This is a genomic window from Actinocorallia libanotica (genome assembly GCF_039525175.1).
Taxonomy (GTDB): Bacteria; Actinomycetota; Actinomycetes; order Streptosporangiales; family Streptosporangiaceae; genus Actinocorallia; species Actinocorallia libanotica.
Genome location: NZ_BAAAHH010000004.1, coordinates 19,467 through 132,479, shown reverse-complemented (window position 1 = coordinate 132,479; position 113,013 = coordinate 19,467). Strand labels below are relative to the sequence as shown.

The 113,013-nt window shown below is 72.0% G+C and carries 101 protein-coding genes and 1 pseudogene (1 of these 102 cut by a window edge); 54 read left to right on the top strand and 48 right to left on the bottom strand.

The window, feature by feature from the left end; translation table 11 throughout:
- A protein-coding gene (locus tag ABD140_RS07430) for a winged helix-turn-helix transcriptional regulator (RefSeq protein ID WP_344238156.1) crosses the window boundary here: on the bottom strand, positions 1 to 572 show its 5' portion. The gene continues 76 nt to the left of window position 1, outside the view; 572 of the gene's 648 nt are visible here — the first part of the coding sequence; its start codon is at positions 570 to 572; the stop codon falls past the left edge of the window.
- A gap of 106 nt (positions 573 to 678) precedes the next feature.
- On the opposite strand from ABD140_RS07430, the gene ABD140_RS07425 reads away from it, so the two are divergent.
- The 3 genes from ABD140_RS07425 (at position 679) to ABD140_RS07415 (ending at position 3,183) form a co-directional block, all read left to right on the top strand.
- Positions 679 to 1,233: a dihydrofolate reductase family protein gene (locus ABD140_RS07425; protein WP_344238154.1), complete on the top strand. Its 555-nt coding sequence runs from the start codon at positions 679 to 681 to the stop codon at positions 1,231 to 1,233.
- A 44-nt stretch (positions 1,234 to 1,277) separates the two neighbouring features.
- A complete protein-coding gene (locus ABD140_RS07420) occupies positions 1,278 to 2,150 on the top strand; it encodes an alpha/beta fold hydrolase (RefSeq protein WP_344238152.1) in 873 nt (290 codons plus the stop codon).
- A 235-nt stretch (positions 2,151 to 2,385) separates the two neighbouring features.
- Complete coding sequence (locus tag ABD140_RS07415; protein WP_344238150.1) at positions 2,386 to 3,183, top strand: alpha/beta fold hydrolase; 798 nt, start codon at positions 2,386 to 2,388, stop codon at positions 3,181 to 3,183.
- Here ABD140_RS07415 and ABD140_RS07410 read toward each other — a convergent pair.
- Together ABD140_RS07410 and ABD140_RS07405 are read right to left on the bottom strand one after the other, a co-directional pair.
- Positions 3,158 to 3,853: a DUF1048 domain-containing protein gene (locus tag ABD140_RS07410; protein WP_344238148.1), complete on the bottom strand. Its 696-nt coding sequence runs from the start codon at positions 3,851 to 3,853 to the stop codon at positions 3,158 to 3,160. The genes ABD140_RS07415 and ABD140_RS07410 overlap by 26 nt on opposite strands.
- A gap of 165 nt (positions 3,854 to 4,018) precedes the next feature.
- Complete coding sequence (locus ABD140_RS07405; RefSeq protein ID WP_344238146.1) at positions 4,019 to 4,984, bottom strand: helix-turn-helix transcriptional regulator; 966 nt, start codon at positions 4,982 to 4,984, stop codon at positions 4,019 to 4,021.
- Positions 4,985 to 5,047: 63 nt separating this feature from the next.
- Between ABD140_RS07405 and ABD140_RS07400 the strand changes: the two genes are divergently transcribed.
- The 5 genes and pseudogenes from ABD140_RS07400 to ABD140_RS07385 all read left to right on the top strand — a co-directional run bounded on the left by ABD140_RS07400 (position 5,048) and on the right by ABD140_RS07385 (position 8,870).
- Positions 5,048 to 5,434 (top strand): VOC family protein, encoded by a 387-nt coding sequence (locus ABD140_RS07400; protein ID WP_344238144.1) that lies wholly within the window; start codon positions 5,048 to 5,050, stop codon positions 5,432 to 5,434.
- A gap of 80 nt (positions 5,435 to 5,514) precedes the next feature.
- A pseudogene (locus ABD140_RS40055) lies at positions 5,515 to 5,628 on the top strand (ATP-binding cassette domain-containing protein); the annotation flags it as partial.
- Between the two features lie 108 nt (positions 5,629 to 5,736).
- Positions 5,737 to 6,660 carry a TIGR03564 family F420-dependent LLM class oxidoreductase gene (locus ABD140_RS07395; RefSeq protein WP_344238142.1) on the top strand — a complete coding sequence of 308 codons (924 nt, stop codon included), beginning with the start codon at positions 5,737 to 5,739 and terminating at the stop codon, positions 6,658 to 6,660.
- A 109-nt stretch (positions 6,661 to 6,769) separates the two neighbouring features.
- Complete coding sequence (gene sigJ / locus ABD140_RS07390; protein ID WP_344238140.1) at positions 6,770 to 7,708, top strand: RNA polymerase sigma factor SigJ; 939 nt, start codon at positions 6,770 to 6,772, stop codon at positions 7,706 to 7,708.
- Between the two features lie 10 nt (positions 7,709 to 7,718).
- Complete coding sequence (locus ABD140_RS07385) at positions 7,719 to 8,870, top strand: NAD(P)-binding protein (protein ID WP_344238138.1); 1,152 nt, start codon at positions 7,719 to 7,721, stop codon at positions 8,868 to 8,870.
- A 125-nt stretch (positions 8,871 to 8,995) separates the two neighbouring features.
- On the opposite strand, the gene ABD140_RS07380 is transcribed toward ABD140_RS07385, so the two are convergent.
- Positions 8,996 to 9,301 carry a YfhL family 4Fe-4S dicluster ferredoxin gene (locus tag ABD140_RS07380; protein ID WP_344238136.1) on the bottom strand — a complete coding sequence of 102 codons (306 nt, stop codon included), beginning with the start codon at positions 9,299 to 9,301 and terminating at the stop codon, positions 8,996 to 8,998.
- 329 nt (positions 9,302 to 9,630) lie between these two features.
- Positions 9,631 to 10,110: an ArsI/CadI family heavy metal resistance metalloenzyme gene (locus ABD140_RS07375; protein WP_344238134.1), complete on the bottom strand. Its 480-nt coding sequence runs from the start codon at positions 10,108 to 10,110 to the stop codon at positions 9,631 to 9,633.
- A 79-nt stretch (positions 10,111 to 10,189) separates the two neighbouring features.
- Between ABD140_RS07375 and ABD140_RS07370 the strand changes: the two genes are divergently transcribed.
- The 8 genes from ABD140_RS07370 (at position 10,190) to ABD140_RS07335 (ending at position 16,640) form a co-directional block, all read left to right on the top strand.
- Positions 10,190 to 10,582, top strand: coding sequence for an ArsR/SmtB family transcription factor (locus ABD140_RS07370; protein WP_344238132.1), 393 nt, complete (start codon positions 10,190 to 10,192; stop codon positions 10,580 to 10,582).
- Entirely contained in the window at positions 10,579 to 11,661 is a 1,083-nt protein-coding gene (arsB, locus tag ABD140_RS07365; protein WP_344238130.1) for an ACR3 family arsenite efflux transporter, read from the top strand. The genes ABD140_RS07370 and arsB overlap by 4 nt, the downstream gene beginning before the upstream one ends.
- The gene (locus ABD140_RS07360; protein ID WP_344238128.1) at positions 11,651 to 12,064 is read left to right on the top strand and encodes an arsenate reductase ArsC; all 414 of its coding nucleotides are present in this window, start codon (positions 11,651 to 11,653) and stop codon (positions 12,062 to 12,064) included. Before arsB ends, ABD140_RS07360 begins: the two co-directional genes overlap by 11 nt.
- Positions 12,061 to 12,222 carry a Tn3 family transposase gene (locus tag ABD140_RS07355; protein ID WP_344238126.1) on the top strand — a complete coding sequence of 54 codons (162 nt, stop codon included), beginning with the start codon at positions 12,061 to 12,063 and terminating at the stop codon, positions 12,220 to 12,222. The genes ABD140_RS07360 and ABD140_RS07355 overlap by 4 nt, the downstream gene beginning before the upstream one ends.
- Positions 12,223 to 12,300: 78 nt before the next feature.
- A complete protein-coding gene (locus tag ABD140_RS07350; protein ID WP_344238124.1) occupies positions 12,301 to 12,912 on the top strand; it encodes a hypothetical protein in 612 nt (203 codons plus the stop codon).
- A gap of 137 nt (positions 12,913 to 13,049) precedes the next feature.
- Positions 13,050 to 14,135, top strand: coding sequence for a hypothetical protein (locus ABD140_RS07345; RefSeq protein ID WP_344238122.1), 1,086 nt, complete (start codon positions 13,050 to 13,052; stop codon positions 14,133 to 14,135).
- A 155-nt stretch (positions 14,136 to 14,290) separates the two neighbouring features.
- Positions 14,291 to 15,577: a barstar family protein gene (locus tag ABD140_RS07340; protein WP_344238120.1), complete on the top strand. Its 1,287-nt coding sequence runs from the start codon at positions 14,291 to 14,293 to the stop codon at positions 15,575 to 15,577.
- Positions 15,578 to 15,866: 289 nt separating this feature from the next.
- On the top strand, positions 15,867 to 16,640 hold the full coding sequence (locus tag ABD140_RS07335; RefSeq protein WP_344238118.1) for a DUF1214 domain-containing protein: 774 nt from the start codon (positions 15,867 to 15,869) through the stop codon (positions 16,638 to 16,640).
- Between the two features lie 134 nt (positions 16,641 to 16,774).
- Here ABD140_RS07335 and ABD140_RS07330 read toward each other — a convergent pair whose 3' ends face one another.
- Positions 16,775 to 17,422 carry a TetR/AcrR family transcriptional regulator gene (locus tag ABD140_RS07330; RefSeq protein WP_344238116.1) on the bottom strand — a complete coding sequence of 216 codons (648 nt, stop codon included), beginning with the start codon at positions 17,420 to 17,422 and terminating at the stop codon, positions 16,775 to 16,777.
- A 229-nt stretch (positions 17,423 to 17,651) separates the two neighbouring features.
- On the opposite strand from ABD140_RS07330, the gene ABD140_RS07325 reads away from it, so the two are divergent.
- From ABD140_RS07325 to ABD140_RS07310, 4 genes are all read left to right on the top strand, one after another.
- Positions 17,652 to 18,809 carry an FAD-dependent monooxygenase gene (locus ABD140_RS07325; protein ID WP_344238114.1) on the top strand — a complete coding sequence of 386 codons (1,158 nt, stop codon included), beginning with the start codon at positions 17,652 to 17,654 and terminating at the stop codon, positions 18,807 to 18,809.
- Positions 18,810 to 18,820: 11 nt separating this feature from the next.
- Positions 18,821 to 19,207 (top strand): hypothetical protein, encoded by a 387-nt coding sequence (locus tag ABD140_RS07320; protein ID WP_344238112.1) that lies wholly within the window; start codon positions 18,821 to 18,823, stop codon positions 19,205 to 19,207.
- Positions 19,208 to 19,227: 20 nt separating this feature from the next.
- Positions 19,228 to 20,133 (top strand): VOC family protein, encoded by a 906-nt coding sequence (locus ABD140_RS07315; RefSeq protein WP_344238110.1) that lies wholly within the window; start codon positions 19,228 to 19,230, stop codon positions 20,131 to 20,133.
- 79 nt (positions 20,134 to 20,212) lie between these two features.
- Positions 20,213 to 21,055 (top strand): alpha/beta fold hydrolase, encoded by an 843-nt coding sequence (locus ABD140_RS07310; RefSeq protein WP_344238108.1) that lies wholly within the window; start codon positions 20,213 to 20,215, stop codon positions 21,053 to 21,055.
- 105 nt (positions 21,056 to 21,160) lie between these two features.
- Here the strand turns inward: ABD140_RS07310 and ABD140_RS07305 are convergent, their stop codons facing one another.
- Positions 21,161 to 24,337, bottom strand: coding sequence for a bifunctional cytochrome P450/NADPH--P450 reductase (locus tag ABD140_RS07305; RefSeq protein WP_344238106.1), 3,177 nt, complete (start codon positions 24,335 to 24,337; stop codon positions 21,161 to 21,163).
- Between the two features lie 74 nt (positions 24,338 to 24,411).
- The gene (locus ABD140_RS07300; RefSeq protein ID WP_344238104.1) at positions 24,412 to 25,176 is read right to left on the bottom strand and encodes an SDR family oxidoreductase; all 765 of its coding nucleotides are present in this window, start codon (positions 25,174 to 25,176) and stop codon (positions 24,412 to 24,414) included.
- 92 nt (positions 25,177 to 25,268) lie between these two features.
- Between ABD140_RS07300 and ABD140_RS07295 the strand changes: the two genes are divergently transcribed.
- A complete protein-coding gene (locus tag ABD140_RS07295) occupies positions 25,269 to 25,847 on the top strand; it encodes a TetR/AcrR family transcriptional regulator (RefSeq protein ID WP_344238102.1) in 579 nt (192 codons plus the stop codon).
- A 223-nt stretch (positions 25,848 to 26,070) separates the two neighbouring features.
- Here the strand turns inward: ABD140_RS07295 and ABD140_RS07290 are convergent, their stop codons facing one another.
- Positions 26,071 to 28,188 (bottom strand): WD40 repeat domain-containing serine/threonine protein kinase, encoded by a 2,118-nt coding sequence (locus tag ABD140_RS07290; RefSeq protein ID WP_344238100.1) that lies wholly within the window; start codon positions 28,186 to 28,188, stop codon positions 26,071 to 26,073.
- 164 nt (positions 28,189 to 28,352) lie between these two features.
- Here ABD140_RS07290 and ABD140_RS07285 point away from each other — a divergent pair, with 164 nt between their 5' ends.
- The 6 genes from ABD140_RS07285 (at position 28,353) to ehuA (ending at position 34,116) form a co-directional block, all read left to right on the top strand.
- A complete protein-coding gene (locus ABD140_RS07285) occupies positions 28,353 to 29,237 on the top strand; it encodes a DUF2268 domain-containing putative Zn-dependent protease (RefSeq protein WP_344238098.1) in 885 nt (294 codons plus the stop codon).
- 10 nt (positions 29,238 to 29,247) lie between these two features.
- Complete coding sequence (locus ABD140_RS07280; RefSeq protein WP_344238096.1) at positions 29,248 to 29,976, top strand: MerR family transcriptional regulator; 729 nt, start codon at positions 29,248 to 29,250, stop codon at positions 29,974 to 29,976.
- Between the two features lie 1,080 nt (positions 29,977 to 31,056).
- Positions 31,057 to 31,956: an ectoine/hydroxyectoine ABC transporter substrate-binding protein EhuB gene (ehuB, locus tag ABD140_RS07275; protein ID WP_344238094.1), complete on the top strand. Its 900-nt coding sequence runs from the start codon at positions 31,057 to 31,059 to the stop codon at positions 31,954 to 31,956.
- A gap of 14 nt (positions 31,957 to 31,970) precedes the next feature.
- Positions 31,971 to 32,675 (top strand): ectoine/hydroxyectoine ABC transporter permease subunit EhuC, encoded by a 705-nt coding sequence (ehuC, locus tag ABD140_RS07270; RefSeq protein ID WP_344238092.1) that lies wholly within the window; start codon positions 31,971 to 31,973, stop codon positions 32,673 to 32,675.
- Positions 32,676 to 33,335, top strand: a complete 660-nt coding sequence (gene ehuD, locus ABD140_RS07265; protein WP_344238090.1) for an ectoine/hydroxyectoine ABC transporter permease subunit EhuD — start codon at positions 32,676 to 32,678, stop codon at positions 33,333 to 33,335.
- 16 nt (positions 33,336 to 33,351) lie between these two features.
- Positions 33,352 to 34,116: an ectoine/hydroxyectoine ABC transporter ATP-binding protein EhuA gene (gene ehuA, locus ABD140_RS07260; RefSeq protein WP_344238538.1), complete on the top strand. Its 765-nt coding sequence runs from the start codon at positions 33,352 to 33,354 to the stop codon at positions 34,114 to 34,116.
- A 25-nt stretch (positions 34,117 to 34,141) separates the two neighbouring features.
- Here the strand turns inward: ehuA and ABD140_RS07255 are convergent, their stop codons facing one another.
- From ABD140_RS07255 to ABD140_RS07230, 6 genes are read right to left on the bottom strand one after another with little or no spacing between them, the layout of a single operon-like run.
- Positions 34,142 to 35,734, bottom strand: coding sequence for a SpoIIE family protein phosphatase (locus ABD140_RS07255; protein WP_344238089.1), 1,593 nt, complete (start codon positions 35,732 to 35,734; stop codon positions 34,142 to 34,144).
- The gene (locus ABD140_RS07250; protein WP_344238086.1) at positions 35,734 to 37,128 is read right to left on the bottom strand and encodes a sensor histidine kinase; all 1,395 of its coding nucleotides are present in this window, start codon (positions 37,126 to 37,128) and stop codon (positions 35,734 to 35,736) included. Before ABD140_RS07250 ends, ABD140_RS07255 begins: the two co-directional genes overlap by 1 nt.
- Entirely contained in the window at positions 37,122 to 38,165 is a 1,044-nt protein-coding gene (locus tag ABD140_RS07245; protein ID WP_344238084.1) for an ATP-binding SpoIIE family protein phosphatase, read from the bottom strand. Before ABD140_RS07245 ends, ABD140_RS07250 begins: the two co-directional genes overlap by 7 nt.
- The gene (locus ABD140_RS07240) at positions 38,153 to 38,575 is read right to left on the bottom strand and encodes an ATP-binding protein (RefSeq protein ID WP_344238082.1); all 423 of its coding nucleotides are present in this window, start codon (positions 38,573 to 38,575) and stop codon (positions 38,153 to 38,155) included. The genes ABD140_RS07245 and ABD140_RS07240 overlap by 13 nt, the downstream gene beginning before the upstream one ends.
- A complete protein-coding gene (locus ABD140_RS07235) occupies positions 38,572 to 38,946 on the bottom strand; it encodes an STAS domain-containing protein (RefSeq protein ID WP_344238080.1) in 375 nt (124 codons plus the stop codon). Before ABD140_RS07235 ends, ABD140_RS07240 begins: the two co-directional genes overlap by 4 nt.
- Positions 38,943 to 39,794, bottom strand: a complete 852-nt coding sequence (locus tag ABD140_RS07230; RefSeq protein WP_344238078.1) for an STAS domain-containing protein — start codon at positions 39,792 to 39,794, stop codon at positions 38,943 to 38,945. Before ABD140_RS07230 ends, ABD140_RS07235 begins: the two co-directional genes overlap by 4 nt.
- A gap of 189 nt (positions 39,795 to 39,983) precedes the next feature.
- On the opposite strand from ABD140_RS07230, the gene ABD140_RS07225 reads away from it, so the two are divergent.
- Both ABD140_RS07225 and ABD140_RS07220 read left to right on the top strand, forming a co-directional pair.
- On the top strand, positions 39,984 to 40,373 hold the full coding sequence (locus ABD140_RS07225; protein WP_344238076.1) for a hypothetical protein: 390 nt from the start codon (positions 39,984 to 39,986) through the stop codon (positions 40,371 to 40,373).
- 10 nt (positions 40,374 to 40,383) lie between these two features.
- Positions 40,384 to 41,316 carry a hypothetical protein gene (locus ABD140_RS07220; RefSeq protein WP_344238074.1) on the top strand — a complete coding sequence of 311 codons (933 nt, stop codon included), beginning with the start codon at positions 40,384 to 40,386 and terminating at the stop codon, positions 41,314 to 41,316.
- Positions 41,317 to 41,340: 24 nt separating this feature from the next.
- Here the strand turns inward: ABD140_RS07220 and ABD140_RS07215 are convergent, their stop codons facing one another.
- From ABD140_RS07215 to ABD140_RS07205, 3 genes are all read right to left on the bottom strand, one after another.
- Complete coding sequence (locus tag ABD140_RS07215; RefSeq protein ID WP_344238072.1) at positions 41,341 to 45,804, bottom strand: CHAT domain-containing protein; 4,464 nt, start codon at positions 45,802 to 45,804, stop codon at positions 41,341 to 41,343.
- A 187-nt stretch (positions 45,805 to 45,991) separates the two neighbouring features.
- Positions 45,992 to 48,370 (bottom strand): ATP-binding cassette domain-containing protein, encoded by a 2,379-nt coding sequence (locus ABD140_RS07210; protein WP_344238070.1) that lies wholly within the window; start codon positions 48,368 to 48,370, stop codon positions 45,992 to 45,994.
- 13 nt (positions 48,371 to 48,383) lie between these two features.
- Complete coding sequence (locus ABD140_RS07205) at positions 48,384 to 48,824, bottom strand: helix-turn-helix transcriptional regulator (RefSeq protein WP_344238069.1); 441 nt, start codon at positions 48,822 to 48,824, stop codon at positions 48,384 to 48,386.
- A gap of 303 nt (positions 48,825 to 49,127) precedes the next feature.
- Here ABD140_RS07205 and ABD140_RS07200 point away from each other — a divergent pair, with 303 nt between their 5' ends.
- Genes ABD140_RS07200 through ABD140_RS07180 form a run of 5 tightly spaced genes read left to right on the top strand, consistent with a single transcriptional unit; the run spans position 49,128 to position 54,661 of the window.
- A complete protein-coding gene (locus ABD140_RS07200) occupies positions 49,128 to 50,597 on the top strand; it encodes an aldehyde dehydrogenase (protein ID WP_344238067.1) in 1,470 nt (489 codons plus the stop codon).
- Complete coding sequence (locus ABD140_RS07195; protein WP_344238065.1) at positions 50,597 to 51,400, top strand: SDR family oxidoreductase; 804 nt, start codon at positions 50,597 to 50,599, stop codon at positions 51,398 to 51,400. The genes ABD140_RS07200 and ABD140_RS07195 overlap by 1 nt, the downstream gene beginning before the upstream one ends.
- A gap of 13 nt (positions 51,401 to 51,413) precedes the next feature.
- Complete coding sequence (locus ABD140_RS07190) at positions 51,414 to 52,592, top strand: cytochrome P450 (protein ID WP_344238063.1); 1,179 nt, start codon at positions 51,414 to 51,416, stop codon at positions 52,590 to 52,592.
- Between the two features lie 37 nt (positions 52,593 to 52,629).
- A complete protein-coding gene (locus ABD140_RS07185; protein WP_344238061.1) occupies positions 52,630 to 53,835 on the top strand; it encodes a cytochrome P450 in 1,206 nt (401 codons plus the stop codon).
- A gap of 19 nt (positions 53,836 to 53,854) precedes the next feature.
- A complete protein-coding gene (locus ABD140_RS07180) occupies positions 53,855 to 54,661 on the top strand; it encodes an SDR family oxidoreductase (RefSeq protein WP_344238059.1) in 807 nt (268 codons plus the stop codon).
- Between the two features lie 233 nt (positions 54,662 to 54,894).
- On the opposite strand, the gene ABD140_RS07175 is transcribed toward ABD140_RS07180, so the two are convergent.
- Complete coding sequence (locus ABD140_RS07175; protein ID WP_344238058.1) at positions 54,895 to 55,770, bottom strand: SDR family NAD(P)-dependent oxidoreductase; 876 nt, start codon at positions 55,768 to 55,770, stop codon at positions 54,895 to 54,897.
- A 150-nt stretch (positions 55,771 to 55,920) separates the two neighbouring features.
- Here ABD140_RS07175 and ABD140_RS07170 point away from each other — a divergent pair, with 150 nt between their 5' ends.
- The 9 genes from ABD140_RS07170 to ABD140_RS07130 are packed head-to-tail and all read left to right on the top strand — an operon-like array spanning position 55,921 to position 64,769.
- Entirely contained in the window at positions 55,921 to 56,709 is a 789-nt protein-coding gene (locus tag ABD140_RS07170) for an MlaE family ABC transporter permease (RefSeq protein ID WP_344238057.1), read from the top strand.
- Complete coding sequence (locus ABD140_RS07165; RefSeq protein WP_344238536.1) at positions 56,709 to 57,572, top strand: ABC transporter permease; 864 nt, start codon at positions 56,709 to 56,711, stop codon at positions 57,570 to 57,572. The genes ABD140_RS07170 and ABD140_RS07165 overlap by 1 nt, the downstream gene beginning before the upstream one ends.
- Positions 57,569 to 58,615 (top strand): MlaD family protein, encoded by a 1,047-nt coding sequence (locus ABD140_RS07160; RefSeq protein ID WP_344238055.1) that lies wholly within the window; start codon positions 57,569 to 57,571, stop codon positions 58,613 to 58,615. The genes ABD140_RS07165 and ABD140_RS07160 overlap by 4 nt, the downstream gene beginning before the upstream one ends.
- A gap of 1 nt (position 58,616) precedes the next feature.
- Positions 58,617 to 59,669 (top strand): MCE family protein, encoded by a 1,053-nt coding sequence (locus ABD140_RS07155; protein ID WP_344238053.1) that lies wholly within the window; start codon positions 58,617 to 58,619, stop codon positions 59,667 to 59,669.
- Positions 59,669 to 60,685, top strand: coding sequence for an MlaD family protein (locus tag ABD140_RS07150; protein WP_344238051.1), 1,017 nt, complete (start codon positions 59,669 to 59,671; stop codon positions 60,683 to 60,685). The genes ABD140_RS07155 and ABD140_RS07150 overlap by 1 nt, the downstream gene beginning before the upstream one ends.
- Positions 60,682 to 61,725, top strand: coding sequence for an MCE family protein (locus ABD140_RS07145; RefSeq protein WP_344238049.1), 1,044 nt, complete (start codon positions 60,682 to 60,684; stop codon positions 61,723 to 61,725). The genes ABD140_RS07150 and ABD140_RS07145 overlap by 4 nt, the downstream gene beginning before the upstream one ends.
- Positions 61,722 to 62,711: an MCE family protein gene (locus ABD140_RS07140; RefSeq protein WP_344238047.1), complete on the top strand. Its 990-nt coding sequence runs from the start codon at positions 61,722 to 61,724 to the stop codon at positions 62,709 to 62,711. Before ABD140_RS07145 ends, ABD140_RS07140 begins: the two co-directional genes overlap by 4 nt.
- Positions 62,708 to 63,991 carry an MCE family protein gene (locus tag ABD140_RS07135; RefSeq protein ID WP_344238045.1) on the top strand — a complete coding sequence of 428 codons (1,284 nt, stop codon included), beginning with the start codon at positions 62,708 to 62,710 and terminating at the stop codon, positions 63,989 to 63,991. Before ABD140_RS07140 ends, ABD140_RS07135 begins: the two co-directional genes overlap by 4 nt.
- 19 nt (positions 63,992 to 64,010) lie before the next feature.
- Positions 64,011 to 64,769, top strand: coding sequence for a hypothetical protein (locus tag ABD140_RS07130; protein ID WP_344238043.1), 759 nt, complete (start codon positions 64,011 to 64,013; stop codon positions 64,767 to 64,769).
- A 34-nt stretch (positions 64,770 to 64,803) separates the two neighbouring features.
- Here the strand turns inward: ABD140_RS07130 and ABD140_RS07125 are convergent, their stop codons facing one another.
- From ABD140_RS07125 to ABD140_RS07095, 7 genes are all read right to left on the bottom strand, one after another.
- Complete coding sequence (locus ABD140_RS07125; RefSeq protein ID WP_344238041.1) at positions 64,804 to 65,742, bottom strand: hypothetical protein; 939 nt, start codon at positions 65,740 to 65,742, stop codon at positions 64,804 to 64,806.
- Between the two features lie 58 nt (positions 65,743 to 65,800).
- The gene (locus tag ABD140_RS07120; RefSeq protein ID WP_344238039.1) at positions 65,801 to 66,295 is read right to left on the bottom strand and encodes an NUDIX domain-containing protein; all 495 of its coding nucleotides are present in this window, start codon (positions 66,293 to 66,295) and stop codon (positions 65,801 to 65,803) included.
- Between the two features lie 78 nt (positions 66,296 to 66,373).
- Positions 66,374 to 66,961, bottom strand: coding sequence for a TetR/AcrR family transcriptional regulator (locus ABD140_RS07115; protein ID WP_344238037.1), 588 nt, complete (start codon positions 66,959 to 66,961; stop codon positions 66,374 to 66,376).
- A 161-nt stretch (positions 66,962 to 67,122) separates the two neighbouring features.
- On the bottom strand, positions 67,123 to 69,288 hold the full coding sequence (locus tag ABD140_RS07110) for a TerD family protein (protein WP_344238035.1): 2,166 nt from the start codon (positions 69,286 to 69,288) through the stop codon (positions 67,123 to 67,125).
- Between the two features lie 54 nt (positions 69,289 to 69,342).
- The gene (locus ABD140_RS07105) at positions 69,343 to 70,659 is read right to left on the bottom strand and encodes a DUF2079 domain-containing protein (RefSeq protein WP_344238033.1); all 1,317 of its coding nucleotides are present in this window, start codon (positions 70,657 to 70,659) and stop codon (positions 69,343 to 69,345) included.
- 211 nt (positions 70,660 to 70,870) lie between these two features.
- A complete protein-coding gene (locus tag ABD140_RS07100; RefSeq protein WP_344238031.1) occupies positions 70,871 to 71,539 on the bottom strand; it encodes a response regulator in 669 nt (222 codons plus the stop codon).
- Entirely contained in the window at positions 71,536 to 72,690 is a 1,155-nt protein-coding gene (locus ABD140_RS07095; RefSeq protein ID WP_344238029.1) for a sensor histidine kinase, read from the bottom strand. The genes ABD140_RS07100 and ABD140_RS07095 overlap by 4 nt, the downstream gene beginning before the upstream one ends.
- Positions 72,691 to 72,814: 124 nt before the next feature.
- On the opposite strand from ABD140_RS07095, the gene ABD140_RS07090 reads away from it, so the two are divergent.
- Positions 72,815 to 73,726, top strand: a complete 912-nt coding sequence (locus ABD140_RS07090; RefSeq protein ID WP_344238027.1) for an ABC transporter ATP-binding protein — start codon at positions 72,815 to 72,817, stop codon at positions 73,724 to 73,726.
- Positions 73,723 to 74,577, top strand: a complete 855-nt coding sequence (locus tag ABD140_RS07085) for an ABC transporter permease subunit (protein WP_344238025.1) — start codon at positions 73,723 to 73,725, stop codon at positions 74,575 to 74,577. The genes ABD140_RS07090 and ABD140_RS07085 overlap by 4 nt, the downstream gene beginning before the upstream one ends.
- Positions 74,578 to 74,587: 10 nt before the next feature.
- On the opposite strand, the gene ABD140_RS07080 is transcribed toward ABD140_RS07085, so the two are convergent.
- Entirely contained in the window at positions 74,588 to 75,016 is a 429-nt protein-coding gene (locus ABD140_RS07080; RefSeq protein ID WP_344238023.1) for a GlcG/HbpS family heme-binding protein, read from the bottom strand.
- 99 nt (positions 75,017 to 75,115) lie between these two features.
- On the opposite strand from ABD140_RS07080, the gene ABD140_RS07075 reads away from it, so the two are divergent.
- Positions 75,116 to 76,375 (top strand): MFS transporter, encoded by a 1,260-nt coding sequence (locus tag ABD140_RS07075; RefSeq protein WP_344238021.1) that lies wholly within the window; start codon positions 75,116 to 75,118, stop codon positions 76,373 to 76,375.
- A gap of 32 nt (positions 76,376 to 76,407) precedes the next feature.
- On the opposite strand, the gene ABD140_RS07070 is transcribed toward ABD140_RS07075, so the two are convergent.
- Positions 76,408 to 77,778: a PepSY-associated TM helix domain-containing protein gene (locus tag ABD140_RS07070; RefSeq protein WP_344238019.1), complete on the bottom strand. Its 1,371-nt coding sequence runs from the start codon at positions 77,776 to 77,778 to the stop codon at positions 76,408 to 76,410.
- A gap of 98 nt (positions 77,779 to 77,876) precedes the next feature.
- On the bottom strand, positions 77,877 to 78,434 hold the full coding sequence (locus tag ABD140_RS07065; RefSeq protein ID WP_344238017.1) for a hypothetical protein: 558 nt from the start codon (positions 78,432 to 78,434) through the stop codon (positions 77,877 to 77,879).
- A 232-nt stretch (positions 78,435 to 78,666) separates the two neighbouring features.
- Between ABD140_RS07065 and ABD140_RS07060 the strand changes: the two genes are divergently transcribed.
- Positions 78,667 to 80,829 (top strand): carbohydrate-binding module family 20 domain-containing protein, encoded by a 2,163-nt coding sequence (locus tag ABD140_RS07060; RefSeq protein ID WP_344238015.1) that lies wholly within the window; start codon positions 78,667 to 78,669, stop codon positions 80,827 to 80,829.
- 39 nt (positions 80,830 to 80,868) lie between these two features.
- On the opposite strand, the gene ABD140_RS07055 is transcribed toward ABD140_RS07060, so the two are convergent.
- From ABD140_RS07055 to ABD140_RS07015, 9 genes are all read right to left on the bottom strand, one after another.
- The gene (locus tag ABD140_RS07055) at positions 80,869 to 81,837 is read right to left on the bottom strand and encodes a methyltransferase (protein ID WP_344238013.1); all 969 of its coding nucleotides are present in this window, start codon (positions 81,835 to 81,837) and stop codon (positions 80,869 to 80,871) included.
- Positions 81,827 to 83,158: an MFS transporter gene (locus ABD140_RS07050; RefSeq protein ID WP_344238011.1), complete on the bottom strand. Its 1,332-nt coding sequence runs from the start codon at positions 83,156 to 83,158 to the stop codon at positions 81,827 to 81,829. Before ABD140_RS07050 ends, ABD140_RS07055 begins: the two co-directional genes overlap by 11 nt.
- Positions 83,155 to 87,348 carry a non-ribosomal peptide synthetase gene (locus tag ABD140_RS07045; protein WP_344238009.1) on the bottom strand — a complete coding sequence of 1,398 codons (4,194 nt, stop codon included), beginning with the start codon at positions 87,346 to 87,348 and terminating at the stop codon, positions 83,155 to 83,157. The genes ABD140_RS07050 and ABD140_RS07045 overlap by 4 nt, the downstream gene beginning before the upstream one ends.
- Positions 87,342 to 87,923: a DUF6875 domain-containing protein gene (locus ABD140_RS07040; protein ID WP_344238007.1), complete on the bottom strand. Its 582-nt coding sequence runs from the start codon at positions 87,921 to 87,923 to the stop codon at positions 87,342 to 87,344. Before ABD140_RS07040 ends, ABD140_RS07045 begins: the two co-directional genes overlap by 7 nt.
- Positions 87,920 to 89,215: an FAD-dependent oxidoreductase gene (locus ABD140_RS07035; protein WP_344238005.1), complete on the bottom strand. Its 1,296-nt coding sequence runs from the start codon at positions 89,213 to 89,215 to the stop codon at positions 87,920 to 87,922. Before ABD140_RS07035 ends, ABD140_RS07040 begins: the two co-directional genes overlap by 4 nt.
- On the bottom strand, positions 89,212 to 90,180 hold the full coding sequence (locus ABD140_RS07030) for a hypothetical protein (RefSeq protein WP_344238003.1): 969 nt from the start codon (positions 90,178 to 90,180) through the stop codon (positions 89,212 to 89,214). Before ABD140_RS07030 ends, ABD140_RS07035 begins: the two co-directional genes overlap by 4 nt.
- On the bottom strand, positions 90,177 to 93,119 hold the full coding sequence (locus ABD140_RS07025; protein WP_344238001.1) for a non-ribosomal peptide synthetase: 2,943 nt from the start codon (positions 93,117 to 93,119) through the stop codon (positions 90,177 to 90,179). Before ABD140_RS07025 ends, ABD140_RS07030 begins: the two co-directional genes overlap by 4 nt.
- Positions 93,088 to 94,527 carry a class I adenylate-forming enzyme family protein gene (locus ABD140_RS07020; protein WP_344237999.1) on the bottom strand — a complete coding sequence of 480 codons (1,440 nt, stop codon included), beginning with the start codon at positions 94,525 to 94,527 and terminating at the stop codon, positions 93,088 to 93,090. Before ABD140_RS07020 ends, ABD140_RS07025 begins: the two co-directional genes overlap by 32 nt.
- An 80-nt stretch (positions 94,528 to 94,607) precedes the next feature.
- Positions 94,608 to 96,140: a condensation domain-containing protein gene (locus tag ABD140_RS07015; RefSeq protein WP_344237997.1), complete on the bottom strand. Its 1,533-nt coding sequence runs from the start codon at positions 96,138 to 96,140 to the stop codon at positions 94,608 to 94,610.
- A 208-nt stretch (positions 96,141 to 96,348) separates the two neighbouring features.
- Here ABD140_RS07015 and ABD140_RS07010 point away from each other — a divergent pair, with 208 nt between their 5' ends.
- Positions 96,349 to 97,356 (top strand): LacI family DNA-binding transcriptional regulator, encoded by a 1,008-nt coding sequence (locus tag ABD140_RS07010; protein WP_344237995.1) that lies wholly within the window; start codon positions 96,349 to 96,351, stop codon positions 97,354 to 97,356.
- Positions 97,357 to 97,364: 8 nt separating this feature from the next.
- On the opposite strand, the gene ABD140_RS07005 is transcribed toward ABD140_RS07010, so the two are convergent.
- From ABD140_RS07005 to ABD140_RS06990, 4 genes are all read right to left on the bottom strand, one after another.
- Positions 97,365 to 98,240 carry an exonuclease/endonuclease/phosphatase family protein gene (locus ABD140_RS07005; RefSeq protein ID WP_344237993.1) on the bottom strand — a complete coding sequence of 292 codons (876 nt, stop codon included), beginning with the start codon at positions 98,238 to 98,240 and terminating at the stop codon, positions 97,365 to 97,367.
- Positions 98,241 to 98,338: 98 nt separating this feature from the next.
- On the bottom strand, positions 98,339 to 99,874 hold the full coding sequence (locus tag ABD140_RS07000) for an N-acyl-D-amino-acid deacylase family protein (protein WP_344237991.1): 1,536 nt from the start codon (positions 99,872 to 99,874) through the stop codon (positions 98,339 to 98,341).
- A gap of 34 nt (positions 99,875 to 99,908) precedes the next feature.
- Positions 99,909 to 101,327 (bottom strand): hypothetical protein, encoded by a 1,419-nt coding sequence (locus tag ABD140_RS06995; RefSeq protein ID WP_344237989.1) that lies wholly within the window; start codon positions 101,325 to 101,327, stop codon positions 99,909 to 99,911.
- Entirely contained in the window at positions 101,318 to 102,676 is a 1,359-nt protein-coding gene (locus ABD140_RS06990; protein ID WP_344237987.1) for a type III PLP-dependent enzyme domain-containing protein, read from the bottom strand. Before ABD140_RS06990 ends, ABD140_RS06995 begins: the two co-directional genes overlap by 10 nt.
- Before the next feature lie 145 nt (positions 102,677 to 102,821).
- On the opposite strand from ABD140_RS06990, the gene ABD140_RS06985 reads away from it, so the two are divergent.
- Positions 102,822 to 103,832, top strand: coding sequence for an Lrp/AsnC family transcriptional regulator (locus ABD140_RS06985; protein ID WP_344237985.1), 1,011 nt, complete (start codon positions 102,822 to 102,824; stop codon positions 103,830 to 103,832).
- Positions 103,833 to 103,863: 31 nt separating this feature from the next.
- Here ABD140_RS06985 and ABD140_RS06980 read toward each other — a convergent pair whose 3' ends face one another.
- From ABD140_RS06980 to ABD140_RS06970, 3 genes are read right to left on the bottom strand one after another with little or no spacing between them, the layout of a single operon-like run.
- Entirely contained in the window at positions 103,864 to 104,469 is a 606-nt protein-coding gene (locus ABD140_RS06980) for a class I SAM-dependent methyltransferase (RefSeq protein ID WP_344237983.1), read from the bottom strand.
- A 27-nt stretch (positions 104,470 to 104,496) separates the two neighbouring features.
- Positions 104,497 to 105,318, bottom strand: coding sequence for a class I SAM-dependent methyltransferase (locus tag ABD140_RS06975; RefSeq protein WP_344237981.1), 822 nt, complete (start codon positions 105,316 to 105,318; stop codon positions 104,497 to 104,499).
- 60 nt (positions 105,319 to 105,378) lie between these two features.
- Positions 105,379 to 105,819: a hypothetical protein gene (locus ABD140_RS06970; protein WP_344237979.1), complete on the bottom strand. Its 441-nt coding sequence runs from the start codon at positions 105,817 to 105,819 to the stop codon at positions 105,379 to 105,381.
- Between the two features lie 90 nt (positions 105,820 to 105,909).
- Here ABD140_RS06970 and ABD140_RS06965 point away from each other — a divergent pair, with 90 nt between their 5' ends.
- Complete coding sequence (locus ABD140_RS06965; RefSeq protein WP_344237977.1) at positions 105,910 to 106,245, top strand: PadR family transcriptional regulator; 336 nt, start codon at positions 105,910 to 105,912, stop codon at positions 106,243 to 106,245.
- On the top strand, positions 106,242 to 106,904 hold the full coding sequence (locus ABD140_RS06960; RefSeq protein ID WP_344237975.1) for a permease prefix domain 1-containing protein: 663 nt from the start codon (positions 106,242 to 106,244) through the stop codon (positions 106,902 to 106,904). The genes ABD140_RS06965 and ABD140_RS06960 overlap by 4 nt, the downstream gene beginning before the upstream one ends.
- Before the next feature lie 15 nt (positions 106,905 to 106,919).
- Here the strand turns inward: ABD140_RS06960 and ABD140_RS06955 are convergent, their stop codons facing one another.
- The gene (locus tag ABD140_RS06955; RefSeq protein WP_344237973.1) at positions 106,920 to 108,077 is read right to left on the bottom strand and encodes an acyl-CoA dehydrogenase family protein; all 1,158 of its coding nucleotides are present in this window, start codon (positions 108,075 to 108,077) and stop codon (positions 106,920 to 106,922) included.
- A gap of 220 nt (positions 108,078 to 108,297) precedes the next feature.
- Between ABD140_RS06955 and ABD140_RS06950 the strand changes: the two genes are divergently transcribed.
- Together ABD140_RS06950 and ABD140_RS06945 are read left to right on the top strand one after the other, a co-directional pair.
- Complete coding sequence (locus ABD140_RS06950; protein ID WP_344237971.1) at positions 108,298 to 109,764, top strand: phytoene desaturase family protein; 1,467 nt, start codon at positions 108,298 to 108,300, stop codon at positions 109,762 to 109,764.
- The gene (locus tag ABD140_RS06945) at positions 109,761 to 110,660 is read left to right on the top strand and encodes a phytoene/squalene synthase family protein (protein ID WP_344237969.1); all 900 of its coding nucleotides are present in this window, start codon (positions 109,761 to 109,763) and stop codon (positions 110,658 to 110,660) included. Before ABD140_RS06950 ends, ABD140_RS06945 begins: the two co-directional genes overlap by 4 nt.
- Before the next feature lie 17 nt (positions 110,661 to 110,677).
- On the opposite strand, the gene ABD140_RS06940 is transcribed toward ABD140_RS06945, so the two are convergent.
- Positions 110,678 to 111,319 (bottom strand): spheroidene monooxygenase, encoded by a 642-nt coding sequence (locus tag ABD140_RS06940; protein ID WP_344237967.1) that lies wholly within the window; start codon positions 111,317 to 111,319, stop codon positions 110,678 to 110,680.
- 40 nt (positions 111,320 to 111,359) lie between these two features.
- Here ABD140_RS06940 and ABD140_RS06935 point away from each other — a divergent pair, with 40 nt between their 5' ends.
- The gene (locus tag ABD140_RS06935) at positions 111,360 to 111,938 is read left to right on the top strand and encodes a glycerol-3-phosphate acyltransferase (protein WP_344237965.1); all 579 of its coding nucleotides are present in this window, start codon (positions 111,360 to 111,362) and stop codon (positions 111,936 to 111,938) included.
- Here ABD140_RS06935 and ABD140_RS06930 read toward each other — a convergent pair.
- A partial coding sequence (locus tag ABD140_RS06930) for a glycosyltransferase family 2 protein (RefSeq protein WP_344237963.1) occupies positions 111,889 to 113,013 on the bottom strand: 1,125 nt, incomplete at its 5' end. The two genes, ABD140_RS06935 and ABD140_RS06930, sit on opposite strands and share 50 nt — an antisense overlap.

The following is a 113,013-nucleotide window of genomic DNA, read 5'->3' as shown; positions in this document are numbered from 1 at the left end:
GCCTGGTCGGGGCTCTTGGCACCGGTCATCAGCGCGTGGACGCCTTGGTCTCCCAGCCTTTCGATGACCAGGTCCGGGGCCGGATGCGGGCCGATGCCGACCGTGAGGGTCCCGGCGGTGATCTGGAGGCGGAGGGTGAACTCGCCCATGCGCACCTCGTAGCCGACGGTGGTGTCGCGGGCCGTCTCCGGGCGGTAGGTGGTGCGGAAGGCCATGGCGACCGATTCGGCGGTGATGGTCTCGCCGGGGCGCGGCTCGGTCATGGTCCGGGCGCCCCAGCGGCCGAGCGCGATCAGCGCGGGTTCCAGGTCGCGTCCGTGGTCGGTGAGCTCGTAGACGACCGCGCGCTCGGGGTGGGACAGCGCGCGACGCGTGGCCAGGCCCGCCTCCTCGAGTTGCTTGAGGCGTGAGGACAGGATGTTGGTCGGGATGGCCGGCAGTCCCTTGCGCAGGTCGGTGTAGCGCTGGGGCCCCGACAGCAGGTTGCGGACGATCAGCAGCGTCCAGCGTTCGCCGACCATCTCCAGCGCGCGCGCCAGGCCGCAGAACTGTCCGTACTCACGAGCCGTCATGCTGCACATCCTACATCGAGCATCAGTTGACAAACCTTGCTTGCAAAATGCAAGCTTGCTTCTCGTTCGGTTGTTGACTGGTTCACCTGATGCGAGGAGCGATCGCATGACCGATGGCCTGATGACACGGAGGCTCGTGGCCGGGCTGTTCGTCTCGCTGGACGGCGTGGTGGAAGCGCCGGAGCGCTGGCACTTCCCGTACCTGAGCCAGGAGATGAACGCCGCGGTGAGCGGGATGTACGCCGAGGCCGACACGCTGCTGCTGGGGCGGGCCACCTACGAGGCGTTCGCCGCGGTATGGCCGCACCGGACCGGCGAGATGGCCGAGGCGATCAACGGCATCCGCAAGCTCGTGGCCTCCACGACCCTGACCCGGGTCGCCTGGAACAACTCCTCCCTGATCGAGGGCGACCTGGTCGCGGCGGTCAAGGAACTCAAGGAGCGGCCCGGCGCCGATATCGCGCTGTCGGGCAGCATCAGCCTGGTCCGCGTCCTGCTCCAGGCCGGCCTCCTGGACGAACTGCGACTGCTGGTCCACCCGCTGGTGGTCGGTACCGGCATGCGCCTGTTCCCCGAAGGCACCCCGCCGACCCCGCTGGCGCTGACCCGGTCGACGACCTTCACAGGCGGCGTGCTGGACCTGACCTACCGGCCCGCCTGACCCACCCCTGACCCACCCCGTCCAACGAGAACGGAACACCCCTCATGAACAGCGTTCAGACCCATGCCCGGCTCGAGGCCGAGACCAAGACGCTCCCGGTGCCCGGTGCGCGCCTGCACTACGAGGTCCGGGGATCGGGACCGCTGCTGCTGATGATCCCCGGTGCGCCCGCCGACGCCGGGGCGCTGGCCGCCCTGGCGGCCGTGCTGGCCGACCGCTACACCGTGGTCGCCTACGACCAGCGCGGCCTGTCCCGCAGCCCCCTGACCGGGCCGCCCGCCGACACCGGCGTCGCGGTGTTCGGCGACGACGCCTCCCGGCTGCTGGCCGCCCTGACCGACGAACCCGCCTACGTGCTGGGCAGCAGCGGCGGCGCCCTCACCGCCCTGGACCTGGCCGCCCGCCACCCCGAGCAGGTGCGCGCCCTGGTCGTGCACGAGCCGCCGCTGCCCGAGCTGCTGCCCGACCGCGACCGGTGGCGGGCCGCCTTCCAGGACGTCCACGACACCTACCGCGACCACGGCGCCGGCGCCGCGATGGGCAAGTTCATCACCACCGTCGACGGGCCCGACGCCGCGCCCCCGGCGATGCCCGACCCCTCTCAGATGCCGCCCGAAGCACTGGAGATGATGGGCCGCATCCAGGGCAATCTCGATTTCTTCCTGTCCCATGTGCTGCTGCCGGTGCTGCGCTTCACACCCGACCTCGACGCGCTGCGCGCCGCCCGGGTGCCGGTCGCCGTCGGCGTCGGGGCGGCTTCGGGCGACGGCGTCCCCGCGCTGTCGGCCCGCGTCCTGGCGAACCGGCTCGGTACCGAACCGCTGGCCTTCCCCGGCGACCACCAGGGGCTGGCCCTCGACGTCGCCGCCTGCGCCGACATCATCCACACCGCGCTCAGCCGCCCGGTCCCGGCCTGACCTTCACGCCCTGGCCGCCCGCACCCTCGCCGACGGTGAGCAGGCCGGGTGGCCCCGTCTTGCGAGCACCGGCGCCCCGAACCGCATCCCGTCGATCGAGGAGACCAGGCCGCCGCCTCACACGACGATTCTTCTGACATCTGATGATCTTCACTGCTACATTCGCACCAGATTCGGTGCGTTTGTGGGATTGGTGGGGCGGGGTCTCGGTCTTCGGTTCCTCAGGGAGGAAGCCATGCTCGGCTACGAACTGCACGGACCGCAGGACGGTGTGCGCGTCGTGCTGCTCGGCGGGATCGGGATGCCCCGCGCGGTCTGGCACATGACGCAGCTGCCCGCGCTGCTCGCGGCCGGATACCGGGTCGCGCTCGTCGACCTGCGCGGCAGCGGGGACTCGCCCGGGACCGAGGGGCGCTACCTCGTCGCGGACCTGGCCGCGGACGTCGTCGAGGTGCTGGACCGGCTCGGCTGGGAGCGGGCCGTCCTCATGGGAATGTCACTGGGCGGCCTGGTCTCGGAGGAGCTGGCCGCGACCAGGCCCGAGCGCGTCGCGGCGGCCGTCCTGATCGCGTCGGCCGGGCCGGCCACCGTCTATGTGCGGACCTGGGCCTCGGCGATCGGCGAGCTCCTCGAGGCCAACGCCGGCGGGCTCGGGAAGTTCTTCGTGGCCGAGAACCTCGCCTACGCCCTGCCCGCCAAGAGCCTGCAGGAGGACGACGCGGCCGTCCAGGGCTGGGTCGACCTGCTGACCCCGCTGGAGTGGGACTCCCCCGGGCTGCGCGGCCAGTACTGGGCGTGGATCTCCTGGTCGCTGGAGCGGGGGCACGCCGCCCGGTGGGCGGCCGTCCAGGCGCCGGTGCTGATCTGCTCCCTCGAGCACGACCTGCTGTTCCCGCCCGCCGGCGGCCGCACGGCCGCCGCCGCGATCCCCCACGCGCGGTTCGTGGAGATCCCCGGCCACGCGCACAACGGCGTCATCGACGCGACGCCTCTGCTCAACCCGCCGATCATGGAGTTCCTCGACTCGCTCTAGGCGCCCCGCTACCGAAGCCCGGGGTCGCGGCGTCGGAGGGGACCTGCAGCGTGAGCCGGTCGTCATCGGAGGGCTCCAGGAAGCCGGCGCCGAGCGCACCGGTGAGCACGGTGTCGTCGGTGAACCGCAGGGACACGTGGCCGCCGGGGACGAGCCGCTTCGGCTGATCGAGGGTGTCTTTGCCGCCCGAGTAGGTGGACGCCGGCTTCTCGGCGGCCTCGATGGGGTCGAACGTGACCGGTGCCTGCGTCGGGGATGCGCACCGGGCAGGCGGGGACGAGACGCCATTGGGAGTGGTGATCGCGTCCGGGCGACGACCGGCGCGCTCGGCGGGTGCTACCTGTCGGCCGTGCCGGACTTCCCGCTGATGGACTCCTGATAGATGTCGGCGTAGGTGCGCGATTCCTTGATCAACGAAGAAATCGAGGATCCCTGAGAGCAGGTCGATCGGTCCGACCTTGAACAGGTACCTCTGGATCTCCTTGTAGACGATCTGGTGGTCCGGCGGGAGCGCCTTGACCCGTGCCATGTGCGCCCGCCACTCTCCCGGCCTGCCCAGTTTCCTCGCGACGTTCCTGTTCAACTGCTCGCGCCACCGGTCGCGATGGCCCCGGACCCTTTCTCCGCCGGCCAGCGCCGCGCAGAAGCCCTCGATGTCCTCACCCAGCACCTCGTCGATGCTCTACCCCTCGGTCGCCGACTCCTCGAGCAGGCCCAGAGCGCTGTCGAGAATCGGCAGCTGGCTTCGGCCGGTGAAGTCTCCGTAGGGGAGCAGATGGCCCTTGGATCTGCTCCCACGCCGCCCGGTGACCGGCCGACGGCGGCGCGACGCCCCTTACCGGGGCGGGTCGCTCTTGTTGTCCTCGAACAGCTCTCGGGTGCGGTGCAGCAGCGCCTCCCGTACCGGGTCCGGTGACAGGACCCGGAGCCTGGTTCCCAGGCCGAGGAGGTAGTCGACGAGCTGGTCGGTGTTGTTGCCGCCGATTTCGACGATGGTGGCGTCGGGGCCGTCGGGGTGGTGGGCGCCGATCGTCGGCGGGACCAGTCGTAGCGCCTGGTCCAGGGGGTGCGGGAGCCGGACCGTCGCATAGAGCGGGTACACGACGGCCGCGATGCTCTGGGAGACGAGGAGCGCCGGGTCGGGCGGGTCGAGGAGTTCGACCGCGTGTCCGGTCGGCTGCAGGTGTGCCACCCGGTCGGCCCGGAACGTGCGCCACTGGTCCCGGGCCACGTCCCGGGCGACGAAGTACCAGCGGAGGCCGGTGAACACCAGGCGGTAGGGGTCGACGTCCCGGACGGTGGCCTTGCCCGCGTGGTCCCGGTAGGCCAGGCGGGTGCGCTCGGCGCGGCGGCAGACGGAGGCCAGTTCCAGCAGCGTGCCGGGCGAGATCTGACCGGCCTCGGATCTGGGGGTGTGCACGAAGGTCGCGTCCATCTCGCCCAGCCGGTCGGCGATCCGAGGCGGTAGGACCGCCCGTAGTTTCAACAGCGCCGACAGCGCGGCCTGGTCGCCGCCCAGGACGCCGCTGAGCGCGGCCTCGCGCAGCGCGACGGCCACGGCGAGCGCCTCCTCGTCGTCGAGGATCAGCGGCGGCACCCGGGTGCCGCCGCCGAGGCGGTAGCCGCCCCACGGCCCGGGATCGGACTCGATGCCGTAGCCGAGTTCCCGCAGCCGGGCGATGTCCCGTCGTACCGTGCGGTCGGTGACCGCCATCCGCTCGGCCAACTCGCGGCAGGTCCACGTCGGCCGTGCGGACAGCAGCGAGACCAGTCGCAGCAGGCGGGCGGAAGTGCTGATCACATCCTGAAGTGTCCCCGATGACCAGGACCGGAACTGTCCTGGTCCCGTCATAGCGTCATCCTCATGAGCACCGAATCCACCTCCGCGCCCGCCATCCGCCTGCTGTCCGTCGACTTCGACTGCCCGGACCCCGCCGAGCTGGCCCGCTTCTACGGCGACGCGCTCGGCCTGCCCGTCGTCCACTCCAGCGAGGACTTCGTCCTGCTGGGCCGGGAGGGCGCGCCCGGGCTGGGCTTCATCCGGGTGGCCGACTACCGGCCCCCGACCTGGCCGGACCCCTCCCAGGGCAAGCAGGCCCACATCGAACTGGGCGTCGACGACCTGAACGCCGCCCAGGCCCGGATGCTGGCACTGGGCGCCGTGGAACCCCCGGTCCAGCCGCACCCCGATGAGCGGAGGGTCCTCCTGGACCCCGCAGGCCACCCGTTCTGCATCTCCACACAGAACTGAACCCCACCGGCCGATCGCCGGGACCGGAACCAAAGACGGCGCCGACCGGGCGGATCGCAAGGCGTACGCGCCCGCCGGCCATGGGCCCCAGCGGTTGCGGCAAGTCCACGCTGCTGCACCTGCTCGGCGGGCCGGACCGGCCCTCGGGCGGCGAAGTGACGCTGAGCGGCCGACGCATCGACGACCTCGGCGAGAAGGCTCTGGCCAGTCGGCCGCATCCGGCCAGGACGCTGAGCCGGACCCGGAATGGCGACAATAGCTACCGGGTTTGCATGGTTATGTCTTCTGGTGTGGTTCTCACGGTGTCGGAGTCGACGGCGAACGCCGTCGACGCGGTGGTCGAGCAGGGAAGGAGGGCGGCCGCGGCGGGGATCTCGTCGGTCTGGCTGGCGCAGCAGTTCGGCTACGACGCGGTGGCGCTGGCGGGGATCATCGGCCGGGAGGTGCCGGGGCTGCGTGTGGGGACGTCGGCGGTGCCGGTGTTCGGCAGGCACCCGCTGGCGGTGTGGGCGCAGGCGCAGACGTCGCAGGCGGCCACCGGCGGGCGGTTCACCCTGGGGCTGGGGCTCGGGGCGAAGGTGTTCGTGGAACCGGCGTTCGGCGTTCCGCACGAGCGGCCCGCCGCCAGGCTGCGGGACTTCCTCACGGTCCTGCGGGGACTCCAGGCGGAGGGGACGGTGGACTTCCGGGGCGAGACGCTGGCCGCGACCACCCCGATACCCGCCGGGCTGGCGGGGGCCGAGCCGCCGGTGCCGCTCCTGGTGGCGGCGATGGGGCCGCGAGCGCTGCGCGTCGCCGGGGAGCTGGCCGACGGGACGCTGCCCTTCCTGGCCGGCCCCAAGGCGCTGGACGAACACATCGTGCCGCAGCTGACGGCGGCCGCGGCAGCCGCCGGACGGCCCGCTCCACGCGTGGTGGCGTTCCTCGCCGGCGTCGTCACCGACGACGTGGAAACGGCGCGGGAGGAGGCCGCCCGACAGCTGGCGTTCTACGACCAGATCCCCTCCTACCAGCGCGTCATCGAACTGTCGGGAGCCTCGCGCGCCGCCGACCTCGTCGAGATCGGAGACGAGAAGACGATCGCCGCCGCGGTCAGTCGCTACTTCGACGCGGGCGCCACTGAGGTGGTCCTCACTCAGACCGGCCTCGTCGGCCCCGAGGCCGCCGACCGCACCTGGCGCCTCCTCGGCGAACTCGACCGGGAAAGGCCCGCCGCCGCGCACTAGAAGACCGAGTGAGCACCTCCCCCACCGACGCGGCTGAACCCTGCCCTGAGGCCCGGCCGGTGGGGATTATGGTGTTTTTGCCCTGACGTCGGTGCGGGGAGGTCGGCCGGTGGATGCGGGTGAGGAGGTGTTCGCCGGGCATCGCGAACTTCTGATGGGGGTCGCCTACCGGGTGCTCGGGCGGGTGGTGGACGCCGAGGACGTCGTCCAGGAGTGCTGGCTGCGGTGGTCGAGGGTCGATCCGGCGGGGGTCGAGGATCCGCGGGCGTTCCTGCTGACCGCCGTCACCCGCCTGTCGGTCGACCGGCTGCGGCGGGTACAAGCGCGGCGGGAGTCCTATACCGGGGATTGGCTGCCCGAACCGCTGCTGACCACCGGGGACCCGCAAGGACCCGTCGACCCGGCCGACTACGCGGTACGGGCCGAGTCGGTGTCGCTGGCCCTGCTGGTGGTGTTGGAGTCGCTGTCGCCGCTGGAGCGCGCGGTGTTCGTGCTGCGGGAGGTGTTCGCCTTCGGGTATCCGGAGATCGCCGGGCTGCTGGACCGGCGGGAGCCGGCCGTCCGGCAGCTCGCGGCGCGGGCGCGGGCCCATGTCCGGGAGCGGCGTCCCCGCTTCGAGGTGGACCCGGTCGTGTGGCGGCAGGTGACCGACCGGTTCACGGCCGCGTGTCTGGAGGGGCGGATCGAGGATGTGATGGCACTGCTCGCACCCGATGTCCGCCTGGTCGCCGACAGCGGCGGCAACGCGGTCGCGCCGCGCCGCGCCATCGTCGGCCCGGAGCAGGTCGCCCGGTTCTTGTTGCAGATCATGCGGCTCAGGAAGCCGTTCCTGTCCTCGGTCGGCGTCGACGGGGCCGCGCAGACGCTGGAGTACCGGCTGGTCGAGGCCAACGCCGGCCCGGCGCTGCAGGTGACGGCGGACGGGCGCCCCATCGTTCACTTCCAGCTCCAGGTGGCCGACGGTCGGGTCGTCGCCTGCCATCTGGTGGTCAATCCGGAAAAACTCGGCGCAGTGATGTCACAGACCGGAAGGGTGCTGCGTCTTTGACGGCATGACCATGACCATCACTGTCATCGGCGGCGGTCTCGCCGGCCTGACCGCCGCCATCGCCTGCGCCGAGACCGGCGCCGACGTCGTCCTGCACGAGGCCCACCACATGCTCGGCGGGCGCGGCCGGGCGACGCCCGCCCCGCACATCGCCCACGACGGCGCGCACGTGTTCTACGCCGACGGCCCCCATTACCGGTGGCTGGCGCGGCGAGGCTTCGTGCGGGGGCTCGGCTGGCTGTCACCGTCAGCCGCCGCCCGGCTGGGCTTCCGCGTCGACGGGCGGGTCCGCCGGACGCCTCCGCTGCGGATGCTCGCCGCCCAGGCGCGGTTCCGGCTCGCCGCGCCCTTCGACCGGGACTTCCACAGCTGGGCCTCCGACCGCTGGGGCGAGACCACCGCCCGGCACATGGCGAACGCGATCAGCGTGGTGACCTACGACGCCGACACCGGGCGGCTGTCGGCGGCGTTCGTCTGGGACCTGTTCCAGCGGGTGCTCGGCCCGAGGCCGCCCGCCGTCCGGTGGGTGCGCGGCGGCTGGCAGACGGTGCTGGACCGCATGGCCGGCCGTGCCGGAGAACTGGGCGTCCGGATCGAGACCGGCTCACGCGTGGACGTCCTGCCCGAGACCGGTCCCGTCATCGTCGCGACCGACCCGGCGTCGGCGTCCCGGCTCCTTCGCGACGACCGGCTGCTGTGGACCTCCGGCCACTGCGCCCTGCTGGACGTCGCCGTCCGCGCCGACCGCGGGGACCGCACCCTCGTCTTCGATCTGGACGAGGGCGGATTCCACGAGTCCTACACGATGCAGGACGCCTCGATCGCGCCGCCCGGCGAGTCGCTCTATCAACTCCAGATGCCCGTCCGCGCCGACGAGTCGCACTCCTCGGCCCGCGCCCGGCTGGACGCGTTCGCCGACCTGCTCCTCCCGGACCTCGCCGGCCGCACCACCTTCCGGCGCACCGCCATCGCCAAGGGCCGCAGCGGCGCACTCGACCTGCCCGGCCGGACATGGCGCGACCGCTCCCCGATCGACCGAGGCCAGGGGATCTACGTCGCCACGGACACCGTGGCCGCACCCGGAATGCGCGGCGAGATCTCCATTAACAGCGCGATCAGGGCCGCGAGCCTAGCCACCGGCGGCGCCCCCGGGGTCCGCTAGCCCGAACCCGCCTCTGCGCCCGCCGTCACCCTGCAGGACCTCATGCAGGCATGTGTGAGGGCCCCGCCGGGCACGACCGGCCGGGGCCCTCACACCGTTCTACGTGCTCGGCGTCGCAGGCGCTGCTACGGCTTGAGGCGGCTGGGGTAGATGCCGCTGGCGGCATCGCGCTTGAGCTCGGTGTTGTCGGGATGCAGTTTCACCGACCGGGCGAGCAGGGTCTTCAGCGTCTCGGCGTTATCAGGGTCGGGCACGCAGCATTCCACCGGGCAGACGGCCTGGCACGCCTCTGCGTTGAAGAACCCGACGCATTCCGAGCAGAGCCCGGGGTCGATCACATAGATCTCGTCCCCCTCGGAGATCGCCTCATTGGGGCATTCGGGCTCGCAGGCACCGCAGTTGATGCAGTCCTCAGTGATCATGACGGCCATGGGATTCCTTTCTTCTGCCGGCCTCCGGCGGCCGTCCATCCTCGGAGGCGGCCTCACGACCAGATGATTTCCACATCCCGCCCACGCACAACCAGCCCCGCGCCGGGCAGCGGCCCGGCTTGGCCAACAACAAAGAGACCCGCTACCGGCGTTTTCCCCTGCCGCAGCTCACCCCGCCGTCTCCGCCCGGTGGTCTCGTGACCGTCGACCCGCCAGATGAGGCACGCTCCTGACGGGAGCGGCCGTGCTGTGCCGCCGGAGCGTCGGCCTTCGCGGATGCGGACGGCCCGGCTGTGCGTCGCCGCGGGGCCGGGCCGTTCCTGGCGGGGTCAGTTCGGGCCGCAGCCGCAGCCGGTCGGAGCGGTCTCGGGGAGGGCGGGTTCGGCCTGGTCGGTGGTGCAGCAGGTGGCGGGTGCTCCGTCGGCGCTCTTGCCGAGGGTGTCGGCGTCGGCCTTCACGGTGTAGACCTCCCACGGTTCGGCGCCGGGGGCGGTGACCCACACCTTGTCCTGCAGGGCGTAGCAGCAGGAGGTGTCGTTCTCCTCGAACGTCGCCAGGCCCGCCTCGGCCAGGCGGGTGGTGGCGGCGGTGACCTGGTCGGTGGTCTGCACCTCGACGCCGAGGTGGTCCAGGCGGGTGGGCTCGCCGGCCTCGCCCTCGATGAGGACGAGCTTGAGCGGGGGCTCGGTGATGGCGAAGTTGGCGTAGCCGGGGCGGACCTTGGCGGGCTCGGCGCCGAACAGCTTGGAGTAGAAGGCGACCGATCCTTCGAGGTCGGCGACGCGCAGGGCGAGCTGGATGCGGGACATGACGGTCTCCTCAACTACTTGTATCGAAGTTCCTCTATCTACCGTTGCACCCTGATTCGAGCTCTGTCAATATAGAAGCATGTCGAAACAAGAGCTCCGGGTCCTCGGCCAGGACGGCGTGGCCGGCTGCTGCCCCGGCCTGCTGACCACGCCCCTGGCCGCCGAGGAGGCCGCCGAGCTGGCGCGGGTGTTCAAGGCGCTGGGCGATCCGGTACGGCTGCAGCTGCTGTCGATGATCGCCTCGCGGGCGGGCGGCGAGGTGTGCGTGTGCGACCTGACCCCCGCCTTCGAGCTGTCCCAGCCGACGATCTCCCACCACCTCAAGCTGCTGCGCGAGGCCGGGCTCATCGACGGGCAGCGGCGCGGCACCTGGGTGTACTACCGGCTCGTTCCCGAGACGACCGACCGGCTCGCCTCGATCCTCACCCGCCCCGGGGGCGATCCCCTGCCCGGGCCGGAAGACCGCTCGTGACCGCCACCTCGGTCCCCTCCCCCGCGGCCCCGGCGCGGTTGTCGTTCACCGACCGGTACCTGGCGGTGTGGATCCTGCTCGCGATGGCCGCGGGTCTGGGTCTGGGCCGGGCCGTGCCCGGATTGAACGACGTGCTCGCCAAGGTCGAGGTCGGCGGGATCTCCCTGCCGATCGCGCTCGGCCTGCTGGTGATGATGTACCCGGTGCTGGCCAAGGTCCGCTACGACCGGCTGGAGGCCGTCACCGGCGACCGCAGGCTCATGGTCTCCTCGCTGGTCGTGAACTGGGTCGTCGGCCCGGCCGTCATGTTCGCACTCGCCTGGCTGCTCCTGCCCGACCACGCCGCATACCGCACCGGACTGATCATCGTCGGCCTCGCCCGCTGCATCGCCATGGTGATCATCTGGAACGACCTGGCCTGCGGCGACCGGGAGGCCGCCGCCGTCCTCGTGGCACTGAACTCGGTGTTCCAGGTGGTCGCGTTCGGGCTGCTCGGCTGGTTCTACCTCGACCTGCTGCCCGGCTGGCTCGGCCTGGGCGAAGGCGAGGCCCTCGACGTCTCGGCGTGGCAGATCGCCGGAAGCGTCGCGGTGTTCCTCGGCGTCCCGCTCATCGCCGGATTCCTCACCCGCCGCCTCGGCGAGAAGCGCCTGGGCCGCGAAGGCTACGAGCAGCGCCTCCTGCCGAAGATCGGGCCGTGGGCGCTGTACGGGCTGCTGTTCACGATCGTGCTGCTGTTCGCCCTCCAGGGCGAGGCGATCATCTCCCAGCCGCTCGACGTCGCCCGCATCGCCCTGCCCCTGCTCGCCTACTTCGCCCTCCTGTGGTCCGGCGCCTTCGCGCTCGGCAAGGCCATCGGCCTGCCCTACGACCGCACCGCCACCCTCGCGTTCACCGCGGCGGGCAACAACTTCGAACTCGCCATCGCCGTCGCGATCGCCACCTTCGGCGTCACCTCCGGCCAGGCCCTCGCCGGGGTCGTCGGCCCGCTCATCGAGGTGCCCGTCCTCGTCGCCCTGGTCTACGTCTCGCTCGCGCTGCGGCGCCGCTTCGAAGGGAACCCCGACCGTGTCGGTTAAGCCCAGCGTCCTGTTCGTGTGCGTCCACAACGCCGGACGCTCCCAGATGGCAGCCGCGTTCCTCACCCGCCTCTCAGGCGGTGCCGTCGACGTCCGCTCCGCCGGTTCGGCGCCCGCCGACACGGTGAACCCCGCGGTCGTGGAGGCCATGGCCGAGATCGGGATCGACATCTCGGCCGAGATCCCGAAGGTCCTCTCCCGCGACGCCGTCCAGGCGAGCGACGTGTGCATCACGATGGGCTGCGGCGACACCTGCCCCGTCCTCCCCGGAAAGCGCTACCTCGACTGGACCCTGCCCGACCCCGCGGGCCAGGGCGTCGAGGCCGTCCGCCCCATCCGCGACGAGATCCGCACCCGCATCGAAGGCCTGCTGAAGGAACTCGGCCTCCCAGAGCAGGCGTGACCCTCGCTTCGACCTGCTTCATCGACTGCTTCACCCACGCGGGCGGCCACAAGACCAAGCAGACGGTGGCGTTGAAGCGCAGCATCCTGGCGGTCCTCATCGCCGGCGCTACGAACCTGGGGCTGACGCGCATGTCGGAAACCCCTGAATCCCTGTGACTGCAGCTCCTCAGCAAGGACCGTCTGAGTGACTCCGCGCGCCCATCAGCAAAGGCGATCTCGCGATACGGTCCAAGCATGATCGGCGCAGAGGGAGTCCTGCTCGGAAACGCAGCAGCGGAGCGCTTGGTCCAGCTGAACTGCTGTGTGATCGAGCCCGGTCTGACCGACGCTGAGTTCGCACGCATCGAGCGCGAGTACGGATTCGTGTTCGCCGATGACCACAGGGCCTTCCTCGCTGCCGGCCTGCCGGTCCACGAACCACGGGACGACGAGCCCGGAGTGAGCTATGCCTGGGAACGCCCCTGGCCCGACTGGCGCAACGGCGATCCCGCCGAACTCCGAAAGCAGCTGAACTGGCCGGAGGAGTTCCTCCTTGAGGACGTTGAGCGCGGACACTGGCAGCCCGCCTGGGGCACGCGCCCGGACTCGGTCGAAGCAGCCATCGAACACGCACGATCGCACCTGTCCGGAGCCCCCACGATGGTTCCCCTCTACGCGCACAGGTTCCTGCCCGAAGGCCATGGCACCTTCGGCCACCCGGTCTTGTCGATGCGGGGCTCAGACGTCATCTACTACGGAACCGACCTGCTCGACTACATCAACCAGGAGTTCGAAGAACCCCGGCCCGAACGCCCCGAAGACTGGGCTCCGCAGGCCACTGTGCCTTTTTGGCGCAACTATCTGTAGGTGGTCCACCGGCCCTGCCCCGTTCGCTGACGCGAGGCCGACACTCCAGTGATGAGTGTCGGTGCTGAGGACAGGCAGGCGCCCGAACTGCCCTATGCTGGGAGCATTCTCAAGAGAATCGAGTCCTCCGCCCGCCGGTGAGCGAGGCACCCGAGCCTGGACCGCTCGACAACCAGATGAGCCTGTACGAACACGCTCTACAGCTCCACCGCCTGCATCCCAAAGCCGCCCTCCCCAACGACGGCGAGCCTTACCCGGTCAGCGACGCCCACCGTCGGCGGACCCGCGCGCCAGACGATGATCGCCGGCGCCAGGGCGCCGGAGCCGCTGCAATCCTGGATGCGCACTTCGCCTGCTCTGACGCCTCGCCGCATGACCTGATCGGGACCTTCCACGACGTGGACGTCCCCATCCACCTCAACGAGCACATCACCGCAGCCGCACTGCGCGCCGACCTCGAACGCGTCCAGGAAACCGGCCGCTATCTCGTCCGCCACAGCCCCGATAAATGCTCGACCATCATCGGTCTCGCCCTGCTCGCGTCAGACTGGGACGAACAGGACATCGACCTGATCAAGCACATCGGTCTGCTGTCGGAGACGTTCGGGCCCCTTGCCGCACACGCACTGAAACGGCGGATGGGCGGCGGCCAAGCGCTCCTGTGGCTCGCCCAGCGCACCGCGGGATGGGGCCGGGTCTACATCGTCGAGGCTCTCTGCGAGGTCGGAGGGGCCGCCGCCCGCCCGTGGCTGTTGCGCGAAGCCATCAACGGCGACATCCTCAACGGCTACTACGTCGGCGCCGTCGCCAAAGCAGCCGACGTCCACGAGGCCATCACCTCGCCCGACCCGGACGATGACCTCATCGACCACACCGGCCGGCTGCTCAGCCTCATGGCGAACAACAACGGCATGGGTCAGACCTGGAACTACTATCACGCGATCCGCCGAGTCCTGGACGCCCATGTCAGCCACCTGGCCCGCCAGCAACCGACCGCGCGCCGCTACTACACCGCCGCCCATATCGCCGACCGCCTCCTCAAGGGCGACCCCGACCTCCCGAACCTGCCGCCCGACCACCAAGCCCGCCTCCTCGACCAATACCTGACCATCCTGCGACGCGACGACTGGTCGGCCGTGATCCGTGCAGACCTCAACTCCACCGACGAATACTCGACCTGGTTCCTGGAAACCGTGGCAGCGCGCCTTCATCTGCTGAACTGACACCCGAGAGGCCTGCCGCAGTAAATTCACGGATTTACTGCGGCAGGGCCCCAGCAAGCCGGTGGTGGCCCCCGCTCCGACCTGGCACGCTCAGATCACCACCCCGGACGCGAGGTGTACGCATTTACTGCGGGAAGCCGGAAGGGCCGGAGCCCATGAGTGCGAGCACCGCCGAAGTGATCCCCCTCGGACGCGACGCCCCCGAGACCTTCACCGCCGCGGTCGACGCTTACCTCCGCTCCGCGGGCATCGCCGCATCCTCGAAGCGGATCTACAAGATCTCCCTCACCTGGGATCGGGAGCTGCCGGTGCGGTATCTGCTGGTCCGCGAGGACGAGGATGGCGTCGAGCAGCTCTGGGGAAAGGCCGCTGGAGTCGAGGGGTTGTTCGTCGATCCCCTCCCCCTGCCGCGAGAGGTCATCACTCTGCGTGGCTGTCGCCCCGACGGTCCCCTGAATGATGCCCTGCTCGGCGACGACGTCTCGTCTCAGCGTCTGGGCGAGGTGTGCGTCGAGGTCTGGGATGACCAGCGGCCCGTGCAGTGGTGGACCCTCGTCGACGCCGTCGTGATCGCGCATCAGCCCCACTTTGGCGATGCGACGCGATATGACATCGTGCTCGGAGCCGGCGTCCGGCATGAGGAGAGCTTTCTCAAGCTACCTGCGAGGCCGCGCTTCGAGCTGTTCGCCGGGACGATGGCTGCTGGACGCGCAGGCGAGTGCGTGGCAGTTGACGGACTGTTCAAGCGGCGGCCGGCCCCGGCCCCCATCCCCCTGGCACTGGTGGGCTGCGAGCCCGCCGAGCCGCTCCTTGCGGCACTGAGGCGACCGCGGAAGTGGGAACGGGGCTGGGCCCACCTTCTGGTGCTGGACCGGCAGGGCGCCGTCATGGCCTCCCCTGTCGTAGGGCTGGCCATCGCCGGTGCCCGCCCGTCCGTGCTCGGTGGCGCTCTGGTCGACATCACCCTGGCCGACGGTGGAGACGGCCGCCCTGTCCCAGCGGCCCGCCCGATCTGGGATCAGTGGCGTCAAGGCCCGCCGACCGAATCGAACCTGTGGGCACCATATGACTCGGCGGGCAGGCTCGAATGGATCGGCCTCACCACCCGAGACTGGCGGCTGCCCGTACCCGAGCCGGATCGGTCGGGGGGCGACCACCATCTCGATGGTCGTTTCGTCACCGACGTTCCAGGGCTGCACTGTGCGATCGCCGAGGCTCTTCTCGGTCCTGGTCGCTACTTCGGCCGGGAGTCGAACGCCTTCAGGGACTGCCTCAACGGCGGCTTCGGGGTGGTTCCGCCGTTCACCCTGATCTGGCATGACTCCGAGGTGGCGCGTCGAGCGCTGGCCGAGGTGGTCGACGATCCGACGGGTCGTATCTCCTACTTCGAGGAGATTGTGCAGCTTCTCCAACGATACGGAGCCACCGTCGTGCTCCAGTGATCCCATACGAGGGGGTGTCATCGTTCGACACCGCCCCGGAGCCGCCACAACGGGCCGCTCGTCCGATCAGGTCCTATCCAATCGGCTGCCTTTTTCGGTGGAGATCAAAGGTCGGGTCGGTTTCCGGTGGGGATCGGATATGGCGATCGTTGCTGTCGGGGTGGGCGGGGGATGCCTTCAGGAAAGGTCGGGGCGTGGGAGTGGTGGTGGCCGTGGGGTGGTCGGGTTCGATGGCGGGGCGGCTGATGACGCCGCAGTACGCGGCAGGACTGGCGCGGCTGGCTTATCTGTGGGGTGGCCGCTGGCCAACATCCACAACCGCGCCGTGCTGTTCCGGCAGCTGCCCGAGCCCGGCCTGATGGGCGGGTTCGTGCCGGTGGCGCCGCCCGGCAGGCTGGCGATGCTGCACGACTACATCACCCCGGAGCAGCGGATGGTGGCCTGCCCCAACCAGGACGTCGTCTACGGCTTCGGCATGATCACCGCGGACGCGGGGCCATGCGTGATCCAGGTGCCGGACTTCGGCGACCGGTTCTGGGTGTACCAGGCGGTCGACCAGCGCACCGAGTCGTTCGTCCGGCTGGGCGCGATGTACGGCACCGACTACCTGTCACGCACCGCGATGGCCAAGGCCAACATCTTCGTCAACGTCCCCGCCGAGACCGCCTACTTCTACCTCGACCTCGACGAGACCGGCGCCCGGCTGCACGGCGACCGCGCCTACACCCTCGCCTTCCCCGCAGGCGGCCTGCCCCCGGCCAAGGGCTTCTGGTCCCTCACCCTCTACAACGAGCACCACTTCTTCGCCCCCAACCCCATCGGCCGCTACTCCCTCGGCACGAAGAACAAAGACCTGCGCTACGGGCCCGATGGATCCTTGACCCTGCACATCCAAGCCACCCGGCCCGACTCCCGGACACCAACTGGCTCCCCTCCCCCGCAGGCCGCCCCTTCTCCCTCTACCTGCGCGCCTACTGGCCCGACGAGCCCATCCTCACCGGCGAATGGACCCCGCCCCCCGCCACTCCGGCACACTGATCCCGAAGGCGCCGACTCGACGTGACCGGCCGTTCCGCACCACCAGATGGTCGGGGTGCCCGGTGACGGCGGCTCCCGCGATCCGGCGCAGGTGCAGGTCGGTCCGGTAGGCGAGGCTCTGGATGCGCGCCCCGCCGTCCTGGGAACGGGCCCTCGGGGTCAGTGGCGCAGGCGGGCGGCGCGGGACTCGCCGAGGGCGGCCATGGCCTCGGCGAGGATCTCCATCTCCGCGGACATGGTCCGAGCGGGGTCGGCTTGGAGGGCGACGAACGCGCCGTCGAAGCCGGAGATGCCGAAGGTGGCGATGGCGTCCGCGACGGCCCTGGCGATCTCGGGTCCTTCGGGGGCGAAGGAGGATTCGACCATGTGCGCCATGTAGGCGAGGCCTTCGGCGCGGACGTCGGTGACGACCTTCTCGGCGTCGGGGGCGTCGGCGGCCTCGTTGCTCATGAGCAGGATCAGCAGCAGGGCCAGGAACTCCCGGTGCTCCAGGAACGCCTCGCCCGTGCGCTCGAGGTACCAGCGGATCCGTTCGCGGGGGGTGCCGCCGTCGGGGCCGCTCCCGTGGCGTGCCCGCATTCCGTCGAAGAACCCCTGGGCGCCGCGGGCCATGACGGCCGTCAGCAGGCCGGCCTTGGACTCGAAGTGGTGGTAGATCGCGCTCTTGGGCAGGCCCGCCTCGCGGCAGAGGTCGGAGATGCTGGTCGCGGCGTAGCCCCGGTCGGCCATGATCCGTGACGCCACGTCAAGGATCTCCTCGCGTGAGCGCTCGCCCCGGCGATTCCTGACGTGCTTGCTCTTCTCCACGGGTGATGAGTCTAACGAGAGCCGGTACTTCGTCCGGTGGACTTGACATCCCCGAAGTCCCGTTTGTAGCTTCGGTCACACAGGTTTTGGACCGAACGTTCCGTACAAAACTAGTCTTGTGGTGTCCCTCCAGGGCCTTCGAGCCCTGCCGCCACCGCTCGTCCCACCCGCCGGCCAGGCCATCGCCCGGCTCCCCGCCGCCCAGCGGGAACCCCAGGAGTGCTTTGAGATGACCCACCCCTACGACGTCGACGTCGCGATCATCGGCTACGGGCCGAGCGGCGTCGCCGCCGCCAACACGCTCGGCGCGCGCGGCGTCTCCTTCACCGCCTTCGAACGCGACCGCGACATCTACCCCCGGGCCCGCGCCGTCACCGTCAACGACTGGACCATGCGGATCTTCCAGTCGTTCGGGGCCGACGAGGCGGTGAAGCGCGACATGGACGTCATGCGCGCCCTGCGCTGGATCACCTACGCGGGGGAGGAGCTGTACCGGGTGGACTTCCCGCCCTCGACGCTCGGCGGGAACGCCCGCTTCTACACGATCTACCAGCCGCTCATGGAGGCGACGCTGCGCGAGCACGCCGAGCGGCACACGGGCGGGTCCGTCCGCTACGGCACCGAGGTCGTCGGAGTCGAGCAGGACGCCGACGGCGTCACCGTCACCGCGCGCGACCTCACCACGGGCCGGACCACCACCACCCGCGCCCGCTACGCCCTGGCCTGCGACGGCGGCAGCAGCCCCACCCGCGAACTGCTCGGCGTCCAACTCGACGGCGACACCCTCGATGTGACCTGGGTCGTCATCGACACCTACGTCAAGCGCTGGTGGCCCGACCGCAACCTCCTCACCTTCTGGTCCGACCGGGACCGGCCCGTCGTGGACATCGCGCTGGCCCGCGGCCACCACCGCTGGGAGATCCCGCTGCGCCCGGAGGAGTCCCGCGCGGACTTCGCGGCCCCCGGGCAGATCTGGCCGCTGCTGAAGGCCATGGGCGTCTCCGAGGACGACGTGGAGATCCACCAGCACGCCTTCTACAAGCACCACCTGCGCACGGCCGACCGATGGCGGGTCGGGCGGGTGTTCCTCGTCGGAGACGCCGCCCACCTCATGCCGCCGTGGGCCGGTTCGGGCATGCAGTCCGGCATCCGGGACGCCTTCGACATCTCCTGGAAGCTCACGTACGTGCTCGACGGGCGGATGCCCGACGCCTTCCTCGACACCTATGAGACCGAGAGGCGGCCCAACGTCGCCCTCTACACGTCGCTCTCCGACCAGCTCGGCAAGATCGTCCGGCTGGAGCTGAGCGAGGAGGAGATGAGCGAGCTCACCGCTCCCCCCGTCGCCGGCGAACCGGCCGCCGAGCCGCCGCTGATCCGCCGCTGATCCGCCCGCCCGTGCTCACCGGCGGCTGGGTGCGCGGCCCGGTCGGCGGCGACGGCGACATCGTCGGCCGGATGCTGCCGCAGCCCACCGCCGCCGACCCTCGCGGAGTCATGGGCCGCCTCGACGACCTCCTCGGCGACGGATTCGTGCTCCTGGGCGACGACATCGACCCCGGCACCGTCCTCACCGCCGAGGAGCGTTCCGGCTGGGACGCGCTCGGCGCGCGCTACCTCGCGGTGCGCGCCGTGGACGGCGGCACCGAAGGACCGGACGAACTCGTGGACATCGACGGGACGATCCGCGCCTGGCTGCACGGATTCGGCGCGCGCGTCGTCGCCGTCCGCCCCGACCGGTTCGTCGCCGCCGCCGACACCTCCGGCCTCACCGTCCCCGCCTGACCCGACAAAGGAAGAAGACCATGACCAGAGTCACCGAACTCGGCTACATCGGCATCGAGGCGAGCGACCTCGCCGCCTGGGAGCGCTTCGCCGTCGACCTGCTCGGCCTCCAGCCCGGCGTCAAGGACGAGGCCGGCCGCACCCTGCGGATGGACGACAAGACCCACCGCATGATCATCGTTCCGGGCCCGGCCGACGACCTCGCCTTCAGCGGGTACGCCTGCGCCTCCGAAACCGACCTGGACGCCCTGACGGCCCGGCTGCGCGAAGCCGGCCACGGCGTCGAGGAGGGCGACGAGGCCCTGGCCGCCGCACGCGCCGTCGAGCGGATCGCCGTCACCGCCGACCCGGCCGGCAACCGGATCGAGCTGTACGTGGGCCTGCGCGACGCCGGCACCCCGTTCCACTCCGACGTGCTGCACTCCCGCTTCCAGACCGGCACCGGCGGCGCGGGCCACACGTTCCTGATGGAGAAGGCGCCCCGCCAGGACCTCCTGGACTTCTACGCCCTGCTCGGCTTCAAGGTCAGCGACTACTGCCGCGAGGAGGTCGCCCCCGGCGTCATGGCCGACGCCGTCTTCCTGCACTGCAACGGCCGCCACCACACCGTCGGGCTCGCCGACATGCCCGTCGAGAAGAAGATGCACCACTTCCTCATCGAGGTCGGCGACATCAACGACGTCGGCGAGGGCTACGACCGCTGCCTGGACGCCGGGACGCCCATGGAGATGACGCTCGGGATGCACCCGAACGACCAGATGTTCTCCTTCTACGTCCGCACCCCGTCCGGCTTCGCCATCGAGTACGGCTGGGGCGGCCTCATCATCGACGAGGACTCCTGGACCGTGCGCGAATACGACCAGCTCGACAGCTGGGGCCACCGCGCGCCCGCCCAGGTCGCCGCCGCGCTCAGCGCCGGAGCCTGATCCCCCGGCCGCGCGCGGCCTCCCCCACGGCGTCTCCCCCAGACGCCCGCCACCCCGAACGAGCAAGGAGAGATCCGTCGTGCCACTCACCCAGGCCGAGACCGCCAGGACCGTCCAGACCAAGGACTGGCTGCTGCACTACCAGGAGGCGGGCGCGGGCGACCCCGTCATCCTGCTGCACGGCAGCGGACCGGGGGCGACCGGTTGGAGCAACTTCTCCGGCAACATCGAGGCGCTCGCCGAGCACTTCCACGTCTACGCGGTGGACATGCCCGGCTGGGGTTCCTCCGACGCCTGCACCGTGGACCGGCTCGACCACGTCGAGGCCGCCGTGCAGTTCATGGACGAACTCGGCATCGAGCGCGCCGCGTTCGTCGGCAACTCCATGGGCGGCGCCACCTCGCTGCGCATGGCCGTCGAGCACCCCGACCGGGTCTCCCACCTCGTCACCATGGGACCGCCTACCGGCAAGGCCCCCAAGCTGTTCGGCCCGGGCGACGGCCCCAGCGAAGGACTGAAGGTCCTCATCGAGGCCTACCGCGACCCCTCGCCGGAGACGATGCGCCGCCTCGTGAACATCATGGTCTACGACAAGGCCTACGCCACCGACGCGCTGTGCGCGGCCCGCTCCGACGCCGCCTCCGCCCGCCCGGACCACCTGCGCAACTACCTGGACGGCCTCCCGCAAGGCGCCCCCCTCCCGAAGTTCGCCGCCCTGGAGGACCTGGCCTCCCTCCAGGTCCCGACCCTGCTCATCCACGGCCGGGACGACCGGGTCGTCTCCTACGAGCACTCCCTTCTCCTGCTCGCCCACATCCCCGACTCGCGCCTCGTCCTGCTCAACCGGTGCGGGCACTGGGCGATGATCGAGCACGCCGCGGAGTTCAACCGCCTCGTCACCGACTTCCTCCGCCACACCTGACCGAGCCCCGGCGTTCCGCCTCCGGCCCGATCCACGGGCGGAACGCCGGGCAACCGCGTCAACCGTGGCCGACAAGGCGCCCGGGCGCCTCCCCGCCCGCGCCGGTCAGACGAAGACGTCGGTGAGGTAGCGGCCGTGGTCGCGCTGCATTCTCGTCATCCACTCCTCGGCATCGGCCGGATCGGCGCCGGTCGCCTCGGTGTAGATGCGTTTGCAGGTGTCGTGGACGGCGGGCGCCATGCGGCGGCCGTCACCGCAGACATAGAAGATCGCGCCCTGGCGGACGAGGTCGACGACGTCGGCGCGGTCCGCCCACAAGCGGTCCTGGACGTACTTGACGCCGTCGACGGGGACAGCGGAGAACGCGGGCCGGACGTCGACGATTCCGGCATCGAACCAGGCGGCCAACTCCTCGCGGTAGAGGTAGTCGACATCGGGAGCACCGCAGCCGAAGAACAGCAGCGCCGGAGCCGGGGCGACACCCTCCTCCTGCACCCGCAACGCGCGGTCCTGCAAGAAGCCGCGGAAGGGGGCCAGACCGGTGCCGGCGCACACCATCACCATGGGGGTGGTGAGGGATTCGGGCGGATGGAAGGCGATGTTGGACGGGCGGACGGTGACCGCGACCTTGGTCCCCGGACGGGCCTGGGCGAGATAGGTCGAGGCGGCGCCCTCGTACAGGCCCGCGCCCGACAGCGCCGGAGCCCGCACCACCGCGACGGTGAGGGTGGCGTGGTCGGGGCTCCAGCGGGGCGAGGAGGAGATGGAGTACTGGCGCGGGACCAGCGGCGCCAGCAGCTGCAGGAAGGTGGCGAACGACGGACGGCAGGACGGGTGGCGTTCCAGCAGGTCCAACACCGTCACCCGCTTGTCGAGCACCTCGGCGGCGTACCGGTCGGTGTCGCGGGCCAAGCCCTCCAACGCCTCCTTGTCGTGCCGCTCGACGGTCGCGTCGGCGAGCTGCTCGATCTGCTTGCGGGTGGCGGGCTGGCCCAGCTCGACGTAGCCGGCCAGCAGTTCCCCGGCGGCCACCGGCGTACCGACGGGCAGCAGCGTATGCCCGCCCTCCCCCATGCGCAGGACGGCATTGGTGTCGTAGGCCAAGTCGAACCGGGCCAAAGCGCGGTCCACCAGAGCGGCAGGGTTGAGCGGCAGAACCGCCAGATAGTCCCCCGCCCGGTAGGTGACGCCCTCGGGCAGGGCGATCTCCAGATGCCGCTTGGAGCGGGCGCCGGGAACACCGGTGTCCACCAGCTCCCGGTTGGCGACCACGGTGCCCAACCGCAGGCGGTTGCTCCGCAGGAGCGGATCGCGGACAGAGCCGACGAACTCCACCTCCAGCAGCGGGGAGACGGCGGGCGCGGCGGTACTCTGCCCGAACTCGGCATCGACCGGCCCCCACAGGCGGGCGTACCAGTCCTCGAAGTCACCGAAGAAGTCACCGCGGGCGTTGGCCTCCCCCCGCTCGAGCAGACGGCGGGCACCGGCGCGGGCCAAATGCTCGTCAACGGCCTTGGGCACCGCCTGATAGGTGCGCGCCCAATCGGTGTTCCCGCAACCGAACACCGCGTAGCGCACACCCTCAAGCGCGCCCTCCGGCAGGGCCCGCACCCAGTCCAGGAAGGCGCGGGCATTGTCGGGCGGCTGCCCCTCATAGGAGGAGGTGACGATGACGACCACGCCCTCGGCGGGCAGATGGCCCGCGGTGCTGTCCAAGGTGTCCACGGTGGAGCTGTAGCCGCGCAGCCGCGCGTCGTTGGCGACACGCTGGGCGAAGGACTCCGAGGTCCCCGCGTTCGACCCGTACAGCACGGTGACCGGTATCCCGTTGGCCGCCACCGCCGGCGCCACGGCCTCCCGAGGGGCCGCCTCGCGCTCGGCGGGGCCCTTGACGATGACGTTCTCACGGCGCCGGGCATAGACGTGCAGGCCCTCGGGCTTGATCGTGAGCGTCTGCTTGATCTCCAGGTCGTAATCGGCGTCGGCGAGGACAAGATCGAAGCGCTGCAACAGCATCGCCAGGAACAACGTCGCCTCCTGCAACGCGAACCCGCGCCCGATGCACGAGCGCTGCCCGTTGCCGAAGGGCTTCCACGCGTTCGGCGGCAGAGCCTCAGCGCGCTCGAAAGCGAACCGGTCGGGATCGAACGCCTCGGGATCGGGCCCCCACACCGCGGGGTCGCGGTGCAGCAGCGGGGTGAGCACCAGGAGCGTCTGCCCGCGGCGCACCGGATACCGGCCGCCGATGACGGTGTCCTCATACGGCTGGACGGCGAAGGCCGGAGCCGTGGGCCACAGCCGCAGCGTCTCCTGGAGGATACGGCCGAGACGGTCCAGGCGGGCGAGGTCCTCGAAGCGCGGCGCCCGATCCCCGAGGACCTCCTCGACATGGGCGCGGGCCCCCTCCAGCACCCGGGGGTTGCGCAGCAGCTCGTACAGGGTGAAGGTGAGCAGTCCGCTGGTCGTCTCATGCCCGGCGATCAGGAACGTCACCAGCTGGTAGCGCACATTCTCGTCCGTCAGCCGCTCCCCGGTGCGGGGATCGGCGGCCTGCAGCATGGTGTCGAGGATGTCGTGCCGCCCCGGCGGAAGGGGACGGCGACGGCGGTCGGCGATGAGCTGGTCGGCGACCTCGTACATCAACCGCTTGTCCTCGTCGTACTGGTGCCGGGTGCGCAGCATCAGCCTGTTCTGCAGCGGCAGCCGCCTGCCCCGCTCCCCCGACTCCACCAGGGAGCGCACCATCGCGCCGACGAACGGGTGCAGCTGCTCGGAGTACAGGCTGTTGAACCGGTAGCCGAAGGAGCACAACGCGATCGTGTCGAGGGTCAACCGGGTGGTGTCGTCGGCGACGTCGATGCGGTGCTCGGGCCCCTGGCGTTCCCACTTGAGCAGCAGCTGCTCGGCGATGTCGGACATGCCATCGAACATGCCGCGCAGCGCCGCGGGCCCGAAGGCGGGCATCAGAATACGGTGGGCCCTGCCCCAGTTCGGCTCCCAGGTCTCGGCCGTGAACAGCCCGTCGCCGGCGAAGCCGCGCACGTTGCGCAGGGCCCGGTGCAACTTCTTGTCGAAGCGGCTCTCATCGCACAGCTCGTCCACCAACTCCTGGGAGCCGATGACCACCATGTCCTCACCGAGCAGCTCAAGCCGGTAGATCGGCCCGTACCGCTCGGCGAGCTCCACCAACCCGAAGACGCCCTTCTCCGCATCGAGATCGGGCAGGTTGCCCAGCACGGGCAGGGGTTTGGGCTGCGGTATGGGATCCAATGGCGTGGACATGAAGGTCTCCCCCGAGAACAAGTCCGGCTACACGACCTTTTCCCAGTTCACCGGCGCTTCGCGCACGATGCAGGTCAGATCTTCGGAAGCGAGGAGGACCCGCCGACACCTCGGCTCTCGGTTCGGGGCTCATCGGGCAAGGGAGCCGCGATGTAGCGGGCCGGCGGGCGGCCGGGCCGGATGACGAGTTCGGTGCCCGCCTCCGCGGTGCGCAGGGTGGTCTCGACGGCCGCGGCGACATCGTCGGGATCGAGCATGGGGATGCCCGCAGCCTGGAAGCGCTCACGGGCGCCTGCGGTCAGGGGCGTGTCGACCAGGCCGGGGCAGACGGCGCTGAAGCGGATGTTCTCTGCGGCCAGGGCAGGGGACAGCGCACGGACCAGGCCGATGACGGCGTGCTTGGTCATCGTGTAGACGGGGTCCTGCGGGACGCCGTGCAGAGCGGCCAGGGAGGCGACGGCGACGATGGAACCACCACCCTCGGCGCGCATGAGCGGCAGGGCGGCGCGCAGTCCGTAGACGACGGAGTGCTGGTTGACGCCGACGACCGCCTGGTAGCGGTCCAGGTCGAGGGTGGCGGGGTCCTTGTCGGCGCTGTTGACCCCCGCGTTGAGGACTAGCAGGTCCAGCCGCCCTCCGGCGGCCTCCACCGCCCGGACCATCACCTGCGGATCGGTCAGGTCGCCCACCACCGCGACGCCGCCGACCGCCGCCGCCACCTCCTCCACGAGCGGATTGCGGTCCACCAGCACGCAGTCCGCGCCGCCGGCCGCCAGCCGCCGCGCGACGGCCTCGCCAATGCCTCCGGCGGCACCGGTGACGATCGCTGTCTGTGTCATGGCCCTGCTCCCCTCTACCTACCTACCTACATGTAGGTAGGTAGCAGGATACCCTGGTGCGGCCGAGCGGCACGATGACGAAGGAGACCCGGATGGGCGCGGACGGTGGCAGGCGGGAGGAGATCCTCGCCGCGGCGCTGGAGATGCTGGCCGAACAGGGCTGGCGGGGGACGTCCCTGAACGCGATCGCCGACCGCGTCGGCCTGACCCGCCAGGGCGTGCTGCACTACTTCCCCAGCAAGCAGGCACTTCTGACCGAGATCCTGGCCCGCCGCCAGGACCTCAACCGCGAACATCTGCTGGCCGACCACGCCGACAAGGACTGGCCCGACCAACTGGCCGAAGTCGTCGCCCACGACCACGACCGCCCCGGCCTCGCCCGCGCCTACAGCGTCCTCATGGCCGAAAGCCTCACCGCCGGCCACCCCGCCCACGCCCACTTCCGCGACCACTACAGCGACGTGCGCGCCCGCATGACCGAGGCGTTCACCCGACGCTGGGGCGACCGCCTGCCCTCCGGCCTGTCCCCCGCACAGGCCGCCACCGCGCTCCTGGCCCTCCTGGACGGCATGCAGCAGCAATGGCTCCTCGACCAGGACCAGGCCGACGACCATTCCGACACCATGCGCGCCGCCCTGTCCGTACTACTCGGCATCCCCGGCGACCATTGACGAAATGAAGACCGAAATCGCGCACTTCTGCGTCCATACGGTGCGCCGAGTCGGCCGGTCTCACGACCCGGCGGCTTAGCGGCCGTAATAAGTCGACGAAGTTCCTTATGTTTTGGGGTTTTGATTGGCAGTTGGGCTTTTGCCCGACCCGGTGCCTTTACATAGTAAAATACAGAGAGAAACCAGTCGGCCTGTCGGCGACTCCGTTGGGCGCCTCGGCTTGTCAGAGGGGCCAGAGGCAGGTGGTCCGGTCCCAACTCGTGGTGGCGAGGAGATCGTTGTCGGGGTTGAAGGCCACACCGTTGACGGAGGCCGTGTGCCGGGTCAGGGTGCGCAGGGGCCTGCCGGTGGAGGCGTCCCACAGGCGGGCGGTCTTGTCGTCGCTGCCGGAGGCCAAGGTGTGGGAGTCGGGGCTGAAGGACACGGCGCGGACGGCCGCCGTGTGGAGGGCGAGGACCTGAAGGGTCTTGCCGGTCCCGGTGTTCCAGAGGCGGATCGTGCCGTCGTCGCAGGCCGTCGCCAGCCGCGAGCCGCTGCGGTCGAAGGCGACCGAGCCTATCCAGCCCGTGTGGCCGGTGAGGGTGCGCAGGCGCTTCCCGGTGGCGGGCCTCCACAGGGAAGCCGTGCCTTCGGCGCCGCACGCGAGCGTCGCGCCGTCTCCGGTGAACGCCACGGACTTGACGTTGCCGGAACGGATCTGCAGGACGCGTCTGGTGTCACCGTCGGCGGGATCCCAGAGTCGGACCGTGCCATCCCACCCACCCGAGGCGAGGGTCCTGCCGTCCGGGCTGAAGGCCGCGGCATAGACGCTGCCGGCATGGCCGGTGAGGGTGCGCACGGCCCGACCCGTGGCCGTCCTCCACGTCCGGACCGTCCCGTCCTCACTGCAGGTGGCGACCATCGTGCCGTCCGGACTGAAGGCCGCAGCGTAGACGGCGTCGGTGTGGCCCTTGAGGAAGCGGACAGTACGGCCTGAAGCGACGTCCCACAGACGCACCTCGCCGGACCGGTCCCCGGTGGCGAGGGTCCGGCCGTCACGGCTGAACGCGACCATGAGGACCTCGTCGCTGTGGCCGTGGAGGGTGCGCGGCTCTTGCTCACCGCCGGGCGGGGGCGTATCACCGACGGCCGGTTCCGGCTTCCCGGAAGCCGACGGCGGAACGGCGGACGGCCCGCCGGACGGCTCGGTGGTGCCGACGGGGCCCTTGGAGGGGATCCGGGTCGCAGGGCCCTGGTGGGACGGTGCGGTGGAACCCGACGGCGTGGGGTCTCCGAGGACGGGCCCTGCTCCGCGGTCCTTCAACGACAGGGCCACCACGGGCACGGTGACGCCCGCCGCCAGGACCGCGGCGAGGAACTCGCGGCGGCCGCGCCGCGGAACGGCCCCGGGCCGCCGCACCGCCGCGGCGGGCTTGTCCGGTGGCCGGTCGAGGTTCAACGCGGGCGGGGCTCCGGTCCGGGCGGGATGGAGCGGCGGCTGCGACACCGGCCCCGGCCGACCGGTGCCCCCTGAGGCGACAGGTGGCGCTTCCAACGCGGCACGCACCCGTTCGGCGGAGTCGGGGCGGTCAGAGGGCGTCTTGGCCAGCAGCTCCAGCACGATGCGGTCGAGTTCGGCGGGGATCCCGGCCCGGATTTCGCTCGGTGCGACGGGCTCCTGGTTCAGGTGCTGCCCCATCAGCGCGGACACCGACGGGCCGGGGAACACGGTGCGGCCGGTGAGCATCGTGTACAGGATCCCGCCCAGCGCGTAGAGATCGGTGCGGTGGTCCACCGGGTCGCCCAGCCACTGCTCCGGCGCCATGTAGGCGGGTGTTCCCACACGCCGCCCGCTGAGGGAGTGCGTGGCCGTCAGGTCGGCGATGTGCGCGATGCCGAAGTCGCAGATCTTGATCCGGTCACCGTCGAGCAGCATGATGTTCCCCGGTTTGAGATCCCGGTGGACGACGCCGTCCTTGTGCGCCGCCGCCAGCGCGTCGGCGATCAGGGCGCCCAGCGCCGTGACGCGGGGCACGGCCAGACCGCCGGGACGGGCGGCCGTCTCACGCGCGAGATCGTGCCCGTCGAGGAACTCCATGGCCAGATACCACTGGCCCTCGTACTCGCCGATGTTGTCGACCGCGGTGATGCCCGAATGCCTCACCCGGACCCCGATCCGCGCCTCCTGCTTGAACTTCTCGAGCCACAGCGGATCCGTGGCGGCGATCTCCGGGTACAGGAACTTGATCGCCGCCCGGCGGTCGTGCAGGAGATCACCGGCCTCCCAGACCTCGCCGAACGATCCCCGGCCGAGGCTCCTGACCAGCACATAACGTCCGGCGAGTTCCGCCCCGGCCCGCACCCTGCCTCCACTCCGCCGTCCTGGACGGCACGATGGCGCTCAGCGCATGTTGAACAGTGATCTTTCCAGCAAATTTTCTCTTCTGGAAGAGGCGGACTGTAACCCTCAAAGCGCACGACGAGCGGTTTGACCTTGACGCTGCGTCAACTTCTAGCATCGAGGCCATGTCGATCACCGTCCTTGACACCTACTCCGCCATGAAGCGGATCCTGCTGGCCCCGGTCGCCGACCGCGCCGGCCTGCTGCGCTCGATGCTGGAGCCCATCAGCGGCATGTACCGCCACCACCCCGGCGAGGTCGACCTGGTGGCCGTGCACCTGGAAACATCCGGGTTCCCCGTCGACCGCGACGAGGAGCGCTGCCTCGACGCGCTCGAGACCCTGGCGGCGGCCGGGGCCTGGGAGCGGATGCAGCGCGCCTTCGACGGCGCTCTGGACGTGCTGCTGGAGGCGACGCCGGGACTGGAGGCCCCGGACATCACCGTGCTGTTCGTGCTCGGCGATCCCGGTGACGAGCACTTCATGGGGCCCTGCCAGGGAGTGACCGGGTTCGGCGGCATCTCGGGCCAGATCGTGATCACGTTCTGGCCCTTCCCCGAGAACGTGGAGCGGTTGGAGGTCACCGCCGTGCACGAACTCCACCACAACCTGCGGTTCAGCCCGGGCGGGGTCGTGTGGGACCCGATGACCGTCACCGTCGGCGAACACATCGTCTCCGAGGGCCTGGCCGACGCCTTCGCCCGTCGGCTCTACGGCGACGAACTAGGCCACACCCGCATCGGCGTGCCGCACCTGCACGACGACGAGGTCTTCGACAAGGTGCTCACCGGACTCGACGTGACGGGCATGCAGAACTTCACCGCCTGGGTGCACGGCGACCCCAGCGCCGAACGCTTCGGCCTCACCCCGGTGGGACTGCCGATGGGCGCCGGGTACGCCGCGGGCAACCGGCTGGTGGACGCCTACCTGGCGGCGACCGGGCAGACGGCCGAGCAGGTCCTGCACGCCGACAGCTCGGAGATCATCACCGCCACGCTCCGGCGCGGGTGACAATGAGACGATGGAGTGGACGATCCAGGAACTCGCGGTGAGGGCCGGCATCACCAGCCGCACCCTGCGCCACTACGACCGCGTCGGGCTCCTGGCCCCGTCCCGGGTCGGCGCGAACGGATACCGCTACTACGATTCGGGGGCGGTCGCCCGGCTGCAGCGGATCCTGCTCATGCGCCGGCTCGGCATGGGCCTGCCGGCCATCGCCGAGGTCCTGGCCGACGAGGTGGACACATGCGACGGGCTCCGCGCCCACATCACCGCGCTGGAAGAAGAGCGTGACCGCGTCGAACGGCAGATCCGCTCCGTGCGCCACACGCTCGAAGCCCTGCAGGCGGGTGCGGAACCGCGCATGGACGTCATGTTGGCGGGATTCAACGACCACTACAAGGACGAGGTGATCTCGCGCTGGGGCGAGCGCGCGTTCCAGGCGGGCAACGACTGGTGGCACGGCAAGACCCTTGACCAGCAGCGGGCCTGGAAGCAGGACACCGAAGACCTCGTCGCCGCGTGGGTCGCCGCGGCGAAGGCCGGGATCTCCCCGACCTCGGAACACGCTCGGTCGCTGGCCGCCCGGCACGTCCGGTGGTTGAGCCGGATCCCGGGCACCCCCACGGCCGACGGCGACCGGGAGTGCTCGATCGAGATGGTGAAAGGCCTGGGAGACATGTACGACGACGCCGCAGGTGCGATGTTCGTCCGCGACGCACTGCAGGCGTACGCACGGACCCGGATGTAGAGCTGCCCGAGCCGGGTGGCCTTTGAGGGTCGACGAAGTTCCTCTGTGTTCGGGGTTAGTGGTTCGGCGCCTGTCCAGCCCAGCGCCTTTACACAGTAAGGTACAGGGAGAAGGCGGCTGCGGCAGCACCGCACAGCAGGCACGCTGCGTAGCGGCATGCGGGAATCCCCGGGGCGAGCCACTACCCGGCGTGACCCCATCCCCTCCCCTGCCGTTCTGGCAGGGGAGGGGATGGCCGCGACCGAAGAGACGGCCGGCCGGCGCCCCGGCCTCGGCTCCCGCCCGGACCGAGGCCGGGGCGCCCGCCACGGAGAGGCGCCATTCACCCGGGCATAAGGCGGCGAGTCGCTCCCGGATGAGGATGGCGAACCCGCTACCACAGAAGCGATACTTCTTTGTTATAGCAACGTAATTTATGCGCGACGGCCTGCGATGAAAAGCATCGAGAAAAACTCTGATTATCCGGCTCGCACGGGTCCGCGTTCTCCCTTCTCCCCCCGTCTGACGAATCTCCCCCAGCGCGCGTAGACGGCTTGCGGCAGGAAGGATTTCTCGTACCGGAAAATCCGGAGTCACGCGTGGCGCGTCTCCGCCGAAGCAAGTCACGGCGCCTTGGCGGGCGCGGACGCAGCGTGTCCTCGACCTGGGCTTCCAGCCGTCCGACGGGTGTGAACCGCCTCTACCTGCGGCGTGTCGGGGACGAACGCCGGAACGGGACCGGGGCGCGCCGCCCGGCGGCCTTTCCGTGATCTTCCCAGACCCCTCCCCCTCCTCTCGCCCATTCCTTTCTCTTCCCCCTCGGAAAACCCGATCCCGCCTCCACGGAAATAAGCCGGTCATCTCGTGCGGCATGCACGCGTTCGCATATCGGTGAAGTAAGGGAATCAACCGCCCGCACGGGACCGCTATCGACCGCCGAACCCCAGCTGAGAGCGCGCGTCGGCCCCCTCGGAGGGCGGTGGTGCGATTCCCGTCGCCGCCGGTCCGGCGCTCTCCGCCGGGTTGACCGGGCCAGGACCGCCCCCTACGTTCGATGCGGAAACAGAACTGCTGCATATGCGCTTAAAGGGGCAAATACCAATGATGAGTCAGGACTGGACACGGCGGGGCCTCCTCCGCAGGGCCGCCGCAACCGGTGCCCTGGTCCTGGCGGGGTCCCTCGCGCTGTCCGCGTGCAGCAGCGCCGACACCTCCTCGGGCGACACCCTCGCGAAGGCGAAGGAGGCCGGGACCATCAAGGTCGGGTTCGCCAACGAGGCGCCCTACGGCTTCACCGACGCGAACGGCGAGCTCACCGGCGAGGCACCCGCGGTCGCCCGCGCGGTGTTCGAGAAGCTGGGCGTGCCGAAGATCGAGGGCGTGCTGTCCGGCTTCGACGGCCTGATCCAGGGGCTGGGCGCGGGCCAGTTCGACGTGATCGCCGCGGGCATGTTCATCACCCCCGAGCGCTGCGCGAACGCCGCGTTCTCCGTGCCGGACTACACCACCAAGAGCGCCTTCCTGGTGCCCGAGGGCAACCCGAAGGGCGTGGGGACCTTCGAGGAGGTCAAGTCCTCGAAGGCCTCGATCGCGGTGCTCAGCGGCGCGGTCGAGAAGGGCTACGCGACGGACGCGGGCGTGCCCGAGGACCAGATCAAGACCTTCGACACCCAGGACAACCTGCTGCGCGCGGTCAACGACGGGCGGGTCGACGCCGCCGCACTGACCGACATCTCGCTCAACGACCTGGTCTCCAAGAACCCCGATGCCAAGGTCGAGGTGACCCCGGGCTTCACCCCGGTGAGCGGCGGCGAGCCGGTGGTCTCCGCGGGCGCCTTCGTCTTCCGCAAGGGCGACGACGCGCTCCGCGAGGCCTTCAACGCCGAGCTGAAGAAGCTGCACGAGAACGGCGAGTGGGTCGAGCTCGTGGAACCGTTCGGCTTCGCCGAGCAGAACATCCCCGGTCCCGAGATCACCACCGAGTCGCTCTGCCAGGGCTGATCAGCGGAACCCCCGTGTCGGAGAACTTCGATTTCCTGCTGCGGACCGTCCTCAAGGGCCTGCCGTACACGGCCGGAGCCGCGGCCGGCGGGATCGCGCTCGCCGCGGTCCTGTCGTTCGCGGCAGGGCTGGCGCTGCTGTCGCGCTCCCGGGGCGTGCGCCTGGTCAGCCGCGTCTACGTCGAGGGCTTCCGCGGCACGTCCGAGGTGGTCCAGCTGTTCTGGATCTACTTCGCGCTCCCGGTGCTCGTCGGCCTCCAGCTGGTCCCGCTGTTCGCGGGCATCCTCGTGCTGGGCCTCAACCACGGCGCCTACGGCGCCGAGATCGTCCGCGGCGCGGTCCAGTCGGTGCCCCGGGCCCAGGTCGAGGGCGCCGTCGCGCTGGGCTTCGGCCCCGTGCGGCGGATGCGGCGGGTGATCCTGCCGCAGGCGGTCGCGGAGATGCTGCCGCCGTTCACCAACCTCTTCATCCAGCTGCTGAAGAACACCTCGCTGCTGTTCCTCATCCAGGTGCCGGAGATCTTCCACCAGGGGGAGCTCCTGCGGCCGCGCTTCGGCAACGAGCTGGGCACCATCTACGCGATCCTCGCCGTGCTCTACCTGGTGCTCGCCCTGCTGATCACCTTCGTGATGGGCCGGCTGGAGCGGGTCGCCGCGCGCAGGCTCGGCAGGAAGGCTGCCGGCCGCAACGGCGCCTTGGCCGCCGGAAAGGGCGTGTAGATGGAACCGTGGAAGTGGGACCTGTTCTTCGGCAGCCTCCCCTACATCGCTCGCGGCCTGCTGGTCACCGTCAAGATCACCCTTCTCGGGTCGCTGCTGGCGTACACGCTGGGCCTGCTGTTCGCCGTCCTGCTCCGGGCCCGCGTCCCGGTGCTGCACCTGGTCCTGCGCGCATTCGTCGAGGCGGTCCGCAGCACCCCGCTCCTGGTGCAGATCTTCGTGCTGTTCTGGCTGATGCCGCAGCTGACCGGCGTCAAGCTGGGCGCCGAGACCACCGGTGTGCTCGCGCTGGGCGTCCACTACGCCTGCTACACCGCCGAGGTCTACCGGGCGGGCATCGACGCGGTGCCGCGCGGGCAGTGGGAGGCCGCGGCCGCGCTCTCGCTGCCCCGGTCGCGGGTGTGGCTCGGAGTGGTCCTGCCGCAGGCGGTGCCTCGGGTGATCCCCGCTCTCGGCAACTACACGATCTCCATGTTCAAGGAGGTGCCGCTGCTGCTGGCGATCGGCGTGCTGGACGTGCTCAACCGGGCCAAGGAGTTCGGCGCCGACAACTACCGCGTGATCGAGGCGTACACCATGGCGGGCCTGGTGTTCCTCGTGCTGAGCTACCCCGCGTCCGTCCTGGTGCGGAGATTGGAACGCCGTGTCGCACACTCCTGAGACCGAGGCGGCGCCGATGGTGCGCTTCGAGAACGTCACCAAGCGCTTCGGCGACAACCAGGTGTGCGAGGACCTCACCTTCACGGTCGCGCCCGGTGAGTTCGTCACCCTGATCGGGCCGAGCGGATCGGGCAAGACGACGATCCTGCGGCTGCTGATGACCCTGGAGCGGGTCACGTCGGGCCTGATCGAGGTCGGCGGCGAGCCGCTGTCGCACATGCCGCGCGGCGGGAGGACGGTCCCGGCCGACGAGAAGCACCTGCGGAGGATCCGCAGGCGGATCGGCATGGTCTTCCAGCAGTTCAACCTGTTCCCCAACATGGACGTCCTGCGCAACATCACCGAGGCGCCGGTGCACGTCCTGGGTCGGGACAAGGAGGCGGCCGAGGCGCACGCGATGGAGCTGCTGGGCATGGTGGGCCTCGCCGAGAAGGCCCGCGAGCACCCGTCCCGGCTCTCCGGCGGGCAGCAGCAGCGCGTCGCGATCGCCCGCGCCCTGGCGATGCGGCCCGACGTGCTGCTGCTCGACGAGGTCACCTCGGCGCTCGACCCCGAACTGGTGGCCGGCGTCCTGGGCCTGCTCCGGGAGATCGCGTCCACCACGGACATCACCTTCCTGTGCGTCACCCACGAGATGGGCTTCGCCCGCGAGGTGTCCGACCGCGTGATGATGTTCGACGCGGGCCGGGTCGTCGAGGAGGGCCCGCCGGAGTCGCTGTTCGGCGAGCCCGGACACGAGCGCACCCGCTCGTTCCTGCGCGCGGTCCTCGACCGGCCCTGAGGCGGGCGGCGTCCACCGGCCGGTCTCAGGAGAGGGCGACGGTGATGATGGCGATGTCGTCCTCTTTGTCCTCGCCGTAGAGCGCCAGCAGCCGGTCGCACAGGCCTTCGGGGTCGGCCGTCGAGGTGAGGACCAGGTCGCGGAAGCCCTGGAGGGAGACCTCGATGTCGAGATCGCGCTCCTCGACGAGCCCATCGGTGATCATCACCAGGCGGGTGCCGGGCCGCGTGTCGACGGCGGTGGGCGGCGGGTGCGGGAGCTGCAGCCCGAGCAGCGGGCCGTGCGGCGTGTGGAAGCGCGCCCCGTCGTCCGGGTCGACCAGCAGCGGGGGGATGTGGCCGGCGTTGGCGATGTGGACGCGGCGGGCGCCGGGCTCGATGAGCACGATGCAGAGGGTGACGGTGATCGTCGGATGGGAGACGGCCAGCAGCGTCTCGAGGCGGTCGAGGATCTGGTCGGGGCGGTGGCCCTCGCAGGCGTAGGCGCGCAGGGCGTGCCGCACCTCGCCCATGATCGTGGCCGCGGCCAGGGAGTGGCCCGCCACGTCGCCGATGGCCAGCAGCAGGCCGTTGTCGGTCTGCAGCGCCTCGTAGAAGTCGCCGCCGACCTCCGCGTTCTGCGCGGCGGGAAGGTAGCGGAAGGCGAGCTCGACGTTCTCGACGGCCGGCAGGCGGGCGGGCAGGAGCGAACGCTGCAGGGCCAGGGCGAGGGCGTGCTCCTCGTTGTAGGTGCGCAGCGCCTCCAGGGCCAGGGCGCAGGCGTGCACGAGCTGCTGGAGGAGGCGTTCGTCGTCGGGACCGGTGACGGCCTCCGCGGGCACCGCCAGGCAGACCGGGGGCCGTCCCTGCTTGGTGCGGGCCACCGCCAGGACCGGGTCGCCGGGGAGGAGGTCGGCGGGCAGGAGGTCCCTCCAGCGCGCCTGCGGCACGGAGACGATCACCGCTCCGGTCCCGTCGCCCAGGCCGTGGGCCGCCAGCCGGTCCAGGACGTCCGCCGGAACGGGGCTGGCGTCCGCGCGGGTCCCGGGGGCGGTGACCGTGCTGTGGACGGCCTGGCCCTGCGGGGAGAGGAAGACGGCGCTCGCCGCGCAGCCGAGGAGGGTGGCGGCCCCGCCGGTCGCGGCGGCGGCGAAGGAGTGGAAGCCGACGGCGTTGTAGACCGCCAGGGTCGCCTGGTTGAGCGCCATGAGCCGCGTGGTCAGCCGTTCGGCGTGCTGGCGGGCCCGGGTGTAGCGCAGGGTGGCGGTGACGGTGGCCAGCAGCTCGCCGGGATCGACGGGCTGGTCGAGGTAGGCGTCGGCGCCCCGGTGCAGGCCCTCGGCGTGGTCCTCCGGGCTGATCGCGGCGGCGGAGATCTGGATGATGGGCATGGACGCGGTCCTGGGGTCCTGCTTGATGCGCTCGCTGACCTCGAAGCCGCTCATGTCGGGCAGCCGGACATCGATGATCGCGATGTCGGGCACCCCGGCGGCGAGCCGGGCGAACCCCTCGCCGGCGTCGCCGGCCTCCACCACCGTGTGCCCCGAACGCCGCAGCCAGCTGGCCAGCACGTAGCGGTTGGTGTCGTTGTCGTCGATCACCAAGATCGTGGCCGGAGCCGTGTCCTGGATGCCGTCCATCACGGAGAAGGCCTTTCCGGTGCGGGTTCCTGCCGGGCGTCGGCGCGGTCCGGTATGCGCGCCTCCGCCCGGGTGCCCACGCCGTGGGTGCTGGTGATGGTGAGAGTGCCGCCCAGCAGCTCGGCGAGCTTGCGCGCGTAGGGCAGGCCCAGCCCGGTGCCCGGCTTGCCGCTCTGGTGCTCGCCCCGCACCTGGTAGAACTCCTCGAAGACCCGGCTGACCTCCTCCTGCGGGATGCCGATACCGGTGTCGGTGACCGTGAACAGCACGACGGGCTCCGGCCCCGTCCGGTCGACGTCGACGGACAGGCGCACCTCACCCTCCGCGGTGAACTTCAGCGCGTTGGAGAGCAGGTTGCGCAGGATGCGCGTCAGCAGCGTCTCATCCGTGGTGATGACGGGCAGGCTCGCGGCCTCCGGGGTGACCAGCGCGACGGCGTCGCCGGGATGGGCGCCGCGCAGGGCGCCGCTGAGCTGCCCCACCAGCAGCCGCAGATCCGTCGGCCCGTGGTTGATGTCGAGCTGGCCGGATTCGGCTTTGGCGACGTCCAGCAGGTTGCCGACGAGCGCCAGCATCATGTTCCCGGATTCCTCGATCAGTTTCGCCTGCTGCTTCTGCTCCTCGGACAGCCGGCCGGGGTCCGACGCGAGCAGCAGGCGGGAGAGGGCGACCACCGCGTTGACCGGGGTGCGCAGCTCGTGGCTGATGTTCACCCAGAACCGCGTCTTCGCCTCGCCGACCTCGCGCAGCTGACGCGACTTCTCCTCCAGTTCGGTGTGCAGTGCCAGCACTCCGCTGTTGGTCGTCTCCAGCTCCTGGGTGAGTTCCGAGTACAGGGCCAGGACCCCCTTGTTCGTCTCCTCCAGCTCCTCGTTCAGCCGGAGCAGCTCCCCGCGCTGGGCCCGCGTCTCCTCCAGCGCCGCGACCAGGTCGTGGGTCTGCGCACGCAGGTCGTCCAGTTCCGCGGTCGAGAGGTTCTCCCGCAGGGCCCGGGTGAACCGGTCGTTGTCCTCGTCGGAAGGGGCGACGGCACGGGGCAGTGGATGGCGCACGAGGATCCTGTCGCGTTCCCCGCCGGGCTCGTAGCGCACCTCCCGGACCAGCCGGGCGGACAGTTTCAGCGACTCGGCGGCGGGCGGATTCCCGGCCCGCCATTCCAGGGAGACGACGACGGCCGGCGAGGGCGAACCCTCCAGGCGGAAGGTCACCGACAGGCCCGCGGCGCCGAGCAGCTCACGGCCGAGCTCGCTCAGCGCGGTCGCCAGGCGCACCTGGTCCTGCTGCTCCATGCCCAGCTCCGCGGCCGCCCTCTGCGCGCTGCGGCGCAGGGCGAAGACGTCCTGGGAGGACGACAGGACGAAGACCACGCGGTCGGGCGCCGAGCCGTTCACCATGCGTTCTTCACCACGACGACGCCGGCGTCGTCACGACGCACGCCCGCCTCCCGCAGCAGCTGCCCTGCCACGACCGCGGACGTGTGGTTCAGCAGTCCCGGAAGCGCGGCCGGCTGCCAGCGTTCGGTCAGGCCGTCGGAGTGCATGGCCAGAGCGCCTCCCGGAGGCAGCGGCTCCTCGAAGACGCGGAGCCTGCGCATCTGGGAGCCCACGATGCCCGGGACCGACAGCAGGGCCTTGCGCGTGTCATGGCCTATGAGGAAGCCGCTGATGTTGCCGACCCCGCAGTACGCCACCCGCGCGGCGGCCACGTCGATGCGGGCCACCGCCACGGCCCCCCCTCGCGTCCCGCTCAGCGCGCGGTGCACGGCCGTCATGACCCCTTCCGGGTCGCGGGAGGGCGTCGCGTGGAAGGCCTGCACCGCGGCGGCGGAGGCACGCGCCGCCAGCGGCCCGTGCCCGAGCCCGTCGCACATCATCACCAGCAGCGCCGACGTGTCCAGGGCGCGGGCCGTCCAGGCGTCCCCGCAGCTCGTCTCGCCGCTGATGGGCCGGGTGACACCGGAAACCGCGGACTCACGGCCGTCCGCCGCGCCCTCGCCGGCGCCCCGGTTCCAGAACCGCGCGGCCATGACCGTTCCCCGGCCGGGCACGGAGTGCACGTCGAAGGCGTCGGCGAGCCGGACCACGGCTCCCATCCCGATGCCCAGCGTGCCGGCGCTGGACGTGCCGTCGGCCAGCGCGGCCGCGACGTCGACCATGCCCGGTCCCGAGTCGACGGTGAGGAACTCCACGGCCGCCCGGTCCCCGTCGCGCAGCACGCGCAGCAGCAGGGCGCCGTCGTCGGCGTGCCGCTGGACGTTGGTGGCGGCCTCGGTGACGGCGAGCGCCACCTCGGCGGCGCGGTGCGCGTCCAGGCCTATCCGGCGGGCCAGCGCCGACGCCGCGCCCCGGGCGGCGGCCGCCAGCGACGGCCCGTCCCGGAACCAGGCCACGTCCTCGCATTCCAGGACCGTGACGGCGCTCACCTCGCCCACTTGACGATCGTGATGGTGGTTCCCACGCCGACCTCGGTGACGAGGTCGAACTCGTCGACCAGCCGCCGGGTGCCGCTGAGGCCCAGGCCCAGGCCTCCGCCGGACGTCCAGCCGTCCGTCATGGCCAGCTCCAGGTCCGGGATGCCCGGACCCTCGTCCGCGAAGACCGCGGCCACGCCCCGGCGGCCGCCCTTCTCCGCCTTTCCGGCCCGGACGGTGCCGCCCCCGCCGTAGACGAGGGTGTTGCGGGCGAGCTCGCTCGCGGCGGTGATGAACTTCGTCTGGTCCACCAGGGACAGCCGGCACTCCTGGGCCAGGGTGCGGATCAACTGCCTGACCTGCACCACGTCGCTGCTGTGCGCGACGGGGAGCAGGCGCGGCTCCTCGCCCGCGGACCAGGGCGCGCTCATGCCAGGTCCGCGGCCTGGGCGGACCGGCGCAGCCGGGCCAGTCCCTTCTCCAGGTCCAGCGCCGTGTCCACCCCTCCCAGGGAGAGACCCAGCTCGACGAGGGTGATGGCCACCGCGGGGCGCATGCCCACCACGACGGTCCGCGCGTCGAGCATGCGGGAGACGTCGGCGATGGTGGCCAGCATCCGGCCGACGAAGGAGTCGACGATCTCCAGGGCGGTGATGTCGATGATCACACCGCGGGCGGAACGTGCCACGATCTGCTCCGCCAGGTCCTCCTGGAGGTTCAGGACGGTCTGGTCCTCCAGGTCGAACTGGATGGAGACCACCAGGACATCGCCGATCCGCAGGATGGGTACGCGTTCGGTCACCGGCGGCCGCCCGGGTTCGCCACCATGTCCACGCCGGACCTCTTCAGGGCCAGCTGCAGCGCGTCCGCCAGGGTCGCCTTCGTCTTGATGTCGCCGAACTCGATGCCCAGGGCGACGATGGTCTGCGCGATCTGCGGCCGGATGCCGGAGATGGTGCACTCCGCGCCCATCAGGCGGACGGCGACGATCGTCTTCAGCAGGTGCTGGGCGACCTGGGTGTCGATCGCCGGGACACCCGTGATGTCGATGATCGCCTGCTCGGAGCCGGTGTCCACCAGCGCCTGCAGGAGCTTCTCCATGACGACCTGGGTGCGCGCCGAGTCCAGCGTGCCGACGAGGGGGACGGCGATCACCCCTTCCCACAGCTTCACCACCGGCGTCGACAGCTCCATCAGCTGCTCCGCCTGCACGACGATGAGCTCCTCGCGCGTCTCCGTGTAGGACTCGATCGTGAACAGGCCCAGCTCGTCGAGCAGGAGGCCGAGCCGGACGTAGGCCTTGACCTCCTCGGCGGTCCCGTCCCGCAGGACGGGCTCGAGCACCCGCTTGAGCGAGAAGATGCTGACCGCCGTCTCACTCGGCGTGAAACCCTGGCGGGCGCGGCTCCGCGACAGTTCGGTCAGCAGCGCCCGCACCTCCGACATCTGCTCGGCGTGCACGTCGGCGGCTCCCTGCCGCAACGCCTCCACCAGCGCGCCGTAGAGCTCCCGCAGTTCCTTCTCCAGCGCCGGCAGACCCATCCGGCCAGCCAGAGGGCCGGACGCCTGCCGTGCCCATTCGGCTGCCAGATCCCGTCCCTCGACCGATAGCAGTGCCACCAGGTCGACAGCGGTATCCCGCTTCACCATCAATGTGCTCCTCGCCTCAGAAAAAACACCGGCCAGGACGACCAGATGGAGCCTACGCTACCCCCATCTCCACAAATCACCTCTTTTCCTCAGCGTGAGCGATCCCCGGGTGATGTCTCCCACAAGTAATGAAGGCACCATAAAACAGAGATTCATCTGGAATTCTGGCATCGAAAGAAGGGTGATCTCTTGGGACTCGACGAGCGCGCCGACGAACAGCGGAAGCTGGCCGCCTTCCTGTGCGCGGCCCTGCCCCATCTTCTCGGCTCCGACCGCCGCGAGGAGGCCGAACGCCTCCGGAACGCCTTCCTGGCGACAGGGAGCCTGCCGGAGAACGCCCGGGACGCGTTGATGGAGATGAGCGCGGCGGTCGGCATCCCCTTCCTCGTCGAATCGCATCGCGGAGTGCCCGGCCCGCTGGACATCCCGGGAGCGCAGGCCCTGCCGCTCGCCTCCCCCGGAAGCCCGGTGATCGAGTTCCTCCGCTGCCCGCACGGCACCTGCGCGCGCCGCTGGCGGAGGCGGCCGGGCGCGGCGCCGCCCTCCTGCGCCCTGCTCGGAGGGGCGCTGCGGACATGAGGCCCCGCCCGTGAACGGATTCCTCGGCGAGTTCGGCAAGGGCCTCGCGGGCCGGCTCACCACCGCGGTGGCCCTGCCCGGGCTGCTGTTCCTGGGTGTCGCCTACTACGTGTTCGGGCTGGCCAGATGGCGGCCCGCCGACGGAGTCCTCGGACTGTTCGCCGCGCACGGATCCCTGCTGGACCTGTCCGGATTCGCCCGCTGGTCCGGACGGCACCTGACGGTGCTCGCCAAGGCGGGCACCGCCGACGTCATCGTCACCGTGGCCGTCGCCCTCCTGCTCGTCCTGGCCGCCGGGCTCGGCGCGCAACTGGCGGGATGGGCGGTGCAGCGCATGTGGCTCGGCGCGGTACCGTTCCGCGCCGGGCTCGTCCGCCGCCGCGTCCGGCGGTGGAACGCGCTGGACGCGCCCATCGACGACCTCGTGTCACCGGATTCGCCCGCCGAAAGCACCGACGAGGCGGAGATCACGCGCCTCACCGCCCGGCGCAACGCGGTCTCGCTGGCCGTCCCCACCCAGCCCACCTGGATCGCCGACCGCTTCGCCGCGGTCAACACCCGCGTCGAGCAGACCTACGGCCTCGACCTCGACTTCGCCTGGCCCCACTTCCTGCTGATCGCCGAAGAGCAGGGCAGGGCGGAGTTCCTCCGCTCCCGCGACTCCTTCGACCGCATCGCGCGATCGGCCGGATGGGGCGTCCTCTACTGCCTGCTCGGCGTCCTGTGGTACCCCGCCCTGATCGCCGGAGCCCTCGTCCTGCTGCTGGCCTGGCGGACCGGCAGGTCCGCGGCCGGACAACTGGCGGGGACGATCGAAGCGATCGTGGACCTCCATCTGCGCGATCTCGCCGCCGCCCTCAACCTCGTGTCAGAAGAGGACACGGCACCGCTCACCCTCCGTACGGGACGCGAGATCACCCGGATCCTCCGCAAAGGATCCTGAACCCCGCCACCGGGACCGCCGCCTTCAGACGCCGACGTGGACCAGCCCCGCCCAGTCTCGGACGAGCAGCGGCGCCGCCTCCCTTCGCCTGCGCACCGCCTCGTGAACGGCGAAAGCCGGATCATCCCAGTTGCGGGCGAGCCGTTCGTAGCAGTCCGCGGCCAGCGCGGCGGCCGCTCCGTCGGCGATCGGCCACAGTGTGCCGATGACTCCGCGGAAACCGGCGAGCTGGAACGCCGACGCCACGTGAACGGCTTCGTCGGCCAGTTCGTCGACCGCCACGTGTGCCGTCGCGCACGCCGACAGGTAGGCCAGACGAGCCGGTGTACGGCGCATCCGTCCGAGGTCTCCGACCGTCAGCTCTCCTCCCGCGAGCAGGAGGCGGCTCCGCGACGGCCGTGCGGGGTCGCTCGTCGCGCGGCAGGCGAAATGAGCGATGTCCGCGGACGCCAGGGCCTCCAGCACGCCCTCCACCGCCGTCTCGTTCTCGCGCAGCCTGAGCGACCGCGGGAAACGGTTGCGCAGCAGGCGTATCTCGTCCTCGATGCGCGGCCGCAGTCCCGTGTCGTCGCCCCCCACGATTAGCACTTCGGGCCACCGCAGCGGCCGACGGGCCGGAGTGCGCCTGGCCTCCTGCAGGATCCGGGCGGTCGGCGTGTAGCTCGACACGACCCGTTCCAGCACGCACGCGTCGTCTCCGGCGGCGGGATCCTGGGCGGCGTGCACCGGCAGCCCCGCGAAACCACCGCAGGTGATCCAGTGCACCCAGGACCAGAGGGTGTCGGGCGGCGGCGGGCCGGTGCGGCCGAGCGCGGTGAGCACCGGGAGCGCCGCCTTGTGCCAGAGCTCCCGCAGGGTGGTGCGGAGGAGCTCTTCGGCGTGCAGATGCTCTTCCAGGTCCGCCTCGGCGCCCGCATTGATGATCATCGTCGCGGTGGTGACACGGGCGCGCAGATCCAGGACGGCGCCCTGGTCGAGCTCCGGCAGCGGCACCGGCAGCACTCCCCCGCGGGTCAGAACGAGCGCGTCGCACCGGCTCTCCGCGGAGGTCAGCATCACGACGGCCGAGTCGTCCCGGGGAAGGAGGTCCGCCAGGACGGGGGTCCTCAGGAAGCCGGCGAACCCCGGAAGCGCCCGGATCTCGCCCAGCAGGGCGTCCCACTCCTCGTTGAGGCGCTGGAGCAGACCGAGGGCGGTCACCCCGCCGAGATCCCCGGACCGCTCGGCCGCATGGGCGACGCGGGTGATGCGCCGCCTCAGCTCCGCGAAGCGCTCGGCGGTCTCCGGGCGCGCGGCGCGCAGCAGATCCAGGTCGCCGCCGGTGTCGAGGCTGTAGGACAACATGATCCCGCGGCCCTGTTCGAGAAGCTCCACCGCGCTCACCGCGTCTCCGGCGTCGAGCGCGCACGCGGCCGCGTTCGACGCGAGTCCGCTCGACCGGCTCAGCCAGTACTCCTGGTCGGTGGCGTCCGCCGTGCGCGGCGCCAGCAGGGGCAGCAGATCCAGGGCCAGCCGGTACGCGGTGAGCGCGCCGGGGAGGTCTCCCGTCAGCCGGGCGAGCTCCGCCCAGCTGACGGCGGAGCCCAGCCGGTCACCCGGCGGGCTTCCCGTGTACTCGGCCGCGGTCTGCAGCATGCGCAGGGTACGCGGTACGTCCCGCGGGCGCAGGCTCGTGACCAACGCCGCCGTATAGAGGACGTTGGTGCGCAGCACACCCTCGTCCGCGACCGCCGCTTCGGCCATGCGGACGAGTTTCCGGGCCTTGCGCCTGCGCAGGGGATTCCAACCGGTGTCCGACTGCAAGGTCAGCGCCACGGCCAGGTTCTTCCAGAACCCGGCGCGCTCAGGGTGGTTCTCGGGCAGCTCGTCGACCGCGGTCTGGAAGGCCTCCACCGTTTCCCCCAGGAGGCGCCGGTCCTCGGTGAGAATGTACAGGCGGAGCAAGGCGCGACCGAGCCCGTTGGCGACCGCCGCCCTGCCCGGAACCCCTGGAGGGATCTCGCCGAGAAGAGCACGGCGGGTGTCGGCGGCGGCGGACAGCACCGCCGGGTCGTCCTCGCGATGGGCACGTGTCGTGAGCAACGCCCCGTATGCGGACATGAGGTTGACCCAGGCGGGGCTTCCCCGGGGCGCCAGCGTGAGCCCGGACCGGATGAGCGCGTCCGCCTCGGCGAGGACCGCCTGCTCACCCGTCGCCTCGTAACGGGCGGCCAGCGCCGTCACCAGATTGCCCGCCCGGACGGCCCATGAGCCGCTCGAAGGAGCGGTCATCTCCAGCGAGAGCCGGCAAAAGCGCTCCGCTTCGGCCAGATCCCGGTCATCGCCCGTTTCCATGTAACGCATCAGGAGCGCGTAGCCGAGCCCCGACAGAAGGGCCGAGCGGTCGCGATGCGCCGTCGGCAGCCGGTCGAGCAGGGACTGCAGCAGATCGATGGCTTCCGCCAGCAGAGCGCGGTCCCCCGTACGCCGGTAGTGCTCGACCAGCGTGATCGGCAGGCTCGTCAGATGCCCGTGGATACCCGCCGTACGGGCGTCTTGCGGCAGGAGCGCCGCCGCGCGTGCCAGTTCCAGGGCCTGGACGATGTCATCCTTCGCGCCGGTCCGCCGGTAACGGTGCTGCAGGCGCTCCGCGAGATTGAAGAGCAGATGACGCCGTCCGGGATACTCCTCCGAGAGAACGGACAGGGCCTCCTCCCCCAGACGTACCGCCTCGTCCAAATCGGCCGTGGATCCTGTGTTCAGATATCTGCCGTTGAGCAGCACTCCGAGGAAATCCCTGCTCAGAGCACGGTTTTCCCCGGATGCCGCGAGGACCGCCCGGCGCTGCGCCTCGATCGCCGCCGTCAGGGTCCGGGCATCATTGTCATGGTGGTAACGCGCGTGCAGAGAGCGGGCGTAAAGCTCCAGGACATGTGCGTCGGCGTCCTCCTCCGGCGACAGGAGCGGCCTCATCGTCTCCGCGGCCTCCTCGACGAACGCGACCTCCCCGGTACGGTGCCACTGCGCCAGCAGTACATGGCACAGTTCCTTGCGCTCGCCCGCCGAGCGGGGATCGCCATAAGCGAGCGCCGCCTCGAGCACCTCGCGCGACAGCCTTTCCGCCTCGTCGAGAGCCGCGACGTCCCCGGTCTGCCGATGACGGTTGGTGAGCAGTTCCGCCAGCCTGCGCGCCCCCACGTGCCACTGGAAATGGGTACGGGGGATGGAGGCCAAAGCCGCCCGCGCCTGTTCGATCAGCGCGGGATCATCGGTCTCCCCGAGTGCCCCGTGGTCTTCGGACCGCCACTCGGCCAGCAGGCTCCGGGCGCCGGCGGATCCTTCGGCACGCGGATCCAGGCCGGTGATCGCCTCTTCCAGCAGATCGGCCGCTGCGCGGAAATCCTCCTCGGAGCCGTTCTTGTGGCCGCGGGCCCGCAAAGCGAGCGCCATTTGGTGCTGCCAGTGCGGAAAATCGGCGTGCTCCGGGAGACCACTGATGAGCTCTTCGTACGCCGCCATGGCCGTGTCGATGCCGTCCGCCTCCAGACCGGCTCCCTCCGCGGCCACGAGCACGTCGGCCAAGGCCAGCAGCCGGATCTCCCGCTGGGGGCTTCCGGGAGGCGTGAGCTCCACCGCCCGACGGTGATGGACCAGCGACTCGGAGAGCACCTGGTGCTCTCCCGAGAACACCGCCTTGAGATGGAGGGCTCTGCCCAGCACATCATGGATCAGACCGGGATCAGGCAGGTCGTCCACCCACGCGGCGAGGGCCTGCCGCGCCACCTGCTCGGTTTCGGGCGCGTACTTCGGATCCACCGCCTCCGCGACGTGCAGAAGGCTGAAGGCGAGATCGGCCAGTCTGACGCACCGCCCCACGGCGTCCTCGGGATCAGCGGCTTCCACCGACCGCCGTGACCAGTGCACCGCCTCCTCCAGCGCCGCCCCGTCACCCCGGAGAAATCCATCTATCCGGACGACTGTCGCGAGGTTCAGCCAGAAGGTCGGCAGATGTTCCTCCAGACGGCATTCCTCCACGCTCCTCCGCTGCAACGCCACCAGCGTCGGCAGCAGATGACGCATCCTTCCGGCGAGCAGGCCCCTCAGTCCGGGAAGCACGACGGCGCCCAGCAGCAGGCCGACGTCATCCAGCTGCCGGAATCCTTCGGCCTCCTGGAAGAGCAGCCAGGAGGCCTCGGTGCGCAGCGCCTCCTCCCCGGCGAGCCGCACGAAAGCGAACGCCGCGCCCCAGGCGTCCCCGCCCTCCCGCTCGTCCCCCGCGTCGATCAGCGCCTGGGCCCGCGCCATGTGGAAGAGCGCCAGCCTCTCCAGGGACACCCGATCCGCAGCGGTCGGCCTCCGCAGCAGATCCGTCCGCTCCGCCACCGCGACGAGCAGCTCACACGCCGCATCGAGAGCCGCCGGCTCCAGTGCTTCCGCCACGTCCCCGGTCCGGGCCACGGCCTCCAGCACCCGGACCACCGCGGCCTCGGGCTCCTCGCTCACGGACACGGCGGCTCCCCGCGGGTCGTGCGGCACGGGGGCGGGCGGCCTTCGAGCACCGAACCGCCTCGGCGCCCGCCCGGGCATGAGAGATTCTCACCATAGCTCTTCCGTACGGCCGGACGCATGCCCTGACGGCGCACCCCGCTCCGCGGCCGGCAGGCCGGTGAGCGGGGTGCGCCCGGTGCCCGCGAGGTCAGGCGCCGACGTAGGCGGCGAGGTGTTCGCCGGTGAGGGTGGCGCGGGCGGCGACGAGGGCGGCGGGGGTGCCCTCGAAGACGACGCGGCCGCCGTCCTGGCCGGCGCCGGGGCCGAGGTCGATGATCCAGTCGGCGTGGGCCATGACGGCCTGGTGGTGTTCGATGACGACGACCGTCTTGCCGGCGTCGACGAGGCGGTCGAGCAGGGCGAGCAGCTGGGCGACGTCGGCGAGGTGCAGGCCGCTGGTCGGCTCGTCCAGGAGGTAGACGCCGCCCTCCTCGGCCATGTGGACGGCCAGCTTGAGGCGCTGCCGCTCGCCGCCGGAGAGCGTGGTGAGCGGCTGGCCGATGGTGAGGTAGCCGAGACCGACGTCGGCGAGCCTGCCGAGGACGCGCTGCGCGGCCGGGATGCGCGCCTCCCCCGAGCCGAAGAACTCCAGGGCCTCGGTCACCGGCATCGCGAGGACCTCGCTGATGTCGCGGCCGCCGAGGCGGTACTCCAGCACCTCCGCCTGGAACCTCCTGCCCTCGCACTCCTCGCAGGTGGTGGCGACACCGGCCATCACCGCCAGGTCGGTGTAGATGACGCCCGCGCCGTTGCAGGCCGGGCAGGCGCCCTCGGAGTTGGCGCTGAACAGCGCGGGCTTCACCCCGTTGGCCTTGGCGAACGCCTTGCGGACCGGTTCGAGCAGCCCGGTGTACGTCGCCGGGTTGCTCCGCCGCGAACCCTTGATCGGCGACTGGTCGACCGACACCACGCCCTCCCGGCCCGCCACCGAACCGCGGATCAGCGAGCTCTTGCCGGAACCGGCGACACCGGTGACGACGGTGAGGACGCCGAGCGGGATGTCGACGTCGACGTCGTGCAGGTTGTGCCGCTTCGCGCCGCGGATCTCCAGGACGCCCGACGGTTCGCGGGTCGCCTCCTTGAGGGCGGCGCGGTCGTCGAGATGGCGGCCGGTGAGCGTGCCGCTCGCCCGCAGCCCCTCGACGGTGCCCTCGAAGACCACCTGCCCGCCCTCGCCTCCGGCGCGCGGGCCGAGATCGACGACGTGGTCGGCGATCGCGATCGCCTCCGGCTTGTGCTCCACGACCAGGACGGTGTTGCCCTTGTCGCGCAGGCGCAGCAGCAGGTCGTTCATCCGCTGGATGTCGTGCGGGTGGAGGCCGACCGTGGGCTCGTCGAAGACATAGGTGGTGTCGGTGAGCGCGGAGCCGAGGTGGCGGATCATCTTGACGCGCTGCGCTTCGCCGCCCGACAGCGTGCCCGCCGGGCGGTCGAGCGACAGGTAGCCGAGGCCGATCTCCACGAACGAGTCCAGGGTCTCCCCGAGCGCCTTCAGCAGCGGCGCCACCGACGGCTCGTGCAGGCCGCGCACCCACTCGGCCAGGTCCCTGATCTCCATCGCGCAGGCGTCGGCGATGGAGATCCCCGCGATCTTGGAGGAGCGCGCCTCCGCGCTGAGCCGGGTCCCGTCGCACTCGGGGCAGGCGGTGAACGTCACCGCGCGCTCCACGAACGCCCGGATGTGCGGCTGCAGCGCCTCCTTGTCCTTGGCCAGGAACGACTTGCGGACCTTGGGGATCAGGCCCTCGTACGTCAGGTTCACCCCGTCGATCTTCACCTTGACCGGCTCGTGGTGGAGGAAGTCCCGCATCTCCCGCTCGGTGAAGTCGCGGATCGGCTTGTCCGGGTCGACGAGGCCCGACTCGGCGTAGACCCGCACCGTCCAGAAGCTGTCGGACTTCCAGCCGGGGATCGTGAACGCGCCCTCGGAGATCGACTTGGTGTCGTCGTACAGCTGGGACAGGTCGATATCGGAGACCGCGCCCCGGCCCTCGCAGTTCGGGCACATGCCGCCGAGCCGGTTGAAGGTCGCCTTCACCGTCTTCTTGGCGCCGCGCTCGACCGTGATCGCGCCGCTGGCCCGGACCGAGGGGACGTTGAAGGCGAACGCGCCGGGCGGGCCGATGTGCGGCTGGCCCAGCCGGCTGAAGAGGATGCGCAGCATCGCGTTGGCGTCGGTGGCGGTGCCGACCGTGGAGCGCGGGTCGGCGCCCATGCGCTGCTGGTCGATGATGATCGCGGTCGTCAGCCCCTCGAGGACGTCGACGTCCGGCCGTGCCAGCGTCGGCATGAAGCCCTGCACGAACGAGCTGTACGTCTCGTTGATCATCCGCTGCGACTCCGCGGCGATCGTGCTGAACACCAGCGAGCTCTTGCCCGAACCGGAGACACCGGTGAACACCGTCAGCCGACGCTTGGGGATCTCGACGCTGACGTCCTTCAGGTTGTTCGCCCGCGCCCCGTGCACCCGGATCAGGTCGTGGCGGTCGGCGACGTGCTGCGCGGCCGTGTTCATCGTGTCTTCCATGGCCCCACGCTAGTCACTCCTGCGAGGGCGGCGCTTCTCGATTCCTGACCGGTCGCGTCACCTGCTTGGCCACGCACGACGGCATCCCCTCCGTCGCCCGCGCCCCCTCCAGCCGGTAGACGCTCGGCGGTACCCCGACCAGCTCGGTGAAGCGCGTGCTGAACGTCCCCAGCGACGAGCAGCCCACCTCGAAGCAGACCTCGGTGACGCTGAGGTCGCCCCGCCGCAGCAGCGCCATCGCCCGCTCGATCCGCCGCGTCATCAGATAGGAGTACGGCGACTCCCCGTAGGCCGCCCGGAACTGCCGGCTCAGATGCCCCGCCGACATGTTCACCCCCCGGGCGAGCGCCTCCACGTCCAGCGGCTGCGCGTACTCCCGGTCGATCCGGTCCCGGACGCGGCGCAACCGCGCGAGATCGCTCAACCGCTGCGCCGGATCGGGTCTGCTGCTCATCCACCGCATCGTGCCACGTCATCCCGTGAACGCCCAACGCCGCCGATCTGCCGGCGCTGGAGCCCGACATCGAGCCGCCCGAACCCGGAATGAGACTCTGGTCTCGCCTCGGGTCTTCCCGAGGGAGGGCACGGTCTGTACAGTCCGAGGGATGAACGAAGAGCCCGTGTCGCAGGAGCGGTTCCGCTCCGGGACACGGGCTCTCCGCCGTGCCGGGGGAGGCCGTCGGCCGACGCCCGAGAGGCAAATGATATATAACATTAAGTTTTCAAAATCATATCTCCCCTACTCCGCGGAGGCTCCATGACCTCGGGCACCGGACGCGAGCAGCTCCTCCTCATCGACGGCGAGCTCGTCCCCGCCTCGGACGGAGGTGTCTTCCCCAACGTCAACCCCGCCACCGAAGAGGTGATCGGCCACACCGCCGACGCCACGGCGGACGACATGGACCGCGCGATCGCGGCGGCCCGGCGCGCCTTCGACACCACCTCCTGGTCCACCGACCACGCCTTCCGGGTGCGCTGCCTGCGCCGGCTCCAGGAGGCTTTGACCAAGAACGCCGAGGAGCTGAAGGCGGCGGTGGTGGCCGAGGTCGGCTGCCCGGTCACCCTCACCGACGGCGCCCAGTTCGCCACCCCCGTCGAGGGCATCGGCTGGGTCGCCGACCTGGCCGAGAACTACGCCTGGGAGACCGACCTGGGCGTGGCCTCCCCCTTCGGCATCAGGTCCCGCCGCATCGCCCGCCGCGAGCCGATCGGCGTGGTCGGCGCGATCACCCCGTGGAACTTCCCCGTCCAGATCGTCCTGGCCAAGGTCGTCTCCGCGCTGGCCGCCGGCTGCACGGTCGTGCTCAAGCCCGCCCCCGACACCCCGTGGAACGCCACCCTGCTGGGCCGGATCGTCGCCGAGGAGACCGACATCCCGGCCGGGGTGTTCAACGTCGTCGCGGGCTCGGACCACCGGCTGGGGCAGCGGCTGTCGGAGGACCCGCGGGTCGACATGATCTCCTTCACCGGCTCGACCGCCACCGGCCGCGCGGTCATGCGCAGCGGCGCGGAGAACATCAAGAAGGTCTTCCTGGAGCTCGGCGGCAAGTCCGCCCTGATCGCCCTGGACGACGCGAACATGAACGCCGTCGTCGGCAACGCCGCCTTCCAGATCACCACCCACGCCGGGCAGGGCTGTGCGATCCTCACCCGCCTCATCCTGCCGCGCAGCCGCTACGAGGAGGGCGTGGAGAAGCTGGTGCAGACGCTGACCGGCTGGCCCTGCGGCGACCCGACCGATCCGGGCGTCCTCATGGGGCCGCTCATCAACGCGCGCCAGCGCGACCGCGTCCTGGGCTACATCGAGCAGGGCGTCGCCGAAGGCGCCCGCATCGCGCTCGGCGGCGGCCGCCCCGAACACCTGACACGCGGCTACTACGTGGAGCCGACCGTGCTGGCCGACGTCACCCCCGACGCCACCGTCGCCCAGGAGGAGATCTTCGGCCCCGTCATCGCGGTCATCGCCCACGATGGCGACGACGACGCCGTCGCCATCGCCAACAACTCCGCCTACGGGCTGTCCGGCATGGTGTGCAGCGCCTCGCAGGAGCGGGCGCGCGCGGTCGCCAACCGCATCCGCACCGGCACCATCTCCGTCAACGGCGGCCTCTTCTACGGCGCCGACGCACCCTTCGGCGGCTACAAGCAGAGCGGTGTCGGCCGCGAGAGCGGCGTGGCCGGCTTCGAGGAGTACCTGGAGATCAAGACGATCGCGGAGGCCTGCTGATGGACCTCACCTCACTGAAGGACGCGCGCGTCCTGGTCGCCGGGGCTTCGGCGGGCATCGGGCGGAACTTCGCCGCGGGCGCCGTGCGCGCCGGGGCCCGGGTCGTCCTGGCCGCCCGGCGCGCCGAGGAGCTGGAGAAGCTGCGCGCCGAGGCCGGCGGCGGCATCCCGGTCGTCACCGACCTCACCAGCGACGACGACTGCGCCCGGCTCGCCGAGACCATCGGCTCCGAACTGGGCGGGCTCGACGTCGTCGTCTCCTGCGTCGGCGCCGCGCCGCTGAAACTGGTCGCCGACACCGCCGACGAGGACTGGCGGCGGCTCTTCGAGACCAACGTGCTGAGCGTCAACAGGCTGCTGCGCCGCACCCTGCCGCTGCTGGACCGCAGCGCCATGGTGCTGGCGCTGTCGTCGGAGAGCGTGTACCAGCCCCGCCCCGGGATCGGCGCCTACTCCACCAGCAAGGCCGCGCTGGAGCGCCTCATCGAGGCCTGGCGGGTCGAGCACCCCTGGCTGCGCTTCACGAACGTGGTCATCGGCGCGACCATGCCCACCGACTTCGGCAACGAGTTCGACGGAGAGCTGCTCGGCCACGTCCTGACCGACTGGATCTCCCGCGGGCTCGCCCAGGAGGAGTTCATGTCCCCGTCGGACGTGGCCGAGGTGCTGCTCGGTGTGGTCGCCTCCGGCCTGGGCAAGCCGGGGGTGTGCATGGAGCAGCTGGTCCTGCGCTCCCCTTCACCGGTGGTGGACGCCTCCGGCCATCCCCTCCCCTCCCGGCCTCCCGTCGACGGCCCGGCGTAGCAAGGAGCTTGCGATGGTCGAGTACAACCCGTTCAACCGCCGGACGGTCCACAACCCCTTCCCCGTCTACAAGGCGCTTCGTGACGAGGCTCCCGTGTACCGCAACGAGGAGGTCGGGTTCTGGGCGCTGTCCCGCTATGAAGACGTGATCGCCGCCCACCTGGACACCGACGTGTTCTCCAGCGCGCACGGCGTCACGATCGAGGGCGTCGACCAGGGCGCGCCGTTCCTCATCGTCAAGGACCCTCCCGAGCACACCTTCCACCGCAAGATCGTCGCCCGGCTGTTCACCCCGCGGCGCATCGCCCAGCTGGAGCCGTTCATCCGCCGCACGGCGGCCGAACTGCTGGACAAGGTGCGTGATGCCGACCGGTTCGACTTGGTGGAGGAGTTCTCCTTCCGGCTGCCTTTGGACGTCATCAGCGAGCTCATCGGCATCCCCGAGGCCGAACGCGAGCGCATCCACCACCTCAGCGACCGGGTCGCCGCCCGTAACGAGGACATGAGCATCCCCCCGGACGTCTACGAGGCCAGCGCCGAACTGCTGGTACTGCTCACCGGCCTGGTCAAGGAGCGGCGCAAGGACCCTGGCGACGACGTCATCACCATGCTCATGACCACCGAAGTCGAGGACGAAGAGGGCAACCTGCGCTCCCTGGGCGACGACGAACTGGCCTCACGGTTCCTTGAGCTGGCCTTCGCCGGGCACGAGACCGTCGCCAAACTCATCCCCAACGGCGTCATCGCCCTGTCGTGGTATCCCGACCAGCGCCGCGAACTCGTCGCCGACCCCGGCCTCATCCCCAACGCCGTCGAAGAGATGCTCCGCTGGGACCCTCCCTCGCACTACCAGGGCCGGTGGACCACCCGGGAGGTGGAGGTGCGCGGCACCGTCATCCCCGCCGACCAGCGGGTGATCCTGCTGACCGGCTCGGCCGTGCACGACGAACGCAAGTACCCCGATCCCGAGACCTTCGACATCCACCGCGACATCGACCGCCATGTGAGCTTCGGCTTCGGACGCCACCTGTGCCTGGGTGCCTCCCTGGCCCGCCTGGAGACCCGCGTGGCGTTCGAGGAGCTGCTGAAGCGCTTCCCGGACTTCGCCATCGACCCCGACGGCGTGGAGCGGCACTACTCCAGCAACGTCCGCGGCCTGGCGAAGCTGCCGCTGGTGATCGAACGCCCCTGACGACCGCCGCCCATCCCTCGGCAAGAAAGCAGGTTCCATGCAGGACCAGCCCGTCAACGACGCCATCAACCTGATCAGCGGGGAGTTCTGGGGCCGCAATCCCCATGACGAGCTCCGCTGGATCCGGGAGAACGCCCCCGTCTACTGGGACCCGCGCGCGAGGGTATGGGGCCTGTCCAAGCACGCCGACCTGAGACTCGCCTCCCGCACGCCCGAGGTCTTCTCCAACGCCCAGGGCATCCGGCCCGACTCCTTCGCCATGCCGATGATGATCGACATGGACGACCCGCAGCACAAGATGCGCCGCAAGCTGGTCAGCAGCGGTTTCACCCCGCGCCGCGTCGCCGACCAGGAGGAGTACCTGCGCCGGGTCTGCGACGAGATCATCGACGCGGTCTGCGAGCGCGGCGAGTGCGACTTCGTCGCCGACATCGCCGCGATGCTCCCGCTGATCGTCATCGGCGACGCGCTGGGCTTCCGGCCGGAGGACCGCGGGCTGCTGCTCACCTGGTCCGACGACATGGTCAAGGGCCTCACCGGCGGCGACAACCCCGAGCTGATGGTCAAGGCCGGCGACGCCTTCAACGGCTTCACCGAGTACGCGGGGCAGGCCGTCGAGGAGCGCCGCAAGTGCCCGGCGGACGACCTGCTGAGCACCCTCGTCCACGCCGAGGTCGACGGGGACCGGCTCGACCACGACTCGCTCGTCCAGGAGTCCCTGCTCATCCTCATCGGCGGCGACGAGACGACCCGGCACGTCATCTCCGGCGGCATGTACCAGCTGTGCGTCAACCCCGGCCAGCGGCGGCTGCTCATCGACGACCCGGGGCGCATCCCCACGGCCGTGGAGGAGATGCTGCGCTGGGTCTCCCCCATCAAGAACATGAACCGCACCGTCACCCGCGACTTCGAGCTGCGCGGGCGGTCCCTCAAGGAGGGCGACAAGGTCCTGCTGCTCTACCCGTCGGCCAACCGCGACGCGGACGTCTTCACCGACCCCGACCGGTTCGACGTCACGCGCTCCCCCAACGACCACATCGCCTTCGGCAACGGCCCGCACTTCTGCCTCGGCAACAGCCTCGCCCGGCTGGAGCTGCGGGTGATGTTCGAGCAGCTCCTCAAGCGGCTCCCCGACATCGAGCCGGTCGACGACCGGGAGCCCGCCTACCGCCCGGCGAACTTCGTGTCGGGATACGAGACCTTCAAGGTCCGCTTCACCCCCACCCCCCGACTCACCCCCTGAGGAAAGAAGGAAGAAGAAGATGAGCTCGCTCAAGGGAACCTCCGCGCTGGTCACCGGTGGCGGCAGCGGCATCGGCCTGGGCTGCGCGGCACGGCTCCTCGCCGACGGAGCGGCCGTCACGATCTGCGGACGCAGCGAGGACAGGCTGCGGGGCGCGGTCGAGAGGCTCGGTGGCGACGCCGACTACATCGTCGCCGACGTCACCGACGAGAAGCAGGTCGCCGCGGCCGTCGCCCGCGCGGCCGAGCGGGGCACGCTGCGCGCGATCGTCGCCAACGCCGGCGGCTCCACCTCGATCGGGCCGCTCGGCTCGCTGGACACCGAGGCCTGGCGGGCGACCCTGGAGCTGAACGCCACCGGGACGATGCTCACCATCAAGCACGGCGCCCGGGCGCTCGTCGAGGCGGGCGGCGGCGCGATCGTGGCGATCTCCTCGATCGCGTCCTCCAACACCCACCGCTGGTTCGGCGCGTACGGCGTGTCCAAGGCGGCCGTGGACCACCTGGTCCAGCTCGCCGCCGACGAGCTCGGCCACTTCGGCGTCCGGGTGAACGGGATCAGGCCGGGCATGGTGCGCACCGAACTGGTCGCCGGAATCGCCGACACCGGGCCCATCCTGGAGGACTACCTGTCCTGCATGCCGCTGGCCCGCGTGGGCGAGCCGGAGGACATCGCCGAGGCCGTGCGCTTCCTGGCCGGGCCCGAGTCCTCCTGGATCACCGGCCAGGTCATCAACGTGGACGGCGGTCACCACCTGCGCCGCGGCCCCGACTACTCCTCCATGTTCAAGGACATGTTCACCGAAGGCGACCTCTTCGGCCACTGACCGGCGCCGGGGCCCCGCCGCTCGACGGCGGGGCCCCGGACGGCTTCGGCCCTCGACGGTCAGCAGCACGTGGCCGCCCTTCCCGCGCATAGCCTCGCGGGAAGGCATGATGACGGAAATTTCGCGAACGCTCCGCCCTTTCCTTCTCTTCGTCCTCAGGGCCTGCTGATGATCCGACTCCCCAATATCGGACTATTTGCCACAGACGGGGAAGGCAGGCTTCAGCGTGGCCGTCATCCCTTCCCTTCGTAGTCGGGCATGCGGGGCAGCCCGCCGCTGATGAGGGCTTCGGCCTGTTCGGACAGGCCCTCGGTGTACGCGGGGTGGGTGAGGACGAGGAAGCGGCCGGACCGCACGGCGTCCACGACCTGGGCGGCCACCTCTTCGGGAGAGATGCCGTTCTCCACCGTCGTCCTGATCATCTCCAGCATGAAGGCCGAGTCGTCGCCGGGCTCGCTGGCGAGGCCGGCCGGCCTGACGCGTTCGGACTCGTGGATGCGGGTGGTCACGCCGCCGGGGCACAGCGCCGAGGCGCGGAGCTTGGAGCCCTGCAGGGCCAGCTCCTGGGCCAGGGAGAGGGTCGCGGCGAAGGCCGCCCACTTGGAGACGGTGTAGGGGGCGGAGCCGGGACCGACGAAGAGGCCGGCGACCGAGCAGGTGTTGACGATGTGGCCCTCGGTGTCCTGCTCGATCATGCGGGGGACGAAGGCCCTCAGGCCGTGCAGGATGCCCCAGAGGTTCACCCGCAGCGACCACTCGAAGTCGGCGGCGGGCCTCGTCCACACCTGCCCGCCCGCGAAGACGCCCGCGTTGTTGCAGAGCAGGTGCACCGCGCCGAGTTCGGTGAACGCCAGGTCGGCGAACGCCTCGACCTCCCGCTCCTCCCCCACGTCCGTGACCCGGGAGACGATCCTGACGTCGTACGCGGCCGCCAGCTCACGGGTCTCGGCGAGTGCCTCGGGCTGCACGTCGGCCAGGGCCAGGTCCATTCCCTCACCGGCCAGCCGCAGGGCCAGGGCACGGCCGATGCCGCTGCCGGCACCGGTGATCGCGGCCGTCCGGCCACCCAGCTCGTCCATGGCGCCCTCCGCCGTCGCTGTCGTGTTCATCGATCGATGCCTCTTCGAAAAGTGAAAGGGGTTGCTGTGGGGATGTGACGCAGGTTACGGTGACCGAGTTGGCAATATTGTTGATTATATACATTATCTTTGTCGCTTCCTCAGTCGTCTCCTCCGCCTCGAGGAAGAAAGAGGCCGCACATGACCACGTTCCATCTGCCCGTGGCGCGGGTCCACCGGGGGCTCTCCTCCCTCGGTGAGATGTTCGCCATCGGGTTCGAGGGACTGCGCCGCACCTGGGACATCCGTGCCTGGTTCTGGGAGTTCGTGGAGCAGTGCGTCTTCCTCGCCAAGGTCACCACCCTTCCCGTCATCCTGGTGGCGCTGCCGCTGGGCGCCACCGTCGCCCTCCAGGTCGGCGACCTGGCAGGGCAGCTCGGCGCCCAGTCGGCCACCGGCGGCGCCGTCATCGTCGGCCTCGTCCGCGAGGTCGCGCCCATCGCCGCCGCGCTCATCATCGCCGGGGCGGGCGGCTCGGCCATCACCTCCGACATGGGGGCCCGCAACATCCGCGACGAGCTGGCGGCCATGGAGGTGATGGGCGTCAACCCCGTCCACCGCCTGGTCACCCCGCGCATGTGGGCGGCCTCCCTGGTCTCCACCATGCTGGCCTCGCTGGTGATCATGTCCGGCGCCGTCGGCGGGTTCGTCTTCAACGTCCTGCTCCAGGGCGTCACGCCCGGCGCCTACGTCGACGGCGCGATGGGGCTCCTGCGGACCTCGGACCTGTTCGTCACCCTGTTCAAGGCATGGCTGTTCGGGATGATCTCCGCCCTGGTCGCCTGCCACAAGGGCATGAACTGCGCGCAGAGCCCCGTCGGGGTGGGACGCGCGGTCAACCAGTCGACCGTCGTCTCGTTCATGCTCGTCTTCGCCTTCAACTACATCATCACGACCATCTACTTCCTCGCCTACCCCCCGGTGACGTGATGTACATCCACCTCCCGCGCAAGGCCGTCATCGGCCTCACCCGCATCTCCGGCGGCGCCGTCGACCGGTTCGCCGACATGGCCACCTGGCCCGTCTTCCTGGCGAAAGTCCTCTTCTACTCGCTCCGCGACATCGTTCTCCGGTTCAAGTACGCCAAGACCGTCGGCCTGCAGATCAGCGACATCGTCATCGGCGTCGGCGCCACCGTCGTCGGCGGCGGCATGGTCTTCGTCATCTTCGTCATGTCGCTGTTCCTGGGCACCGAGGTCGGCCTCCAGGTCTACACCGGCCTCCAGGTCATCGGAGCCGAGTCGTTCATGGGCTTGGTGGGCGCGTTCGTCAACGTCCGCGAGATCACCCCGGTGATCGCGGCGGTGGCGCTGGCGGCCCAGTGCGGCTCGGCCTTCACCGCCGAGCTCGGCGCGATGCGCATCAGCGAGGAGATCGACGCCCTGGAGGTCATGGGCATCAACTCCTTCGTCTACCTCGTGTGCACGCGGGTCGTCGCCGCACTCGTCGCGCTGGTGCCGCTGTACCTCATCGCGCTGTTCGCCAGCTTCTTCGCCACCAGGTTCATCTCCACGTCCTTCTTCAACCTGGCACCTGGCGTCTACGACTACTACTTCTACCTGTACCTCCCCATGGAGGACCTCATCTTCAGCACCGTGAAGGTCGGGATCTTCTCCTTCGCGGTCATCGCGATCCACTGCTACTACGGCTACTACGCCAGCGGCGGACCGGTCGGCGTCGGCCGCGCGGCGGGGCGGGCGATCCGCACGTCCATCGTGACGATCGTGACGCTGAACCTGCTGCTGTCGTACGTGTTCTGGGGGCAGGGCGGAACAGTGAGGCTCGCCGGATGAACCTGGACCACCTGTCGAAGGGCACCCGGCTGCTGATCAGCGCCGCCACCCTGACCGGCCTCGCGGCGGCGGCGCACCTGCTGATCGCCAAGCCGTTCGCGACCGAGGGGATCGCGCTGACCGCCGCGGTCGGCAGCGCGAGCCAGGGACTCACCACCAGCTCGCCCATCAAGCTGCGCGGCGTCACCATCGGCCGGATCGAGAGGATCGAGCTCGCCGGGACGAGCGGCGCGCGGCTGACCCTGCGGCTGGACCCCGGCGTCCGGGTGCCCGACTCCGCGACGGCGGCGGTGGAGCCCGAGTCGGTGTTCGGCCCCAAGTTCGTCAACCTCATCCCCGGCGAGCACGAGGGCACCGGCCCGTTCCTGGCCGACGGCCAGGACATCGCCCGCACCTCCGAGAGCGGCGACCTCACCCACCTCCTGGCCGACGCCGACAAGGCGGTGACCGCCATCGACCCCACGGACGTCGCGGTCATCCTCGACACGCTCAGCACGGCGCTCGCCGGACAGGGCGACGAGATCCGCGGCCTGGTCGGCAACACCGCCGTCCTGGTGGACGTCGCGCACGAGCACCGCCGCAACGCCCGCGCGTTCGTGGGCGACCTCGCCAGGCTGGCCCGGATCCGCGGGATCGGGGCGGACGTGGGGGCCGTCCTCACCTCGGGAGGCACCACCCTGGAGACCCTCACCGCCGGGCAGGACCGGGTGAAGAGGCTGGCCGCCGGGACCTCCGCGGCCGCCGACACCGTCACCGGCGGCTTCACGCGCTACGACGGCGGCATGACCCAGGGCGTACGCTCCGCGGAGCGGGCCGTCGCGCTGCTGCGCCGGCAGCTGGGCATCGGCGGCCCCGCCGTCCGGACGCTCAACGAGATGCTCCCCATCTACCGGGCCCTGGGCTTCGCGCCCATCGGCGAGGACAAGCGCATGCTCGCGGTGAACATCGTGCTGCCGAGCGACCCCTGCCAGATGATCCTGGGCATCTGCCCCTCCAACGCCGACGGCGTCGGGGCGCGGGAGAAGAAGAGGAGGGGGAACTGAGATGGCCGACCCCCGCGTCCGCGCCCGCTTCACCGCGCTCCTCCAGCTCATCGCGTTCCTGCTGGTCACCGGAGTGCTCACCTATGCCATCGCCGCGCAGATCGCCCGGTTCGACTTCAGCGACAACTACCGGGTGACCGCCGTCTTCGACGACGTGAACGGCCTGATCGAGGGCGACAAGGTGAAGATCGCCGGAGCCCCCGTCGGGCAGGTCGGCGCGATCGAGGTACGGGACGGCAAGGCCGTGGTCGAACTGCGCATCCGCGCCGAGCACCGGCTGCCCGCCGACAGCCAGGCGGCGATCCGCTGGCGCGACGCGGTCAGCCAGCGGGTGGTCTACCTGCTGCCGGGCACCAGCGGCGAGCGGCTGCGCGACGGCGACGAGATCACGCGCACCCGCTCGGTCGTGGACATCGGCGACCTGGTCCACCGGCTGGAGCCGCTCACCCGCAACCTCGACTCCGGCCGCGTCAACCAGATCCTCACCTCCGTCTACCTGGCGCTGGAGGGCAACGAGGACGACGTCTCCCAGCTCCTGACCAACGTCGACAAGCTCTCCTCCACCATCGCCGGGCGCAGGCAGACGCTCAAGACGATGCTGGAGGACTACTCCACCGTCACCGGGATCATCGCCAAGCGCGACGACCAGATCGCCAAGGCCACCGACGACCTCGTCACCCTCTCCCAGGCGTTCGTCGACAACCGGAAGCTCGTCGACGACGCCCTCGTCCAGCTCTCGGCGATGCTGCGCACCACCGACGTCGTGCTGGGCCGCAACGGCGACGAACTGGAGCAGATGCTTCAGAAGCTCTCCCGGGTCACCGACGGCACCCAGCGCAACCTCGATCCGCTTCTGGAGACCGTCACCGTGATGGGGCCCAAACTCCAGCGGCTGTACGACACCTTCAACGACGGCCAGTACGTGACCGGCACCGCGGCCTGCGTCACCCTCACTCCCGGCCCGTGCCCGTTCGATCCCGAGCTCGTCGGTTCGACGGAACGCCCCGCCGAGTCCCCCCGCGCCCTGCGCGAACTCATCCTGGGAGGCGAGTGATGCGGCTCAAGTCCTTCCGCGACCGCGATCCCGTGGTCCTGGGACTGGTCTCCACGGGCTTCATCGCCCTCCTGCTCGTCGTGGTCTTCCTCATCGGCAGCCTCGGCCTGCTGCAGAGCCGCTACACCCTGACCGGGGTGTTCACCGACACCGGCGGGCTGCACTCGGGCAACGACGTCAAGGTCGCCGGGGTCAAGGTCGGCGAGGTCACCGCGGTGGAGCCCGACTTCTCCCGCGGCACCGTCCTCATCACCTGGGAGGTCGACTCGAAGGTGCGCCTGGGCCCTCAGACCAGGGCCGAGGTCAGGACGTCCAACATCCTGGGCGGCCGGTACCTGCGGCTGTCCGGCCCGGTCGCCGAGCCCCACCTGGCCGGCCTCTCCGCGGAGCGGCGCCGCATCCCCCTGGAGCGGACCCAGACGCCGACCACGGTCAACGACCTGCTCGCCTCGGGCACCAGGAGCCTGGCCGAGATCGACACCGAGCTCATCTCCCAGGTCATCGACCAGGTGGGAGGCATCTCCCCGCAGACCGAGAAGCGGCTCGTCGGCTCCCTGCGCAACCTCACCGACATAGCCGACACCCTGGAGGGGTCCGGGCCGCGGCTGAAGCGGCTGGTCGCCGACAGCGACCGCGTCCTGAAGCTGGCCAGGTCCAAGGACGCCCAGCTCTCGGCGCTGGCCCGCAACATCCAGCAGCTCCTGGACGAGCTGCGCGACCGCCAGCTCGAGCTGGCGGTGCTGCTGGGCAGCGGCGACGCCGCGGTCGGCCGGATCAGCAAGCTGATCAGCCGCCAGCAGGCCGGCCTGGTCGAGCTCGTCGAGAGCCTGGACGGCGTCGTCGGGCGGCTGGACCCGCAGATCGGCGAGCTGAACACCCTGCTGGCCTGGATGGGCCCCACGCTGAGCGCCTTCAACGCCAGCAACAGCCACGGGCCCTGGGTCGACGCCATCGGCACGCAGCTCGGCCTGCTGTCGGCCGAGGACATCCGCGAACTCACGGGAGGCCGCCGATGACGGCACCGCGCACGCTCCTCGCCGCGGTCCTGAGCGGCGCGCTGACGCTCGGCCTGGGCGGCTGCTCGGCCACCGGAGGCGGCGGCTACCCGGTGGTCGTCTATTTCGAGAAGACGCCGGCGCTGTACGAGGAGTCCCGCGTCAAGGTGATGGGCTCCAACGTGGGCGTCGTGGAGGACCTGCGGGTCGAGGACGACAAGGTCCGCGTCCGGCTGAAGGTCGACTCCGGCGTCCCGCTGCCCGCCGACGTCCGGGCGACGATCGCCGCGGAGAGCGCCATCGGCGAACGCAGCGTCATCCTCTTCCCCGCCTGGAAGCCCGGCGACGGGCGCGCCGCACCCGGCACGGTCATCCCGGTCGAGCGGACCGAGCCCGCCGTCGAGATCGACGAGGCGCTGTCGGCCTTCACCGACCTCGCCGAGTCGGTGGACCCCCGCAAGCTCTCCCAGGCGATAGAGACCGGCGCCGACCTGGTGGAGGGCCGCGGCGACTCGATCAACCGGGCGCTCTCCACCACCTCCGAGCTCGCCGACGACCTGGCGGCCCAGGACGAGCAGCTCGTCTCGGTGGCCGAGGGGCTGCGCGACCTGTCGTCCTCGCTCAACAGCAGGGACGAGAAGCTGCGTCGGCTCATCGACTCCTTCGCCACGACGAGCGACCGGCTCGCCGACGAGCGCACCCGGCTGCGCGGCTTCCTCGTCGGCCTGGAGACGCTCATCCGCAAGGGCGACGTCATCGTCACGGCCTACCGGGAGAAGCTGCCGTCCACCCTGGCGAAATCCTCGAACCTGGTGATGACGCTCAAGGCCAACAGCGCCTCCCTGAGCCAGACGATCATCGGCCTGGCCCGCTTCACCGACCTCGCCGTCGGCACCTGGGACCGCAGGAACGACGTGTCCTCCATCCGCATCCAGCTGAACGCCACCATGCGGATCTGGCTCCAGCCGATCTTCGACGCGATGGACTGGGGCGAGGTGCCGTGCCTGGAGAAGCCGCTGGGCAACTGCCCCGACAAGACGGTGGAGAGGGGCGGCTCGTGAGAAGAGCGGTCATCGTGGTCACGGCCGTCGCGCTGACCTCCGGTGCGTGCTCGGTGCAGACGCTGGGCGCGCCCAAGGGCGACTTCGTGCTGTACGCGGTGTTCGACGACGTGCAGAACCTCGTCGCCGGGCACTCGGTGCAGATCTCCGACGTGCCGGTCGGCTCGGTGGCCGGCATCCGCCTGGAGGGCTACCGGGTCAGGGTGACCATGTCGATCGTCGACGGGACCCGCATCCCGGCGGGTACCACCGCGACCCTGGCCAAGGCATCGCTGCTGGGTGAGAACCTCGTGCGGCTCGACCCGCCGGCCGAGGCCGGCCCGCGGTTCCTGCCCAGCGGGGCGACCCTCGCCCAGACCTCCGTCCAGCCTGGCCTGGAGCAGGTGAGCGAGCGGGTCGCACCGGTCGTCGCGGCGCTGGGCGGCCAGGACCTCAACGAGATCATCACCGGGCTGTCCACCGGCCTGGAGGGTCAGGGCCCCGCCCTCAACAAGATCATCAAGCGGGCGAACGAGATCTCCGACAGCTACGCCGCGGCCAACCGCGACCTGGCCGACGTGATCGACGGCATGGGGCGGCTCGGCCGGTCGCTGGCCGAGAGCGCGCCGGCGCTCGACCGGCTGCCCGGCCTGCTGGTGGAGACCACCGAGCGGGTCCAGAAGGACCGCAAGGAGCTCAAGCGGGCGGTGAAGGACCTCACCGCGATGGCCTCGGCTGTCAACGACAAGGTCGGCACCGAGCACGGCGAGCGGCTGCGCCGGCTGCTGCTGCGGCTCGACGCCGTCCTCGGCAAGATGATCAAGGGCAAGGACCAGCTCAAGGCGTTCGCCCGCAGCATCCTCGACGGCTTCGCCAAGGCGCCCTCGATGACCAACGAGGGCCAGGCCCTCATCCACGTGTGGCTGAACGGCTTCCTGCCCGCCGCGCCGGCCCGGGAGAAGACCGACATCGCCGACACGCTCAAGGAGTTGACGAAACCGCGATGAGGCCACGCATCCTGCTCAACCTCGGCGTCTTCGCCGTCCTGGGCGCCGTCATGGCCGTCTGGGCCGGCGCCACCCTGCTGCCGGTCCGCATCGGGGAGCGCACCTTCCAGGTGCGCGTGGAGTTCGCGTCCTTCCCGGGCCTGCGCGAGGACCTGGAAGTCGACTACCTGGGCGTCAAGATCGGCCGGGTCGACCACATCGCGCTGCGCACCGGCCGGGTCGACGTGACCGTGGAGATCGACGAAGGCGTCGAGGTGCCGCGGGACGCGACCGCGCAGGTGCTGCGCAAGTCCGCGGTGGGCGAGCCCTACGTGGAGTTCAGCCCGCCCGCCGTCCGCGGCGGCGAGCTGCTGGCCGACGGCGACGTCGTCCCGCTGGCCGGCACCAAGGTCGCCGTCGAGTACCAGCGGCTCTTCGACAGCGCGGGCGAGCTGCTGAAGTCGGTGAAGCCCGAGGACATCAAGACGCTGACCGGCGAGCTGGCGACCGGCCTGGAGGGGCAGGGCGACCCGCTGCGCGACACCGTCGCCGACCTCAACCAGCTCACCGGGACGCTGGCCGACAACTCCGGCGTGCTCGACGCGCTGGCCGTCCAGCTCACCCAGCTGGCGGGCACCCTGTCGGGATCGCGCACGCAACTGGCGTCCGGCCTCGACGACCTCGCGGCGTTCACCGGGACGCTCAGCGCCTCACGCGCCGAGCTCGACAGCCTCCTCGACCGTTCGCCCGGCTTCCTCGAGCGGGTGAACGGGCTGCTGGAGGAGTCCAAGCCCGGCGCGCGCTGCCTGCTCACCGCGCTGGGGACCGAGGGCACGCCGCTGTTCACCGACCGCAACGCCAAGGAGCTCGAGCGGGCGCTCACCAGCATGCACAAGGACTTCCCGGTGGTCGCCGACCACATCCTCATCACCCGGCCCGAAGGCATGTACGCCAGGGTCAAGCTGGTGATCACGGCGGCGGGTCCCATCTCCAACGCCGAGGAGTACGCCCACGAGCTGGCCGATCCGGCCGTTCCGCCGGTCTACCGCTGCAAGTCCGGCGCCGAGCAGCGGAGCGCCGCGCCTACCGAAGAAGGCACCGCACGCCAGGACGGCTCCCCGGCCGCCGTCCAGGGCCGCGAGGCGCCCCAGCCGTTCACCACGGTCGTCCCCCGTTCCGCCGACTCCGCGGACGAGGGGCCGGGGAACTGGCTGACGCTGCTGCCGATCGCCGGCGGCGGCCTCGTCCTGCTCGGCGTCGCCGCCCACACCGTCCGCCGTTTCCGCCGCACGTTCCGCTGAACCCACCCAGGAGAACAAGATGACGACGAAGGCCGAAGACGTCACCGAGGACGTCGTCTCTGACGACGTCGCCGAAGAGGCCTCCGCCGGGACACCGGCGGAGGACGCTCCCGGGAAGGAGGCTTTGGCGGAGGACGCTCCCGGGGAGAAGGCTCCGGCGGACAGCGCCTCCGAGCAGAAGGCGCCGGAGGACGACACCCCCGTGAAGGAGGCGGCGGCGCGCTTCCCGCTGGGAAGGGTCCTGCTGGTCGCCGCCGTCGTCCTCGTCCTGATCGCCTCGACCACGACGGCGCTCGTGCAGTGGCGGGAGGCCTCCCGCCTCGGCGACGCCGCCCGCACCGAGCAGCTCGTCCGCACCCGGTCCGCCGAGTTCGCCCAGGCTCTCCTCGCCTACCGGCACACCGACCTGGACGCGGCCCGCGAACGCATCCGCTCGTTGTCCTCCACCGAGTTCGGCCGCGGCTACGAGACCGCCTTCGACGGGCTCGCCGAGGTCATCAAGAAGTACGAGGCGAACGCGAAGGCCACCGTCCGCGACATCTACGTCAACGAGGTCGACGGCCAGCGCGCCAAGACCCTCATCGTCCTGGACACCGAGGTCCACAGCACCGCCGGCGTCCGCCGCGTCCTCGGCACGAAACTCCTCCTGGAGCTCCTCCAGGAGAAGGGCGTCTGGAAGGTCGACTCCCTCACCACCCTCGCCCCCGACGACGAGAGCCTCACCAACCCCGACGGCACCACCGAGAAGCCCGAGACCGAGGCTCCCGAGACCCCCTGACCGCCGTGCGGGGCCTCTCCCGCGGGGGAGGCCCCTACCTTCCCCGTCTGGCGAGGCCCACCGCGAAGAGGAGCATGCCGACGAGGGCCGTCAGGGTGATCCACATGCCCGGCAGGAGGGACTGGCTTCCGGCGAACTCCAGCAGGCGGAAGCTCTCCACGTCGTAGTCCCAGGCCCGGCGGAGCTCCTCGGGGTCGTCGGGCACCCAGGTCAGGTGCTGGACGACGCCGTCCAGGACGTCGGGCAGCAGCCAGCCCGCCACGCCGAGCGCGAGGCCCGCCGCGACGTCCCGGCTGCCCGTGGAGGCGGCGAGGACCAGCATTCCGGCGGCCGCCAGCGCCGCGACGACCATGGAGACGCTGACGGGCAGCCCGACGTCCTCCCGGAAGAGGGTGCAGCAGTCCAGGTGGTTGGAGACCCGCTCCCCGTCCTGCGTCCAGGTCGTCGTCATCCGGATCCACGGCAGCCATTCCCCGAGCAGCCCCAGCAGCGCCAGGCAGACGCCGGTCACCGCCCACGACGCCCCGCCCCCTCCTCCGGCCGACCGCAGCCGCCCGTCCCGCACCAGCGCCGCGAACGCCGTCACCGCCGCCGCCACCAGGAGCACGCGAGCGGACAGCAGCACCACGAACCCCGGCCCCATGCTCCCTTCCGCCCCGAACGCGTACTCGATGTTCCCCACCGCGTTCGACCAGGCGAACGGCGTGTAGGCCACCACCAGCCCGGCCGCCGCTCCGAACGTCCGCCGGAACGGCATCAGCACCGCCGCGACGGCCAGCAGCACCAGCTCGGGAACGTACTGGAAGGCCGAGGCCCCCTCCCCCAGCAGCGCGGGCCCCGTCCCGAACTGCCGCACCGAGCTGCCCGCCACCGCCATGGCCGCCGCCACCGCCGTGAGCGCGGCGGCCGTCATCTCCAGCCCGCGCCGCCCCTCCCCCGCGTCCTTGCCCATGACGTATCCGACATCGCCCATTTCCGCTCCCTTCCGGAGGAGATCCTGCCAGCGGTCCCCGGCCCCCGCGCCGCCGAAGTCAGGCGCGGGCGAAGAAAGCGGCGGCCACCCGGGTGTGCAGCGCAAAGGCCAGCTCCGTCGGCTCGTGGACCACGAGCCGCTCCATGACCTCCGCGTTGGGGACCGCGGGCGGGAGTGCGGACGGATCCAGGCACGGCCCCGAAGCGAAGACGAGAACGGTGCCGTCGGGCGCGCTGTGCACGTCGAAGAGCCGGACGTCCCCGGCGTCGACCACGATGCCCGTCTCCTCGTGGAGCTCCCGGACGGCGGCCTCCTGCCAGGACTCCCCCACGTCGATGTAGCCGCCGGGAAGCGCGAGGCCGCCGCGGTGCGGTTCGACGCCGCGGCGGATCACCAGCAGCCCGTCCCCCACGGGAAGCACCATCACGGCGACCGGCAGCGGGTTGAGGTGGCTGCGGTTCCCGCAAGAAGAGCACAGGCGCGGCCACGCCCGCCCGGCCTCGAACGGCGCACCGCAGAAGGAGCAGTGCGCGTTCTTCTCCGTTCGCCTCATCTCAGGGGGTCTCCCGACGCCGGAGCGGTCAGTGCGGCTCACGTTAGTGCACGGCACGGCTTTCCGGCGGGGTTTCGCTCACGGTTTGAGGTACATGTCCGCCAGGTGGTGGAGGTGGCGGCGGAAGCGCGCCGTGTCCTCGGGGTCCTTCGCGTCCTCGTGGCCCGGGATGCCGTTGAGAACGAAGATCTGGACGGCCCACGCCACGGTCCAGGCCATCAGCTCGCCGTCGACTTCGGGACGGAAGACGTCCTCGGTGGCGGCCCGCATGCGGCCGGCCTGGGGCATGACGAAGGTCTTCTCGATCTCCCTGAGGTCCGCGGCGTCGTTCATCCAGCGCTGCACCATCAGCGCCGCGTTCTCGGGGTGCTCCAGCAGGTAGTCGAAATACAGGTCCAGGAACTCGTGGTACCGATCCCGGTCGAATCCCGTTTCCTGGAACTCCCGCACCAGCGCCAGCTCCGAGGCGCGGACCCGGCGGAACACCTCCAGATACAGCTTCCGCTTGCCGCCGAACTCCTTCGTGATGGACGAGGCGGGCAGGCCCGCGGCGCCGGCGACCATCTCGGTCTCCGTCTGGTCGTAACCCAGTTCCGCGAACAGCCTTGTGGCCGCGGCCAGCAGCTGCTCGTACTCGCCCGTGGAGGGGGGATAAGCCGTTGACATGATTTTCCCTCTGCTTTCCCATCCGCTGAGAAAAGAGAAAGGCCCCCGGAGACCGGGGGCCTTGTGGCTCATGGCGAGGAGAGCGGGGCGGGTACGGATTATTTTTGGAAAAAATAGTAGGAGTAACCCGCCTCATGGCCTCGCCAGAGTCAGTTTACACCTCAGGAGGGAATGAGGTCGGACAAACGGGTCAGGTCGAAGATCTCGGAGCCTTCGGGGAGGTCCTCGGGCCGCTCCCTGCCCACGAAGGTGACGGGGGCGGACGGAGCGTCGTTGTCGTCGCCGAGGAAGGTGACCTTGGCGGCCTTGGCCGACCACAGGTCGGTCAGGTGGCGTACGCGCAGGTACTCGCGGTCCACGATCGTGCCGACCAGGTGGGCCGTGGTCATGCCGGTCGTCTCCACCCTGTTGAAGTTCACCCCGCCGCGAAGGAAGAGGTGCAGCCATTTGGCGCGCCATCTGCCGTCCTGGCCGCGGAGGAAGACCAGCGGGAGGGCCACGCGGCCGTGGCCGCGAAGGTCGGACTTCATGCGGACCGTCGCCGGTTCGAAGGGGGCTCCCGCCTGGCGGGCGTCGCGGACCATGAAGCCGAAGAACGATTCGGCGAGTTCGTCGAAGCCTTCGCCGCTGTAAACGTGGACCTGCGGGATGATGACGCGCTGCTGCAGCTTCCCGAGGGTCAGGTCGATGAACTCGCTGGCACCGTTCTCGGCCGAGGTGATGTCTCCGGAGTGCTCGCCTCCCACTTCCGTCAAATGCGTCCAGGACAGCTGGGAGGCGTAGGTGTAGTCGTCGTTGAGGAGCAGTGCCGACAGGTCGAGGTCGGTGGTCTTCTCGCGCTGGCGCCAGTAGATGAAGAAGCGCAGCAGGTTCCCCTCCACCGGGGAGTACGAACCGCGCGGCAGCACTCCGAAACCGGACGGGGACGACTTGCCGGACAGCGGCAGGGCGACGGACCAGATCTCCCGGTCGATCACCAGGTGGTCGACCTCGGGGAGGCGGCGGGTCACCTCGGCGTCCAGGATCTCGCACACGCGCAACGCCAGGGACATGTCGAGCGGGGCTCTGTTGTCGGGTCCCTTCCAGGCCCTGCTCTTGCGGGTGATGAAGATCCGGTGGCCGCCGCGGGACGCGCTGCGATTGTCCAGGTGCTCGCGCAGGGACAGCAGGACCCGTCCCGAGACCTGCTCCACGGTGTTCTCGACGGCCTCCAGGATGGCGTGGGCCTCCTCCTCGGAGGCGGCCGAGCGCACCAGCCAGTCCAGTGAACGGAACAGCAGTCCGGGCGCGGTGGTGAGGATCCGTGTCGCGCGGAGCACGTCGCGCGCGTCCATGGCCGACTGCACCCGCGCGGCGAGCGAGGGAGCGCGCTCCTCGCCTCGGGCGACGGCGAACACGCGGGCCGCGTGCGGCCAGCACGGGTACTCGTGCGGGTGGAGGCGTTCTCCCAGCCGCTTCCACTGCTCGCGGTGGGCGTTGACGTCGCCGAGCTTCGCCGGGGAGGCGGCCACGACGCCGTCCAGGGCGGCCAGCAGAGCTCTGCGCGCACGGCGGGACGGGGAACGGAGGCGGGTCGCCGGTTCCAGGTCCGCGCTGCCGCCGGAGAGGACGGACGCCAGCCGCAGCACGTCGGTGACGGTGTCGACGAGCAGGTCCTTGCCGGAGGCCAGCCGCACCTGGTTGATGTGGGCGCGGTGCTCCCGGACGGGGATCTGCTCGGGCTGCGGGCCGTCCGCGCAGTGGGAGGCGAGGACGCGCAGCGCGTCCGCGTCGTCCTCGCCGAGGGGCACCGTGCTGCCGGCGAGCGCGAGGTACAGGCGCGACGCCTCCTCCTCCAGGGTGCCGCCGAGGTGCAGCAGGGTGACCCGGTCCCCGGCCGAGGGGATCAGCTCGTCGTGGGCGGCGAGCATCTCCTCGTAGGTGTGCAGGTAGCGGCCGTAGGACGGCAGATCCAGCAGGTTCAGGCCGTCGCCGCCGGTGATGCCCCGTTCGGCGACGACCGGGTCCAGCAGCGCCTCGGCGAGGCAGCGCGTCCAGAACTCCAGCGTGTCCGGCACGCCGCCCGGGAAGTCCTTGAAGTAGGTGTTGTGCCGGACGTGGTCGCCGACCTCGCGCCGCACGGCCGCCAGGACGCGCACCGCGAAGTCGACGACGGTCCCCTCGTCCCGTCCGGCCAGGTGCTCCATGGCCTCCCGCGACAGCTTGAAGCCGGCGGACATCAGCACCGCGTCGAACTGCCGGACGACGACCTCGGTCTCCCCCGCGCCGCCCCCGGGCCGCGGCAGCCGCCGCGTCCTGCGGACGATCAGCTCTACAAGATCGGTCATCGCCGAATCATCGCAGCGATGTCCGTCATTCGCCGGTGATTTTCGGATATGCCGTTACGGGCGGTGGAAGAGGACGACGCCGTCGGCCGAGGCGAGGCGCCGGAAGCCCCTGCCGGGGAGTTCGGCCAGCGCCGCGTCCTGCTCCTCGACCGTGCGGGGGGTGTTCGAGCGGCGCTCCAGGTCGAGGGCGACCCACGTGTAGGGGCGGCCGCTGAGATCGGGGAAGGCCACCACCGTGGTCCTGCCCGTGAGCTGCGGCACGAGGTTGTTGCCGGCGGCGACGGTCGCGCCGTCGGGGATCCGTTCGAGCAGCTTCCTGGCGGCGCGCGCGTGCGGGTCGGCGCGCCAGGAGTAGGAGCTGACGGGTGTCGACGGCAGGAGGGCGAGGGCCGTCAGCAGCACGGCGTAGGGGGCGAGGCGCGCGGGGAGCCGGGGTCCCGCGGCGCGGAGGGCGGCCAGGCCGCTGATCGCCGCGGTGAACAGGACGGGCATGAGGATCGCGTTGTAGTGGACCTCGCCGGTGCTCCAGTACAGCGGGTTGCCCGACAGGAGCCGCAGGCCCAGTGAGGGTACGGCGATCAGCACCAGCGGGGACCGCAGGCACAGGCCCAGGGTGATCAGGAGGAGCCAGCCGAGCAGGGCCGCCTTGCCCACCGGGTCGGTGAGGGCGAACTCGGTGCCGGAGTAGGGGTAGCGGCCCGCCCGGTTGAACGCGGGGATCAGGACGAGGAGGGTCAGGGGGACGGCGGCCAGCCCCGCGGCCGCCACTCCCGCGCCGAGCTTCCGCGGCCCCTTCCAGAACAGGTAGACGCCGATCGCGGCGACCGTGAAACCCATGTCCTCCTTCACCAGGAGGAGGGGAAGCGTCCAGGCCGCGGCGGCCTTCCAGCGCTCCTCGGCCAGCGCCGCCATCGCGAACGCCAGCAGCGGCACGGCGAACGCCACCTCGTGGAAGTCGAAGGCCGCGAGACCCTGCAGACCCCAGGAGAGCCCGTAGGCGACGGTGACCGCGTGGCCGGCGGCCGGGCGAAGGGCCCTGACCGCGTACCGGCCCACCGCGAAGACCGACAGCGCGATCAGCGCGGCCTGGGCCACCAGCAGGACGCCGGCGTCCGGCCAGAGCCGGTACAGCGGCGCCAGCACCACGAGGACGGGATGGAAATGGTCGCCGAGCAGGTTGTAGTCGGCGCCTTTCAGCGGAGAGACCGGGGCTTTGAGATCCGCGTACGACGCAATGGCCTGATGGAAGATTCCCAGGTCATAACCACTCGTCCGCAGCCGCGCGTGCTCGAACAGAGAAAATGATGCATAAAGCACAAAAAAGGCGATCGAGATGCCACCCGTGACGGCGTTCCGACCCTCGATCCGCATACCCACCCCCCGTGCGAGCCTCTCCCGGAGCCCGAAAGCAAAGATCACCGAGATTAGCGTACGGAAAGGCGCCGAAAATCGGCTGTTCTCCGGTTCGTGGAAGGACCGATCCCGGAGAAGCCTTTTCGTCGGCCATGATGAACGCCGCCGACCGATGAACGGAAAAGAACGGCGCACGGCATGAATCCGGCCACGAAGGCGCGGGATCCCGTCAGCGGGAACGCGGCGGGGACACCAGGCCCATCTCGTAGGCGAGGATGACCAGGTGGACGCGGTCGCGGGCGTCGAGCTTGGCGAGCAGCCGCGTCACGTACGCCTTGACGGTGGAGACGCTGATCACGAGCCGGGCCGCGATCTCGTGGTTGGTCAGCCCGGTGCCGACCAGGGTCAGCACCTCGCGCTCCCTGCCGGTGACGGCGTCCGGCACCCGGTGCCGCGGCGGCGGGAACGGGGCGGGGCCCCGGGCGAACCGCTCGATCAGGCGGCGCGTGACGCCCGGCGCGATCAGGCCGTCCCCGGCGGCGACCACCCGGATCGCCGCGAGGATCTCCGGCAGCGCCATGTCCTTGACCAGGAAGCCGGACGCGCCGGAGCGGAGGGAGCCGTAGACGTTGTCGTCATCGTCGAACGTGGTCAGGACGACCACGCGCGGCCCCTCCGGGTCGGCGGTGATGATCCGGGTGGCCTCGATGCCGTCCATGCCGGGCATGCGGATGTCCATGACCACGACGTCGGGGCGCAGGTCGCGGGCGAGCCGGACGGCCTCGCCCCCCGTTGCGGCCTCCCCGAGGACCTGGAGGCCGGGGTCCTCGGCGATGACCATGCGCAGGCCCGCCCGCACCAGCGGCTGGTCGTCGGCCAGGACCACCCGTACCGTCAACGCGGCCTCACCGGCAGCCGGGCCGCGACGCGGAACCCGCCTTCGGGACGCGGTCCGGCGGTGAAGTCGCCGTGCAGAAGGCCGACGCGCTCACGCATCCCGACGATGCCGTGACCGCCGCCGAGCCCGGTGCCGCCGCGTCCGGAGTCCACGATCTCGATGGCCAGCTCGTCTTCCCGGTGCTCGATGGAGACCCGGCAGCCGCCGGTGCCGGCATGGCGCACCACGTTGGTCACCGCCTCCTGGACGATGCGGAACGCCGACAGGTCGATCTCGGCGGGCAGCGGATCGCGCCGGCCCGACCGGCGCACGTCGACGTGGACGCCCGCGGCCGCCGTCGTCGCGGCGAGCCGTTCGAGGTCGGCCAGCCCGGACGCCGGGACGGTCTCCACCGGGTCGCCTTGGCGGAGCGCGCCGAGCATCCGCCGCAGGCCGGCGAGGGTCTCCCTGCTCGCCTGCTCGATCGCGTCCAGCGCCTCGCGGGCCGCGGCAGGCCTGGCGTCGGCGACCATCTTGGCGGCGCCGGCCTGGATGGCGATGACCCCGATGCTGTGCGCCACCGAGTCGTGCAGTTCGCGGGCGATCCTGAGCCGTTCGGCCGTGACCGCCTGGGCATGCGTCATCCGGGCGTGCTCGCGGCTCTGCCGGACCCAGCCGCCGGCCAGCCAGGCGATGACGGCGGTCAGCGCGACGCTCGACTGCGTCGAGGTGCCGATGGGGAAGCCGAGCATCACCCGGACGGCGGAGTGGCCGGCCAGGACGGCGAGCGCCATCGCCACCGCGGCGGCCGAGGTCCGGCGGGGCCGGGTGGCCGCGATGTGGACGAGGGCGGCGTCGGCGGCCAGGAACTGCGGGAAGGCGATCTCGGTCGAGTTCAACGCCATCGCCGCGAACACGGCCCCGGCCAGGAGCAGCGCCAGTGCCGACAGCGACCGGCGGCCCAGCAGGAGGCCGCCGACCAGTATCAGGGCGGTGGCCGCGACGACGAAAGGCACATGCCCGGAGGTGAGGGAGCCGAGCCCCTCGGGGCGGAAACGCGGCACCTCGCCCGGCAGCCTGACGCTGACCGCCGCTTCGTAGGCCAGGCCGGCCGCCCAGGCCAGGACCGCCCACGTTCCGGGCGGCAGGCGCCTGAGCAGGGGGACTTTCACCCCGCGATCGTAGGACGGCGGGACCGGCGGGCGCATCGGACCACGGGCTTACGCCCACGGTCCCATGCAGGTCTGGACGACGGCACGATGCGGTGCGGGCACCGCCTCCTGCACCGTTGCCCGCATGATCGAAGCCAGAGAGCTGACCAAGCGCTACGGCGGCACCACGGCCGTGAACGCGCTGAGCTTCACCGTACGGCCCGGGGTCGTCACCGGCTTCCTCGGCCCGAACGGCGCGGGGAAGACCACCACTCTGCGCATGGCCCTCGGCCTGAACACGCCCACCTCGGGAAGCGTGACCATCGGCGGGCGCCCGTTCCGGGAGCGGCCGCGCGGGCTGCGCCACGTCGGCGCGCTGCTCGACGCGGGCGACGTCCACGGCGGGCGCAGCGCGCTGGCGCACCTGTCGGCGCTGGCCCGGGGCAACGCCATCCCGCGCCGCCGGGTCACCGAGGTGCTGGAGGAGGCGGGGCTGGCCGGTGCGGCACGGCGCCGTGTCGGCGGGTTCTCGCTGGGGATGAGGCAGCGGCTCGGGATCGCCGCCGCGCTGCTCGGCGACCCGCCGGTGCTGCTGTTCGACGAGCCGCTGAACGGGCTGGACCCCGAGGGCGTGCTGTGGGTGCGCGGGCTGCTGCGCCGACTGGCCGCCGAGGGCCGCACCGTGTTCGTCTCCAGCCACCTGATGTCGGAGATGGAGCACACCGCCGACCGGCTGGTCGTGATCGGCCGCGGCGAGCTGATCGCCTCCGAGTCCCTCGCCGATTTCGCGGCCCGCGGCAACCGGCGGAGCGTGGCCGTCCGGACGTCCGACCCCGCCGCGCTGGCGGCCCTCGTGACCTCCGCGGGCGGTGCGCTGGAGCCCGAGGACGACGGGTCGTACACGGTGACCGGGCTCAGCGCGGACCGCGTCAGCGAACTCGCCTTCGAGCGGCGCGTCCTGCTGCACGAGGTCACCGCCCGCAACTCCTCCCTGGAGCAGGCCTTCATGGAACTCACCGCCGACAGCGCCGAATACCGGTCGGGAGGAGCACGATGAGCGCGATGACGCCGCCGGCGGCCGAACCCCGCGCCCGGTTCGGCGACCTGCTCGCCGCCGAATGGATCAAGATGCGGTCGCTCCGCTCGACCTCCGCCGCCCTCGTGGCCGGGGCACTGGTGTCCGTCGGGATCTGCGTGAACTCCGCACGGTCCAACGCCCACCTCATCGAGCGCAGCACGAACCCGGACCAGCGCACGGCGATCGACCCGCTGCACGCCGCGTTCGTCCCCGAGGCGTTCCAGATCCTCATGGTCGTCGCCGCCGCCGTGGGCGCCGCCACGATCTTCGGTGAGTACGCCGGCGGAATGATCCGTACGACGTTCGCGGCTGTTCCGGCCCGCCGGTCGGTGGTCGCCGCCAAGGTCGTCGTGGTGACGGCGGTCATGCTCGTCTACGGCACGGCCGTCGCCGCCGCCTCGTTCGGCGTGACGCAGGCGATCTACGACCCGGTGCGGATCGGGTTGCCGATCACCGCGCCCGGCGCGTTCCGCGCCGTCGCGGGTTCCGCGCTCCTGGCCCCGGTCTCCGCCCTGGTCGGCATGGCCCTGGGCGCCCTCATCCGGCACACCGCCGGGACCGTCGTCGCGAGCGTCGGCGTGCTCCTGCTGCTGCCGAGGCTCTTCGGAGGCGAGACGTACCGCTGGGTCAAGGAGATCGGCAACGCGATGCCGGTCAGCGCCTGGACCGCCCTGGTCGAGAATCCCGCGCGGAGCCTCCCGCCCGGCGGGCCCGTCCGCTGGGTCAGCAGGTATCCGGTGTCCGTCACCGAGGCCTGGCTCGTCCTCGGGGCCTGGGCGCTCGTCGCGGCGGCCGTCGCCGTGGCGGTCGTCCACCGCCGGGACGTCTGAGGGGCGGCGGTCAGACCGCGTCGAAGAACGCCGTGAGGGCGGCCGCGGCGGCCCGGGCGCACTCGACGTCCTGGTCGGCGGTGGCGCCGCTGACGCCGATCGCGCCGAGGAGTTCGCCCTCGTGCTTGACGGGGAGGCCGCCGGGGAGGGTCGTCAGGCGGAAGGGGACCTGGTCGTCGATGATGGTGAAGAGGTCGGGGTAGGTCTCGCGGATGCCGGACATGGCTTCGCTGGGCGCGCGGAAGGCCGTGGAGCTGCGGGCCTTGGCGCGGGCCACGTCGGGTCCGAACCAGGGAGCGCCGTCGGCCCGGACGACGAGGATGTCGGCGCCTCGGGCGTCGACCAGGGCCACGGCGACCTTCAGGCCGTCGGCGGCGGCGCGGTCGAGCGCGGCGTCGGCGGCGGCTCGGGCGGCCTGGAGGGACAGTTTTCTGGCCATGGGTCCTCGTCTTCTGCTGCTCCGGGGGTCCTGCGGGACCGGTCCATCTGGATGTTCTATACCTTCAGTGGATCTGTCGGGCGGGGAAGGGGGTGCCGGGTGGATTCGGGGTCGGCTTTGCGGGCGTTCGGACACCGCAACTACCGGATCTTCTGGTGCGGGGCCCTGGCTTCGAACACCGGGAGCTGGCTGAGCAACCTCACGGTGCCGTACGTGCTGTACCAGCTCACCGGAAGCGCGTTCTGGGTGGGGCTGGTGAGCCTGTGGCAGTTCCTGCCGAGCGTGTTCTTCGGGCCGCTGGGCGGGGCCGTGGCCGACCGGTACGACCGCAGGCGCGTGCTGTTCCTCACCCAGGCGGGCATGACGGCCGCGGCGTTCCTCATGTGGGCGTGCTGGGTGACGGGCTGGCGGGAGCCGCTCGTGCTGCTGGCGCTGGTGGGCCTCGGCGGGCTCTTCATGGGGATCAACCTGCCGAGCTGGCAGGCGTTCGTCAGCGACCTGGTGCCGCGGGAGGACCTGCGGTCGGCGGTGGCGCTCAACTCCCTGCAGTTCAACGCCGCCCGCGCCCTCGGACCGGCGATCGCCGGGATGCTGCTGGCGCTTCTCGGGCCCGCCTGGTCCTTCTTCCTCAACGGGATGTCGTTCTTCTGCGTGCTGGCGGCGCTGCTGCTCATCCGCGGTACGGGCGGCGGCGTGCGGGCGGCGTCCAGGTCCGCGGGCGTCGTCCGCGAGTTCGCCGAGGCGCTGCGCTACATCCGCGCCCGGCCGGGCATCGTCGTCTCGCTGGCCGTCTCGGTCCTGATGGGCGTGCTCGCCAATCCGATCTTCCAGCTGACCGTGGTGTTCGCCGGGAGCGTCTTCCGCACCGGGCCGATGAGCCTGGGCCTGCTCAACGCGGCGCTGGGCGTGGGCGCGGTGCTGGCCGCGCCGCTGGTGTCCGGCAGGCGGGCGCCGAGCCTGAGCCGGACGGTCCGCTGGGGGCTGGTGGTCTGCGGGACGGCGACGGTCGCGTTCGGGGCGGCGCCGACCTACCTCTTCGGCCTCGTGTGCCTGGTGGTCGTCGGCGGCTGCTTCCTCGCCATCGTCTCCAGCGCGAGCACCGCGGTCCAGGTCATGGTCGCCGACCCGCTGCGCGGCCGGGTGATGGCCTGCCGGATCATGATCTACACCGCGTCCTTCCCGGTCGGCGGCCTGCTGCAGGGCTACTGCGCCGATCTGGTCGGGCCGCGTGCGACCGTCTGCGCTGCGGGGGCGCTCCTGCTCGTCTCGGCGGCCGTCCTGATGTCCTGGCGCGGGCCGGCCCGCCTGGAGCGGCTGGACGACCCGCACGACTCCTCGTACGTCCCCGCCGAGAGGTGAGGCGGGAGGGCCGCGCGGCCCTCCCGCCCGGATCAGCCCGCCCGGCCTCGCAGACGCCCGATGAGGACGTCGAGGACGAGGAACGCGGCGAGCGGGTAACCGAACAGCGGCACCAGCCAGGCCGCGCCGAGCGCCCCTGCCGCCAGGAGCGCCAGGGCCCACGGCGGGACGGTGCGCCACGCCCCGCGCGGGACGGGGCGGCCGAAGCCGTGGCGGCCGCGCCGCCACCACATCAGGTAGCCCCAGCCGATGAGGAGGACGAGCCCGAGGGCCAGGGCGGCCAGCAGGACCTGGTTCGCCGGGCCGAACAGCTGTCCCGTGTGCGCGGCGACGCCGAGGCTGGTGAGCTTGGCGAGGAACGGGTAGTCGGCGAAGCGCAGGGTGGCGACGACCTCGGCGGTGGCGGGGTCGACGGCCGCCGAGTCCTGGCGCACCGGCCAGCTCTGGTCGGTCTGCTTGACCGTGAAGGCCTCGTCCGGACGCGACGGGTAGCCGATCTCGACGGGGCCGGCGAGACCGGCCGCGGCGAGGACCTGGTCGGCGTCGGCTCCGGAACCGGCGTGGTGGGCGTGGGCGTGGTCGTGGGCTCCCGCGCCGTGGTGGGCGGCCGCGGCGGTGCCCGCCAGGGTGGGCGTGACGCCGTTCAGCGCGGTCTGGATCCCATCGATGCGGGCGCCGGATCCGGCCGACCACGTCAGGCCCGTCGCCGACAGGAAGAGCAGCCCGGCCGCCGACCACAGGCCCACGGTGCCGTGCAGGGACAGCGTCCTGCGGCGGCCGGAGGCCCCGCGGTCCGGGACGAGCAGCTCGCGGCGGCGCCTGCGCCTGCGGGAGGCCCACAGGACGAGCCCGCCGCCGACGACGGCCCACAGCCAGCTCGCCGCGAACTCGCTGTAGTAGCGGCCGGGGTCGCCCAGGTGCAGGTTGGCGTGGAGCTTGGACAGCCACGCCCGGACGGGCAGCGCCTCGGAGCCGCCGTAGACGGCGAGCTCGCCCTTGACCGTCCCCCGGTAGGGGTCGACGAAGACGGCGAGCCGCTCGGAGGCGCCCAGACCGTCGGCGCTCATCAGGACGCGGGTCGTCTCGCCCGAGCCGGCGGACGGCCGGACCGCGAGGACCTTCCCGTCCGGCCGCGCCTCCCGGGCGAGCTCGACCTGCCGCTCCAGCGGGAGCCGCTCGCCGGCGGCGGGCACCCGGAGCTGCTCGGCGTAGATGATCTTCTCGGCCTGCCAGGAGCAGGCGTACAGCAGCCCGCTGACCGCGGCGACCAGCAGGAAGGGCGCGACGATGACGCCCGCGTAGAAGTGCAGGCGCAGGGCCAGCGCCCGCAGCCCGCCCGAAAGGGAGGTGGATGGTCTCTTCCGCCGGGCCGTCGGCTCGGTGGAAGCGGTCGTCAAAGACAAGGAGGCACTCCATGGCGAACTCTCATGGCGCGCGGCCCTTCTCGGGAACGCGGCCATGGGCCTCCGGCGGTACGCCGAAGACCTGAGGGAAGGGAAGGTCAGAGAGAGTTCGCCACGGGCGGCCCGCGCCGCCCCACGGCGGTGACGATCGCCGCCGGGACCAGCACCCGCACCGTCCCGGCCGCCGGCCGCGAGACGGGCGGGGCCGATACGGGCGTGTACCGCAGGAGCCGCAGGAGCCGTGCGGCGGTCCGCCGCACGAGGGCGCAGAGGAGTTCCTCGCCGCACCGCAGCCAGGCGGCCGACAGCAGGGCGACGATGAGGTGCCCGAGCAGCATCGCCGGACCGGAGTGCCCCGCGTCCACCATGACCGGAAGGTCGGGGTTCACGGACTCCGCCGTCCCCGGCGCGAGCCGCCCGAACAGCTCGTGCAGCCCGTACTGGGCCAGCGACGTGGCGGGGAGGACGACGCGCATGTCCCGCTCCCGCCCGCCGAGCAGGAACGCGCCCGCCGCGGTGAGCAGCGCCGCGAGCCCCGTCCCGCCGGGCCCCGGCAGGGCGCCGCCGCCGTACCAGTGCGCGACCGCGGAGACGAGCGTGCACACCGCGCCGAAGCCCGCAGCGCGGATCATCCGCAGGCTCCAGTCGGGTGTCATCCCGCCAGTATGGTGCCGCTCTCCTGAAGAGCCGCTACCGCCCACGGGTTTCTGGCGGGCGGGGAAGGCGAACGGCGCCGCCGGGTGAAGCCCGCCGCCGCAGGGATGACGTCAGCAATTCATGAAAGTTTCAAGATTTTTCTGCAAGCTCTTGATATTCATGCAAGGAGGATTCATTCTCCTCGTGGACGGCCGTCCCTCCCCCATCCGTTCGGCCTGAGGAGAGCTCCGCATGGCTTCCGCACGATCTCCGCGTCTTCGAAGATTCCGTTCGCTGCTGCTGGGTTTCGCCCTGGTGGCCGGGGGCGCCGTGCCCCTGGCCTCGGTGGTGGCGAACGCGCCCGCGGCGGCGGCCGTGACGTTGAACGACAGCGACGTCACGGCGAACCTGTGGCAGTGGAACTGGGACTCCGTCGCCTCGGCGTGCACGGACCACCTCGGCCCGGCCGGTTACGGCGCCGTCCAGGTCTCGCCGCCGCAGGAGTCCGTCAGCCTTCCGAACAGCAGCGACGGCGTGCACCCGTGGTACGAGGTGTACCAGCCGGTGTCCTACAAGCTGGAGTCCCGCTTCGGAACACGGGCGGAGTTCGCCGCGATGGTGAACACCTGCCACGACGCCGGCGTACGCGTCTACGTGGACGCGGTCGTCAACCACATGGCCGGGGTGAACAACCCGTCAGGCACCGTCGGGTACGCCGGGACGGCGTTCACCGGCTACAACTACCCGGCCGTCCCGTACGGGAACTCCGACTTCCACCGCCCCGGCGACAACTGCCCCACCAACGGAGCCATCAACGACTGGAACAACGAGTCCCAGGTGACGAGCTGCGAGCTGCTCGCGCTCTCGGACCTGTACACCGAGAAGGAGGCCGTCCGCGACAAGATCGCGGCCTACCTGAACGACCTGGTCGGCCTCGGCGTCGACGGATTCCGCGTGGACGCCGTCAAGCACATCAAGAAGGCCGACTTCGCCGCCATCCTCGGCAAGGTCGCCGACACCGCCGCGGAGAACAAGCGCCCCTACGTCGCTCAAGAGATCTTCGACGGGGCCTCCAACGACGCCCTGAAGGCCCGTGCGTTCATCGGCAACGGCGACGTGCTGGACTTCGCCTACGCCAAGACCGTCAAGGCGCGTTTCCAGGGCTCCATCGCCGACTTCGCGAACTTCTCCAACTGGACGATGGACGCACCCAGCGAGAACGTCTTCGCGATGGTCACCAACCACGACCTGGAGCGCGACGGCGTCGTCCTGTCCTACAAGAACGGCACCGACTACGTCCTGGCCAACTACTTCGTGCTGGCCTGGCCGCACGGCAAGCCGTCCGTCTACGACAGCTTCTCCTACTCCGGCCGCAACCAGTCGCCGCCCTCGGACTCCAACGGCTTCGTCACCGACGCCTCCTGCGGCTCCGCCTGGAACTGCCTGAGCCGCACCACCGGCATCAAGGGCATGGTCGGCTGGAACAACGCCGTCAAGGCCGCCAAGACGGTGTCGAACTTCAAGGCCGTCAACGCCAACGTGATCGGATTCAACCGCGGCTCCTACGGCTGGATCGGCATCAACGACTCCGGCAGCGCCGCCACCTCGGAGTTCACCACCGGCCTGGCCGACGGCGAGTACTGCGACGTCATCACCGGAGGCCCCACCTCCACCGGCTGCGCAGGCACCAGGGTCACCGTGGCGAACGGCAAGGCCACCGTGGCGATCCCCGCCAACAGCGCCGTGGCCGTCCACCACAAGGCGCTCCCCGGCGGCGGCCCGACGCCCACCTCCACCCCGACGACACCGACGCCGACCCCGACCACGCCGGTCTCCACGGTCGCCGCCACCTTCAACGTGTACGCCTCGACCGTTCCCGGTGAGAACGTCCACGTCGTCGGCAGCACCTCCGCGCTCGGCGGCTGGGACACCGACGAGTCCGTGCCCCTGTCCTCGTCCGGTTACCCGTACTGGAACGGCACCGTCAACGTTCCGGCGGGCACGCAGATCGAGTACAAGTACATCAAGAAGACGGCGGCGGGGACCGTCACCTGGGAGTCGAACCCCAACCGGGTCTTCGCCTCCGGCACCGCCGCGAACACGCTGAACAACAGCTGGAACGTCGCCAACGCGAACGCCACCGACGTCACCTTCAACGTCGACGCACCCGGCGGCCCCCTCTACGTCGTGGGCTCCGTCGGCGCCCTCGGCTCCTGGAACCCCGCCCACGCCGTCCCGCTCACCCAGGCAGGCCAGGACTGGAGCAGGCTGGTGATCGTCCCGAAGAACACGTCCTTCGAGTACAAGTACCTGCGCAAGGACGCCTCCGGGAACGTCATCTGGGAGAGCGGAGCCAACCGCGCCTACAGCACGGGCGGCGGCACCGGCCTCACCACCGACGACACCTGGAGATGACCCTGCTGTGAAGGCGGCCGGGCGATGTCCCGGCCGCCTTCACAGGCGAACGGCGGTGAGCAGCAGATGCGCGGGATGATCGGGGAGGTCGGTGAGCCGGACCGTGCAGCCCGCCTCCACCGCCCAGCCGGCCAGTTCCGAGGACGGATGCAGCCGCCCGCCCTGGGTGTGCCAGAGGTTGAGGTCGAAGAACCGCTGGAAGGCTCGCTCGGCGGGCGCGTCCGGAGCCGGGTCGGACTCCAGGATCAGCAGCGTCCCGCCGGTCCGCAGCGCCGCGGCCGCCTCGGCGACGAGCGCCCGGGCCCGGACGGAGGTGAAACCGTGCAGGACGTTGCAGAGCAGGACGACGTCCTGGCCCCGCTCGGTGATCGCCCCCGGCCTGCCGAGATCAGCCCCCCGTCCCGTGACCGGCCCGTCGAATCCCGCCTCGGCGACGACGGACGGCAGGTCCACGACCGTCGCGCGCAGCTCCGGGCTGCGGGCGCAGAACACCCGGCTGAACGTCCCGCTGCCGCCGCCGACGTCCAGGAGCGACCGGGTCCCGCCGGGCAGTGTGATCGCCTCGGCGAGCCCGGCGGCCATCCCTTCCTGCAGCCGGTGGAAGCGGCGGCGGACCTCGGGCCGGTCGTCGAGCCAGGAGTAGAAGGTCCCGTCGGGCACCCCCGACCCGACCGCCTCGGCGAGCCCCTCCCAGGGCCCCGCGGCCAGCGCCGTCCACAGCGGCAGCACCTCTCCCCAGTGCCCGCGCAGCCCCGCCCCGGCGGGCCGCTCGGCGTAACGCCCGTCCTCCAGCGCCAGGTAGCCGCTCTCGACGAGGGCGTCCAGCAGCGCGCACAGCGGTTCGCGGGCCGCGCCCGTCCGCGCCGCGAGCTCCTCCGGGGCCGCCGGGCCCTCGGCCAGCGCGTCGAACACCCCCAGCCGCAACGCGGCGACGGCCGCGTGGCAGGCCAGCAGCCCGAGCAGGTGGGTCATCGGGTCGGCCGCTTCGGCCTCGGGCTCAACGGGCATGGTCCACCTCCGGGTGGCGGGTCGGCGGGATATCGGGAAGGGTGTCCGGGAGCGTGCGCTCGAGGGTGCGCAGGGACGGGGTCAAGGTGGTGGCGGCGAGCGCGGCCAGCAGCACGGCGGCCAGCAGGAAGAGCGCGGCGATGCCGCGGCCGTCGCCCGTGCCGGTCAGGACGCCGACGCTTCCGGCGAGCGCGCCGCCGGGCGCCAGCAGGGGTTCGGCCACCTGCTCGCTCAGCGGCCCGGCGGCCAGGTAGGCGAGCGGCTGGGCGGCCTGGCCCAGGGCCTGGACGGTGCCCGTGACACGGCCGAGCGCGGCGGGCTCGACCTTCGTCTGGAACAGGGTGCGGCCGCAGCCCTGCACGATCGGCAGGGTGAACAGGAAGACCGCGGCGGCAGCGCCCACCAGGAGCGGCGAGGGGCTGGGCGCGTGCAGGACCAGCGCGGCGGCGCCGGCCAGCATGAACAGGGTGATGCCGTTCATGCGGCGGCGCGGACCTCCCCACGCGCCCATCGCGAGGCTCCCGGCGAGGACGCCGCAGCCGCCCGCGAGCATGAGCACGCCGAGCGTGGCCGGTGGGGCGAAGGCGAGGATGAGCGGCTGGACCAGCACGCCCGCCAGGCCGTACACGAAGTTGTAGCCGGTGAACACCAGGGCGAGCAGCAGCAGGGGGCGCCGCTCCCGCAGGTACCGCCAGCCCTGGACGAGGTCGGCGCGCAGCGGGGGCGGAGCGGCCGGGCGCTCGGGCCGCAGCACGTGCTCCGGCAGCCGGACGGCCAGCAGCGTGCCCACCGCCACCGCGAACGAGGCCAGGTCCAGGAGGATGACGCCGCCCGTCCCGACCGCGGCGAGCAGCGCGGCGGCCACCGCGGGCGCCGCGATCTGCGCGGCCATGCCCAGCTGCATGAGCCCGTTGGCGCGGCCGAGGTGGCGGGCCGGGACGAGCAGCGGGGTGATCGCCTGGTAGGCGGTGAAGTGGAACGTGCCCGCCGCCGCGCCGACGGCCGCCGCGACGCACACGTGGACCGGATGCAGGTTCCCGGTGTGCACGAGCACGGCGAGCACCGCGGTGACGGTGCCGCCGGCGCAGTCGGCCGCCACCAGCACCTTCCTGCGGTCGAACCGGTCGGCCACCACCCCGGCGAGCGGTCCGAGCAGCACCGGCGGCAGCATCGCGGCGAGCATCACCAGGGCGAACCCGGTCACCGACCCGGTCGTCTGGTAGACCCACACGCCCAGCACGAACGAGGTCAGGGCCGACCCGACGCTCGACACCAACGAAGTGCCCCAGACCAGGGCGAAGCGCAAAATCTCAGTGGTCATGCGAGGGCTCCGGCGGAGGCGAGGAAGTCGAGGTAGCGGCCGATCAGCGTCCGGTCGGCGGGCGGGCAGGCGCCCAGGTCCCGCTCGGTGCGGGCGCAGTCGAACTCCGGCCGGGGGAAGTCCGGCGCGGTCTCCGGCAGGGACGTCACGAAGGGGGCGAGGGCGAGGCCGGTCCCGGCGGCGAGCCGGGCGTTGACCTCGTCCCGCCAGCGCTCCCAGGGGACGAGCGCCGCGTCGCGGCCGTGCGACCGCAGTGCTTCGGCCAGCTCCGGATATCCGATGGTGGCGTTGTTGAAGTAGTGGTGGTCGCGGCCGGTCGCGTCCGGGTCCATGACCGCCCGGGTGATCGCGGCGGCCACGTGGTCGACGGGCGTGACGTCCTCGGTGTGGGCGAGGTCGGGTACGCAGCCGGTCTGCGCGAAGGTCCGCAGGAGGCTGCTGAAGTAGTCGCCCGGGTCGGCCCGTCCGGTCAGGGAGTGGCCGCCGATCCGGGCGGGCCGGTGCAGGCTCACCAGGATCCCGGCCGCGCGCGCCTCCCGGCAGAGCCGGTCGGCCGCCCACTTGCTCTGCTCGTAGGGGCCGGGCAGCCCCGCGGGATCGTCCGGGGCGTCCTGCTCGGTGACCCGGGCGCCGAGGAAGCGGTCGGCGATGTACACCCCGAGCGTGGACACGGCGTGGACGGGTGTGCCCCCGCCGAGCGCGGCCAGCCGCAGCGCCTCGACGGTTCCCCCCACGTTGGGCGGGCGCAGCCGCTCGTACGGCTCGGTGAAGCTGACGAGGCCGCCGTTGTGGCAGATCGCGTCGCAGCGCCGGGCCAGGTCGCGCCATTGCGCCTCGTCCAGACCGAACCGGGGCAGCGCGAGGTCGCCCGGCAGCGCGACGATCCGTCCCGGGTCGCCGTCCAGGTCCCAGGAGCGCAACGCCTCCCGCACCCGGGCGTGGCCCTGGGCGGCGCCGTCGGCCCGCACCAGGCACAGGACCGCTGTCTCCGGGCGCGCCAGCAGCTCGGCCAGCAGGTGGGCGCCGAGGAACCCGGTCGCCCCGGTGAGCAGGACGGTACGCGGCGGTTCGGACGGAACACGTCCCGCCGCACGAATCTCCGGTGGCAGCGGCTCCCGCAGGTCCGGCGGCTCGGCGGCAGGCGAAGGAACGGGCGTGGGGGTGTTCGTTTCACCGAGCCTGCGGGCGAGGTCGGCCAGGTCGTCGGAGGCCAGCAGGTCTTCCAGGGGCATCCGTGCGCCCAGGGCGCGTTCGACGGCGGCGGCGATTCTCGTCGCGATGATCGAGCTGCCGCCCAGGGCGAAGAAGTTGTCGGTGCGTCCGACTCGCGGCACCTCCAGGACTTTCGCCCAGATGGCGGCGAGAGCGCCTTCCAGCGGGCCTTCCGGTGGCGCGTAGCCGTTCTCGGCGGCCGGTACGGGCGGCAGCGCGGCGAGGTCGACCTTGCCGTGCGGGGTGCGCGGCACACTCCCGACCGGGACGAACACGTCGGGCATGAGGGCTCGAGGCAGCTTTTCCCGGACGAAGCTCCGCAGCTCCCCGGGAAGCACCTTCGTCGCCGTGTAGGCGACGAGCCTTCCCTCCGCCGCGATGACCGCCGCGTCGTGCACCTTTGGATGCGCGGTCAGCGCCGACTCGACCTCTCCCGGTTCGACACGGAATCCGCGGATCTTCACCTGGCGGTCCGCCCGTCCGAGGAACTCCAGCAGGCCGTCCGTCCGCCACCGTGCGAGATCCCCCGTCCGGTACATGCGTCCGCCGCTCCATGGATCGGGCACGAACCTCTCAGCGGTGAGTTCCGGGGCGCCCAGGTAGCCCAGGGCCACGCACTCCCCCGCCAGGTACAGCTCTCCCGGCGCGCCCGGGGCCGCGAGCTCCCCCTCCGGGGTCAGTACATGGGCGCGTACGTGCGGCAGCGGCCGTCCGATCGGCAGGTGCGCGACCCGCCGCCCTCCGGTGGCCGTGTACTCGGCGGCGTCGACGGTCGTGGAGAGGGTGGCGCAGACGGTGGCCTCGGTGGGGCCGTAATGGTCGTGGAAGCGGACGCGGGAGCCGGTGGCCTTCGCCCAGGCGGCGACGGCCGGTGTCGGGACGCGGTCGCCGCCGACCATGAGGGTGGTGACGGGCCACTCCGGCGGGACGCGGACGGTCCCGGCTGCCAGATCGTCGGTCCAGCCGCGCCACAGCGCGACGGGGGCGTCCACGGCGGTGACGGAGTGGGCGGAGCAGAAGGCGACGAGCCCGGCGGCGTCGAGGCGGGCGGGCTCGGGGTGCAGGACGAGGGCGGCGCCCGACGTCAGGGCCGGGAAGAGGTCGCCGATGGAGGCGTCGAAGGTCAGCGGAGGCAGCATGAGGACACGCTGCCCGGGTGCGAAGCAGGTGTGCGCTTCGACGAAGGAGCGGGTGAAGCGGGCCAGACCGCGCCGGCCGACCATGACGCCCTTGGGCTCGCCGGTCGAACCCGAGGTGAAGATCACATAGGCAAGGCCGTCGGGCGGTGCGCCGCCCCCGGGGAGGCGGCGGATGCCGTCCGCGTCGATGACGGCGTCCGCTCCCGAGCGCCGCAGCAGGGCGGGCGCGCGCGGATCGTCCGGGGAGAGCGGCAGGTACGCCGCGCCGGCCCGCAGCGCGGCGAGGATCGCGATGATCGCGTCCGGCCCCTGGGGCAGGACGATCCCGACGAGGCGCGTGTCCGCCAGCCGCGCCCCCAGCAGCCGCGACTCCCGTTCCAGCTCCCGGTAGGTGAGGGTCCGCCCGGCCGCGATGAGGGCGGGCGCGTCCGGCTGCCGGTCCGCGACCGCCAGGAAGCCTTCGACGACGTCCGGGACCTGCGAGGCGTCCGCGGGGACGTCCAGAAGGCGGGCGTGCTCGGCGGCGGTCAGGGCCGGGGTCCGGCGGATCGGCGCGGCCGGGTCCGCGACGCAGGCGCGCAGCAGCCGTACGATCTGGTCGCGGAAGCGTGCCGCCTCGGTCTCAGTGAGCAGCTCGGCGGCGTAGTCGAAGTACAGGTCGATCCCGGGGCCGCCCGGCGAGACCAGCATCGTCAGGTCGAGGCGGGAGGTCGGGGCGACCAGCGGCCACGGTTGCGGGACCGTCCCTTCCGGCGCGGGGTCCGGCCCTCCTTGCTCCATGACCAGCATCGTCTGGAACAGCGGGTTGCGGCCCGGTTCGCGGGCCGCCCCGCACGCCGCGACGATCTCCTCGAACGGGACGTCCCGGTGCGCGAGCGCGTCCAGGACGACGGCCCTCACCTCGCGCAACTGCTCGCGGAACGTGCGGTCCTCCGACACCGCGCAGCGGATCGGCAGGGTGTTGACGTAGAACCCGACGGCGTCCTCCAGCCCGGGGGCGTCCCGCTCGCTCGACGGGGTGCCGATGACGACGTCCCGTTCTCCGGAGTGGCGGGAGAGGGCGATCATCATCGCGGTGAGGAAGACCGTGAAGGGGGTGCAGCGCTCCCGCCGGGCCAGGTCCAGCAGGTCGCGCGAGAGGCCGGGGTCGAGCCGGGCGGCGCAGTGCGCCCCGCGTACGCCCGGCTCGGCCGGACGCGGCAGGTCCGACGGCGGACCCTGCACGGCGGGCGCCCCGGCGAGCCGTTCGGCCCAGTGCTCCCGGCCCCCGGTCTCCCGCCCGGCGGCCCATGCCGCGTAGTCGGGGAACTGCACCGGCTCACCCTGCGGTGCCTCACCCCGGTAGCGGGCGGACAGCTCGGCCTCCAGCAGCCCCAGCGACCGCCCGTCGCAGATGATGTGGTGCAGGCACCACACGAGGACGTGGTCGTCCTCGCCCAGGCGCAGCAGCAGTGCCCGGTGCAGCGGAGGCCGGTCCAGCCGCAGCGGGCGGGCGACGAACTCCTCGCTCACCCGCCGCGCCTCGGCCACCGGGTCCGCCGCGCCGGACACGTCCCGCGCGTCGAGCACGTCCGGCGCCTCGGCCACGACGTGCTGGACGGGCCCGTCGGGTCCGGCGCCGATCCAGGTCCGCAGCGCCTCGTGCCGGGCGGCGGTCTCCCGTAGCGCCGCCCGCAGCCGGCCCGCGTCCAGCGGCCCCCGGTACCGCCTGCCGCTCCAGCACAGGTAGGCGCTCCCGGAGCCGCTCGAGGAGAACCCCGCCTGCTCCAGGAACCACAACCGCGCCTGCGCCGGCGTGAGCGGGGCGGCCGTGCCCGCCGGACGGCGAGGGATCAGCACGGCACGCTCCCGAACAGCTCGGCGTGGACGGACAGCAGCGCGGGGTCGTGGGCGAGGAAGGGCCGGTCGGTGGGGACCATGTGCCGCAGGCCCAGGAGGGGGACGGGGCTGTGGAGGGGGCGCCAGTCGGAGTTCCAGAGGCCGCCTTTGGGGGGCGGGCCGTCGTGGAACTCGCCGATCATGAGGCCCCGGCGGACGAAGGACTCCCGGAGCGCGGCCTGGGCGCGGTCGATCAGCTCGCGGCGCGCCACGCCGGGGAAGAGCAGCAGGATCGTGGTGAAGACCGCTTCGGGCTCGGTGCGGGGCGCCAGTTCGAGGAACCAGTCACGGTAGCGCTCGGCCACCGGGACGATGCCCTCCAGGCCGTCGACCCGGCCCGGGACGACGTGCAGGTAGAACGTCCTGCGGGTCAGCGCCCCCTGCGCGTACGGGCAGACGGGGCCCTTGCGGCCGAGGTCGGGATGGCCGTTCACCAGGTAGCGGCGGGCCCACGCGAGGATCTCGGCGGCCTCCGGCACCTGGGTGTCGGTGGTTTCCAGCAGGCTCAAGGCGGGGTCGCGGGGATGTGTGATCATCGCTGTTCCGTTCGGAGGGTGCGGGCCGCGGCGGCGCCCGCCGCCAGCCCGGCGGCCAGCGTCGTCGCGGCCAGCGCCAGGTCCTGGCGCCGGGCGCGGGCGATGGCGTCGGCGTAGGGGATCGCGGTGTGGGAGACCATCGTGTAGAGCGGCAGCCAGCGGCCCGGCAGCAGGCGGGCGAGCTCCCGGTCGGCGCGGGCGCGGGCCAGCCGCAGCGGGGAGCGGGTGCCGTCGCGCAGCTCGGCGAAGTTGCGCTCGGACAGGTCGGCGAGCACGTCGGTGTGGGGTTTGCGGGCGGCCTGGTAGGCGGCCAGGGCCGCGGCCCGGTCGCCGGAGTGCCGCTCCAGGCAGGCGTCCAGGACGAGGCAGTCCTCCAGGGCGGCGTTCATGCCCTGCCCGTAGAACGGGGTGACGGCGTGCGCGGCGTCGCCCACCAGCACGACCCCGCCGCCGTGGTGCCAGGGCGAGGTGCGGACCGTCACCAGGTGCCCGACGGGACGCGACCGGAACTCCTCCAGCAGGCCGGGGACGAGGCCGGGCACCTGCGGGAAGTGCTCGGCGAAGAAGGCGGCCACGGCGTGGTCGCCCGTCAGCGCCTCGAAGCCGGCCGGGCCGCGCAGCGGCAGGAACACCGTCCCGGTGTGGGAGCCGTCCACGTTCGGGTGCCCGAGCACCAGGCCGTGCCGGCCGGGCCACAGGTTCAGCGCCTTGTGCGGGATCGGCGCGCCCGGCGGGATCGTCAGCTCCTTGTAGCCCCACTCCAGGTAGTCCTGCCGGTAGTCGGCGGGCCTGCCGCGCTGGAGCAGGCCGCGGACCGTCGAGAACACCCCGTCCGCGCCGACGACCAGGTCGAACCGCTCGGACGTGCCGTCCTCGAGGATGAGCACTCCCCCGTCCGGGTCCAGTCCCGCGCAGGCCGCGCCGAACCGGAACTCCGCCCGCTTCTCCGCGCGGGTGATGAGCATCCCGTTGAGGACGTCGCGCCGGATCGAGTGCAGCACCTGCGACGGGTCGGTGCCGTAGGGGGCGAAGACGGGAAGGGCGCCCGGCCGGTGCACGACCCGCCCCCGCATGGGCACCAGGTGGGGGGCGAGGTCGTCCCACAGGCCGATCCGGCGCAGGGCCCGGATGCCGCGCGCGGAGATCCCGAGGTTGACCGACCTGCCCTCTCCCCCGTTCCCGGTGCGGGGGTCGCGGCGCCTGTCCACGACGGTCACCGCGTGCCCCCGTTCGGCGAGCAGCGCGGCGAGCAGCGGGCCGGCCAGGCCCGCGCCGACGATCGCCGCCTTCACCGCGCGGCTCCCAGCGTCGTCGGGCCGTGCGCCTTCAGGTCCGCGGCCGTCAGCCGGACGAGGTCGTGGTGCGCGGCGAGGTCGGGGGTGTCCAGCAGGAGCGGCTCCGCTTCGGGGAAGTGCCACAGCAGGTCCTCGACCAGGTAGCGCAGGTAGGCGGGCCGCAGCTCGGCGAACGTGCGGAGCTGGGCCTTCAGGTGCCAGGTGTGGTGGAAGAGCCCGGAGTGGTCGGGCCCGTCCCAGGCCTCCCGCCCGCCGAGCCAGAACCGCTCGGTGACCGGGCGCAGGTCGGTGCCCAGGGCGCGGGCGACGGCCGGGGCCAGGCGCTGCTCGGCGAACACCGCGCGTACGTGCACGCCGCCTTCGTGGAGCCCGGCGTTCCCGACGGCGTACTCCAGCCCGGCCCGCGCGTAGGCGGCGCGGTGCTCGTCGTCGAGGAAGACCGAGATCGCCATGTTCGCGGCGGGGGTGTCGAACGTCCAGCGGGACAGGTCGGCGCCCGCCCGGTTGGGCACCTCGGCGACGTCGGGGTAGACGGCGGGGTCGAGGTCCTCCCAGTGGGCGAAGACGAAGCCCGCTCCGGCGGGGATCTCCAGCGGCCGGCGCAGGTAGAGGTCGGTGTCGACGATCGCGAAGGGTGCGCTCAGCCGGGACGCGGCGTAGATCTTCGCGCCGGTGGAGTAGACGAGGGGGTCGAGGTCGATGTCCTCCAGCTCGTCCAGGAAGGTGTCCACCTGGTCGTAGAGGGCGTCCAGGCCCTGCTCCTTGGCATAGGTGGCGCCGAGCGAGTCGGTGGCCAGGCCGATGCCGCCGTGGTGGCGGCGCCAGGCGAGCGCGCTGTGCACGCTCGTCACGATCTCCTCCGCCGGAAGCCGGTAGGGGCCGTTCCCGGCGAGGCCGCCGAGGCGCTCCAGCCCGTGCCGGTACGGGCTGGTCCAGTTGACGTGCAGCGCGGGAAGGCTCACACCGCCTCCTTGGCGAGCAGCCGGTCGGCGTACGCGGCCAGGCCGGTGATCGTCGGGGTGTCGTAGAAGACGTGCAGGGGCAGGTCGGGACCGAGGCGGGTGCGGATCCGCGCCGCGATCTGGGTGATGAGCAGGGAGTGCACGCCCAGCTCGAACAGGTCCTCGTCGGGACCGATCTCCGGCATCCGCAGCACCTCGGCGACGATCTCCCGGACCGTCGAAGCGGTGCCGGTGAGCGCGGCGCCGGCGGCGGGCCGCGCGGCGGGCTCGGGCAGCGCGGCGCGGTCGACCTTCCCGTTCGGGGTCAGGGGCAGCGCGTCCAGCGCGGTGAACCGCGCCGGGACCATGATCGAGGGCAGGGCCGCGGCGCAGTGCGCGCGCAGCTCGGCACGGCTCACCTCGGCGGCCGTCACGACGTAGGCGGCGAGCCGCCCGTCCCGGACGGCGACGGCGGCGCGGGACACGTCGGGGTGCTCCAGCAGCCGCGCCTCGATCTCGCCGGTCTCGATCCGGTGGCCGAGCAGCTTCACCTGGCCGTCGCGGCGGCCGAGGAACTCCAGCTCCCCGTCCGCGCGGAACCGGGCGAGGTCGCCCGTGCGGTAGATCCGTTCTCCCGACGGCAGGGTCGTGAACCGCTCGGCGGTCAGTTCCGGGCGGTTCAGGTAGCCGAAGGCCAGTCCCGCGCCTCCGACGCACAGCTCGCCGGGCACGCCGCACGGCAGCGGACGCAGCCCCTCGTCCAGGATGTGGACGGTGGTGCCGGGGAGCGGGAGGCCGATCGTCACGGAACCGGTGACCTGCGGGCGCGTCACGGGACCGGTGACCTGCGCGCAGGTCGACCAGATCGTGGTCTCGGTCGGCCCGTACATGTTGAACAGGCGGCGGGTCCGGGCGAGGACGGCGTCGGCGAGCGGCCGGGGCAGGGTCTCCCCGCCCGCGAGCGCGGTGACGTCCGGGCGGTCGAAGCCGCCGTCCAGCAGGAGCTGCCAGCCCGACGGCGTGGCCTGCACGTGGGTGACGCCGTGCCGCTTGACCAGCAGGGACAGGGCCGCGCCGTCGCCGCTCAGCGCCTCGGGCGCGATCACCACCCGGCCGCCGGTGACGAGCGGCAGGTACAGCTCCAGCGCGGAGATGTCGAACGACGGCGAGGTGAGCCCCAGCCAGGTGCGCCCGGCCTGGTCGCCGAGCCGCTCCCCGACGCCGAGCAGCAGGTTCACCAGCGCGGCGTGCCCGACCTCCACGCCCTTCGGCCGCCCCGTCGAGCCGGAGGTGTACAGGACGTAGGCGCGGTCGGCGGGCTCGGGGCGGGCGCCTTTCCGGTCGCCGCCGGCCGAGGTGGCGTCCTCCACGACGAGCAGCGGCGCGTCGTGCACCGGGACCGTTCCCAAGAGGCGCTTGGGGGTGAGGACCACGGCGGGTGCGGCGTCCTGGAGCTGGAACGCCAGCCGCGCGATCGGGTGGGAGGGGTCGAGCGGCAGGTAGGCGGCGCCCGCCTTGAGGACGCCGAGCAGGGCGATCACGGTGCAGGCCGACCGGTCGGCCTGCACCGCCACCAGGGAACCGCGGGACGCTCCCGCCCCGGCCAGGGCGGCGGCCACGGCGTCGGCGGCGGCGTCCAGTTCCGCGTAGGTGAGCGTCCGCTCGTCCTCCACGACGGCAGGGGCGGACGGTGCGCGCGCGGCCTGCTGCTCGAACAGGTCCACGAGGGTGACCGGGGGTCGGGACACGGCGGTGTCGTGGCGGGGCTGGGGCTCGTCCACCAGCTCGGCCAGCGGGGTGTCCGGGGCCGCGGTAACCTGGGCGAGCAGGGTGCGCCAGTGCCCGGCGATCCGCTCGGCGGCGGCCCGGTCCAGGTGCGCGGTCTGGTACTGGAGGCTCACGTCGCAGCCCTCGGGGCCGTCGGCCACGACGACGCGCAGCGCTCCGCGGCCGACGCCGTTGAAGGAGATCCAGTCGACGTCGGCGGTCAGGCCGGGGAACTCCGGCACGGCGTCCCTGCGGCGGTAGCTGAGCGACACCTGCGGCAGGGCCGTACCGGGCGTGATCCCCGAGACCGCCCGGGTCGGCGGTACTTCCCGCACCCGGAACAGGCCGCGGAGGTCGCGGCGCAGGCCGTGCTCGAAGCGCAGGCTCCGCGCGAGCCTCTGGAACGTCCAGTCCGGCCGGAGGCGGGTGAAGACCGGCAGTTCGGCGGCGAACATGCCGATCCGGTCGCGGTCGGCGTCGGCGCGGGTGCCGAGGTCCACGCCGATCGCGGCCTCGGTGTTGCCGTACCGCCACAGCAGTGCCTGCAGGGATGCCAGGATCGCCTCGAAGCGGGTCACGCCGAGGGCGTCCAGGTCGGCGTCCAGCCGGAAGCGGATCTGCTCGCCGGGTCCGTCCGGCGGGCACGGCCCGTCCAGGAAGGGCAGCGCCGCCGGTTCCGGGGTGCGCCAGCGCCGCTTCCAGAACTCGCGGGCCGTGCCGAGCACCTCGGCGACCCTGGCCTCCTCCTCGGCGGCCAGGTCCGCGTCGCGCAGCGGCGGCAGGTCCTCGCCCGCGTAGGCGGCCGCCAGATCCCGCAGAAAGATCGACTTGGACTCCCCGTCGAAGACCGTGTGGTGGGCGACGGCCGTCAGGCGGCAGGAGTCCCCTCCCGGCTCCAGGCCGATCCGCATGAGCGGCCCGCGTTCCAGGTCGAAGGGCTCGGCGGCGTCGACCGGCCCCTCCAGCACGCGCGGGGGTTCGGCCGCCGGGGCCAGGAACGGCGCCCCGTCCTCCTCGCGCACCGCGCAGGACAGGACGGGGTGGCGGGCCAGCACCGCCTCGACCGCCGCTCGCAGCCGCGGCACGTCGGCCTTCCCCGAGAAGACGACGGTCAGCGGGATCGCGTAACCGCCGTGTCCGGCTCGCTCGGCCAGCCAGACGTCACGCTGGCGAAGGGTCGCTGGTCGTTTCATGGTTCCTCACCTCTGCGAGAAGCTCACGGACCCTCGGTTTGAGGATCTTTCCTGTGGTGGTTCGAGGGAAGTCGTCGACGAACGCGATGCGCACCGGGCGTTCGTGGCGGGCCAGGCGGTCGGCGAGGAAGCGTTTGAGCCGGGGCGCCGTCACCGGCTCCGCCGTGCGGACCGCCGCGCCGACGACCGCGCCCATCACCGGGTGCGGCAGTCCCACGACGGCCGCCTCGACGACCGCCGGGTGCTCGTGCAGGGCCGCCTCCACCTGCACGGTGGAGACCTTGAGGCCGCCGCACTTGATGACGTCGGACTCGCGGTCCGTCAGGTGCAGGTGGCCGTCGTCGTCCAGGCGGCCGAGGTCCCCCATCCGCACCCAGCCGTCGCGGAAGACGTCCGAGCGCTCCTCGCCCAGGTAGGAGCGGGGCGGCGCGGGGCAGCGCAACCACACCTCGCCGACCTCCCCGGGGGCGGCGGCCTCCCCGTCGGAGCGCAGGATCCGCAGGTCGCGCGGGTCCGCTGGGGCGCCGAGCGAGCCGGGGCGGCGCGGGTCCACGATCATCGCGGTGCGGGCGGGCGCGGACTCCGTCGAGATGTAGCAGTTCACGACGGTCGCGGCCGGGAAGACGCGGGTCAGCTCCAGCGCCGTCGCCGGGGGCAGCGCCGCCGCCGAGGAGCTGACCAGGAGCACGCTCGACAGGTCGTGGCCGCGGTGGGCGCCCGAGCGCAGCAGTTCCGCGGCCATCGGGGGGACGAGGAACACCGTGCCCACCCGGTGCTCGTCGACCAGGGCGCAGAACCGGGCCGCGTCGAAGAACGGCAGGGCCAGCGCCGCCGGGTGCGCGGTCAGGGTGTCCATGAGCATCATCTGCGCCGCGTTCGTCCCGATCGGAAAGGCATGGGCGAACAGGCGGGAGTGGGCGTAGGGGCGGACGCGAGGGTGCGGCCGGTACCCGTACGCCAGGTTCGCGTGGCTGGCGGCGACGGCCTTGGGCGTGCCGGTCGTCCCGGAGGTGAAGACGATCTGGGCGAGGTCTTCCGGGTCGATCCGCACGTCCGGCGGCCGGGCTCCGAACGGTTCGAGGCCGTCCAGTCCGGTCAGGGTCAGCCGCGCGCCCGCCGTCGCGCGCAGCCCGTCGGCCTGGGCGGGCGGCAGGCCCGTCGGGAGCGGCAGCACGGCCCCGCCCGCCTTCTGCACGCCCAGGCAGGCGATCGCGAACTCGGGCCAGTCGCCTCCGTCGAAGGACAGCGCCACGGGTTCGCCGCGCCGCACTCCCCTGTCGAGCAGGGCGCGGGCGACCGCGTCGGAGCGGCGGTCCCACGCGCCGAACGTCAGGGAGCGGCCGCCGGGAGTCATGATCGCCGTCCGGTCGGGCTGGTCGGCGGCGCGCGCCCGCAGCAGTTCCGGCACGGTTCGGACGACCGCAGCAGAGCGAGGATCGGCCGAACCGGCCCCCGGGGATCCGGGGGTCGTCCCCCGGTCTGGCGCGGTCATGGGGCCAGCTCGCCGGGGAACAGGCCGGCCTCGGTGGTGAACAGCTCGGCGAACCGGGCCGCGGTCTCGGGTGCGAAGCCGAAGCCGTTGTAGACGACGGCCGCGCGCAGGGAGCCGTCCGGCTGCTCCTCCACCACCAGCCACGGCGAGCTGTGGTCCTCCTCGCCGGGCGGGGCGTGCCAGACGAGGTTCTCCTGCAGGCGCGGCAGCGGGAACGGCTCCGACCTCAGGCCGGGGAAGTTCGGCGGCTGCCCCCAGCTCTCGTAGTGGATCCGCGACGGGTACGGCACGCGCGGGCGCACCTCGTGGTAGGCGTGGAGCTGGTGGGCCGTCGCGTCCAGCACCGTCCTGCGGACGCGGGCCAGCAGCTCGGCCCGTCCGGGCTCTCCGGAGGCGTCCACCCGCAGCACCATGGACTGCACCAGGCAGCCGACGATCCCGTTGTGGGACGGCTCCGTCCGGCCGGGCGCCGGGGACATCAGGACGAGGTCCTCCAGGCCTGTCCAGGCGGCGAGGACCGACGTCCAGCAGGCGGTGACCGCCATGAACGGCGTCGCGCCGTGCGCCCTGGCCGCCGCGCGCAGCCGTCCGGCGGTCGCCGCGTCGACGGTGAAGGGGTGGGCCCGCCACGTGTATTTGCCGGCCCGCAGCCTTCCCGGGAAGGGGGCGAGGGCGCGCGGCGCCCCGTCCAGGACGGCGTCCCAGTACGGCCGGTTGGCCTCCCACCGGGTGCGCGTCCAGGCGCAGTACCGGCCGTACGCGGTCTCCAGCGGCTTCAGCGGGGACGGCAGCCCGGCCCGCAGCGCCGAGTAGACGAGCGCGGCCTCGCGCAGCACGATGCCCATCGACCAGCCGTCGGTCACGAAGTGGTGGACGGACAGGACGAGCACCTGGTCCCCGGTGCCGACGCGGATGACCAGGGCGCGGACCATCGGGTCGCGGACGACGTCCGACAGGCGGGTGCGCTCCCGCTCGGCCAGGGCCAGGGCGTCGGCGAGCCGCTCCTCGGGCGTGGCGCCGCGCGCCTGGACCTCGGCGACCTCCGGCGGCAGGTCCAGGACCGTCTCGACCCGGAAGCCGTCGTCGTCCGGCAGGCACACCGTGCGCAGGGCCTCGTGGCGGCGGACGACCTCGCCCAGCGCTCGGGTGAACAGCGCGGTGTCGAAGGCCTCGCGGATCCGGGTGGCGATCGCGATCGCCCCGATGTCGCGGGGGACCTCCGGCTCGGACATCCAGATCAGGAAGTCCTCCTGCTGGGTGCTGAGCGCGCCGCCCTCCGCGGGTGCGGGGGGCGGCGCGGGGGCGGCGGCGCGGGAGGCGATCCAGCCGGCCTGCTCGGCCAGGCCCGGCAGGTCGAAGGCGAGGTCGGGACCGGCCTCCACGCCGAAGCGGCGGGTGACGAGGGCGGCCAGCTGGACCGCCTGGAAGGAGTCCCCGCCGAGGTCGAAGAAGTCGGCGTCCGAGCCGACCCGGGGGACGTGCAGCAGCTCGCGCCAGAGGTCGGCCAGGGTTTCCGCGGTGGTGCTCATGATGATGCGCTCCGGGGGTGGTACGCGGCAGGCGGCGGGCCCCGAGCATGGCACGGAAAACCGGCGAATGAAAGCTCTTGCAGAAAACTTTCACGGTCTTGCAGAATGCTTGCCGTGTGCCTTTCCGCCCCCGCCGCGGCGGCCCGCACAGCCCGCCGCAGATCCGGAGATACGCCCTCACCTGGTGTTTGGCGTAGAGTCGCCGCCCATGGGGACAGCGAGATTGACGGACATCGCGGCGCAGGCCAAGGTCAGCGAGGCCACGGTCAGCCGGGTCCTCAACGGCAGGCCGGGCGTCTCGGAGGCCAAGCGCGAGGCCGTGCTCGCCGCCCTGGACGTCCTGGGCCACGAGCGTCCCGACCGCTCGCGCCGGCCCGCCCGCGGCCTCGTCGGGCTGGTCGTCCCCGAACTCGACAACCCGGTGTTCCCGCTGTTCGCCCAGGCCGTCGAACGCGCGCTGACCCGGCGCGGGCACACCCCCCTGCTGTGCACCCGGTTCGGCGGCGGCTCCGCCGAGGACGAGCTCGTCGACCAGCTCCTGGAGCGCGGTGCCCGCGGCCTGGTCTTCGTCTCAGGGCTGCACGCCGACACCCAGGCGGACCTCGACCGCTACCGTCGGCTGCTCTCCCGGGGCGTCGCCCTGGCCATGATCAACGGCACCCGGCCGGAGCTCGCCGGCTCGTTCGTCGCCACCGACGACCGCCAGGCCGCCCGCCTGGCGGTCAACCACCTCGTCAGCCTCGGCCACCGCACGCTCGGCCTGGCCCTGGGACCGGCCCGCTACCTGCCGTCCGCGCTCAAGGCCGAGGGGTTCGCCGAGTCCGTCGCCGCCCTCCTCGGCCCCGGCGCCTCCGCGCACGTCGAGCACTCCCTCTACTCCGTCGAGGGAGGCCAGGCGGCCGGGAGCCGCCTCCTCGACCTGGGCTGCACCGGCATCGTCTGCGGCAGCGACCTCATGGCCCTCGGCGTGGTCCGCGCCGCCCGCGCCCGCGGCCTGCGCGTCCCCGAGGACGTCTCCGTCATCGGCTACGACGACTCGCCCCTGATGGGTTTCACCGACCCGCCCCTGACCACGGTCCGCCAGCCCGTCGCCGACATGGCCGCCGCGGCCGTCTCCATGCTCCTGGAGTCCATGGACCGCCCCGCCCCCCGGCACGGCGAGCTCGCCTTCCACCCCGAGCTCGTCGTCCGAGGCTCCACCGCCTCACGGGCCTGACCGCCGGCTCAGCCGGAGGCTCGGCTCCGCCGCCAGGTGAAGTCCGCCGCGATCGGGTGGTGGTCGGAGAGCATGCGGCCGTCCGGGTCCAGGAACCGGAAGTGGTCGTTGGTGTAGGAGGTCGCGGTCAGCGCCACCGTCCTGCCGCTCCGGTAGAGGATCTTGTCGACGACCTCGCAGGTGTCGGTGGGCGCGGCGGCGTCGCAGACCAGCGCGGGACTCCCCTTCTCCGGGGCCTCTCCTCCGCGCTCCAGGCTCACCCACGGGTCGGTGAGGCCGTTGGCCGCGGCGAACTCGGCGATCGTGTCGCCGGTCCGCGTGTAGCGGGTGTTGGTGTCCCCCATCACCACCACGGCGTTGCCCTCCGAGCGGGTTTTGATGAAGGAGGTGAGCTGCGCCAGGTTCGCCGCGCGGGCCTTCAGGTCACCGGGTCCGCTTCCGGCGTCGGCGTGCAGGTTGTAGAAGTCGACGTAGGCTCCCTTTGCGAGCCTGACCCGCATGAAGGTGAAGCCCTTGGGGGTCAGGCAGTCCCCGGAGCCGAGCCAGCAGTTCTTCCAGGTGACGCGTTCGAAGCCGCCGTAGGGATGTCCCGACAGCGTGTTCAGTCCGCTGCCGAACCCGGCTCCGCCGCTGGTGGGCGTCCGGTGCGGGTGGGCGTCGGTGGCGTACAGGTGAGCGTGGTAGTTGAAGTCCTCCTGGACGTGGACGATGTCGTAGGGGCCGAGGCGCTCTCCGATCGCGGTGGTGGCGGACTTCCGGGGGGTGGGCGCGCTGGACAGGACCTCGGGCAGCCCCGCCACGTTGTAGGTGAGGGCCGTGAAAGATCCGCCGGTGTCCGCCCGGGCGGGTGCGGCAGCGGACGGGGCCGCTGCCGCAAGCAGCACAGAAACTACTGAAGCAACACAAAGCCGCATTTTCATCGCCATGCCGCCATCTGACGACACCATCAGCACCCCGGCAAGACCCGGACCGGCGCGGCGCCTCAGCGCGCTCCGCGGCGCAGGACCCTCCCCGGGCGCTCCCCGGTGACCGCGCCGTCCGCCAGGGCGAGGCGTCCGTTCACCACGACGTGGCGGACGCCCTCGGCATAGGCGAGGGGTTCGGCGTAGGTGGCCCGGTCGGTGATCTCACCCGGCTCGAAGACCGCCAGGTCCGCCGCGTGCCCTTCGGCGAGCGTGCCCCGGCCGGTGAGGCCCAGCCGCGAGGCGGGCAGGCCGGTCATCTTGTGGACGGCCTGCGGCAGGGTGAGGAGGCCGCGGTCCCGCGCGTGGTGGCCGAGCGCGCGGGCGAAGGCGCCGAAGTGGCGCGGGTGGGGATGGCCGCCGCAGGCAGTGTCGAGCTCCCATCCGTCGCTGGCCACGGCCGCGGCCGGATGCCGCAGGACGGTATCGACGTCGTCCTCGGCCATGGCGTGGTTGACGATGAACACCAGGGCGCGGTGGCCGGCCAGGACGTCCAGGGCGACGTCGGCGGGGTCGGCGCCCCGCTCGTCGGCGATCTCCCGCAGGCTAGCGCCGACGTACGGGGTGTAGGGGCCGTCCGGCATCGCGGCCAGCACGGTCCCCTCGGGCAGGAACGTCCCGCCGGTCTTCGCCCTCAGCTCGGCGGCGATCCGCTCACGGGTCTCCGGACGCGCGAGGCGTTCGAGCAGGGCGTCGAGCCCCCCGTCCAGAGCCCAGTCCGGCAGGCGGGAGGAGAGCTGCGTGGAGGATGCCGCGTAGGGATAGACGTCGGTGGCGACGTCGACTCCCTCTGCGCGGGCGGCGTCGATGAGGGCCAGGGCCCGTACGACCTTGCCGTGGTTGGCCGGCCCCATCGCCTTGAGGTGGGAGATCTGCAGCCGTACCCCGCTCCGCCGCGCGGTCTCCAGCGCCTCGTCCACCGCCTTGAGCAGGTCGTCGCCTTCGTCCCGCATGTGCGTGGCGTACAGCAGGCCGTGTTCGCGGGCCGTCTCGGCCAGTGCGACGATCTCCTCGGTGCCCGCGAACGAGCCGGGCGCGTAGATCAGCCCGGTGGACAGCCCGAACACCCCCTCCCGGGCGGCGTCCGCGAGCAGACCGCGCATGGCGTCCAGCTCGGGTCCGGTCGCGGGGCGCAGATCCTGGCCCAGCACGGCGGCCCGCAGCATGGCGTGCCCGACGAGCGCCGCCACGTTCACCGCGGGTCCGGCCTCCTGGACCGAACGGGCGAACCCCTCGAACCCCGCCGCGTCGCTCCCCGTCGGGAAGGGCGACGTCCCGCAGTTGCCGGTGACCAGAGTAGTGACGCCCTGCCGGAGCGCGCCCTCCGCCCCGGGTGCGGCGGCGACGGTGAAGTCGGCGTGGGAGTGCAGGTCGATGAAGCCGGGGGCGACGGCCAGCCCGGCGCAGTCGAGCCGTCGCCGCGCGGCCGCCCCGGGCGGGGCGGGGCCGACGAAGGCGATCCGGTCGCCGCGGACGCCGACATCGGCCCTCCGCGGCTCCCTGCCGGTGCCGTCGATGACGGTCCCGCCGACGGCGAGGACGTCGAACTCGTCCATGGAAGTGTTCTCCGTGTGGCTCGGACGGCGGCCGTCAGGTCAGCGCCGTCAGGATCAGGACGTACAGGAGGGCGGCGGGGACGAGCAGCGCCCATCCGGCGGCCAGCAGGGGCCGCAGCCGGGTCGAGCGGGCCATGCCCAGCGCCGACATCATGTTGGGGTTGGGGAACGGGCCGTAGGTGTCGGCCTTGGCCGACCACAGGTAGACCACCGCCCACGCCTCGGGCCCGAGCCCCACGACCGTCCCGAGCGGTCCGAAGACCTTGTCGAGCAGCACGATCTGCGCGGCGGCCGCCCCCGGCACCCCCAGCCAGCCGATCAGCGCGACGGTGAGCGCGAACGGCAGGACGGGCAGGCCGTCGAGCTCCGTTCCGAACTGCTCCATCAGCACCTCGTAGGGCCGCAGCTCGCCGGTCAGCCCGAAGAACAGCGCGAGCAGCCAGAAGAGCAGCAGCATCGGCAGCATCCGCCGGGCTCCGGCCCCGAACGCGGCCGACGCGCCCCGCGTTCCGAGCCGCCCGGCCACGGCGGTGACGACCGCCAGCAGCGGCAGCGCGAGCAGCGGGAAGACCACGCCGACCTGCGTGACGACGGCGTACCCCACGCACACCGCCAGCACCGCGGTGAACGTCCAGGCCGCAGCACGACCGTGCCCGGCGGGTCCGTCCCCGTCCTTTTCCGAGGACTCCAAGGGTTCGTAGAAGTCCCCGCCCGCCTCCGCCGACCTGCGCTGCACCCTCGGCACCACGATCCAGGCCAGCGCCAGGGACAGCAGCGCCAGCGGGCCGGCCCCCCACAGGACGTAGGAGCCGTAACCGACCCCGGACGCCTCGAAGGTCGCGATGTTGGACCCCGCGAACGGGGCGAGCGCGAGCCCCGCACCGCCGCCGAGGAACATGCACACCGCGGTCGCCGAGCGGGTGAGCCCGGCGCGCGCCGCGACGGGGATGACGACGGGCGCGGCGACGGCCAGCGCCCCGGCCAGGGTGCCCAGCGCGAACACCAGCACCAGGCAGGACAGGACCACCCCGAACTGGACGGCCCGCAGCCCCTCCCCCGGCAGCAGCCGCAGCACCGCCCGCACCATCAGCCTGGCCGCCCCGCTCCGGCTCAGCACCTCCCCCAGGCCCGCCCCCAGCACGCAGATCACCCCGATGAGGGTGACGGTGTCGGTGAACGAGCCCGCCAGCAGGTCCGCCGCGGTGCCGGGCGCGGGCCGCGCCAGCAGCAGACCCGACACCAGCGCCACGCCCGTGGCCGCAGGCAGGTTCAGCCCGGCGAGCGCCAGGACCGCGAACAACCCGATCGGCAGGAACCCCCACAACGTGGGCGCCTGGACGGTGAAGCCGAGGACCAGCGACGCGATCAGGCCCGCCGCGCCGATCGTCCAGTGGAGCAACGCGGCGGGCGGCGGGACGCGCCGCCGGGCGGGGGGAACGGCCGTCACCGGCATGGGGCCGCCTCCAGGAGCGGCAGGAGCGCCGCGGCGTGCTCGGCTCCGCTCTCGGCGAGGATCTCCTCGACGGTCTGCTCCCGGCGGATCTCGGTGAAGCGGACGCCGCCGCCCCGGGTGGTGAAGGCGTGGACGGCCGGGCGGGCCAGGCTGTTGTACGACCACGGGGTGGAGAAGTAGTAGCCGCCCGTGTCGTACAGGACCACCACGTCGCCCGGCGCGAGCTCCGGCAGCTCCCGGGCGCGGGCGACGACGTCGCCCGCGAAGCAGCAGGGCCCGGCGACGTCCTGGACGAGGGACGGACCGGTCTTGGGGCGGCCTCCGGGGTCGTGGACGCCGATCCGCAGCGGCCAGGATTCGGGCATGAAGACCGTGCGGGTGGCCAGGTGGGCGCCGGCGTGGGTGAGGGCGATACGGCGGCCCCCCACGTCCTTGACGTACTCGACCACGGCGGCGGTGAATCCGTTCTTGGCCGTCAGGGAGCGGCCGAACTCGGTGACCAGCGTGTACCCGCCGTCGAAGAGGCCCGGGACCCCCTCCCGCAGCGCCGCGACGTAATCGGCGTGGCTCGGCCGGATCTCGTCGTCGTCGAAGTTGACCGGCAGGCCGCCGCCGATGTCCAGGCCCGTCACCTGCGCGTACCCGGCGACGGCGTTGATCTCCTCGGCCAGTTCGAAGGCGGCGCGGACCCCCGCGGCGATCAGCTCCAGCGAACAGCCCTGGGAACCCACGTGGACGTGCAGGCGCGACAGCCACGGGTAGGCGGCGAACGCCTCCAGCACGGCCTGCCGGGCACCCGGGTCCCGCAGCGGCACCCCGAACTTGGAGGTGGCCGAGGCGGTGCTCATCGCGCCGATCGTCCCCTCCCCGACCTGCGGGTTGATCCGCAGGCCCAGCACCGAGGGGCTTTCGCCGCGCAGATGGTCGATCCGCTCCAGCTCGGCGAGGTTGTCGGCGTTGACGGCCACGCCCAGGGCGAGCGCCCCGGCCAGCTCGGCGCGGGTCTTGGCGGGCGAGTCCAGCACGATGCGCTCGGGCGGGAACCCGGCGGCCAGCGCCTGGGCCAGCTCGCCGGGGCTGGCGACCTCGCAGCCCATGCCCGTCCCGGCGAGCAGGCCCAGCACCGGCACCAGCGCGGCGGCCTTGGCCGCGAACGTGTGCAGGACGGGCACGTCCGGCGGGAACGCCCGCCGCAGCTCCGCCACCGACTCCAGCAGGCCGTCGGCGTCGACCAGGCCCGCCGCCGGACGGCCGGGGCCGACCAGCCCGGCGCGGACCGCCGCCTCGACCACCCGGTCCCGCCGGGCGGCGTCGATGCTCCGCCGCCCGGTCACCTCGCTGCTCGCCATCGCTCCCGCTCCTTCCCGCTCCTTCCCGCTCCTGCGGTGCACCAGAGTCGATCCGGCGGCGGGAAAGCGGCTCCAGGAGCAGGAAACCGTCACGAAAGAGATCGTCTTCGAGGTTCTCCCGGGTTCTGTGATACATCGGTGGGCCATGACGCAGGATTCCGTCGACGAGCTCGATCTGGCACTGATCAACGCCCTCCAGCTCACCCCCCGCGCGAGCTGGTCGCGGCTCGGCAGGACGCTGGGCGTCGACCCGGTGACGGCGGCCCGGCGCTGGGAGCGGCTCCGGGAGGCGGGGCTGGCCTGGGTGACGTGCAGCGTCGGACCGGCCCTGCACCATGCGTTCTGCATGGCCTACATCGAGATCGCGTGCCGGCCGGGGACGCTCGGCTCCGTCGCCGCAGCGCTCAGCGGGCTCGCCGAGACCCGCTACGTCCACCACCTCACCGGAGACCGCCCGCTGCTCGCCGTCGTGGGACTCCCCGCGCCCTCCGACCTGGCGTGCTACCTGAGCGGGGTCCTCGACACGATGCCCGGTGTGCTCTCCCACCGGGCCGAGCTGCGCACCGCCGGGTACGGCGAGCCCGGCCGCTGGCGCCTGCGGAGCCTGGAACCCGCGCAGAAGCAGGCGCTGGAACCCGGCGGCCCGCCCCGCACTCCCCCGCCCGCCGCCCGGGTGGACGCCGTCGACCGCGCCCTCTACCGCCTGCTGCACGAGGACGGCCGGATGCCCTTCGCCGCCCTCGCCTCCCGCGCGGGGATCAGCGAGGCCACCGCCCGCCGCCGCGTCGGGCGGCTTCTTGACACCCGCTCCCTGCGGCTGCGCTGCGAGGCCGCCCAGTCGATCACCGGCTGGCCCGTCACGGCCGTCCTGCGGGCGAGCGTCCCCCCGACCGACCTGGACGCCACCGCCCGCTCCCTGGCCGCCCTGCCCGACGTCCGGCTCTGCTGCTCCCTGACCGGACCGCGCAACCTCCTGCTCATGCTCTGGCTGCGCGACCTGCCCGACCTGCCCCGGGTCGAGGCGTCACTGACCGGGCAGACCCCCGCCCTCACCCTCCACGAGCGGGCGATCTGCCTGCACACCCCGAACCAGATGGGCCGCCTCCTCACCCCGGACGGCCGCGCCACCGGTTACGTCGCCCCCTTCTCGGGCTGATCCCGCCTTCGGCGGCGCGGACCGGCGTCCGTCAGCGGTGGTGGACGCTCACGGCGTAGCCGCCGCCGTCGTAGGGGTCGGCGTCCCAGGTGGCGAAGCGGTCGACGAGGGTGAGGCCCGCCGCGGCGCAGTGGGCGTCGTACTCCTCCAGGGTGATGCTCGGCGGCACCGGCAGGTGGGCGCGGTCGAGGCCGAAGCCCGCCACGAGCAGGCCGCCCGGCCTCAGGACGGCCGCGAGCCGGCGTGCCACCTCTCCTTCGGTGCCGGAGGCGAGCAGCGGGAAGATGTTGCCCGCGGCGACGACGAGGTCGAAGTCCGCGGCGATGCCGAGGGCCGCCGGATCGAACCCGGCCAGGTCGGCCTGGAACCACGGCAGGTCCGGTGCCGCCTTCCGCGCGACCGCCAGCATGGACTCGTCCAGGTCCACGCCCGTGCAGTCATGTCCGAGCTCCGCGAGGCGGATCATGACGCGGCCGGTGCCGCAGCCGGCGTCCAGGATCCGTGCGCCCGGCGGGACGAGCGCGGCGCAGAACCGCGCCTCGCCGTGCAGGTCCTTCCCCGACTCCGCCAGCGCCGCGAACCGCGCGGCGTACTCCTCCCCGGACGTCCCCCCGGTGAGCTCTTCCCAACGACTCATGCCCGCCAGCATAGGCCGCGCCCCGGATCAGAACTCGAAGCGGAACAGCTTCAGCTCCTCCCGCAGCGGGGGGATGAGGCTGAGCGCCCGGTACAGGCAGCGGTAGGGGCGCGACGGGATCAGCGCGTGCTGCGTGAGCGGCACGACCTCCTCGACGCGCCGCAGGCGCGGGTTCCATTTCTCGAGCTCACGGGCGTCGCGGGTCGCCCAGTGCATGGCGAACTCCCCGTAGACCCGGGGCAGCCGGTCGGAGATCCACACGACCCAGGGCGCGACCCCGTCGAACAGGAGCTCGCCGGTGGCGAAGCGGTCCGTCAGGCGCTCCAGCAGGCGGCGGACCTCCTGCTCCGGCAGGTACATCAGCAGCCCCTCCGCGATGGCGAGCACCGGCCGGTCCCAGGGGACCTCCTCCCACCACCGCCCCTCGGTCACCGACGCGCCGATCGTCCGGTGGCCCGCCCGCTCGGGGAAGAGCTTGCGGCGCAGCGCGGCGATCTCCGGGAGGTCGACGTCGAACCAGAGGGCTCCGGCGGGGACGTCCAGCCGGGAGGAGCGGCTGTCCAGCCCGCAGCCGAGCTGCACCACGACGGCGTCCGGGTGCCGGGCGAGGAAGGCCGCGGCCCACAGGTCGAGCTGCCGCGCCCGCAACGCCACCAGGTAGCGGTCCCCGGCGGTCAGCCGCATCTTCAGCGAGCCGAGGCCGAAGTCGTCGCCGAGCCGGCGCACCGCCTCCGCCGCGGCGCCGTCCCGCAGGATCGAGTCCTTCGAACGGCTCTCCACCGCCCGCAGGTACAGCGTCACCAGCGCCGTCTGCTCCACTCCCGAGAGCTTCGCGCTCCGCCCGTCCATCCGTCCCCCACGCCCCCGACCGAACCCGGACGAGTCAGGTCCTTCCCCGTTCCGGGTGACTCAGCCCGCGCCGGGGCGGACGACCATCAGGACGGCCACGGCCGCCCAGAGGAGGTTGAAGACGCCTGTGAGCATGTGCAGGCGGGAGGCCACCGGCAGGCCCTCGGGGGACGGGGCGTCCAGAAGGCCGCGCTGGGCGGGGATGACGGCCAGCGCCAGGACCGCCGCGGCGAGGACCGTCAGGACCATCGAGGCGCTCAGCCAGGGCTCGCCCAGGACGCCGAGGCCGATTCCGGTGGCGAGGCCGAAGACCGGGACGGCCAGGCCCACGAGGGCGTATCCGCGGCAGACGCGGTGGAGGACCCCGGCGATCCGCAGGGCGTGCTCCTCGCCCTCGATCGCCGCCCGCATGTGGCGGGGGAAGAGGGACCCGGCGACGGCGACGGGGCCGATCGCCAGGATCGCGGCCAGGACGTGCAGGGTCAGCAGGAACTCGGTCACCGCGGTCTCCTTGGGTGGGCTACCAATAGGTTGGCTACCAATGCATAGAGAGATAGCACAGCCTCCCCGCCCATGGGTAGGCTGCCTACCGTGAGAACGGACGCGGTACGCGGACATCTGGACGGGCTGCTCCTGGCCGCCCTCGAAGCGGGCCCGCTGCACGGCTACGCGATCATCGCCACCGTGCAGGAGCGCAGCGACGGCGCGCTGGAACTGCGCAAGGGCACGATCTACCCCGCCCTCAACCGGCTGGAGCGGCTCGGGCTGCTGCGCAGCACCTGGCAGGCCGAAGGCGAGCGGCGCCGCCGCTGCTACGAGCTCACCGACGCCGGCCGCCGCGCCCTCGCCGACGAGCGCACGGCCTGGCGGGAGTTCACCTCCGCCATCGGCTCGGTCCTCGACCCCGCCCTGCGGGAGGCGACATGAGCGCCGGTCCCATCGAGGCACACGTGGCGGAGCTGTCCGCCGCCCTGCACGGACCCGCCCGGCTGAAGTCCCGCATGCTGGAGGAGTTGCGCGGAGGGCTCGCCGACGCCGCCGCGGACCTCTCCCCCGAGCCGGACACCGACGCCTCCGCCGACGCCGCGCGCCGTGCCGTCGCCGAGTTCGGCACCGTCGCCGAGCTGGCTCCCGCCTTCCAGCGGGAGCTCACCCTGGCCCAGGCCCGGCAGACCGCCCTGACCATGGCCGTCCTGCTCCCGCTCCTCATCGCGGGCCGGCACTGGGCGGGCTCCTCCGGCGCCGCTCCCCCGCTCCTCCACCTGACGGCCGTGAACGCCACCGCACTGGCGGCCGCCACCGCGCTTCTGGCCACGGTGTTCCTCGCACTCACCGGCACTCTCGGCCGCCGCTTCCCCGCCCCCGGCGGCCTTCCCCTGGCCGTCGCCTGGACGGGCACCACCGCCGCCGCGGCCGTCGGGGTCGGCGCCCTCACCCTCACCGCGGCGGCCGTCCTGTCCGCGAACTGGCCGCTGGCCGCCGCGACGGCGCTCCTGGCCCTGGCCTCGCACGCCCGTATCGCCGCGACGGCCCGCGCCTGCCGGCACTGTGCCCGGCTGCCACGAGCCGACGCCTTTACGTTGTAGATCAATAAGAGGGGGTCAGAGCGGCAGCCCGCCCCGGGAGACGAGCTGGCGCACGATGACGTTGCGCTGGATCTCGTTGGTGCCCTCGCCGACGATCATCAGCGGCGCGTCGCGGAAGTAGCGCTCCACGTCGAACTCCGTGGAGTAGCCGTAGCCGCCGTGGACGCGCACGGCGTCGAGCGCGATCTCCATGGCCGTCTCGGACGCGAAGAGCTTGGCCATGCCCGCCTCCATGTCGCAGCGCAGGCCCGCGTCGTGGCGTTCGGCCGCGAACAGGACGAGCTGGCGGGCGGCGGTGAGCTTGGTGGCCATGTCCGCGAGGTAGTTGCCGACCGACTGGTGCTGCCAGATCGGCCTGCCGAAGCTCTCCCTCTCCTGCGCGTAGCGCAGGGAGTCCTCCAGCGCGGCGCGGCCGACGCCCAGCGCGCGGGAGGCCACCTGGATCCGCCCGATCTCCAGGCCCTTCATCATCTGGGCGAAGCCCTCCCCCTCGACTCCGCCCAGAACGGCGTCACCCGGCGCCCGGAAGTCCTCGAAGAACAGCTCGCACGACTCGACGCCCTTGTAGCCGAGCTTGGGGAGGTCGCGGGAGACCGTCAGGCCGGGACCGTGCTCGACCAGCAGGATGCTCATGCCCCTGTGCGCGGGCTCCGCCGCGGGGTCGGTCTTGCACAGCAGCGCGATGAGCCGCGAGCGCCGGGCGTTGGTGATCCAGGTCTTGGCCCCGTCGACCGCGTACCCCGCGCCCTCGCGGCGGGCGACGGTCTTCATCGCCTGCAGATCCGATCCGCCGCCCGGTTCGGTCAGCGCCATCGTCGCCCGGATCTCCCCCGTCGCCATCTTCGGCAGGTAGCGCTCCTTCTGCTCCGCGGTGCCGAACTCCAGGATCAGCTTGGACACCACGGTGTGCCCGCCCATCGCCCCGGCCAGGCTCATCCACCCGCGCGCCAGCTCCTCGGTGACGTGCACATAACAGGAGGTGGACACCGCCGCCTCGCCATAAGGCCCGGGAATCGCCAGCCCGAAGACCCCCATGCGCCTCATCGCCTCGATGAACTCGCCGGGATAGGCGTTCGCGTGCTCCATCTCGTTGACGGCGGGCCGCACCTCGCGGTCGACGAAGTCACGGACGAGCGCGACGATGCTCTGCTCTTCTTCGCTGAGCCGGGTCATGTCATCTCCAGGTCACGGGGTGAGGGCCGGCGGCGGTGGGCCTCGGCCACGCGACAGCCGACACTACTTCGCCCGAGGACCGCGGGAGCGGGCAGGTCTGATGGCGGGCAACTCCGGGTAAGAAGATCATCATTCCCCGTGGTCCGCGGGTGTGAGCCGGGTGTCGGACCGGAAGGTTCGAGGCAGCGGAGGACCCCCCGGACCACGGAGAGGACGCGTGATGAGCGGACGGACGGTCGTGATCGGGGCCGGGCTCGGCGGGCTGGCCGCCGCGGTGCGGCTGGCCGCGGCGGGGCGCGAGGTGACCGTCGTCGAGGGGCGGGAGGCGCCCGGGGGCTGCTGCGGCACGGCGCAGGTCGGGCCCTACCGGTTCGACACCGGGCCCTCGGTGCTGACCATGCCCGGTGTCCTCGCCGACGTGTTCGGCGCCGCCGGGGAGGAGATGGACTCGTGGCTGCCGCTGCGCCGGCTCGACCCCTCCTACCGGCTCTCCTACCACGACGGCTCCCGCCTTGACGTCCTGCCGGACGCCGACGCGATGGCCGAGCAGGTCCGCGAGGTGTGCGGGCCTGACGAGGCCGCCCGCTACCTTCGGTTCCGCACCCTGTTGGGCGAGCTGTTCGCGACGGAGTGGCCGGCCTTCATCGACCGGGACATGACCTCGCTGCGGGATCTGGCCAGGCCGTACGCGCTGCTGCGGCTGGCCTCCCTGGGCGGGTTCCGGCGGCTGGACCGGTTGGTCAGGTCCCACCTCACCGACGAGCGGCTGATCCAGGCGCACACTTTCCAGTCGCTGTACGTCGGCCTCTCGCCCCGCAGGGCCCTCGGCATCTACGCGGTGATCGCGCACATGGACACCGTGGGCGGGGTCTTCTTCCCCGAACGGGGCGGGATGTACGCCGTTCCCCGGGCCCTGGCGGCGCTGGCGGAGAAGAAGGGAGCCGCGTTCCGGTACGGGGTGCGCGCCACGAAGGTGGAGGCCGACGGGTCCGGCGTCACCGGCGTGCGGCTGGAGACCGGAGAACGGCTCGACGCCCGGCATGTCGTGGTCGCGTGCGACCTGCCCCGCGCGCACGCCGACGGGCTGCTGCCGGAGGCGGCACGGGACTGGCGGCTGCGCCGGCCGCGCTTCTCCCCCTCCTGCCTGGTGATGCACTTCGGCCTGGACCGGCAGCTGCCCGGCCGAGCCCACCACACCCTGCATTTCGGCGAGCGGTGGGGCGCGTCGTTCACCGCGCTCGACCGGGGCCTCCCCCAACCCGACCCGAGCATTCTGGTCACCCACCCCGTCTCCGACACCGGAGCCGCGCCGCAGGGGCACACCACGCTGAGCGTCCTGGAGCCGATGCCCAACCTCGCCTCCGGCGACCGCGACCCCGCGCTCGGCGACCGGCTGCGGGAACGGCTGCTCGCCCGGCTCGCCGAACTCGGGTACGGCGATCTGAGCGGCTCGTTGCGGCTGGTCCAGGACCCGCGGACGTGGGAGCGGGAGGGCCACTCGGCGGGCACCCCCTTCGCCCTCGACCACCGGTTCACCCAGACCGCCTGGTTCCGCCCGTCGGGCGCCGCCCGGCGCGTTCCCCGCCTGCACTTCGCGGGCATGCACACCGCCCCCGGCGTCGGGGTGCCGCCCGTGCTGGTCTCGGGGCGCCTGGCGGCGCGGCGCATCCTGGCGGACCGCCGATGACCCTGACCGCCAGTTACGAGATCTGCCGCAGGCTGCACGCCCGCTACGGCCGCTCCTACTACCTGGCCACGAGGCTGCTTCCCGCCTGGAAGCGGCGGCACGTGCACGCGATCTACGGTTTCGCCCGGTACGCCGACGAGATCGTCGACGCCCCCGCCATGACGGACGACCGGGCGGCCGCACTGGACCGCCTGGCCCTCCGGCTCTCGGCGAGCCTGGCGGGCGAGCCCGCCGACGACCACGTCCTGCCCGCGTTCGTCCACACGGTGCGCTCCTTCGGGATCGGCCGCGAGGACGTCGACGCCTTCCTGCGTTCCATGCGCGCGGACCTTTCGGTCACCCGGTACGCCTCGTACGACGACCTCCTGGCGTACATGGAGGGCTCCGCCGCGGTGATCGGCACCATGATGCTGCCCGTCCTGGAACCGCTCCCGGGCCGCGAGAAGGAGGCGCGCGAGCCGGCGCGCCAGCTCGGCCTGGCCTTCCAGCTCACCAACTTCCTGCGCGACGTGCGGGAGGACCTGGCCCGGGGCCGGGTGTACCTCCCCCAGGACGACCTGGCGCGTTTCGGCGTCTCCGAGGCCGATCTCGCGCTTCCGCGCGTCTCCCCCCGCCTGCGCGACCTCCTGGCCTTCGAGGCCGGGCGAGCCCGCGAGCACTACCGCGCCGCCCTTCCCGGGATCGGGATGCTGATCCCCGCGTCCCGCCCGTGCATCCAGGCGGCGCACGCGTTGTACGGGGGCATCCTGGACGAGATCGAGAAGGCCGGTTTCGAGGTCCTCGCCCGGCGGGTCCGCGTGCCCCTCCACCGCAGGCTGTCCGTCTTCGCCCGCCATCTGCGCGCGGCCTCGGCGGCGTGCCGCGCCGAGCGCCGGGTCCAGGCGCGGCTCCCTTGAGGAACGGGACGGGCCGGTCAGCCGAGGGGGTCGGCGCCGTCCCACGTGCCTTCACTGCCATAGGGCGTGAAGCGGGCGAACAGCTCCTCGGAGTACCAGCGTGCCGTCCGCGACTCCCGGATCACCCGGCGGTGCTCGGGCCCCCCGTGGGCGAACTCGCTGATCGCGGCGGTGTCCCGCCACAGGGAGAAGGTCGCCTGGCGGGCCAGCGGCCACTCCCCCATCCCCACCGACGCCAGGCAGCCCTTCTGGCGGAGAAGGGCGTTCTGCACCGGGGCGACGGAACGGTAGAAGGCGACCAGCCTGGCAGGGCGGATCGAGGCGCGGGTGAGCACCGCCACCGGCCCGGAATCCAGGATCGGAAACGCGTTCCGGGCCGTCCCGAACGGCTGCGTCCCGCCCCACCGGCCCCGCGAGGCCAGGGGCAGCAGGCGCGCCTGCCAGCATTCCTCGGCCTCGTCCCGCCAGCGTGCCGCGATGGGCGAGCACCGCAGGAAGCGCTCCAGGTGCCGCTCGTCGCGCCAGACCGCCAGCAGCGCCCAGCGCCGCAGGTCGGCGCCGAGTGTCATCGAGGAACCGCGCCCCGTGCCCATGAGCCTCCAGAACAGCAGCCCTTCGGCGGCACGCAGCACCGGCCGGTCGAGGCCCATGTGGCGCATGGCCCCGGCGTCCCCATACCTGACGAGGTGAAAGGAAGCGATGCTTCCCCTGATCGCGGTGGTCATCGGCGGCTATCTTCTCGGCTCGGTGCCGGTGGCGGTGCTGGTCGCCCGCGCCCACGGGTTCGACCCGCGGCGGGTCGGAGACCGCAATCCCGGCTTCTGGAACATGAAAGAGCAGCTCGGCCCGCGCGGCTCGGCGCCGGTGTTCGCGGGCGACCTGCTGAAGGGCGTGTGCGCCGGGCTGCTCGGCCTCCTGTGCGCGCAGGCCGGCGGAGCGCCGTCCGGCACCGCGACGGTGTACGCGGCGGTGGGCGCCGCCATGATCGGGCACGCGTGGCCGGCCTTCGCCGGATTCCGGGGCGGACGGTCGGTCCTCACCTTCGTCGGGGGTTTCGCGGTCATCTGCCCGCCGGCCTTCCTGATCGCCCTGCTGGTGCTCGCCGTGGTCGCCGCGGCCGCCCGCTCGTTCGCCGTCGGGGCCCGCGCCGCCGTCTTCGGCGCCCCGGTGCTGCAGCTGCTGTTCGCCCCGGCGGAGCACGTCGCCGCCACGGGCCTGCTGATGACGCTCATCGGGCTGCGCTTCGGACAGGCGGCCCTGGCCGCACGCCGTTCCTGACCGGCGGCCCGACCCTCTTCGGATAGGAGCGGCCCCGCCACGTGCGGACCGGGCGCAGGGACGTCCAGGTCAGGCGGGCCGCCGCGGCCGGATCGAGCAGCGGCGACAACCACACGCCCGCTCCGGGACGGGTGTAGCTGCCGCGCAGCGCGCCCGCCAGCAGCAGCCTGGTTCCCAGCAGGGCCAGGTCGAGGCGGGTGGGGCGGCCGAGGAGCAGCCGTGCCGTGGGAAGCGCGCACGTCAGCCAGACCACGGCCAGGTCGGCGGCGAGCGCGGCGGGGCCGGTCACGTCCCGGAGCGGGAGGGAGCGGCCCCACTCCCGCCACACCTCGGCCGCCGAGGCGTGCATGTCCACTTCCAGCAGGCCTCCCGCGTCGAGGAAGCCGACCTTCCAGCCGCCTGCGGCAAGGCTCCGGGCGAGTGCGACATCGTCCGTCATGTTCCCCCGGACGCGTTCGAACCCCTCGGCCGCGAGCATCCTGTCCCGGTGGAAAGCGGTGCACTGCCCGTTGGCGAGGACCCGGTGCGGCGGAGGCGGGACGCGCGGTCCGACCGGCCCGAAGCGGTGGACCAGGGTGGCCAGGAACGCGGCGTGCAGGGCCTGCTCGGCGGTTCCGCCGCAGACGAAACGAGGCGCGGCGGTCACCAGGTCGTAGTCCGCGAGCGCGCCCGCCATCGCGGCGACCAGCCCGGGCCGCGGGCGCGTGTCCGCGTCGAGGGTCACCACCACCTCGTGCTTCGCCTCCTCGGTCCCCTGGCGCAGCGCCCACTGCTTGCCCACCCAGCCCCGCGGCAGCGGCGCTCCGCGCACCACCCGCGCGCCGAGGCCGGCGGCCAGGCGCGCGGTCGCGTCCCGTGACCCGTCGTCGACGACGATCACCTCCCCGGCCGCCGGGTCGGCGAGCACGGCGTGCAGGCAGGGGCCGATCCTCGCCTCCTCGTCGCGGGCGGGGACGACCACCGAGACCGGTGCGCCCGGCGGTGCCGCGGGTGCCAGGGCGGGCAGCCGGTCCCTGCCCGCGGCGAGCCTCCGCCAGACCGCCGCGGCGGCGGCCGCCTGGCCGGGGGGGAGCGG

Bases quoted from the DNA above. Each gene is read 5' to 3' on its own strand.
- ehuD (WP_344238090.1), top strand. From the start codon at position 32,676: ATGGAACCGTGGAAGTGGGACCTGTTCTTCGGCAGCCTCCCCTACATC.
- ABD140_RS07210 (WP_344238070.1), bottom strand. From the start codon at position 48,370: ATGGAAGACACGATGAACACGGCCGCGCAGCACGTCGCCGACCGCCAC.
- ABD140_RS07295 (WP_344238102.1), top strand. From the start codon at position 25,269: ATGGGCGCGGACGGTGGCAGGCGGGAGGAGATCCTCGCCGCGGCGCTG.
- ABD140_RS07325 (WP_344238114.1), top strand. From the start codon at position 17,652: ATGACCCACCCCTACGACGTCGACGTCGCGATCATCGGCTACGGGCCG.
- ABD140_RS07300 (WP_344238104.1), bottom strand. From the start codon at position 25,176: ATGACACAGACAGCGATCGTCACCGGTGCCGCCGGAGGCATTGGCGAG.
- ABD140_RS07145 (WP_344238049.1), top strand. From the start codon at position 60,682: ATGACGGCACCGCGCACGCTCCTCGCCGCGGTCCTGAGCGGCGCGCTG.
- ABD140_RS07190 (WP_344238063.1), top strand. From the start codon at position 51,414: ATGGTCGAGTACAACCCGTTCAACCGCCGGACGGTCCACAACCCCTTC.
- ABD140_RS06980 (WP_344237983.1), bottom strand. From the start codon at position 104,469: ATGAGTCGTTGGGAAGAGCTCACCGGGGGGACGTCCGGGGAGGAGTAC.
- ABD140_RS07150 (WP_344238051.1), top strand. From the start codon at position 59,669: ATGCGGCTCAAGTCCTTCCGCGACCGCGATCCCGTGGTCCTGGGACTG.
- ABD140_RS07195 (WP_344238065.1), top strand. From the start codon at position 50,597: ATGGACCTCACCTCACTGAAGGACGCGCGCGTCCTGGTCGCCGGGGCT.
- ABD140_RS06945 (WP_344237969.1), top strand. From the start codon at position 109,761: ATGACCCTGACCGCCAGTTACGAGATCTGCCGCAGGCTGCACGCCCGC.
- ABD140_RS07040 (WP_344238007.1), bottom strand. From the start codon at position 87,923: ATGATCACACATCCCCGCGACCCCGCCTTGAGCCTGCTGGAAACCACC.
- ABD140_RS07050 (WP_344238011.1), bottom strand. From the start codon at position 83,158: ATGACCACTGAGATTTTGCGCTTCGCCCTGGTCTGGGGCACTTCGTTG.
- ABD140_RS07420 (WP_344238152.1), top strand. From the start codon at position 1,278: ATGAACAGCGTTCAGACCCATGCCCGGCTCGAGGCCGAGACCAAGACG.
- ABD140_RS07285 (WP_344238098.1), top strand. From the start codon at position 28,353: ATGTCGATCACCGTCCTTGACACCTACTCCGCCATGAAGCGGATCCTG.
- ABD140_RS07280 (WP_344238096.1), top strand. From the start codon at position 29,248: ATGGAGTGGACGATCCAGGAACTCGCGGTGAGGGCCGGCATCACCAGC.
- ABD140_RS07185 (WP_344238061.1), top strand. From the start codon at position 52,630: ATGCAGGACCAGCCCGTCAACGACGCCATCAACCTGATCAGCGGGGAG.
- ABD140_RS07380 (WP_344238136.1), bottom strand. From the start codon at position 9,301: ATGGCCGTCATGATCACTGAGGACTGCATCAACTGCGGTGCCTGCGAG.
- ABD140_RS07385 (WP_344238138.1), top strand. From the start codon at position 7,719: ATGACCATCACTGTCATCGGCGGCGGTCTCGCCGGCCTGACCGCCGCC.
- ABD140_RS07240 (WP_344238082.1), bottom strand. From the start codon at position 38,575: ATGAGCGCGCCCTGGTCCGCGGGCGAGGAGCCGCGCCTGCTCCCCGTC.
- ABD140_RS07230 (WP_344238078.1), bottom strand. From the start codon at position 39,794: ATGGTGAAGCGGGATACCGCTGTCGACCTGGTGGCACTGCTATCGGTC.
- ABD140_RS07415 (WP_344238150.1), top strand. From the start codon at position 2,386: ATGCTCGGCTACGAACTGCACGGACCGCAGGACGGTGTGCGCGTCGTG.
- ABD140_RS07120 (WP_344238039.1), bottom strand. From the start codon at position 66,295: ATGAGGCGAACGGAGAAGAACGCGCACTGCTCCTTCTGCGGTGCGCCG.
- ABD140_RS07370 (WP_344238132.1), top strand. From the start codon at position 10,190: ATGTCGAAACAAGAGCTCCGGGTCCTCGGCCAGGACGGCGTGGCCGGC.
- ABD140_RS06935 (WP_344237965.1), top strand. From the start codon at position 111,360: ATGCTTCCCCTGATCGCGGTGGTCATCGGCGGCTATCTTCTCGGCTCG.
- ABD140_RS07055 (WP_344238013.1), bottom strand. From the start codon at position 81,837: ATGCCCGTTGAGCCCGAGGCCGAAGCGGCCGACCCGATGACCCACCTG.
- ABD140_RS07060 (WP_344238015.1), top strand. From the start codon at position 78,667: ATGGCTTCCGCACGATCTCCGCGTCTTCGAAGATTCCGTTCGCTGCTG.
- ABD140_RS07130 (WP_344238043.1), top strand. From the start codon at position 64,011: ATGACGACGAAGGCCGAAGACGTCACCGAGGACGTCGTCTCTGACGAC.
- ABD140_RS07305 (WP_344238106.1), bottom strand. From the start codon at position 24,337: ATGTCCACGCCATTGGATCCCATACCGCAGCCCAAACCCCTGCCCGTG.
- ehuA (WP_344238538.1), top strand. From the start codon at position 33,352: ATGGTGCGCTTCGAGAACGTCACCAAGCGCTTCGGCGACAACCAGGTG.
- ABD140_RS07135 (WP_344238045.1), top strand. From the start codon at position 62,708: ATGAGGCCACGCATCCTGCTCAACCTCGGCGTCTTCGCCGTCCTGGGC.
- ABD140_RS06950 (WP_344237971.1), top strand. From the start codon at position 108,298: ATGAGCGGACGGACGGTCGTGATCGGGGCCGGGCTCGGCGGGCTGGCC.
- ABD140_RS07160 (WP_344238055.1), top strand. From the start codon at position 57,569: ATGAACCTGGACCACCTGTCGAAGGGCACCCGGCTGCTGATCAGCGCC.
- ABD140_RS06955 (WP_344237973.1), bottom strand. From the start codon at position 108,077: ATGACCCGGCTCAGCGAAGAAGAGCAGAGCATCGTCGCGCTCGTCCGT.
- ABD140_RS07000 (WP_344237991.1), bottom strand. From the start codon at position 99,874: ATGGACGAGTTCGACGTCCTCGCCGTCGGCGGGACCGTCATCGACGGC.
- ABD140_RS07165 (WP_344238536.1), top strand. From the start codon at position 56,709: ATGTACATCCACCTCCCGCGCAAGGCCGTCATCGGCCTCACCCGCATC.
- ABD140_RS07085 (WP_344238025.1), top strand. From the start codon at position 73,723: ATGAGCGCGATGACGCCGCCGGCGGCCGAACCCCGCGCCCGGTTCGGC.
- ABD140_RS07315 (WP_344238110.1), top strand. From the start codon at position 19,228: ATGACCAGAGTCACCGAACTCGGCTACATCGGCATCGAGGCGAGCGAC.
- ABD140_RS07340 (WP_344238120.1), top strand. From the start codon at position 14,291: ATGAGTGCGAGCACCGCCGAAGTGATCCCCCTCGGACGCGACGCCCCC.
- ABD140_RS06985 (WP_344237985.1), top strand. From the start codon at position 102,822: ATGACGCAGGATTCCGTCGACGAGCTCGATCTGGCACTGATCAACGCC.
- ABD140_RS07250 (WP_344238086.1), bottom strand. From the start codon at position 37,128: ATGGTGAACGGCTCGGCGCCCGACCGCGTGGTCTTCGTCCTGTCGTCC.
- ABD140_RS07025 (WP_344238001.1), bottom strand. From the start codon at position 93,119: ATGAAACGACCAGCGACCCTTCGCCAGCGTGACGTCTGGCTGGCCGAG.
- ABD140_RS07375 (WP_344238134.1), bottom strand. From the start codon at position 10,110: ATGTCCCGCATCCAGCTCGCCCTGCGCGTCGCCGACCTCGAAGGATCG.
- ABD140_RS07180 (WP_344238059.1), top strand. From the start codon at position 53,855: ATGAGCTCGCTCAAGGGAACCTCCGCGCTGGTCACCGGTGGCGGCAGC.
- ABD140_RS07125 (WP_344238041.1), bottom strand. From the start codon at position 65,742: ATGGGCGATGTCGGATACGTCATGGGCAAGGACGCGGGGGAGGGGCGG.
- ABD140_RS07090 (WP_344238027.1), top strand. From the start codon at position 72,815: ATGATCGAAGCCAGAGAGCTGACCAAGCGCTACGGCGGCACCACGGCC.
- ABD140_RS06975 (WP_344237981.1), bottom strand. From the start codon at position 105,318: ATGGACGGGCGGAGCGCGAAGCTCTCGGGAGTGGAGCAGACGGCGCTG.
- ABD140_RS07080 (WP_344238023.1), bottom strand. From the start codon at position 75,016: ATGGCCAGAAAACTGTCCCTCCAGGCCGCCCGAGCCGCCGCCGACGCC.
- ABD140_RS06990 (WP_344237987.1), bottom strand. From the start codon at position 102,676: ATGGCGAGCAGCGAGGTGACCGGGCGGCGGAGCATCGACGCCGCCCGG.
- ABD140_RS07425 (WP_344238154.1), top strand. From the start codon at position 679: ATGACCGATGGCCTGATGACACGGAGGCTCGTGGCCGGGCTGTTCGTC.
- ABD140_RS07110 (WP_344238035.1), bottom strand. From the start codon at position 69,288: ATGACCGATCTTGTAGAGCTGATCGTCCGCAGGACGCGGCGGCTGCCG.
- ABD140_RS07175 (WP_344238058.1), bottom strand. From the start codon at position 55,770: ATGAACACGACAGCGACGGCGGAGGGCGCCATGGACGAGCTGGGTGGC.
- ABD140_RS07115 (WP_344238037.1), bottom strand. From the start codon at position 66,961: ATGTCAACGGCTTATCCCCCCTCCACGGGCGAGTACGAGCAGCTGCTG.
- ABD140_RS07255 (WP_344238089.1), bottom strand. From the start codon at position 35,734: ATGGACGGCATCCAGGACACGGCTCCGGCCACGATCTTGGTGATCGAC.
- ehuB (WP_344238094.1), top strand. From the start codon at position 31,057: ATGATGAGTCAGGACTGGACACGGCGGGGCCTCCTCCGCAGGGCCGCC.
- ABD140_RS07400 (WP_344238144.1), top strand. From the start codon at position 5,048: ATGAGCACCGAATCCACCTCCGCGCCCGCCATCCGCCTGCTGTCCGTC.
- ABD140_RS07205 (WP_344238069.1), bottom strand. From the start codon at position 48,824: ATGAGCAGCAGACCCGATCCGGCGCAGCGGTTGAGCGATCTCGCGCGG.
- ABD140_RS06995 (WP_344237989.1), bottom strand. From the start codon at position 101,327: ATGCCGGTGACGGCCGTTCCCCCCGCCCGGCGGCGCGTCCCGCCGCCC.
- ABD140_RS07200 (WP_344238067.1), top strand. From the start codon at position 49,128: ATGACCTCGGGCACCGGACGCGAGCAGCTCCTCCTCATCGACGGCGAG.
- ABD140_RS07170 (WP_344238057.1), top strand. From the start codon at position 55,921: ATGACCACGTTCCATCTGCCCGTGGCGCGGGTCCACCGGGGGCTCTCC.
- ABD140_RS07010 (WP_344237995.1), top strand. From the start codon at position 96,349: ATGGGGACAGCGAGATTGACGGACATCGCGGCGCAGGCCAAGGTCAGC.
- ABD140_RS06940 (WP_344237967.1), bottom strand. From the start codon at position 111,319: ATGCGCCACATGGGCCTCGACCGGCCGGTGCTGCGTGCCGCCGAAGGG.
- ABD140_RS06960 (WP_344237975.1), top strand. From the start codon at position 106,242: ATGAGCGCCGGTCCCATCGAGGCACACGTGGCGGAGCTGTCCGCCGCC.
- ABD140_RS07350 (WP_344238124.1), top strand. From the start codon at position 12,301: ATGATCGGCGCAGAGGGAGTCCTGCTCGGAAACGCAGCAGCGGAGCGC.
- ABD140_RS07015 (WP_344237997.1), bottom strand. From the start codon at position 96,140: ATGAGCACCACCGCGGAAACCCTGGCCGACCTCTGGCGCGAGCTGCTG.
- ABD140_RS07065 (WP_344238017.1), bottom strand. From the start codon at position 78,434: ATGACACCCGACTGGAGCCTGCGGATGATCCGCGCTGCGGGCTTCGGC.
- ABD140_RS07155 (WP_344238053.1), top strand. From the start codon at position 58,617: ATGGCCGACCCCCGCGTCCGCGCCCGCTTCACCGCGCTCCTCCAGCTC.
- ABD140_RS07105 (WP_344238033.1), bottom strand. From the start codon at position 70,659: ATGCGGATCGAGGGTCGGAACGCCGTCACGGGTGGCATCTCGATCGCC.